Origin of the sequence: Bradyrhizobium sp. USDA 4541 (genome assembly GCF_024171085.1) — a bacterium.
Classification (GTDB): Bacteria; Pseudomonadota; Alphaproteobacteria; order Rhizobiales; family Xanthobacteraceae; genus Bradyrhizobium; species Bradyrhizobium australafricanum.
The window spans coordinates 7,337,832-7,449,890 of sequence record NZ_JALJZF010000001.1 but is presented as its reverse complement, the minus strand read 5'-3'; the positions used below and the strand labels follow the sequence as shown (position 1 = coordinate 7,449,890).

Below are 112,059 nucleotides of genomic sequence, written 5' to 3'. Positions count from 1 at the left end.
GCCGGTGTCGGTCGGCGCGGGCATGTTGATGCGCCGCGCGTTCGTCCTGATGCTGACGGCGGCGCTGACCGGTGCCGGCGCCTACGAGATGTACATGGTGGTCCAGGTCGGCGGCGTGACGATCATGGAAGGCATGGTGCTGGTGCTGTTCGTCGCGCTGCTCGCCTGGATCGCGTTTTCGTTCGCTTCGGCGCTCGCCGGCTTCTTCGCTCTGCTTCGCCGCAACGGCAACGCCTTGCCGATCCGCGACGACGGTCCCTTGCCGCAGCTCGCGAGCCGGACCGCGGTCCTGCTCCCGACCTACAACGAGAATCCGCATCAATTGATGGCGCGCCTGCGCGCCATCTACGAGTCCGTCGAGGCGACCGGGCAGGGCGACAGCTTCGACTGGTTCGTGCTCAGCGACACCCGCGATCCCGATATCTGGATCGCCGAGGAGAGGGCGTTTCTCGAATTGTGCGAGGCCTGCGGCGCGCAACGGCTGTTCTACCGGCATCGCGCCGACAATACGGCGCGGAAGTCCGGCAATGTCGGCGAGTGGATCACGCGGTTCGGCGGCGCCTATCGGTTCATGATCGTGCTCGACGCCGACAGCCTGATGTCGGGCGACACCATGGTGCGGATGGCGCACGCCATGGAGACCAATCCGCAGGCGGCGCTGCTGCAGACGCTGCCGGTCATCGTCAATGCGCGCAGCCTGTTCAGCCGCCTGCAGCAGTTTGCCGGCCGGCTCTACGGGCCGATGGTCGCGGCCGGTGTCGCGTGGTGGCACGGCTCCGAGGGCAATTACTGGGGGCACAATGCCATCATCAGGATCGAGGCATTTGCGGAGCAGGCGGGGCTGCCCGAGCTCTCCGGACGCAAGCCGTTCGGCGGACATATCCTGAGCCACGACTTCGTCGAGGCGGCGCTGATGCGGCGCGCCGGCTGGGGCATCTACATGGCCCCGATGCTCGGCGGCAGTTTTGAGGAGGTGCCGCCGTCGCTATTGGATTTTGCCGCGCGCGACCGCCGCTGGTGCCAGGGCAATCTGCAGCATCTCGCCGTGCTGAGGACGCGCCGGTTGCATTGGATCTCGCGGCTGCATTTCATGACCGGGATCGGCTCCTACATCACCGCGCCACTCTGGCTGTCGTTCTTGCTGCTCGGAATCCTGATCTCGTTGCAGGCGCGCTTCATTCGGCCCGAATATTTTCCGAAGGGTTTTTCGCTGTTCCCGAACTGGCCGGCGCAGGACCCGGTGCTCGCCGCCTGGGTATTTGGCCTCACCATGGCGCTGCTGATCGTGCCGAAGCTGCTCGGCTTCATCCTGTTGCTGACGCGCTCGGATACGCGCCGGCAATTCGGCGGCGGGTTCCGGGCGCTGACGGGCGTGCTCGCCGAGGTGCTGATCTCGGCGATGATCGCGCCGGTCATGATGGTGTTCCAGTCGATCGCCGTCGTCGAGATCCTGCTCGGCCGGGACGCCGGCTGGCAGACGCAGCGGCGCGACGACGGCGCGGTCGAGCGGCGGGAGTTGTATCGGAAGTATGGCGTTCCCACCGCCTGCGGTGTCGCGATGGCGATAAGCGCCTGGGCGGTGTCGCTGCCGCTGTTGCTGTGGATGTCGCCGGTGATCGTTGGCCTGCTGTTTGCGATTCCGATCGGCGCCTGGACCGCCCGGCCGGCGATGCACGCGCTGTTCGTGACGCCGGAGGAAGCTAAGCCGCCACGCGTGCTGGTCCGCGCCAATGAGCTGGCGGCGTCGCCGGCACACGCATCGGCCCCTGCGCTCGCGACGTTGCGGCAGGATTCCGGGCTGTTGCAGCGCCATCTCTCGTCGCTGCCGCCGGCGCGGCGCGGCGGTCCGGGCGAGATCGATCTTCATCTCGCGGTGGCGCGTGCGCGGATCGAGGCAAGCGACAGCTTCGACCAGGCGGTCCGCCATCTCACGCCTCGCGAGACGTTGGCCGTGCTCGGTGATTCCGCGCTGCTGGAAGGGGTGCTTGCGAAGTAGTGGGGGGCGTCAGGCCGCTTCCGGCAGCTTCGTCTGCAGGGACCGCGGATCGCGCGGCAGCGTGACGCGGACGACGGTGCCGACGCCGAGCTTGGAGCGCAGCCGCATCGAGCCGCCGTGCAAATTGGTGAGCGAGCGCGCGATCGCAAGTCCGAGACCGGAGCCCTGGTAGCTCTTGGTGAGCTGGCTCTCGACCTGCTCGAACGGCTTGCCGAGCCGGCGCAGCGATTCCGGCGCGATGCCGATGCCGCTGTCGGCGATCAGGAGCACGATCGAGTCATCCAGCATCTGGCCGCGCACCAGCACGCGGCCGTGGTCGGGCGTGAATTTCACTGCATTGGAGAGCAGGTTGACGATGATCTGCTTGACCGCGCGGCGGTCGGCGACGACCGAGATCGTGCTTTCGATATCCGACTCCAGCGACAGTCCCTTGTGCTCGGCCCGGCCGGAGACCACGCGCAGCGACTCCGCGAGGATGCCGGAGAGATCGAGCGGCTCCATGTCGAACTTCATGCGGCCGGCCTCGATCTTCGACATGTCGAGGATGTCGTTGATGACCTCGAGCAGGTATTTCCCCGACGTCAGGATGTCGTGGCAGTACTCCGCGTATTTGTCCGAGCCGAGCGTGCCGAACAGGCCGCTGCCCATGATCTCGGAGAAGCCGATGATGGCGTTGAGCGGGGTGCGCAGCTCATGGCTCATATTGGCGAGGAATTTCGACTTCGCGGCGTTGGCGTCCTCGGCGCGAGTCTTTTCCTGCGAATATTTTTCGGCGAGGTCGGCAAGCTCGACGGCCTGCCGCTCCAGCTCGGATTGCGAGCGCTGCAGGTCGATCACCGTGGCGCGCAGGCGCAGGTCGTTGTCGACCAGCTTCTGCTCGTGCGCCTTGATGCGGGTGATGTCGGTGCCGACCGAGACGTAGCCGCCGTCCTTGGTGCGGCGCTCGCTGATGTGCAGCCAGCTGCCGTCGTCGAGCTGGGCCTCGAAGGTGCGGGCGCCGGGCGCCGGCACGCCGCTCTCGTGCAGGCGGGTGCGCACTTCCGGCATGCTGCCGACCTCGATCACGGTCTCGTAGGAGGTGCCGGGGCTGACGGCGGAATCGGGTAGCTTGTGCAGCCGCTGGAAGTGCGAGTTGCAGAGCACGAGACGATCGTCGGCGTCCCATAGCACGAAGGCTTCCGGAATGGTCTCGATCGCGTCGCGCAGCCTGAGATCGGCTTCCACCGACTTCTCGGCGAGGCTCTTCTGCTCGGTGATGTCGACCGCGATGCCGATCAGGTGCAGGCCGCCGTCGGCGGCGGCGTGGCTGAGCTCGCAGCGCACGCGCAGCCAGATCCAGTGGCCGCCGACATGGCGCATGCGGAAGCTCTGGTCGATGTGATCGATCTTTCCCGAGATCAGCTGGTCGGCGATGTCGAACAGGTTGATATCGTCCGAATTCACCAGCGCGTTGACCTCGCCGAAGGTGAGGAGGTCGTTGCGGGTGTCGAGGCCGAGCAGCGTGAACATCGACTGCGACCAGAAGATCCTACCGCGCGACAGGTCCCAGTCCCACAATCCGCAGCGGCCGCGGTTGAGCGCGGTGTCGATGCGGCCGCGCACGGCGTCGTTGATCAGGTCGCCCTCGCGGGCGCGGGTCGATTGCCAGTGGAACGCGAAGCCGAGGATCAGCACCACGAAGCTCGTGGTCGCCGACAGCGTCACCGAGAGCGCCGCGTCCGATCCCCAGATTGGCTCGTTCATCTCCTGGATGACGACGACCTGGCCGGGCAGCGACTTGACGAGCTGCGAGATCGCCAGCGCGCCGGTGCCGCCGGGCAGTGTCATGTCGCTGACCGTGCCCTGCTGGCCGGGCGCGACGAGCAGCTGCGCGGTGGAGACGATGTCGAGGATGCGGTCGTTCTCGCCGGCGCCGTCGACCGGCACGCGCGCCAGCACGCGGTGATCGGCGCTGGTGATGATGACGTGGCGGCCATAGGCGATGCCCCAGGACGGGATCAGGTCCGGCAGCAGTTCCTGCATCCGCTCGATGCTGGCGAGCCGGTCGCGCCGCACCGAGGTCAGGCGATCGAGACGTTCGGCGAGGATGTCGGACAGTGCAGCAAGGTCGCGCTTCATCGCGCCGCGCTTCTGCCGGTTCTGGTCGATCACCTGGACGAAGGCGCCGAGGCAGATCGTGATGAGGAAGGCGATGATGAGCGTAGGGACAGCGCGGCGCAGTGCAGGCTCGGCCGTCAGGAGCCTGTGATAGGCCGGTTTCGCGATCGACTGCGCCAATCCCTTGATCGAATCGGATTGGACGCACGCGTTCGCTGCATGCGCGCGCGCCATGCCTGAGACCCCCGCTCTAAGCTGATTTTTTACCCGGTTCGGATGCTCCCCACGATGCATCCGAATCATGATCATTTGAATCCAGATTTCCGGGACTGTCGAGAGTCAACGATTCGTTAATGCGAAAAAATTCTTGTCCCGGGAAGAATCATGCGGCGCAAAGCGAGTCCGAAACGGGAACGGCTCCGTAGAATTACGCGCGCGTCGGCTCTGCGTGACTGATCACACGCTTCACGGTGGGGAACGCACGACGCAGTTTGCGTTCGATCTCGTCGACGCTTTCGTGCACCTTGATCACACTCATCGAAGGCTGCGCGCGGCAATGGAAGTTGACGACCTCGCCGGCGTCGGTGTTGCGGACCCGCACATTGTGGATGTCATGGATCGCGCCGCCATCGGCAAAGCCGGTCAGCGCCGCCTTGATGGCTTCGACGCGGTCCGGCGCGGCGTCGGTTCCCCACGGCAGTTCCGGCTCGAGCGGCTCGATATGGGTGTCGACCTCGACGTCCTCGCCGAAATCCTCGCGGATCGCGCGCTCGAGCCCGTGGGCGATGTCGTGCGCCGCGTCGAGCGCCATGTCGCTGTCGACCTCGAGGTCGATGCCGACGATCAGCTTGCCGCCGATGTCGTGCACCGTGACGTGGTGGATGGCGAGGCCGGAATTGCGCGCGATCACCATGATGCGCTCGCGCACGCTCTCATTGTCGCGCGCCACCGGCACCGCGGTGAAGGTGAGGTCGGCGTCGCCGAACGTCTTGGTCAGCGCCGCCTGCGCCCGGCGCTTGATGTCCTCGACGCGGTCGATCGGGTAGGTGCGCGGCACCTTGGCGATGGCATCGATGAAATGCGTCGCGCCGACCATGCGGACGCGCAACCGGTCGACATCGACCACCCCCGGCACGGCCTTGATGGCGGCGGTGGCCTTCTCCAGCGCGCCTTCGGGCGCGCGGTCGAGCAGGGTCTCGACCGTCTCCCGCGCCATGCGCAGGCCGAGCAGGGCGATCATCACCGCGACCGCGATCGCCGCTGCGGCATCGCCCCACCAGAAGCCGAAGCCGGCGAGCACCAGGCCGACGATGACGGCGGTCGAGCCCATCACGTCGGAGGCGAAATGCAGCGCATCGGCGGCCAGCGCCTGGCTCTTGGTGTCGCGCGCGGCGCGGTGCAGCGCGCGGGCCCGCCACAGATTGACGCCGATATCGATGACCAGAACGACAAAGGGAATGGCCGAGATCGACGGCGGCGGCGCGCCCTCGCGCAGATGGCTGTAGGCCTGGACCAGGATGCCGCCGGCCAGCACATAGAGCAGGGCGATGATGCCGAGCGCCGAGACGCTCTCGAACTTGCCGTGTCCGTAATGATGCTCGGCGTCGGCCGGCTGGTCCGACACCCGCACCACCGCCCAGGTGATGATGGTGGCGACCAGGTCGATCGACGAGTGCAGCGCCTCCGAGATCAGCGCCAGCGATCCGATCGCGATGCCGACCACGAACTTCGCCACCGCCATGCTGCCGCTGGCGAGGATCGAGATCGCGGCGACCGATGTCTTGGCGGAGGGTGCGCTGGTGCTGGAAGAGCTCATGGGCGGCGGTTTAGCAGGGAGTTGGTGAACATCAAGTGTCGTTGATGAAACGCAATCGCCACTCAGTTGCAATTGCAGGATTTTGCCAAAATCACGCGGTCGTCCCGGCGGAAGCCAGAATCCACAACCACAGGCTTGTGTGGTTGAAGTGAGCTGTGGCAACCGCATCGCGTCATGACTCGCATTCGGGGTAATGGGTCCTGGCTTTCCGCCAGGACGACGCTGGATGTGTTGCGCGACGTGTCAACCGAACATCTGCGTTCTCGCGGCGCGTTTCGCCCGAGCTTTGCAAAATCGTTTCGCCACGACACAAGAGGGCGCAGGGAATGCCGGGTGCGCGCTGCACCGCCCGTCGTGTCGAATGGGTAGCTCATGCCGCCATCTCGACGCGTAACGTAGGATGGGTAGAGCGCACGAAACCCATCATCTCGGCGTGCGGATGCAATCGATGGGTTTCGCTTCGCTCTACCCATCCTACGAGCTAATGATCCAAAGCGGCCCTTGCCATTTAAGGACCGATTGGTCTATATATCGGCAATGAGCCGCCAAACCACCATGCAGGCGCCCCGTGGCCGCCCGCGAAGTTTCGACGTGGACGCCGCCATCGAACGCGCGATGAATGTGTTCTGGTCGCGCGGCTATCACGCCACGGCACTCCCGGACCTGCTGCGTGCGACAAAACTCTCGCGCGGCAGCCTTTACGCTGCGTTCGGCGACAAGCACTCGCTGTTCCTGCGCGCACTCGATCGCTACATTGCCGATGCCCTGACCCGGATGGATGACGAACTCGATCCCCGCAGAGATCCGGTCGATGGCCTGCGGGCCTACCTTGCCGGTTACGTTGAGCGCACGTGCGGTGCCAATGGCCGGCGCGGCTGCCTGTTGGTGGCGACGGCGATGGAGCTGGCCGGCCAGGATGCCGAGGTTGGTCGTCGCTTCGCGAGCTTCTTCAAAACCATGGAGACCAGGGTGGCGGACGCATTTTCCCGTGCGGAGACCGCGGGCAGATTGGCCGATGGCGTCGAGCCTTCGAGTGCCGCCCGAATCCTGATCTGTTTCCTTTGGGGGCTGCGCGTGGTCGCAAAGACGGCTCCGGCACGTACCACGTCGCAGGCCACCGCTGACGCGCTGCTCGATCGCTTCATCAAATAAGCAACTGTTGGAATGACCCTTGATGTCCTCTGGACGTCTGCGCGATCGGTACGCCCATATATGGACCGATCGGTCTTGAAAGGAAGGATGCGATGTCTGCCATCCAGATCATTTGCGCGGTGGCCGTTCCCCTGCTCTGGGGTTATCAGTTCGTGGTCATCAAGGTTGGCGTCACCGAGTTTCCGCCGCTGTTCTTCCTCGGACTGCGTTTCCTGGCCATCGCGCTGCTGCTTGTTCCGTTCGTCAGAAGGCCGACACGCCAACAACTCGGCCCTGTCTCAGCTATTTCGGTTTTCCTCGGCGGACTGAACTTCGGGCTGTTCTATGTCGGCCTTGGGCTCGGCTCGGGGAGCATGTCGGCGGTCGCCTATCAACTCGCCCCGCCGTTCACCGTGCTGCTCGCCTGGCCGCTGCTCGCGGAGCGGCCGTCGCTCGTCACATCCGCCGGCGTGGTGCTGGCGTTCGTCGGCGTGGTGGTGCTGGCGGCGGGGCCGGGGCTGTCGGCAAACGTGCTGCCGCTGCTGCTCGTGGTTGCCGCGGCGTTCGCATTCGCGGTGTCCACCGTCCTGACGAAACGCTACGGCCCTTTCGATCCCCTGATGCTGATGGGGTGGTCGTCGCTGCTCACCGTGCCGCAGGTCATGTTGATGTCGTTGCTGCTGGAATATGGACAGCTGGCGAGTCTTGGCACGGCGGATCAACGTGGCTGGCTGGCGCTCGCCTACACCGTCTTCATCGGCGGCATTGTCGGGTTCGGCCTGTGGTTCTGGCTGATCGCCCGCTGCTCCATGGCCCGCGTCGCGCCGTTCGGACTGCTGCTTCCGGTGTTCGCGCTGATCTCGAGCGTGCTGTTCCTTGGCGACAGCGTGACGCCGAAGCTGATTGTCGGCGGACTGCTCGCGATCTCCGGAGTCGCCATCACACAAGTCAGACCGGGTGCGTAGGGCGGATCAACGCGGTAGCTGTAGGATGGGTAGAGCGCAGCGAAACCCATCACTCGCTGCCCGGATACATCGATGGGTTTCGCTTCGCTCTACCCATCCTACGCAGCAGTGCGTACCGACTACAGCGTCACCACGATCTTGCCGAGCTGATTGTTGGCTTCCGTGTGCTCGAACGCCTTGCCGATATCGGCGAATTTGTAGACCTGGTCGATCGGCCGCTGCGGCTTGCGCGCCCCCGATCGCGGGCGAGATGTCCTTGCGCACCTCGTCGAAGATCGCGCGGATTTCCGCGATCGATCGGGTGCGGAAGGTGACGATACACTCCTCACGCGCTGTCGAAGACAGCTCCATTCAGTCATTTTGCTGACGCAATCTCTGTTTTAGTCGAGCGAGAAACTGAAAACACGGTGTGAGGGCCGCCCAGGTTCTCACGATGGTTCCACCGCCGGAACTGGCACGAATCCGCAAGGAATTGGCACGCGTAAACGCCTCCGCGTTCGCTTGACCATGTTTTGCGGCATCGGGAACCGGACGATCGAAGAAAATCAATCAAGGAGTTATGATGCTGTTCGGCTCGAGCGCCGCAATTTGCGGCGCCCTGGTTGCGCTCGCCTTTTCTGGCACCGCTGCTCGAAGTGAAATCGCTGCGGTTCATTCAAGCGCCGTCGTCAATGCCGCGTGTGGGGATGCAATCGTTGGCGCGGCATCCATGTACAATCCATTCAAGCCCGGCAAGGAGGAGGGCGGTCCGAGCACAGCCTCCGGCGAGCGCTATGATCACTCGGTCTGGGCGGCTGCCATCAAGACGAGTCTGCGCCGGAAGTTTGGTGGGGTCCAATTTGGCGCGAGGCCGAAATATGCCCTCGTCGAGGCCGTCGGCAAGAAGGTCATCGTGAAGATAAATGACGTGGGGCCACTCAGGCCTGGCCGCATCATTGACCTCAATGAGCGGACGATGCGCTATTTCGATCCAAGCCTAGAGCTCGGAGTCATCAGTGGCGTCAAGGTCAGCCCGCTTGCGGGGGACTATTGGATTCCCGGGCCCGTTGGCTGATCCGCCCTTTGCTCGCAGTGACGATGACAATCGCCGGAGGCTGCTGCTACAGCGTCACCACGATCTTACCGAGGTGCTTGTTGGCTTCCATGTGCTCGAATGCCTTGCCGATGTCGGCGAATTTGTAGACCTGATCGATCGGCAGCTGCAGCTTGCGTGCTTCGACCGCGGGCCAGATGTCCTTGCGCACCTCGTCGAAGATCGCGCGGATCTCCTCGATCGAGCGGGTGCGGAACGTGACGCCGATATACTGGATGCGGCGCGCCGCGTGCAGGTCGAAGTTGAAATCGCCATGGGTGCCGCCGAGCCGGCCGACATTGACGATGCGGCCCTTGACCTTGGTCGCCTTGAGGTTCTGGTTCGCGACCGGTCCGGAGACCTGGTCGACGATCAGGTCGACGCCTTCGCCTGATGTCGCCTGCAGCACCTGATCGACCCAGCCGGGATCCTTCGAGTCCACCGCGAGATCGGCGCCGAACTCCTTCAGCCGGCCGCGGCGCATCGCGTCGGTCGATGAGCCCACCACGAGCTTGGCGCCCTTCAGCTTGGCGATCTGCATCGCCATCAGGCCGACGCCGGAGCTTGCGCCCTGGATCAGCACGCTCTGGCCCGGCAGCAGTGCGCCATTGGTGACGACGGCGTTGTGCATGGTGGCGAGCGCGACGGGCAGGGTTGCGGCCTCGTCGAAATTCATGTTCGAGGGCGCGCGGAACAGCCGGCCGTGATCGGCCAGCGTGTATTCGGCGAACGCCGCGCCGCCGGAGCCCATGATCTTGTCGCCGACCTTGACGCCCTTGGCATCGGGGCCGAGCTCGGCGACCTCGCCGGCCCATTCCATGCCGAGCACGGTGCCGACGCCGCCGGCCGCGCCGTGGACATGGCCCTTGGTCATGCCGAGATCGGCGCGGTTCAGCCCGCAGGCATGGACCTTGACCAGCACCTGGGTGCCCTTCGGCACGGGCTTCGCAACGTCGGTGATTTCAGGTCCGTTAGGGCCGTAGACATAGGCTTTCATGGGCTTCTTCTCGTTTGTGTCTAACGCGAGATGACTTGAATTCCGTCATCCTGAGGTGGCCGCTTTTTCGGCGGCCCTCGAAGGATGGGCGGCCCGGCTGATGGCCGTCGACCCTTCGAGACGCGCTTCGCGCTCCTCAGGGTGACGGATGACACTCGTGCTCCGCTCCGGCCTATTCCGCGGCCTGACGCTTGGCGCCGGACATCATCGCTTCCAGCCGCTCGCGAATGATCTCTTCCGCTTCGTGGACGATGCGCGACACCAGCTCGGCGCAGGACGGAATGTCGTGGATCAGGCCCTGCACCTGGCCGGCCGACCAGATGCCTTCGTCGGCATCGCCTGACGCGTAGACCATCTTGCCGCGCGCGCCGGCGACCAGCTCGCGCACATCCTCGAACTTGGCGCCTTCCTTCTCCATCTGCACGACCTTGGTCGAGATCGCGTTCTTGGCGACGCGCGAGGTGTTGCGCATGGTGCGGAAGATCAGCTCGGTCTCGCGCTCGTCATTGGCGACGATGCGTTCCTTTACCAGCTGATGGATCGGGCTCTCCCTGGTGCACATGAAGCGCGTGCCCATGTTGATGCCTTCGGCGCCGAGCGCGAGCGCTGCGACCAGGCCGCGGGCATCGCCGAAGCCGCCGGAGGCGATCATCGGGATCTTCACCTTGTCGGCGGCGGCGGGGATCAGGATCAGGCCGGGGGTGTCGTCCTCGCCGGGATGGCCGGCGCATTCAAAGCCGTCGATCGAGATCGCGTCGGCGCCCATCCGCTCGGCGGACAGCGCGTGGCGCACGCTGGTGCATTTGTGCAGCACCTTGATGCCGTGCTTCTTGAACTCGTCGACATGTTCCTGCGGCTTGTTGCCGGCGGTCTCGACGATCTTGATGCCGCTCTCGATGATGGCCTGGCGATACTCGGCGTAGGGCGGCGGCTTGATCGCGGGCAGGATGGTCAGGTTGACGCCGAACGGCTTGTCGGTCAGCTCGCGGCAGCGCGCGATTTCCTTGCGCAGATCGTCCGGCGTCGGCTGTGTCAGCGCGGTGATCATGCCGAGCGCGCCGGCATTGGCGACGGCGGCAACCAGCTCGGCGCGCCCGACCCATTGCATGCCGCCCTGCACGATCGGGTGGTCGACGCCGAACATTTCGGTGAAACGTGTCTTGATCATTCTGCCCTCGTTTCCATCAGGATTTTCCGTGTCGCGGACGGCGGCGCACGGTGTTGTTATGGATGTCGAGGGGAAGGATGCAGTCCTGTCCGGCAATTGTCTACCGGCGACCTGCGGCGCGCCCATGCGGAAATGACAGGCCGCGGCGGTCGGGCGAGGGCGGGACGGAAATCTTTCGTCATCTGTTCAGGCGCTGGTGATCGAACACGCAACGCCTGGCTGAGAGCAAGGCAAAGCAGGCGCTTGTTACGCCGGCACGGCGTCTTTCTTCGACGCGGCGGTCTCCTCGTCGAACGCGGCGGCGACGTCGCGCATGCTGACGACGCCGATCAGGCTGTAGTTGTCGATGACGGGCACGTGGCGAATGTGGTGCTTGGTCATGAGGTGACGGATGTGCTCGAGCGTGTCGGTCGATGTGCACGAGACCAGCTGCTGCACCGACACGAACTGCGACACCTTCATACTCGCACCGGCCGCGCCGTGCTCGGCGATCGCGCGCACCACGTCGCGCTCGGTGAACATGCCGACGGCGGTGTTACCCTCGGTGCGAACGACATCCTTGACCACGAGCGCGCTGATATTGCTGGCGCGCATCAGCTGCGCGGCGATCGCCACCGTCTCGTTCATGCGCACCGTGGCGACGCGGGGGGTTTTCTTGCGCAGGATATCTCCGACTTGCATGGCAACCTCCTTGGTTATCGTTGACTGGAGTCTGGTATACAAAATGCCAATTGTCAACGTGGCTGTCACAGAAATCTACCATCAGCAAAATGCTTAAATAGGCAGGTTTGCTGACGTTTCCGACGATTGTGAGCGGCCGTGAGCGGCGCGGACGATCTGCCGCACTAAGCGTGGTGGCATCTGGCATCCCTGAGCTGGCAAAAAGAAAAGAGGCGCACCGGATGCGCCTCTGTCCGTTCAGCAGGAAAATTGAGAGCTCAGGCCTTTCCTGATCAGGCCCTCTTGATTCAAGCCGTCTTGGCGCTCGTCGCGGTCTCTTCCGCGGCGGCAGCCTCGTTGCCGTTGATGAAGGCGCGGCGCATCGGCTTGATCACGAACAGCGCCATCAGCGCCGCGGTGGCGTTGAGGGCGACCGCGATCACGAACACCGCCTGCCAACCATAGCTGGCGGCAACGATGCTGGCGGCAGGCACCAAGAGCGCTGCGGTGCCCTTCGCGGTGTAGAGCATGCCGTTGTTGGTGGTCGCGAACTTCGAGCCGAAGGTGTCGCCGCAGGTCGCCGGGAACAGCGAGTAGATCTCCCCGAACACGCCGAAATAGACCGCGGTCGCCAGCACGAACACCACCGGGTTGTGACCCCAGGTGGATAGCGTGAGCAGCATCAGCGCGCCGGTGCCGAACGCAATGAACATGGTGTGCTCGCGGCCGATATTGTCGGACACCCAACCGAAGAACGGCCGTCCGAAACCGTCGAAGATGCGGTCGAGCGAGATCGCAAAGGTCAGCGCGGCCATCTGGAAGCCGGCGAGCGTGACCGGCGTGTTCGCGATCTTGTAGTCGTGCGCGATCGGCGCGATCTGCGCCGCCGCCATCAGGCCGCCGGCGGCGACCATCACGAACACCAGATACATCACCCAGAAGATCGGGCTGCGCAGCACCTGCGGCGGCGTGAAGTCGACCTTGGTCTGCGGCAGATTGAGCTGCTTCTTCTTCGGCGGGATCGAGACCGCGGGCGGCTGGATGAAGAAGGCGAGCAGGAAGACGATCAATCCCTGTCCGATGCCGAAATCGAAGAACGCAGTCTGATAGCCGCTCGCGGCGATCATCTTTGCAATCGGCACCACCGTGAGCGCGGCGCCGGCGCCGAAGCCGGCCGCGGTTGCGCCGGCGGCGAGGCCGCGGCGATCGGGAAACCACTTCAGCGCGTTGCCGACGCAGGTGCCGTACACCGCGCCGGCGCCGATGCCGCCGAACACGGCGGCGGTGTAGAGCAGGGCGAGCGAGTCGGCATAGGAGTTCAACACCCAGGCGAGCGCGATCATGATGCCGCCGAACATGATGACGAGCCGCGGGCCGTATTTGTCGACGAACCAGGCCTCGACCGGCACCAGCCAGGTCTCGGTCACCACGAAGATCGTGAAGGCGAACTGGATCGCCGCGCGGCCCCAGTGATGCGCGCCGTCGATCGGATCGACGAACAGCGTCCAGCCATATTGCAGGTTCGCGATCATCGCCATGCAGACGATGCCCATGACGAGCTGAAGCCAGCGGAAGCCGCTGGACGAAGGTTGAGCTTGTGTGACGGCAGTATTGCTGGAAACCATCAAGTCCTCCCGAGCGCGCTGGTCTTGTGACCGAGTGTCGCAATTATTGTGGCGTATCGTCGCAAGCGCCGGAAGTTGGTATACTATATTCCAGAAAGCAAGCCCTTCATTCCGCTGCAACGCAGCAAATCTGACATTCGACGCGCCGGTCCAGACGGCATCTCGTGGCCAGCCAAAATGAAAAGCGCCCGGCTTTTGGCCAGGCGCTTCGCAGGCTGTGGTGAGGCGGTTGCTCAAGCCGTAGCCGATTTCGCGACCACGATTTTTCGCCAGGGCTTGAGCAGCATGATCGCGAGCAGCGAGGCGAGGATGTTGGCGCCTGCCGCGATGATGAACACCTTGTCCCAGTTGCCCGACGATTGCTGCATGTAGTTGGCGATCGGCACCAAGAGCGCCGCGGTGCCCTTCGCGGTGTAGAGCAGGCCCGCATTCGTGGTGGCGAACTTGGCGCCGAACGTATCGGTGCAGGTCGAGGGGAACAGCGAGTAGATCTCGCCCCAGGCAAAGAACACGAAGCCCGAGAGCAGCACGAACCAAACCGGGTCGTGTCCCCAGAGGTAGAGCATCCAGATGCCGATGCCTTCCATGCCGAAGGCGATGAACATCGTGTTCTCGCGGCCGATCATGTCGGAGATCCAGCCGAAGAACGGACGCGTCAGGCCGTTGAGGACGCGGTCGATGGTTGCCGCGAAGGTGACGGCCGTCATCGTCACCGCCATCAGCGTGACCGGCACGCTGTCGACCTTCCAGTCGACCGCGATCGGCTTCAGGTTCGCCGTCACCATCAGGCCGCCGGCGCCGACGATCACGAACATGAAGTACATCAGCCAGAAGATCGGCTGCCGCAGCACTTCGGTCGGCTGATAGTTACGCCGGGTCTGGATGATGTTGGCGTTCGCCACGACGGCCGGCACCTGTCCGGCCTTCGGCGCCAGCAGGAAGAAGGAGAGCAGCACGATGATGATGCCCTGGCCGAGACCGAAATACAGGAAGGTGGTCTGGAAGCCGGAGTCCTTGATCATCGCCTGGATCGGCGCGACCGTGAGCGCCGAGCCTGCGCCGAAGCCGGCAGCGGTGATGCCCGCGGCAAGTCCGCGCTTATCCGGAAACCATTTCAGCGCGTTGCCGACGCAGGTGCCGTAGACGCCGCCGGCGCCGATGCCGGCGATGATCATGCCGAGATAGTAGCCGTTCAGCGACGTCGCCTGGGCGTTGATCGCCCAGCCGAGTGCGCAGAGGATGCCGCCGACCAGCACGACGATGCGCGGACCGTATTTGTCGACGAACCAGCCTTCGACCGGCACCAGCCAGGTCTCGAACAGCACGAACAGCGTGAAGGCCCATTGGATCGATGCGCGATCCCATCCGAATTTCTTCTGGATGTCGGGGACGAAGAATGTCCACCCGTATTGATAATTTGCGATCATCACCATCGCGGCGACGCCGATCGCGAGTTGCATCCAGCGATAGGTGTCGCTGACACGCGCGGCCGCGGGGGCCGCAGTTGCCTGAACCATGTCCGACATAGATCCTCCCAGTGCGCCCCTTGTCGTTGCTTATGAGCGCGCGATGGCCATCTTGGTATCCGATATGCCAAGGTTCAAGCTGTCGCAGGGGCAGCGCGCGCTTATGCCGCACAGGACTCAGCCGGGCACCCCGGGAGAGTAGTTCAGCGCGCAAGGAAATGGCCCCGAAAATCGGGGCCATTGGTCGAAGGTTCAATGTCAGGTCGCATCTTGCGACGAAAGCTGCATCCGGCGGAGAGCGCCGGAAATCCCTTGGCTTAGAGGCCGAAGCGCGGCAGGTCGCCGTTGCGATTCGAAATCTCCGCGCTCTTCATCAGCAGGCGGTCGATCGAGGCCAGCAGGCGGCCGAACAGGGTGGAGGAGGGCGCAAGCGTCAGTACAGTGGTCTTGGACATTGGTGTCCCCTTTCATTGGAGGCCAGCAATGGGCCGGCTCATCATCTGCAGCCAAATTATGTATACCAGATGCCAGATACAACGGACTTGTTTGCATAGCAGCATGCACGACTGTGCAATGCAGCAAAATCGGCGGATCGGATTCCGGATCGGCGTGGATGGGGCGGAGCCCGGCGGCGACGCCGGGTCAGAATTTCCAGCTAAAACTGGCCTTTACCGAGTGGTCCTGGACCCGGTCGGAAGCTGGCCGACATAGGCGATGCCGATGCTGGCCTGCGGTGCGACCCGCAGGTCGAGGCCGCCTTCGACCAGTGCCGCGTTCCGCGCCAGCGGCACGCCGGCCACGGTGAATCCGGTTCCCAGGCCCTGGAACGCGAGCGCCGATGTCGGGGTCACGTCGCCGAAGGCGTACTGCCACGCCACCGCCTGTTCGCCGGCGTCGGCCGCCTGGTCGATGCGGAGGTGGTGAGCTTCACCGAGTTCCATCGTCCGAGCTGGGATTTCCGGTCGTTGATTTCGGTCGGCGACGATCCGGAGGTTCGTGCCCGCGGCATGCAGGCGTTTGCGAAGCATATGCACTCGCATCCGTTCTGGCAGCACGATCCGGCGTTCGATGGCGAACGCGCGCTGCGCGAGTCGGATTTCTTCAGCGACGAGGAATTCGTCGAGCTGCCGATTGCCAAGGAGGTGTTCCTGCCGTCGGGGGCGCGGCGGATCATGGGGATCGCGTTCGAGCACGCCGGTTATGTGGTCACGGTTGTCGGGCATCGCGTGGTGGGACGGCCGGCGTTCAGCGACGAGGAGCGCGACCGGATGCAGGGTTTTCGTCCGCACATCCTACGCGGCTACCGCCAGGCGCACGAGCGAACGCTGGCGGCGCTGACACCGAGCGACCGCCTGCGTCTGGCATTTCCCGCGCTGACGCCGCGCCAGATCGAGGTGGCGTCGTGGATCGCGCAGGGCAAGTCGAACGAAGAGATCGCTGCTATCCTCGGCGTCGGGCTCGACGCCGTGAAGGCGCACGTCAAGGCGATCAACAGCAAGATCGATTCCGACAGCCGGCGCGCCGCGATCGTCATTGCCCACACCACGCCGCCCTTCGCCGATCTGCCGCCGCTGTGGAAGCTCGGCCTCGAAGGTTGAGGCGGGCGGCGCGTTCATAAAAGAAGGCCGCCCAAATGCGGCGGCCTCGAGTGAGCGGGTTTGCTTTTCTTCTTGGCCGATGAAGGGTCGGGGCCAAGTCCCTTCACCGCATTCCCTTCACCGCGTCCAGTCTTCGCCGGCGCACAGCGTTCCCATGCAGCCGCGAACGTTCAGCGTGCCCGGCGACACCAGCGTCACCGAGCTCTCATAGGTCGTGCCGTCGTCGGCGTTGTAAATCCGGCCGGCCCATTTGTTCGGGCCGGCGGGCTGCATGTTGATGAACAGCGACATGCCTATGACCGGTCGGGTGCGCTGCGCGCGATCGGCATTCTTGTCGTCGAGCTGCGGCTTGCCGGTGGCCTTGTCTGTCGGCTCCTTCAACCAGACGACGCGGCCGCACAGCGCGCTGCCGCAGCGGTGGACCTTGATCCTGGCGTCGCCGGATTGGGTCAGCCAGACGCCGGCCGGATCGTTGGCCTTGTCGCTCGCCTTGGCGGCATCGGCGGGGCTGCCGAGCAGCGGGATGTGGAACGCGGCCACGATCAGGCGGCGCGTGAGGTGAGCGTGGATCAATTGCTTCAGGGCCTTGCGCAGGCCGTTTTGGTCTGGGATTACCGTCATCATCCACCTTCTTCATGAAAAAATTCATGATAAACATGAAATAAATCACGTTTAAGGTTGAGTCAATGACATTGCCTAGGCATGATGCAATCCGGCCGTACCGGCTTTTTGGCAAAGAATTTTTCGGATGGGTGCGATGGGGAAATCGGTTCGTGAGCAGCGCCAGCTCTGGTTTCGCAGGCTCGATCGGGCGTTCTGGTTGATCTGGGCGGCGTTGCCGGTGGTGTTGTGGCTGGCCTATTACCGCACCACCACGGCGTCGGCGACGATCGCCGAGAGCCTGATCGGCGAGCAGGCGAAGTGCGCCAGCATCGTCGCCAACCCGCTCACCATGTCGGCCAAGGGCCAGGTGCTGTTCTGGTCGCTGTTCGCGCTTGGGGTATCGTTTTACGCCGTGCTGATCGGCATCCTACATCGCATGGTGAACCGATTCGCCAACGGACGGATCTTCGTGTCCGAAACGCTGCAGGGTGTCTGGTGGATGGGGATCTTCCTGGTGGTCTGGCCGTTTGTGGATACGATCACGACCATCGCGGTGACCTATGCGCTGTATCAGCTTGGCGACATCAAGTTCTTCCTGCCGAGCTACGGCGTCGACGTCGGCACGGTCGCAGGCGGCGTGTTCCTGATGGCGCTGAAATTCGTGATCGAGCAGGCCATCCTGTTGCAGTCCGAAAACGATCTGACGATCTGAGGGTGATGCTTGTGCCCATCGTGGTGAACCTCGATGTCATGCTCGCAAAGCGCAAGCGCCGCCTCGGAGACCTCGCGGACGCCATCGGCATTTCGATCCAGAACCTGTCGATCCTGAAGACCGGCAAGGCGAAGGCGATGCGCTTCTCGACGCTGTCGGCAATCTGCCGCGAGCTGGACTGCCGGCCGGGCGATATCCTGGAATATGTGCCGGGCGATGAGGGCGGCGAAGGCGAGAGCGGCGAGGGCGGTTGATCCGGCGTGCGGTCGACAGCGGCGCGGGACCGCAAGTTCCTCCCAAAACAAAATGGCCGCGGTTGCCCGCGGCCATTCGTGTTTCTGCTTGAGCGCTGCCTTTACTCGGCCGCCTGCTTGCGCGGCGGGTCGAGCGCGCCGGAGTCGTGGATCTCGGCGACCTGGTGATCGCTGAAGCCGAGCACCTCGCGCAGGATCTCGTCGGTGTGCTCGCCGAGCAGCGGCGAGCGCTGAACGTCGCTCGGCGAATCCGAGAGCTTGATCGGGTTGCCGACCGAGACGTACTTGCCGCGGGTCGGATGATCGACCTCGACCACGGTGCCGGTCGCGCGCAGCGACTGGTCTTCGGCGATCTCCTTCATCGACAGGATCGGACCGCAGGGGATGTCGTCCTTGTTGAGGATCTCCATCGCCTCGAACTTGGTCTTGGTCATCGTCCACTGCTCGATGCGGGCGAAGATCTCGTTGAGGCGCGGCAGGCGGGCCGGCGGCTTGGCGTAGTTCGGATCGGTCTTCCAGGTCGGCTCGCCGATCACGTCGCAGATCTTCTCCCAAACCGGGGCCTGGGTGATGAAGTAAATGTAGGCGTTCGGGTCGGTCTCCCAGCCCTTGCACTTCAAGATGCGGCCGGGCTGGCCGCCGCCGGAATCGTTGCCGGCGCGCGGCACGGCATCGCCGAACGGAATGCCTTCGCCGAACTGGCTGTATTCCTTCAGCGGACCGTGGGCGAGCCGCTGCTGGTCGCGCAGCTTGACGCGGGCGAGGTTGAGCACGCCGTCCTGCATCGCGGCGGTGACGCGCTGGCCCTTGCCGGAGTGGGTGCGATGGTACAGCGCAGTGACGATGCCGAGCGCGAGATGCAACCCGGTGCCGCTGTCGCCGATCTGCGCGCCGGTGACCAGCGGCAGGCCGTCGCGGAAGCCGGTGGTCGAGGCAGCGCCGCCGGTGCACTGCGCGACGTTCTCGTAGACCTTGCAGTCTTCATACGGGCCGGGGCCAAAACCCTTGATCGAGGCGACGATCATCTTCGGGTTGATGGCCTGGATCTTCTCCCAGGGGAAGCCCATGCGATCGAGCACGCCGGGGCCGAAGTTTTCGACCAGCACGTCGCACTGCTTGATCAGCGCGGTCAACACTTCCTTGCCCTTCGGGTTCTTGGTGTCGAGCGTGATCGAGCGCTTGTTGTGATTCAGCATGGTGAAATACAGGCTGTCCACGTTCGGGATGTCCTGCAGCTGGCCGCGCGTGATGTCGCCGACGCCGGGACGCTCGACCTTGATCACGTCGGCGCCGAACCAGGCCAGCAATTGCGTGCAGGTCGGACCCGACTGGACGTGGGTGAAATCGAGAATGCGAACGCCCTTCAGCGCCTTGGTCATAATGTTTGCTCCGTACTCTATATGCCCCTGCACCCGCAGGGAGTGATGGGGGTTAGGGGTTACTTCTTCTTCTGCAGAACGCTCTGCGGATTGAGGTTGCCGATGCGGCCGCTCTCCGAGCCCGCCGCCGGATCGATCACCGCGTTGATCAGCGTCGGCTTGCCGGAATCCAGCGCTGCATTGACCGCGCGCTTCAACTCGTCCGGCGAGGTGGCGTTGACGCCGACGCCGCCGAAGGCTTCCATCATCTTGTCGTAGCGCGAGCCCTTGACGAACACGGTGGTCGCCGGATCGTCGCCGGCGCTGTTGACGTCGGTGCCGCGATAGATGCCGTCATTGTTGAAGATCACGACGCAGATCGGCAGCCTGTAGCGGCAGATGGTCTCGATCTCCATGCCCGAGAACCCGAACGCGCTGTCGCCTTCGACCGCGAGCACGGGCAGGCCGGTCTCGACCGCAGCGGCGATCGAATAGCCCATGCCGATGCCCATCACGCCCCAGGTGCCGACGTCGAGCCGCTTGCGCGGCTTGTGCATGTCGACAACGCCGCGGGCGAGGTCGAGCGTGTTGGCGCCCTCGTTGACGAAGATGGTGTCCGGACGCTCCGCGATGATCGCGCGCAGCGCGCCGAGCGCGCCGTGGTAATCCATCGGCGAAGCGTTGCTCATCAGCTTCGGCGCCATCTTGGCGACGTTGTCGTCGCGCTTCTTGCTGACGGTCGAGAGCCAGTCGGACGGCGCCGCGGTCCAGTTCGCGCCCATGGCGTCGAGGAACGCCGACAAGCAGGAGCCGATATCGCCGACCACGGGGGCGACGATCTCGACGTTGGAATCCATTTCCTTCGGCTCGATGTCGACCTGGATGAACTTCTTCGGGGCTTCACCCCAGGTCTTGCCCTTGCCATGCGAGAGCAGCCAGTTGAGGCGGGCGCCGATCAGCATCACGACGTCAGCTTCCTTCAGCACCGTCGAGCGCGCCGCACCCGCGCATTGCGGATGCAGATCGGGCAGCAGGCCCTTGGCCATGCTCATCGGCAGGAACGGTACGCCGCTCTTCTCGACGAAATTCTTGATCGCCTCGTCGGCCTGCGCGTAGGCCGCGCCCTTGCCGAGGATGATGAGCGGACGCTTCGCGCTCTTCAGGACGTCCAGCGCGCGCTTGACCGAAGACGGGGAGGGGATTTGCTCGGGTGCGGCGTCGATCACCTTGACCAGCGACTTCTGGCCGGCGTCGGCGTTCATCACCTGCGAGAACAGCTTTGCGGGCAGGTCGAGATAGACGCCGCCCGGACGGCCCGACACCGCGGCGCGGATCGCGCGCGCGAGGCCGATGCCGATGTCCTGGGCGTGCAGCACGCGGAACGCGGCCTTGCACAGCGGCTTGGCGATCGCGAGCTGGTCCATCTCTTCATAGTCGCCCTGCTGCAAATCGACGATCTCGCGCTCGGACGAGCCCGAGACCAGGATCATCGGGAAGCAGTTGGTGGTGGCGTGGGCGAGCGCGGTGAGGCCGTTGAGGAAGCCGGGCGCGGACACCGTGAGGCAGACGCCGGGCCGCTTGGTCAGGAAGCCGGCGATCGAAGCCGCGTAGCCGGCATTCTGCTCGTGGCGGAACGACAGCACGCGAATGCCCGCCGCCTGGGCCATGCGGCCCAGGTCCGTGATCGGGATACCCGGCACACCATAGATGGTGTCGATGCCGTTGAGCTTGAGCGCATCGATGACGAGATGGAAGCCATCGGTCAGTTCTTGCTCGGTGCCCGGTGCCTCGGACTTCGTAGCGGTATTCAGCATCGGCATCGTCTCCCTGGTCGTTCTTTGTTCGGACGATCTGATTGTCGTCTGAAGCGGGTGTGGACTCTCAAATTTAAGTGAACGGTTCTCTACGTGAATAATTCTTGCCCGTGCGCCTCGACGTAGGCGGCAAGCCCAAGCGTGTGGTCGCGCGCGCGCTTCTCGGCAAGCTCGGTGTCGCGCGCTTCCAGCGCCTCGATGATCCCGAGATGCTCGGGCAGCGAGGTCGCGGTGCGGTCCTTGCGGCCGATCGTGAGCTGGCGATAGCCGCGCACATGCAGCAGCAGGTCATTGGTGAGGTCGACCAGAACAGGCGATTCCGACAGCGAGATCAGCGCCTGGTGGAAGGCGATGTTGGCCTTGGAATATTCCTCGACGTGATCCTGCGGCAGGCGATCGTCGCTGAAGTCCTTGAAGAAGTCGCGCAGCGCCGAGATGTCCTTCTTGCGCGCGGTGGTCGTGATCAGGCGCGCCGCCATGCTCTCCAGCGCCGCCCAGGCGCGGATCATGTCGACGATCTCCGCCTTGGTACGGCGGACCACGACGATGCCGCGGCGCGGCACGGTTTTCACGAATCCGTCCTGCTCGAGCATCGCGATCGCTTCGCGGATCGGCGTGCGGCTGACGCCGAGGCGCTCGGACAGTGCGCGCTCGTCGAGCATCACCGGCTCCGGCGTCGCGTAGATGTCCATCTTCAGGATCGCTTCCTTCAAGGCCTCATAGGCCTTGTTCTTGAAGCTCGTCTCCGGCGCGATCCGGACGATGGCGATATCTGTGTCAGCCATGGTGGGCGACGCCTTGGTCTGTTTCGGTTCTGGCACGACTCGTCTCCTCCTCTTGGAGACGTCTTCTTAGCAGAAGAAATTACCTTAGATTTTTGGCATGCCAAATACCAGAATGTCAAGCTGCCTATATTTTTCGATCTTTTTGGACCTCAACCGACCTTGACAATTGCGTTTTTGGCATACCAAATGCCACGAAATCTGTCCCAGGAGGAAGCCAATGTCAAATTCGAAGGATGCGGTCCGCAAAATTCTCGATGCGGTCAGGGCCGACAAGCGCACGAGCCTCACCGCGCCCGAAGGCAAGGTGGTTTGCGACGCCTACGGCATTCCGGTGCCGAAAGAGGGTGTCGCCAAGTCGGCGGCCGAGGCCGCCCGCATCGCCTCCGACATGGGCTTCCCGGTCGTGATGAAGATCGTCTCGCCCGACATCCTCCACAAGACCGAGGCCGGCGGCGTGATGGTCGGCGTCAAGAGCGCCGCCGAGGCCGAGAAGAGCTACGAGACGATTCTCGCCAACGCCAGGAAGTACATGGCCGACGCCAAGATCGAGGGCATCCAGGTCCAGCAGATGCTGGGCGGCGGCACCGAGGTGATCGTCGGCTCGATCACCGACGGCTCGTTCGGCAAGCTGGTTGCCTTCGGCCTCGGCGGTGTGCTGGTCGAAATCCTCAAGGACATCACCTTCCGCCTCGCGCCCGCGACCAAGGATGATGCGCTGTCGATGCTCGACGGCATCCAGGCGCATGAGATGCTGAAGGGCGTGCGCGGCGGCGAGGCGGTCAATCGCGAGGCGCTCGCCGACGTCATCGTCAAGGTGTCGCAGCTGGTCAGCGATTTCCCCGAGATCGTCGAGCTCGACCTCAACCCGGTGTTCGCCACCAGCAAGAACGCGATCGCGGCCGACGTCCGCATCGTCGTCGACTTCAACTACAAGCCGCGCCCGGCGCCGCGTCCGACCGAAGAGATCGTCGCCGCGATGAACCGAATCATGCAGCCGAAGGGCGTTGCTGTGATCGGCGCCTCCGCCGAGGACGGCAAGATCGGCAACTCCGTGATGAAGAACCTCATCAACGGCGGCTACAAGGGCGAGATCTATCCGATCCACCCCAAGGCCGACGAGATCCTCGGCTACAAGGCCTACAAGAGCGTCAAGGACGTGCCCGGCGTGATCGACACGGCGGTGTTCGCGATCCCGGCGAAATTCGTCGCCGGCGCGCTCGCCGAATGCGGCGAGAAGAAAATCCCCGGCGCGGTGCTGATTCCCTCGGGCTTTGCCGAGGCCGGCGCGCCGGAATTGCAGGCCGAGATCGTCGAGGTCGGCAAGAAGTACAATATCCGCCTGATGGGGCCGAACATCTACGGCTTCTATTATACCCCGGCCAATCTCTGCGCCACGTTCTGCACCGCCTATGACGTCAAGGGCCACGCCGCGCTGTCGTCGCAGTCGGGCGGCATCGGCATGGCGATCATCGGCTTCTCGCGCTCGGCCAAGATGGGCGTGTCGGCGATCGTCGGCCTCGGCAACAAGTCCGACATCGACGAGGACGATCTGCTCGCCTTCTTCGAGCAGGATCCCAACACCAACCTGATCGCGCAGCACTGCGAGGACCTGAAGGACGGCCGCGCATTTGCCGAAGCCGCCAAGCGCGTTTCCAAGAAGAAGCCGGTGGTCGTGCTCAAGGCCGGGCGCACGTCTGCGGGCGCGAAGGCGGCCTCGTCGCATACCGGCGCGCTCGCCGGCAACGACAAGATCTACGAGGACGTGTTCAAGCAGTCGGGCGTGATCCGCGCCCGCAGCCTGCGGCAGCTGCTCGAATTCGCCCGCGGCGTGCCGGTGCTGCCGACGCCGAAGGGCGAGAACGTGCTGATCATCACCGGCGCCGGCGGCTCCGGCGTGCTGCTCTCCGACTCCGTGGTCGACAATGGCCTGTCGCTGATGCAGATGCCGCCGGACCTCGATGCGGCGTTCCGCAAGTTCATCCCGCCGTTCGGCGCGGCCGGAAATCCTGTGGATATCACCGGCGGCGAGCCGCCGATCACCTACGTCAACACGGTCAAGCTCGGCCTGTCGGATGAGCGCATCCACGCGCTGATCCTCGGCTACTGGCACACCATCGTGACGCCGCCGATGGTGTTCGCGCGCAACATGGTCGAGGTGAAGAAGGAGATGGAGGCCAAGGGCTTCGTCAAGCCGATCGTCGCCTCGCTCGCCGGCGACGTCGAGGTCGAGGAAGCCGCCGAGTATCTCTACCAGAACGGCATCCCGGCCTACGCCTATTCGACCGAACTCCCGGTCGAGGTGCTCGGCGCCAAGTACAAGTGGGCGCGCGGCGCGGGCCTGCTCTGATCTTCTGAATCTGTCGAATACCACAGGCCGCCCCGGACACCGTCCGGGGCGGCCTTTTCATTGGGCTGCCCCCATCTGCAATGGGCCGCCGAGATGAACGGGAAGGGCGCGACCAGCCCGATCGCGCGAAACCAAGCCAGGCCTTCCTGATCTTCCAGCGCGGGTTCCGCACCATCTTCTTTTCCGGACCCGCGCGCGGCTGACGAAGCTTGCCTTCTGCATCTGATGTGCTACTGATATATCAGATCAATGACGGAGGGACCCGCGATGGAGTTGGCTGCAACAGGGATGACCGACCGCCAGCGCAAATATCGCGCGACCTACCGCGAGCGCGTGGTGGGCTGGTACAATGGCTGGCTGCATGTCGTGCTGATCTACACGATCGGCTTCACGTCGCTGTACGTCTATCTGGCCAATGTGCACGACGTGAAATGGTGGGAATACCTCACCATTCCCGTGGTCTTCCTGATCGCAAACTTCTTCGAATGGGCGGTGCACCGCTTCGTCATGCACCGGCCCTCGAATGTGCCCTTGCTGCGCGCGGTCTACAGCCGCCACACCCTGATGCACCATCAGTTCTTCACCGAGGAGGAGATGCGCTTCGCCGATCATCACGACTGGCGCGTCACCTTCTTCCCGCCCTATGCGCTCGTGGTGTTTACTCTGATGTCGATCCCGCCGGCGATCGTCGCGGGCCTTGTGATCTCGGCCAACACCGGCTGGCTGCTGATCACCACGACGACCTCGATGTACCTGATCTACGAGTTCATGCATTTCTGCTGCCACGTCGAGGAAAATGCCTTCGTGCGCAACATGCCGTTCGTCAACACCATCCGCCGGCATCATACCGCCCATCACAACCAGTCGATCATGATGGAGCGGAACATGAACCTGACCTTCCCGGTGATGGACTATGTGTTCGGCACCTCCGATCTCAATCGCGGCCTGCTTGGCCACATCTTCAACGGCTACAGCACGCGCCATGTGAAGACCGACATGCGCCGGACGGCGCGGACGCCGCGGGTCATGGCGAAGGAGCAATCGGTGCCGCATGCCGCAGCTTGAGCCCAATCTCGCCGGTCTCGCCTGGTTCGGCCTGCTGTGGAGCGTGTGCTGCATCGGCTTCCTGCAACTGGCCGGGATGTACCCGCTGCGCGGGCGCGCCGTCCTGCCGGTGACGATGACCACCGCGTTGTGGGTGATGCTGCTCGCCGGCACGCTGGCATTCGCGCTGGCCGAATTGCGCTGGACCACAATCGTTGTCGTCGGCGGCGTGCTGTTCTTGTTTCTACCCGGGCTGTTTCAGGCGCTGCCGGAATGGTGGCGCGACGGACGCGCGGGATTGCGGCTGTCCTGTTGCGCCATGATCGCCGCGCTCGCGCTGCTGGTCCGCGTCGCCGCGCCGTCCTTTTCCACGTGGATAACCTGAAGGGAGGTCTCGATGCCAAGCCACATCAAGCTCATGCTGTCGCTGGCCTGCCTCGCCACGGCGGCCTGCGGATATTTTTTCATGGTCTATCTGGGACAGCAGGGACCGAGCTATGCGGTCGCCTTCCTCGGCGTGTTCGCAACCGTCGCGATGTGGATCTTCCCCGAGGTCGTCAAGAAGGACCTCAAGATGCGTCCGCCGGGATCCTGACCGAGCTCTGATATGATGCTGCAGCACAGGGAGGATCCGATGGCGAGCTATACCGGGGACCGCACCATCGACGGCATTTCGGTGCTGGTCGACGGCAAGCCGCTGTCACCGCATTACGACCAGCTTCGTCTCACCGAGCACGGCTTTGAATGGAGCTACGAGGGGCCCGAGCCGGCACAACTGGCCTTCGCGCTGCTCTATGACCATCTGCACGATGCCGCTGCCGCGAAAGCGCTGCACGAGTGCTTCATGCGGCGCGTCGTCGCCAATTTCGACAATGAATGGGAGCTCTCCTCGGCCGATCTCGACGAGGCGGTTGCGGCGCTGCGCTCCGGACAGACGGCCTGAGCCCGTGCTGATGCCCCCGGCAGAGAATTCTTGAGATGACCCTGACCTGTCGCGCGGCGGTGCTGCATCAAAGCGGAACGCCGCTTTCCGTCGAGCGCGTATCGCTTGCGCCGCCCATGCCGACCGACGTCGTGGTGAAGGTGCGTGCCGCGGGGCTCTGCCACACCGATCTCGAAGTCATCGACGGATCGTTGCGCTATCCCTTGCCGATGATCCTCGGGCACGAGGCGGCAGGCATCGTCGAGGAAATCGGCAGCGCGGTGCGCGACATCAGCGTCGGCGATCACGTCATCCTGTCCTGGAATCCGCATTGCGGGCACTGCTTTCACTGCGACCGCGCGCAGCCGATCCTGTGCGAGACCTACCTCGCGCGGGGCGCGGAAGGCGTGCATTTCGACGGCGCATCGAAGGCGCAGCTCGCGGACGGACGCAAGCTGACGCACCTGATGTTCCTCGGCGCGTTCTCGGAATATGTCGTGCTGCCGGCCCAGCAGGCGATCGTCGTGCCGAACGACATCCCGTTCGACCGCGCGTGCCTGATCGGCTGCGGCGTCATGACCGGCGTCGGCGCCGCGCTGAACGTCGCCGCGATCGGCCACGGCGATACCGTGATGGTCACCGGCTGCGGCGCGGTCGGGCTGGCAGCGGTGCAGGGCGCCCGGCTTGCCGGCGCAGGTGCTGTCATCGCGGTCGACCTCGATGATGCAAAGCTGGCGCTGGCGCGGCAGCTCGGCGCCACGCACGTCGTCAACGCGGCCCGCGAGGACCCGGTCCAGTTCGCAAAGCAGGCGACGGGCGGCCGCGGCGCCGACGTCATCCTCGAGGCGGCGGGCCATCCCAACGCGTTTCGGCAGACCGCGGAGGCGGTACGGCCGGGCGGCGGGGTGATCTGGCTCGGCAAGATCGACGTCACGCGGGACGTGAGTTTTCGCTGGGGCGCGTTGATGGGCGAGAAGCGATTTCGCCGCTCGAGCTATGGCGGCGCGCGGCCACGGCGCGACTTTCCCTTTCTGGCGCAGGCCTATCTGGCTGGCCGGCTCAAGCTCGACGAACTGATCACAGGCCGCTGCAGCCTCGACAGCATCAATGACGGCTTCGAGGCGCTGCGGCGCGGACGTTCGATCCGCACGGTCGTCGAGCTCTGAGAGCCGTTACAGCGTCGAACGTGCAAAACTCTCGATGTAGTCGATCAGGCTGTCGGACGCCGCGCCCGCGGCGTCGACGCGGCGCTCGGCGATGGCTTCAGCGACGTCGGCATGCAGCCGCGCCGCGAGCGGCAAATCGGCCGCTTCCTTGTAATGCTGGTACCAGAACCGGCGCGACAGGCCATGCATCAGGCCCATGGCGCGGGAGGCGAACTCGTTGCGCGACGCCGCGGAGATCAGGGTGTTGAACTGGTGATCGAGCCGCATGAACAGCAGGTCGTCGGATTTCTCCGCCGCGCGCCGCATGCCGGCGGCGATCTCCGAGAACTGCGTGCGCTGCTCGCTGGTGGCGCGCTCGGCGGCGCCGCGCGCCATCAGCCGTTCCAGCTCGCGCCGGACTTCGAGCAGGCGCAGCTGGGCCCTGAGGTCGATCTCGGACACCAGCACGCCGCGGCGGGCCAGGATGTTGACGAGGCCGTCGCGCGACAGGCGCTGCAAGGCCTCGCGGATCGGGGTTCGGCCGATGTTGAGCCGTTTGGCGAGCACGAGCTCGGAGAGCGCGGTGCCCGGCGGCAGTTGCAGCGTCACGATCAGCTCTTCCAGCTCGGCATAGGCGCGATCGGTGAGCGTGACGTCGCTTTGCGGGAGCGGGGCCGGCGCGGAACCGCGCGGCTTGTCGCCGGCGGCGGACGATTGCCGTGCCGGCCGGCGGCTTCCTGCTGTGCGCACGCGCACCGTGCTGGATCGTTTGCTCGAATTTACCATCAGGATCGTGAGTGCTGCTGTACAGCAGATATCTCACACGCCCGATGGCAATGACAAGGCCGGTCGATCGGCGCCGCGCCGAACCGGACGGCGCGCCGCGCGCCCATCAGTGCGAAATGCTTTCCAGCGTCCGGCCGCGGGTTTCCTCGCCGAGCAACAGCACCGCAAGCGCCGCCACCACGAACGCGCCGGCGCCGAGCGCAAACACGCCGCCTTGTCCGGCCGCCGGCAGGATCACGCCGATCACATAGGGGCCGATCAGCGAACCGATTCGGCCGACCGCGGAGGCAAAGCCCGTTCCGGTGGCGCGGACATGGGTCGGGTACAGTTCGGGCGTATAGGCGTAGAGCGCCGACCACATGCCGAACAGGAAGAATTGCATGCAGAGGCCGGCAATGATGAGCTGGGTCTGGTCCGCCGCCGAGCCGTAGAAATGGCAGGCGATCGCGCCGCAGAGCAGGTTCATCACCAGCGTCGCCTTGCGGCCCCAGGATTCGACGAGCCACGCCGAGACCAGGAAGCCGGGGATCCCCGCGAGCGAGATCAGGATGGTGTAGAACACCGATTTGGTGATCGGGAAGCCCTTGGCCTGCAGCAGCGCGCCGAGCCACGTGGTCAGGCCGTAGAAGCCGAGCAGCGCGAAAAACCACAGGGTCCACAACATCGTGGTCCGCTTGGCATAGATGCCCGAAAACAGCGTTCTCAGGCCGGTCACTTCGGACGCGGGGGCGGCCACTTGGCGCACCACCGGCGGCAGCTCCTTGCCGCCGAGACGGTCGCGGACCCTGGATTCGATGTCGCGCACGGTCGCTTCGGCCCGCTCCGAATAACCGTGGGACGCAAGCCAGCGCGGCGATTCCGGAACGAAGCGGCGCACCACCAGCACGAACACGGCCGGGATTGCCTGCAGGATGAAGACCCAGCGCCAGTCGGCGACCTGCAGCACGAAGTAGGTCAACAAGCCCGACGCGATGAAGCCGAGCGGCCAGAATCCTTCGAGGAACGCGATGTAGCGGCCGCGGTTGCGCGCCGGCATGATCTCCGAGACCATCGACTGCGCGACCGGAAACTCCATGCCCATGCCGAAGCCGAGCAGCAGGCGGGACGCACCGAGCGCGGTCGCCGTGGTGGACAGACCGCAGCACAGGCTGCCCAGTCCCCAGAAGATCATGCTGACCTGGAAGACGCGGGCGCGGCCGAAACGGTCGGCGAGCAGGCCGGCGGACGCGGCGCCCGCGAACATGCCGAGGAAGCTCATGCTGGACAGCAGCCCGGTTTCCGCCGTCGACAGGCCGAAGGTCTGGCGGATCGAACCGAGCACGAAGGTGAGCGCGGCCAGATCCATGCTGTCGAAGAACCACGCGGTCGCGATGATTCCGAAGATCCAGCGCTGATAGGCGGTGAGCGGCAGGCGTTCGAGCCGCGCCGCGATATCGGCGACCTGCTGCGCCTGCGCGGTTCGCGCAACGGCGGCCGGAGCCCGGCTTCCCGCTGCCGCGGTGACGTCGGAAATGGTCATTGCTGCCTCCCCAAGTAGACATTGATGGGCTCTTGTCGGCCCTTTTAATAAAATGTCACACGGATAGCAGTGATATGTCAATTGCTGATCACGCGCGAATTGGCGGCACGGACCGGGCTGCGGCAGCGGGTGAGGCCGCGAACACATCGGCGCGTAGCGCGGTCCTCCCGTGATCCGGCCGACCATCCTTGTCGCGTCGAGCATCCTGTGAAGCGGCATCAAGAGCCGGTTAACGGCATCCGAGAAATCGGGGGCTAACGGATAATCCGGCTTTAATGGGGAGCCGACTAAACGTCACGTAGTTGCAAGGTGCCGGATGCCTGGAGGTATCCGATGTTGCGTCGGGCGGAGGCGTTTTCCCCATATGTCAGTTCAGGCCGATCTGGATTTTGCGAGCGACGATCGCGCGAGGGCGCAGATCGGCGCGGCGGTGAACTACCTGCTCAGGGACGCGACCGGCGTCGCGCGTGAGCATGCCGTCGAGACGATTGTCGAGATGGTGCGCGACATCGCAAGCCGGCCGCTCACTGTCGAAGCGGTATCGATTCAGCCGCTGATGAGCGGTGTCGCCTATCGGGATTTTGTCATCGATGCCTACCGGCGCGACATCGATCGCTGGCGCGCGACCATCCGCCGTTCGAACGGCAAGAAGATCCGGATCGCTTCGCCGCCGTCAGTGCGCGACGAGGCGACGACCACAGCGGACGCGATCACCGCCGAGAAGGCCATCGAGTTCGCCAGGCGGGCGATCGACTTGGGCGAGGTGATCTGACCTCGCCGCCTCAAGGCTGGCATCGCCGCGACGTCTTGGCGATGCCGCCTATGCTTGGGACGCGCGATGTGCTCCGATACGGCAGCTGCGCCGGTTCCGCAGCTGTCTGCGGAATTGTCCATTCATCCTGTCCCAGCCGAGAAATGCCATGCCTTCCGAACTCCGTTCGCCTCGTCTGGCCGTCCTGATCGACGCCGACAACGCATCTGCGAAGATCGCCGATGGGCTGTTCGAGGAGATCGCCAAGATCGGCGAGGCCAGCGTGCGCCGGATCTACGGCGACTTCTCCAATCCCAGGTCCAAGGGCTGGGCCGACATCCTGTCGAAGCACGCCATTATCCCGCAGCAGCAATTCGCCTATACGACCGGGAAGAATGCATCCGACATCACCTTGGTGATCGACGCCATGGACCTGCTGCACAGCGGCCGGTTCGATGGCTTCTGCCTGGTGTCGTCGGACAGCGATTTCACCCGGCTTGCCGCCCGCATCCGCGAGCACGGCATCGACGTGTTCGGGTTCGGCGAGCAGAAGACGCCGGAGAGTTTTCGGCAGGCCTGCCGCCGGTTCGTCTATACCGAGAATCTGCGCGGCGGCGCGCCGAGCAATCAGGATGCCGCCGTGCGGGCGCAGCCGTTGCAGCCGCCGGAGGCTGCCACGCCGATCATCAAGAAGGTCATCAGCCAGATGGCGAGCGAAGACGGCTGGGTCACGCTTGGCGAGGTCGGACGGCAGCTGGCTAATTTCGCGTCGGATTTCGATCAGAGGACCTACGGCTTCCGCACCCTCGGCGAACTGGTGCGCAGGACCAACGCTTTCGAGATCGAATCGAAAGGCGGGACGATGCGAATTCGCATCAAGCCAGCGGCTGCACCGCCGCCAAGACGGCGAGCTCCGAGACGGCGAGCCGATCAAAAATCGCCGGAATGAACGGCGCGCAGTGCGGTCTGTTCTGCACGATCTCTGAATCTGAACCCAGGATGAATGCTGCTTCGAAGGTTGTTCGGAGCAGCATTTTCGTTCGTGCCGGAATCAAGCGAATTGCGCGCGGAACTGGCGTTGCGCGGGTTGCAGCGTTGGAACTGGAACGTTCTCGTTGCTTGCGATGTTGAGGGGGCATCGATCAATTCGGAGGAGGAGAATCATGAACAAGCGTTTTGCTGTGTCCCTTGTCGCTGCTGCGTCGATGCTCGCGTCCGGCTCGGCCTTCGCGCAGTCCACGACTGCGGCGGGTGCCGCGAACGGCGCGCGGGCTGGCGGCGAAATCGCGGGGCCTGTCGGCGAGATCGTCGGCGGCACGGTGGGTGCCGCGGTCGGCGCCGGCCTCGAGATTCCGAATGCGGTGATCACGTCGATCCCGCGCAATGAGCCGTCGGTGGTGGTGCGTGAACGCGTCGTCGTCGGCGAGCCGCTGCCCGACACCGTCGTGCTGCGCCCGGTGCCGCGCTACACCGAGTATCGCTATGCGGTCGTCAATGATCGCCGCGTGATCGTGGAGCCGCGCACCCGCCGGATCGTCAAGATCATCGACTGATCGCGTCGAGACGTCTGACTACGAAGATCCTCGCGGGCCCATCGCCCGCGGGGATTTTCCTGAGTCCCATGAATACTGGTATGGCACAGGCCCGCTTTTTTCATGAAGCGACCGGTTGGCCTGACGCCGCGATCCCCTAGACTGATCCGCAACGGATGGACGCAGCCAGCGTTCGTCTCAATCAAGAACAGGGGATGGAAGCATGGCTCGGAAGATCGCGATCGTCGGCGCGGGCGCTGTCGGCGGCTACGCCGGTGCGCATATGGTGCAGGCGGGGGAGGACGTCACCTTCATCGATCCCTGGCCCGCGCATGTCGAGCACATGCGCAAGCACGGCCTGCGCGTCACGCACGCGATGGACGTCGCGGAATTCTCGGTGCCGGTGCGCGCGCTTGATGTCACCGACGCGCAGCAGCTGGCGAAAGAGAAACCGGTCGACATCGCCTTCGTCTGCATGAAGTCCTACGACACCGCCTGGGCCACCATGCTGATCCGGCAATATCTGGCGGCGGACGGTTACGTCGTCTCGCTGCAGAACTGTATGAACGAGGAGACCATCGCCGGCATCGTCGGCTGGGGCAAGACGCTCGGCTGCATCGCGAGCAGCATCACCGTCAATTTGCCGGAGCCGGGCCATATCCACCGCGGCGCCGGCAAGGGCGGGGCCGCCCACACCGTGTTTCGCGCCGGCGAGGTGCATGGCCGGATCACCGCGCGGGCGGAGGAAGTCTGCCGCCTGGTCGGTTATTCCGACAGCGCCAAGGTCACCTCCAATCTCTGGGGCGAGCGCTGGTCCAAGCTCGTCGCCAACGTGATGGGCAACGGGCTCTCGGCCTGCACGGGTCTGGCGGGCGGCGAGGTGCTGCAAAGCGAACCGCTGCGCCGCTTCTCGACCCGGCTCGGCAGCGAGGCGATCCGCGTCGGCCAGGCGCAGGGTTATCAGCTGGAGGAGATCCTGCATCTGCCGCCCGAGACCATCGCCCGCGCCGGCGAGGGCGACGAGGCCGCAACGCGCGCCTGCGACGAGCAGCGCTTCAAGGATGCCAAGCGCACCTCATCGGCGCAGCGTCCCTCGATGGGCCAGGACATGCAGAAGGGCCGCCGCACCGAGATCGAATTCCTCAACGGGCTCGTGGTCAGCGAAGGCGAGACGCTCGGCATCGCGTGCAACGCCAATGCCGCGCTGACCGACATCGTCAAGCGCGTCGAACGCGGCGAGCTCGCGCCGGATCCGCGGCACATCACGGAGCTGAGGTTGAATTGAGTGGCCACAGCCGTCATTGCGAGCGCAGCGAAGCAATCCATCCAGCCGCATGCGCGGATGCATGGATTGCTTCGTCGCTTCAGCGCAAGATTGCTCTGCAATTTTGTCGCGAGCTCCTCGCAATGACGGATGCGTCGGTCGCAGGCGCCTTCTTATCTAGAGCAGCTGCCTCACCCCCATCCCATGCATAAACCGCTCGCGGATCTGCACGGGGTCGCGGCGGGTGGTGCCGGTGCCGGGCTTGTCGTCGATGCGGACGCCGATCAAGGTTGGGCCGGAGGCCTGTTTCGACTGCTCGATCAGTCGCTCGAAATCGTCCTCGTCGGCGGCCCACGAGCTGCTCGCGATGCCGCTGGCGATTGCGACCTGAACGATATCGGTATGGCCGGCGGCCGGCGTCGGCTGCGCGCCCGTGATCTGGTACATACCGTTGTCCATCACCACCATGGTGAGATTCTTCGGCGCCAGTGTCGCGATGGTCGAGAGGCAGCCGAGCTGCATCAGCAGCGAGCCGTCGCCTTCGAGTGCGAATACGCGCCGCTTCGGCTGCGCCAGCGCGACGCCGAGCGCGATCGGGAAGGCGAGGCCCATGCTGCCCAGCATGTAGAAATTCTGCGGGCGGTGGCCGGCGGCCCAGAGGTCGAAATTGGTGTTGCCGATGCCGCCGATCACGGCCTCGTCCTTCAGCCCGGCGACGAGGCGCTGGGTGAGCTCGAAGCGGTTCATCACCTTGGTGTTGCGCGCGGGGGTGCTGGTCATGGCTGATCTCACTTGTCGAAGGTCTTGCCGCCGGTCAGCAACGGCGAGAGGATCAGTGCCACCGGCGCCTGGGTGGTGACGGCCTGCTTGATCGAGCGGTCGGCAATGAATTCGAGCTCGTCGAGCCGGGTGATGGTGTGATGCTCCATGGCGAGCGAATCCAGCACCGGGCGCATGGTGCGGCAGACCAGCGCCTGGCCGTAGTTGAACTCGCCGAGTGTGCCGCGCTCGGAGACGAACATGATCAACGGGATCTGGTAGGGCACCGCGAGCGAGGCCAGCACATTGGCCAGCGTGGCAAAGCCCGAGGTCTGCATCAGCACCGCGCCGCGCGTGCCCGCCATCCAGGCACCGGAAACGATGCCGACCGCTTCTTCCTCGCGCGCGGTCGGAAATGTCGTGAAGTAGGGATCGGCGTGCAGGTCCTTGATCAGCGTGGTCAGCACCCGGTCGGGCACGTAGGGCACGAGCTTGATCTCGTTCCGCTTCAGCGTCTGCAGCACGATGCCGTGCCAGGTGGTCGCCGTCTTCTGGGACGAGGCTTGTTCCGCGGCCGCCATCCTGTTCTCCCTGCTCGTGCGACGCTGGTGGCCGCTTGCCGCACGAAACTTGACGCGGTGCCTGCGATTGTCAACATGTCGCGGCCGCAACGCGATCTGCGGAATTCGGCCATCGCAGCGCCGGACCAACGTGCGATACAGGCGTAACGAAAAAGGGACGGGAGGCGTCGATGGCCGGATGGGTCTGGCGGACCGCCATTGCGGCAGCGGCCATTTTTGTGGCCGGGCTTGCGTCCGCGCAGCCGTTCCCGGCCAAGGCCGTTCATATTCTCGTTCCCTATCCGCCCGGCGGCGGCGTCGATGTGCTGACGCGGACGCTCGCCGAAGCGGTGTCGAAGAGCTGGACGCAGTCGATCGTGGTCGAGAACCGGCCCGGCGCCGGCGGGGTGATCGCCTCGCAGGCGATCGCGACCTCCGCGCCCGACGGTTACAATCTGATCATGGTGGCGAGCGGCCACGCCACCAATCCGTTCCTTTATCCAAAGCTGCCCTACGACACCTTCAAGGATTTCTCGCCGATCTCGCTCTTGGCGTCGTCGCCGAACGTGCTGCTGGTGCGCGCGGATTCGCCGTTCACGAGCGGCTCGGCAAGCTCGGTGCGATCCCGATCGGCTCCACGCCGGACAAGTTCGCCGCCAAGATCAAGGCCGACTACGACAAGTGGGGGCCGATCATCAAGGCCGCCGGCATGAAGGCGGAATAGAACATGGCTGCGTCGGAAATTCCCGCCTGCCTGCCGCCGCGTCCGGTGACGCCGCCAAGGGACAAGCTGCCGCCGAAGGCCTGCGATACGCATGCGCATGTGTTCGGCCCGGCTGACCGCTTCCCCTATGCCGGCGATCGCAGCTACACGCCGCCGGACGCGCCGCTCGCGACCTATCTCGGCATGCTCGATACACTCGGTTTCGCCCGCGGCGTGCTGGTGCAGGGCAGCGCGCACGGCCACGACAATTCGGCGATGCTGGATGCGTTGCAGCGTGAGCCCGCGCGGCTGCGCGGCGTCGCGGTGGCCGATGCCGATGTGGCGGCAGGCACGCTGCGGCAATGGCATGTGCTCGGCGTCCGCGGCCTGCGCTTCAACCATTTCTTCCGCGGCGGGCAGTTGCACTATCGCGGCGGCATTCCCTTGAACGTTGCCGAGACGCATGCGGGCGTGATGGCCGAACTCGGCTGGCATCTGCAGCTCTGGATCGACGTGAAGGATTTGCCTGACACGATCCCGACGCTGAAGACGCTCGGCTTGCCGGTCGTGGTCGATCACATGGGCCGCACCGATGCTGCCGCCGGCATCAACACCGCGGGCTTTCAGAGCCTGCTGCGTGCGGTGGACGAAGGCTGGTGCTGGGCCAAGCTCTCGGGCGCGCATCGCCTGAGCCGGCGGGCCCCTGATTATCCCGATGCGCGGCCGTTCCACGAGGCGCTGGTGTCGACCAATCCTGAAAGGCTGGTGTGGGGCGGCGACTGGCCGCATCCGCGGGTCGAAGGCGAAATGCCCGACGCTGGCCATCTGCTGACGCTGTTCCAGGACTGGACGCCGGACGCGGCGACCCGGCACCGTATCCTCGTCGACAATCCCGCACGACTCTATGGCTTCCCAAACTGAAAGCTGCTCGAAGACATGACCGTCAACAACAAGCGCGTGTTCTACGTCAAATACCTCGCCCACGAGATCTACGTCGATATCCTGAAGAAGCGGCCGGACGTCAGGCTTGATCGTCTCGAGAACGAGACGCCGGAGGCGACGTTCGCGCCTGTTCTCGCCGACGCGCACGCCTATCAGATCGGCGCGGCGCGCGATGAGCTGGCGCCGCATTTCCATGCCCATGCCGAGCTTTTGAAGCGTGCGCCGAATCTTCTGATCGTGTCGTCGAATGGTGCCGGCTTCGATCCCGTCGATGTCGATGCCTGCACCGCGGCGGGCGTGCTGGTCGTCAACCAGTCCGGCGGCAACGCCAATTCGGTCGCCGAACACGCGCTCGGCATGATGCTGACGCTGTCGAAGCGGATCATCCAGTCCGACCGCAGGCTGCGGCGCGAGGCCAATGTCAACCGCAACGACCTGATCGGCAACGAGCTGAAGGAGAAGACCGTCGGCATCGTCGGTCTCGGCAATGTCGGCCGCCGCATCGCCGAGCTGTGCAGGGGCCTCCTGCACATGAAGGTGATCGCCTACGATCCCTATCTCACGGCGGATGAGATGGCAAAGCGGGGCGGGGAGAAGGTCGAGCTCGACGATCTCCTGCGTCGCGCGGACTTTGTTTCGATCTCGTGTCCGCTGGACAAGAACAGCCGCGGCATGATCGGCGCGCGCCAGTTCGCGCTGATGCAGCCGCACGCCTATTTCGTCACCACCGCGCGCGGCTTCATCCACGACGAGAAGGCGCTGGAGGAAGCGCTGCGTGAAAAGCGAATCGCGGGTGCGGGCCTCGACGTCTGGGACAAGGAGCCGCCGCCGCCGGATCATCCGCTGCTGCAGTTCGACAATGTGCTGGCGAGCCCGCACACCGCCGGCGTCACCCGCGAGGCGCGCATCAACATGGGCCGGATCGCGGCCGAGCAGATCCTCGATGCCCTCGACGGCAAGCGCCCGCCGCGCATCATCAATCCCGAGGTGTGGTCGGTCTACGCAAGACGGTTCGAGAAGGCGTTCGGGTTCATGCCGGGATAGGGTCGGGCCTTCCCCAGCGGGGGCCGCGGCTGCGCGCGGCCAAAATATCGAAAACAACCCCATGCAAAGGAGCCGGCGGCTGCCGGCGTTCGAGCAGGCAGCTTGACGCGTCGGGCAACTCAGGGGTACATTTCCAATATTCAGAAATCGTGCAGCGCCAGGCCTTGCGGGGGAGATCTACCGCAAGGGCAGAGGGGAACGGTTCCGCCGGTGTGTCCCTCACGCAAAACGGCCAGCCGTGCGAGTGCTGTTGCGCGCGCCAAAACACCGGAGAAAATCTCCTTCGTCGTAGTCTCGATCGGGGCAATAAATCCACTGCCGGACGACCGCCTCGCAACGCGTCCGTTGTTATTTTCCCTGAGATATCGACGACTTAGCCTGAAATCGCCATTTTCCGTCGGTGCCCGTCCATTCCGGGCACGGAAGGAAGAGGTTCATGCGACAGGTCCAGTCATTGCTCCGCAACGCGCCCGCCAGGATCGGCCGCCGTCTTGCGCAGATCGTCGCGATCGCTGCCGCCAGCCTGCCGCAGGCCGGCGCGTAGCTTTCCCCGCTGCGAACAGTCGCACGCGTATCAGCCGAATTAACTCACTACCCTTTCGTGTTAGTGCTAGCGTGGTACCCCCGGGCTCTGCCGGTGCAGCAGGGAGGGTTCCATGTCACGCTTCGTCGTTCATTTCATGAAGGACGTGCTCGGCGGCAATGGCCGCGAGCGCGAGGTTTGCCAGGGCGCGCTTGAGATCGACGCCTCGAGCGAGGGCCAGGCCACCGAGATGGCCAAGGTCAAGTTTTGCCAGGAACAATCGCTGTGCGACTGGTCACTGCATGCCGACCGCATCCGGATCGAGGCGGCCGACTTGCACGCCTGAACCAGATGGACCGCGTGTGGCTGCATCCGACCTCTCCCTGTGGGAGTTTGGGGCGCGATCCAATGGTGTCGTCATTGCGAGGAGCTCGCGACAAAATTGCAGAGCAATTTTGCGCTGAAGCGTGGAAGCAATCCATGGTTCCGCATGTGCGGACAGATGGATTGCTTCGCTGCGCTCGCAATGACACAGAAGAAGCCAACTCGCTCTTGCGAAGTGAACGGCCGAGTTCAGCTCGCCCCGATCACTCCGGCAGGATGCGAACCGCGCCCTTGGCCGCGCTGCTGGCGAACGCCGCATAGGCCTTCAGCGCGGTTGAGACGGCGCGCTTGCGTGGCGCTGCCGGCTTCCAGGCCGCGTTGCCCCTGGCTTCCATCGCTGCGCGACGGCGCTTCAGCTCGGCATCGTCGACCTTGAGGTTGACCTTGCGGTTCGGGATGTCGAACTCGATGATATCGCCTTCCTCGACGAGGCCGATCAGGCCGCCTTCGGCGGCTTCCGGCGAGACGTGGCCGATCGACAGGCCCGACGATCCGCCCGAGAAGCGGCCGTCGGTGATCAGCGCACAGGCCTTTCCGAGGCCTTTCGACTTCAGATAGCTGGTCGGGTACAGCATCTCCTGCATGCCCGGGCCGCCGCGCGGTCCCTCATAGCGGATCAGCACGACGTCGCCGGCCTTCACCTTGTTGCCAAGGATGGCTTCGACCGATGCGTCCTGGCTCTCGAAGATGCGGGCGGGACCTGAGAACTTCAGAATGCTCTCGTCGACGCCGGCGGTCTTCACGATGCAGCCGTCTTCCGCAAGATTGCCGAACAGCACGGCGAGGCCGCCGTCCTTGGAATAGGCGTGCGCGGCGTCGCGGATGCAGCCCTTGGCGCGGTCGAGATCGACCTCGTCGAAGCGGCGGTCCTGGCTGAACGCCTCCTGGGTCGGCACGCCGCCCGGCGCGGCGCAATAGAAGTTGCGTACCTTGTCGCTTGTGGTCCGCACGACGTCCCAGCGGTTCAGCGCATCGTCCAGCGTTGCTGCATGCACGGTCGGCCCGTCGGTCGTGAGCAGCTTGGCGCGGTCGAGCTCGCCCAGGATCGCCATGATGCCGCCGGCGTGATGCACGTCCTCCATGTGGACGTCCTGCACCGAGGGCGCGACCTTGCAGAGCACCGGCACCTTGCGTGACAGGCGGTCGATATCGGTCATCGTGAACGGCACTTCGCCCTCGCGCGCGGCGGCGAGCAGATGCAGCACGGTGTTGGTCGAGCCGCCCATCGCGATATCGAGCGTCATCGCGTTCTCGAACGACTTGAAGTTCGCGATGTTGCGCGGCAGCACCCTGGCGTCGTCCTGCTCGTAGTAGCGGCGGGCGAGGTCGACGATCAGATGGCCGGCCTCGACGAACAGGCTCTTGCGGTCGGCGTGGGTCGCCAGCACCGAGCCGTTGCCGGGCAGCGCGAGGCCAAGCGCCTCGGTCAGGCAGTTCATCGAGTTCGCGGTGAACATGCCGGAGCAGGAGCCGCAGGTCGGGCAGGCCGAGCGCTCGATCACCGCGACGTCCTCGTCCGACACGTTGGAGTCGGCGGCCGCGACCATCGCGTCGATCAGATCGACCGCGCGCTTCTTGCCCTTGAGCACGATCTTGCCCGACTCCATCGGTCCGCCCGAGACGAACACGGTCGGGATGTTGAGCCGCAGCGTCGCCATCAGCATGCCGGGCGTGATCTTGTCGCAGTTGGAGATGCAGACCATCGCGTCGGCGCAATGCGCGTTGACCATGTATTCGACGCTGTCGGCGATCAATTCGCGCGAGGGCAGGCTGTACAGCATGCCGTCATGCCCCATCGCGATGCCGTCATCGACCGCAATGGTGTTGAACTCTTTTGCCACCCCGCCGGCCTTCTCGATCTCGCGCGCGACCAGTTGGCCGAGATTCTGCAAATGGACGTGGCCGGGCACGAACTGGGTGAAGGAATTGACCACCGCGATGATCGGCTTGCCGAAGTCCTCGTTCTTCATGCCGGTGGCGCGCCAGAGGCCGCGTGCACCCGCCATGTTGCGGCCGTGGGTGGTGGTGCGGGAGCGATAGGCGGGCATCGTAAATCCTTCTCAAATCCTTGGGCTAAGGCGATTTTTTAGGGGAGTTGGCGCTCCTTATGCCTGCCCGTGGATGCGGATTCAAGCGCGGAACCGCATGGCAGAACCCCGCAATTCGGTCAATGTCGCGCGGGCGGCTTGATCTCGGTCGGCCCGGCGCATTAGCTGGGAGTACCGACAGCAAGAACAACGAACAAGCAAAAAGGGAGAGACACGCGTGGCAAGGCTGCCCCTGATTGATCCGGAGACGACGAGCGGAGAGATCCGCGCCTCATTCGACCGCATGCCGGTCAAGCTCAACATCTTCCGCATGATGGCCCATGCCGAGGCCAATATGATCCCGGCGATGCGGCTCGCCAATTCGATCCTGCACAAGCAGAAGCTGTCGGCGGTCAACCGCGAGCTCTTGATCCTGCAGGCCGCGCAGCTCGAGGGCGGCGCCTATGAATGGCGGCAACATGTGCCGATCGCGCTCGGTGTCGGCGTCACCCAGGCGCAGATCGATGCCGTCGAGCGCGGCGAATACGACGATGCTGCACTCAACGCAGCCGAGCGTGCGCTGCTTCGCTTCGGCCGCGAGGTGGTCGAGAAGGTCCGCGTCGGCGATGCGGCCTTTGCCACGGTGCGCGAGCATTTCAGCGATCAGGAGATCGTCGAGACGATCGTCGCGCTCGGCTTCTACATGATGATGGCGCGGCTGACCGAGGCGACCGAGACCGATCTCGATCCGGCCGCCGGCATGGCCGTGTTCGAAGGCGGCAAGAAGCGGGATTGACGAGATGTCGGAGATTTCGCAAGAGGCCAATAAAGACACGAAGCCGGAGCGCTATGTCAGTCCGCTCAGCGCGGAATCGGCCGGCACCGCGCCGGGCAGGGGGCGGCTCAACGGCCGCCGCATCCTCGTGGTCGGCGGCGGCCAGCGGGTGTTCGATGCCGCCACCGATCCGATCGGCAACGGCCGCGCCATGAGCCTGCTGTTCGCACGCGAGGGCGCGCATGTCGCGGTCGCCGACCTCAACCGCGCCTCGGCCGAGGACACGGTTGCGCGCATCGCTGCTGACGGCGGCCGCGCTTTCGCGATCGCCGCCGATGTCACCAAGGAAGCCGACGTCATCAGGATGATCGACGAGGCGCATCGCACGATGGGCGGGCTCGACGGCATGGTGCTGAACATCGGTACCTTCGGCAAGACCGGGCTCGACAATGTCAGCGCGGAGGAATGGAACAGGATCTACGACGTCAATGTCCGCGGCCCGATGCTGTGCTGCCGCGCGGCCTTGCCGAAATTCGAAGACGGCGGCTCGATCGTGTTCATTTCCTCGATCGCGGCGCTGAAGGCGGGATCGCAGATGGCGGTCTATGATTCCTCCAAGGCCGCGCTCGGCGGCCTGATGCGCAACATCGCACACACGGGCGCGCGGCGCGGCATCCGCGCCAATCTGGTCTATCCCGGGCTGGTCGACACCCCGAACGGCCGCGAGGCCGGCGCGGGCCGGCCGTCGCGCGGCAAGGGGCATATCCCGTTCGGCCGTCAGGCGACGGCGTGGGAGATCGCCTATGCCGTGCTGTTCTTCATGTCGGATGAAAGCGTCTATGTCACCGCGCAGACGCTCGCGGTCGACAGCGGGCTCAGCGGTTTGTGAGCGGCGGGGAGGGCGCATGAGCGCATTGTTCGGCAAGGTCTGTCAGAACGGCTACGTCGTTCGCGACATCGATGCGGCGCTGAAGTTCTGGACCGAGACACTGCGGGTCGGGCCATTCTTCCTGATCCCCTCGGTCGAGGTCGATTGGTTCCGCTATCGCGGCGTGGACTCCGCGGTCGAGATGTCGATCGCGCTGGCCAATTCCGGCGATCTGCAGATCGAGCTGATCCAACAGCGCAACGACGCGCCGTCGATGTATCTGGATTTTCTGGCGCGCCACGGCGAGGGCCTGCAGCACATGTCGTACTGGAGCACGGACTACCAGTTGCTCTATGACCGCGCCGTCGCGGCAGGCTTCACGGTCGGTCATGAAGGCCAGATCGGCGGCCCCAGGGGACGCTTCGCCTATTTCGACACCGCCGGCCATGCCGGCACCGTGATCGAGATCTCAGACATCTCGGGATCGAAGGGGCGGTTCTTCGAGAAGATCAGGACCGTGGCCGCGACCTGGGACGGCTCGGACCCGATCCGCGTGGTGGGCCGACGCGGTATTATGGCGCAAACGCCACAAGGGTTATGAGGACGAGCACGGCAGTACTGAAAGCTGCAATGCCAAGGCAAATGCGTGCCGGGACAGAATGGGATTCGAAACGTGGCAGTTCAGGCATTGCGCGCTCCACTTGCTTTGCTTGGGGCGAGGCGGGAGCGCGGTGACTGACAGCGATCTCGTCACCGATAGATGCCGAAAGGCCGTGCGGTGATAGAGACAAAGCTGCGCTCTATTTCGTGCGAGCGCCAGCAATATGTTTCTCCCCGATCACGGAACGATCTGAAAACGCCTCAAGGCACTAAGTTGCCGGTTATTGCGGTCAAATCTCCTCCAGCACTACCTGCTCAAGCTCTAGTGCCGCGACGCATGCAAGGAAGAAGATCGCCGTAAACGATCCACGTTTCAGCTTCATGGTTCCACCCGGTATCTGAACAGCCTCGGCGGCCAAACGGAATGCAAGTTAACGAATTTGAATTCATCGCCAGCGGCGAGTTTTCGGACCCATTGCGCAAAGGCGGCAAAACCCTCTGGTTCTATTGCAATTTGGTCTATCTCGATTTCATACAGGTCTGCCGTGAAAGCGGCATTTGCTGGCGGAGGGGCGATAATCCCAATACGCACGGCTACTTTGTCGCCGACGCCGCTCCGGCATACAATCAAAAGACTTAAGAGCGTTGCGGCCGAAGCCGCGCGCCGCCACACGGCGCTTCTCCTAGCTCACGGTACCCTCCCGGAATCTAGGAACCGGAGTTTCGGTAGGCTTGTGGCGTTTGCGCCATAATACCGGGCGGACGCGGCTATTCGGCGGCGAGGCTGGCCGGAAGCAGAATGCCGACCTTGGGGCGCGCTTTCACTGCGCGGCGATTCTTCTTGCTGAAGCGGCTGCCGGCCAGCAGCGCCGCGGCGGCGCGCAACTGCTCGCGCAGCCATTGATTGGTGGTGTCGTCCTCGGCGGTGGCGTGCCAGTAGAGATAATTGACGTGCGGACTGATCGGAAACGGGCAGGGGAAGCACTGCAGCAGCCCGGGATCTTCCAGCACGGAGGCGGCGCTCTCCGAGGCGGTCAGCAGCATGTTGCTGCGGCTCACGACGTGGCAGGCGGTTGCGAAATTCTGACAGGTCAGGCGAACAGTGCGGGTCAGGCCGAGGCGCTGGAGCTGAAAATCCTCGAATGACAGGCCGCTGCGCCGCGACGTCACGCAGACATGCTCCATGCGCAAATAAGCCTTCTTGTCGAGCCGGGTGCCGAGCTCGGGATGGCCGCGCCGCGCGAACACCGCGATATGCTCCGTCAGGATCTGCTCGCGCCGCACCTCCGCCGACAGAGGCAACAGCGTATCGATCGCGACGTCGAGGGTGCCGGCGGCAAGCTCGCGCTCGAGATTGTTGCGCTCGCTGCGCACGGTGGCGATCTCGACCAGCGGCGCCACCGTGCTGATGCGGTTGATCAGCGCGCTCAGCATCGGTGCCTCGAGATTGTTGCGCAGCCCGATCACGAACCGCTTCGGCGTCTGCGCCGGATCGAACCGGTGGGTGTGGGTCAGCGTCGTCTCGAGGCCGTTGAGCGCCTGGCGCACCGTGGTGATGATCTGCCGGGCCAGCGGGGTCGGCGTCATCACGTGGTTGCGGCGCACGAACAGCGGATCGTTGAACATCGCGCGCAGCCGGCTCAGCGCATGGCTTACCGCGGGCTGCGTCAGGTTGAGGCGGAAGCAGGCGCGGCTGACGCCGCCCTCGGAATAGATCGCGTCGAACACGACGAACAGGTTCAGATCGACGTCGCGTACATGCATGGAAATGATCAATCCGTATCCGCCGAATGCATTTGACGAATACTAATCGGCACTCTTAAAGTCTCAAGCAAAATAATACCTGGAGGAAACGATGAGCGTGCAATCGCCATCGCGCGGCGTTGCTGTCCCTGCGGCATCATCTCGCCTGGGCGCAATGTTTGCGAAACCGAGCCAGGAGCAGATCGTGCTCCTGATCACCATCGCGCTCCTGATCGTGTTCGGCCTGACGCTGAACGGCTTCGCCACCGTCTCCAATCTCCTGAATTTGTTGCGGAGTATTTCCATCCTCGGCGTGCTCGGCCTCGGCATGGGTCTGATCGTGATCAGCCGCGGCATCGACCTCTCCGAGGTCGCGATCATGGCGGGTTCCTGGGCGATCGCGCTGATCTACATGCAGAACGGCATGCCTGTTTTCACGGCAGTGCTGCTAGCGCTGGCGGTCGCGGTGCTGATCGGCGTCGTCAACGGCGTGATGGTCGCCTTCGTCGAGGCGCCGGCGCTGTTCGTGACGCTGGCTGCCGGTTTCGTGATCTATGGCCTCGCCTTCTGGATCGCGCCGGCCTGGGTGGTCTATGCGCCGAAGGATGCGCCGGGCCTGATGTATCTCGGCGCCGGACGGCTGTTCGGCATCCCGGTTCCGATCCTGGTGTTCGCGGCCTGTGCAATCGCAATGCATTTGTTCCTGTCGCGCACCTCGATCGGCCGCTTCATCTATTCGCAGGGCGACAATCCGGAGGCCGCGCGGCTGACCGGCGTCGCGCTGCGGCCGCTGATCGTGCTCGAGCACGTGCTGGTTGCGCTGCTCGCCTGGATTGCGGGCCTGGTCTGGGTCGGCACCACGGGCAGCATGCAGATGGCGATCACCCAGGGCACCATGATCTTCGACGTCGTGCTCGTCGTCGTGATCGGCGGCATCAGCCTGATCGGCGGCCGCGGCAGCGTGTTCAGCGTCGTGGTCGGCTGCATCCTGATCGGCACGCTGCTCAACGCCTTCACCATCATGGACGTCAACAGCGAGGTGCAGAACATCATCAAGGGCGTGGTGCTGCTGGCCGCCATCGTGCTCGACAACTGGCTGCACCCCCGCGACGAGGAGACCGCGCGGCAAGGGGACTAGGACATGAAGACTGGGCGCGTCCCTCGCGCCAATCAAAGCGATTCCAAATCAATCAAAAGAATTTTGTGTGGAGGAGACGATGAAGACGACCAAGTTCTGGACGATCCTGCTCGCCGGGGTGGCGCTTGCCGCGATGCCGTTCGCGGCGTCGGCGCAGGATGAAGGTACCAAGGCCGGGCGCGAGCTGCGCGCAGCGTACGACAAGTCGCTGCAGGGCAAGACCGTCGCCTATCTGCCGATCGCACTCGGCGTGCCGCTGTCCGACGAATGGGGCCGCGTCGTGCAGGAAGAGGCGGAGTGGCGCGGCATGAAATACATCGTGCGCGACCCCAACAACAACCCGTCGGCCATGCAGCAGGCGCTGACCGCGCTGGTCGACCAGAAGCCCGACGTCCTGATCGTGCAGAATCCGAGCGTGACGCTGTTGATGAAGGACCTGAAGCGCGCCGAAAGCCAGGGTACGCATGTGATCCAGGTCAACATGGCCTCGAACTACAAGTCCGGCGCCTTTGTCGGCGTCGACTGGCGCGAGATCGGCAGGATGCTCGCCAACGAGGCGGTCAAGGCCTGCGGCACCGGTTCCGGCAAGTCGGGCAAGGTGCAGATCGTGCAGGGCGAACTGACCGCGGCGGCCAGCGTCGACCAGGTCGGCGCCATCATGGAGGTCCTGAACAAGGATCCCAACATCAAGGTGGTGTCGAACCAGGCCGCGAACTGGGACGCCAACACCGCGCTCAACATCACCGCCACCGTGATCCAGCAGCACCCCGATCTCTGCGCCTCGATCGGCTTCTGGGGCATCATGGAGTCGGGCGCCGCGCAGGCGATCCGCAATGCCGGCAAGATCGACGATGTAAAGGTGTTCGCCTCGGGCGAGGGCTCGCAGCTCGATTGCGACCAGGTCAACTCCGGGAATTTCAGCAAATTCCTGAGCTACAAGGCGACCGAGCAGGGTCACGATCTGATGTTCGCAGCCGAGACGCTGCTGATGTCCGGCGACAAGCCCGGCACCAAAAACCTGTCCTATTACACGCGGCCGATCTGGATCGATAAGACCAACGCCTCGCTCGGCGGCACCTGCTTCGCGCTACCCAAGAAAAACTAACAAGGCGCGAGACAGCCGGCGCGGGGGGCATTCCCGCGCCGGCTGTATCACGGGTCAGAATCCGGAAACGTTGAAACCGGATCAGGGAGTGCTTTGGCGATGTCGATGGCAGTTGATTCCTTTTCCGCATCGGTGCGGCGGTTCTCACCCCGGCTCCTGCTGTCGGAGCTGTTGCTGAAACAGTGGTTCGAGCCGGTCGTTCCGTTCACCGTGATGATCGGGCTGTGGGCCTATTTCGCGCTCACCATTCCCGACTACGCCTCGGTGCAGAACTCGGTGTCGCTGCTGCGGTTGTTTGCCGAATTCGGTTTCGTCGCGCTCGCGATGGGTTTCTGCCTCGTCACCGGCGGCATCGACCTGTCGGTCGGCGCGATCTTCGCGCTGTGCAATTTCGCGGCGCTGTATTTCCTGCTGGTGCGCGAATGGCCGGTCGGCCTCGCGGTGCCGGCGACGCTGCTGGTCGGTGCGCTGCTCGGCAGCATCAACGGCTTTCTGATCGGCTTCCTGAAGACGCGGCCGTTCCTGACCACGCTGGTGACGCTGATCATCCTGCGCGCTTCGGTCAATCTGCTTAACACCAGCTACGCCCAGGTGTTCGCGACCAATTCGGTCGAGAGCGATGCCTGGGATTTCATCGGCGGCGGCAGCGTGCTCGGCATTCCCGTCAATGCGGCGACGCTGTTCGTGGTGCTGCTGATCTGCCACATCTTCCTGTCGCGCTCGCGCTATGGCTGGCATCTCACCGCGATCGGCGCCAGCCGCAAGGCGGCGCGTCATGCCGGCATCCGCGTCCGCCTGATGCTGTTCATGACCTATGTGCTGTCGGGCACGCTGTGTGCGGCGAGCGGCATCTTCTACGCCGCGCGCCAGGCCTCGACGGATTCCACCACGGGCGTGGGATGGGAATTCCAGGCGCTCACCGCCGTGGTGCTCGGCGGCGTGTCGCTGGCCGGCGGCAAGGGCACGGTGTGGCGGGCGATGATCGGCGCGCTGATCATCTTTCTTTTGATCAACGGCCTCGTGCGAATGGGCATCCCGGGCTATGTCACTTCGGCGGTGACCGGCATGATCCTGCTCGCGGCCGTCGGCATCGACGTCAAATGGTCGAAGAACCGCGGCAAGGCGATCCAGAAGATCTATGTCAATCCGGCCTTCGTGCCGCTCGCCTCGGCGCCTGCGGTGCAGCCCGGCGCGGCCTCGCCCTACGCGCAGAACGACCGGCTGATCAACGCGCAGGCGATCGGCGTCGACCAGGTCGAGGGGCCCGAGGACGTCATCCTCGACCGCCAGGGCCGGCTCTACGGCTCGACCCGCGACGGCAATGTAATCCGTTTCTCCGGGCCGAATTTCGAGACCCGCGAGGTGTTCGCCCATATCGGCGGCCGGCCGCTCGGCATGCAGTTCGATCGCGATGAGAATTTGATCGTCGCCGTCGCCGGCATGGGCGTCTACGGCGTCGCCCCCGACGGCCGCATCTTCAAGGTCACCGACGAGACCAATCGCACCTGGTACAAGCTGAATGACGATTCCCGCCTGCGCATGGCCGACGACCTCGACATCGCGCCCGACGGCAAGATCTATTTCAGCGATTGCACCACGCGCTACGAGATGACCACCAACACCCTCGACATCCTCGAGGGCCGGCCGAACGGCCGCGTGGTCTGCTACGACCCGGCGACCAGGACCACGCGCACGGTGATCAACCACTTCTATTTCCCGAACGGGATCTGCGTCTCGCATGACGGCAAGTCGATCCTGATCGCGTCGACCTCGCTGTGCAAGGTGTTCCGGCACTGGATCGACGGGCCGAACAAGGGCAAGACCGAGGTGCTGATGGACGAGCTGCCGGGCAACCCGGACAACATCAACCGCGCTTCCGACGGCACCTACTGGCTGGCGCTGGTCGGCATCCGCACGCCGACATTCGACCTTGCGGCGCGAAAGCCCGGCTTCCGCCTGCGCATGGTTAAGCAGGTGCCAACCGACGAGTGGCTGGCGCCGGCGCTCAACCATGGCTGCGTGCTGAAATTCAACGAGCAGGGCGAGGCGCTGGAATCCTGGTGGGACCCGACCGGCATCTCGCATTCGACGTTGACGTCGATGCGCGAGCACCAGGGCTATCTCTATCTCGGCGGGCTCGAGAACAACCGGATTGGCCGCATCAAGCTCGAGGGCGTCGACGACAGCTGGACCGGCTACGATGCCTATTGGGGCGCGAAAAGCAGGGTGACGACGTAATGGGATTTTTCGATCATCTGCTGCGCGACATCCGCAGCGTCATCGACCGCGACGGCGGCCAGAACGCGATCCCGCCGCTCGACGGTGCGCTGAGCCCGAACGACCGGCTCGACAGCGCCACCCCGATCGGCGAGCCGTTGCCCGGCGTCGACGACGTGATCGCCGCCGGCGACGGCGCGGTCTATGTCTCGGCCGGACGCCGGGTGCTGAAGCTCGGCGGCAATGACTTGTCGACACGTACGGTCGTCGCCGAGTTCGAGGATGATGCCGGCGGGCTCGCGTTGCATCCGGACGGCCGCCTGCTGGTCTGCGTCGCGGGCAGGGGCCTTGCCGCGATCGATCCGGCAAAGCCCGATCCGCGCTGGCTGGAGGCTGCCGGCGGCAGCGCGCTCACAGGGCTGCTGTCGGTGACGGCGGCGCCCGATGGCCGCATCTATGCCGTCGAAGGCAGTAGCGGTCGCCGTCCAGGCGAATGGCGGCACGATTTGATGGAGAAGCGCGCCAATGGCCGGCTCGTCAGCTGCGGCGCCGGGCTCGACAATCCGCAGGTGCTGCTGCGCGATCTGCCCTATCCCTATGGCGTGAGTGTTTCGGCCGACGGCAGCAGCCTGTGGCTCACCGAAAGCTGGGCGCATCGCCTCAGCCGGTTCGCGCTCGGCGGCAACGGGCTTGGTCCGCGCGAGACCGTCGCCGGCAACATGCCGGGCTATCCGGCGCGGCTGCATCCGGACGGCCACGGCGGCATGCTGCTCGGCATCTTCGCCCGCCGCACCCATCTGATCGAGTTCGTGCTCAAGGAAGACGATTTCCGCGAGGAGATGATGGCGACGATGCCGCCGGATTACTGGGTCGCGCCGGCGCTCGCCGGCGGCAGCGATTGCCTCGAGCCGATGCAGATCGGCAGCGTCAAGGCGCTCGGCATCCAGAAGCCGTGGGCGCCGCCGCGCTCCTATGGTCTGCTGGTGCATCTCGATGCCGAGGGCGATGCGACCGACGGCCTGCACAGCCGCGCCGGCGGCCGCTTCCACGGCGTCACCGCCGCCTGCGCCACGCCATCGGGCGTCGTGATCGCGGCGCGCGGCGCCGGACGCCTGCTGCGCCATACGGGAGAGCTGCGATGAATGACGGTGTGATGCAGGCGACCCCCGGCGCCAAGACGGCAGAGACCTCCGCAGTCCGCGAGCCGGTGCTGCGGATCACCAACGGCTCGAAGATCTATGGCGGCGTCCACGCCATCGAGGGCGTCAATTTCGACCTCTATCCCGGTGAGGTGCATGCGCTGGTCGGCGAGAACGGCGCCGGCAAATCGACGCTGTGCAAGGCGATCGCGGGCGCGATCCAGCTCACCTCCGGCGACTATCTGCTCGACGGCAAGCCGACCGGTTTCGAGCAGCCGCGCGACGCGCTCAATGCCGGCATCTGCATGGTCTATCAGGAGACCAGCCTGGTGCCGACCATGACCGCCGCGCAGAACATCGAGCTCGGCAACGAAAAGCTGCTGACCCGGTTCCGCACCCTGAACATCCAGGCCCAGCAGCTGTTGCAGTCGCTCAACTTCCACGTCGATCCGGCGACGCCGGTGGCGCTGCTCGGCACCGCCAAGAAGCAGATGGTGGAGATCGCGCGCGCGATCTACAACAAGGCGCGCATCATCATCTTCGACGAACCGACCGCATCGCTGACGCCGGAGGAGATCGTCCACTTCTTCCATCTGGTGCGCGACCTGCGCGCCCGCGGCGTCTCGATCATCTACATCTCGCATGCGCTGGAGGAGTCGCTGCAGATCGCCGACCGCATCACCGTGCTGCGCGACGGCAAGCTGGTGATCACGGCGCCGGCCAGGCAGCTGACGCGCGATGCGCTGGTGCAGCACATGGTCGGCCGCGAGGTGGCGCAGGCGGTCTATGGCGGCAAGGCGAAAACCCATCAACGCCGCGAGAAGGTGCTGACGGTCGAGAACGTCACCATGGGCATGGCGGTCAAGAACATGTCGTTCTCGGTCTATGCCGGCGAGGTGGTCGGCATCGCCGGCCTGATCGGCTCCGGCCGCACCGAGATCGCCAAGATCATCTACGGCGCACTGAAGCGCAATCTGGTCAATGGCGGCACCATCCGGCTGCGCGGCAAGCCGATCCGCTACCGCGTGCCGCGGCAGGCGATCAATGACGGCATCGCCTACATCACCGAGGACCGCAAGGCCAACGGCTTCTTCGAGACCATGGTGGTCGACGACAACGTCTATATCGGCAGCCTCGCCACCGGAAAGGGCTGGAGCTTCCTGCTGTCGCGCGCCCGGCGCAGCAAGCTCGCCAGCTACTGGGTCGATCGGCTGAAGATCAGCGCATTGCAGCGCAAGGCCAGGATCATCGAGCTGTCCGGCGGCAACCAGCAGAAGGTGGTGCTGGCCAAGACGCTGGTGCAGGACCCCTCGATCATCATCTTCGACGAGCCGACGCGCGGCGTCGACGTCGGCACCATCCCGCACATCCACGGCGAAATCCGCCGCCTCGCCGACGAGGGCAAGGCGGTGGTGGTGATCTCGTCCTACCTGCCGGAGATCCTCGCGGTGTCCGACCGCATCCTGGTCGCGCGCACCGGCCGCATCGTCGCCGAGTTCGACGCGGCGGACGCGACGCAGGACAAGATCCTGTACGCCGCGGTGCATTGACGGCGCGCTGCGCGGCCTGGGATCGGCGTAGGGCGGATTAGCGCAGCGCAATCCGCCGTCTTGCCACGCCTTCGACGGGCAAATCAGCGGCAACAAGTTCAGTGTCGTCCCGGCGCAGGCCGGGACCCATAACTACAGATCGTCATTGTTGTACGTCGCTGGAACGACGAGTCCCGCCGACAATTTCTGCTGCAGCGTATGGGTCCCGGCCTGCGCCGGCACGACAGCGTTGGGTGGGGTGCCAACTCCCTTGACAATTATTTTAAGTATAAAATAATATCCCGTATCGGCTCCAGGGGAACGCGCCTCGTCCGTGCCCGCGCCGCCGAAGCCAACGGGAGAACGCCATGCGTATCGTTTGCATTGGAGGCGGGCCGGCCGGGCTTTATTTCGGCATCCTGATGAAGATGCTGGATCCCGCGCACGTCATTTCGGTGGTCGAGCGCAACCGGCCCTACGACACCTTCGGCTTCGGCGTGGTGTTCTCGGATGCGACCATGGACAACATGCGCAAATGGGATCCGGTCACCGCTGACACGATCGAGCAGGCCTTCAACCATTGGGACGACATCGAGGTCCTGATCAAGGGCCGGCGCATGCGCACCACCGGCCACGGCTTCGTCGGCATTGGCCGCAAGCGGCTGCTCAACATCCTGCAGGCGCGCGCCGAGGAACTCGGCGTCGAGCTGATCTTCGAGCGCGAGGTGAATTCCGATCTCGAATTCCCCGACGCCGATCTCGTCGTGGCATGCGACGGCGTCAATTCGAAGGTGCGCGTCAAATATGCCGAGACGTTCCAACCCGACATGCTGATGCGGCCGAACCGCTACATCTGGCTCGGCACCAACCGTCCGTTCGACGCCTTCACCTTCGACTTCCGCAAGACCGAGCATGGCTGGTTCCAGGCGCACATCTACAAGTTCGAGGAGGGCGCGGCGACCTTCATCGTCGAGACCACCGAGGAGGCCTATCTCGCCCACGGTCTCGACAAGATGGAGCAGGGCGACTCCATCGCGTTCTGCGAGAATGTGTTCGCGGAAATCCTCGAGGGGCATCATCTGGTCTCGAATGCGCGGCACCTGCGCGGCTCGGCCTGGCTGTCGTTTCCCAGGCTGATCTGCGGCAAATGGACCGCGTTCAACGGCAACAGCCATGTCGTGCTGATGGGCGATGCCGCCCACACCGCGCATTTCGCGATCGGTTCGGGAACCAAGCTCGCGCTGGAGGATGCGATCGAGCTGACCAACCAGTTCAAGATCCACGGCGCGACGCGCGACAGCATTCCCGCGGTGCTCAAGGCTTACGAGGAGCTGCGCCGGGTCGACGTGGCACGGATCCAGAACGCCGCGCGCAACGCGATGGAATGGTTCGAAGTGGTCGGCTCGCGCTATGCCGACACGCTGGAGCCGGAGCAGTTCATGTATTCGCTGCTGACCCGCTCGCAGCGCATCAGCCACGAGAACCTGCGGCTGCGCGACAAGACATGGCTCGAGGGCTATGAGCGCTGGTTCGCGGAGCGCAGCGGCGTGGCCGCGACCAACGACCGCGTCACGCCGCCGATGCTGACGCCATTCCAGATCCGCGGCCTGTCGCTTCATAACCGCATCATCGTCTCGCCGATGGCGATGTATTCGGCGGAGGAGGGCGTGCCGACCGACTTCCATCTGGTGCATTTCGGCTCCCGCGCGCTCGGCGGTGCCGGCCTTCTGTTTACGGAGATGACCTGCGTGTCGCCGGAAGCGCGGATCACGCCCGGCTGCTGCGGCCTCTGGAACGACGCGCAGGCGGCGGCCTACAAGCGCATCGTCGACTTCGTGCATCAGAATTCGCAAGCCAGGATCGGCATCCAGCTCGGCCATGCCGGCCGCAAGGGCTCAACGCGCGTCGCCTGGGAAGGCATGGACGAAGCGCTGCCGGACCACAACTGGCCGCTGGTGTCGGCTTCGTCAGTGCCTTATCTGCCCGACGGCCAGATTCCGGAGCCGATGAGCCGCGCCGAGATGGACGAGGTGCGCGAGCAGTTCGTCGCCGCAGCCAGGCGCGCTGCGGCCGCCGGCTTCGATATCCTGGAGCTGCACTGCGCGCACGGCTATCTGCTGTCGAGCTTCCTCTCTCCGCTGACTAACCGCCGCACCGACGACTACGGCGGATCGATCGAGAACCGCGCGCGTTATCCGCTGGAGGTGTTCCGCGCCGTCCGCGCGGTGTGGCCGGAGGACAAGCCGATGTCGGTCCGCCTGTCGTGTCACGACTGGGCCGAGGGCGGCAACACGCCCGAGGATGCGCTGGTCTTCGCAAAGCTGTTCAAGGAGGCGGGAGCCGACCTGATCGACTGCTCCTCGGGGCAGGTCTGGGCCGACGACCATCCGATCTATGGCCGGCTCTACCAGACGCCGTTCGCCGACAAGATCCGCAACGAGGTCGGCATCGCGACCATCGCGGTCGGCGCGATCTCGGAGGCGGATCACGCCAACTCGATCATCGCCGCCGGCCGCGCCGATCTCTGTGCCATCGCGCGGCCGCATCTCGCCGATCCGGCCTGGACGCTGCATGAGGCTGCGAAGATCGGCGTCAAGCAGGTCGCGTGGCCGAAGCAGTATCTGTCGGGCAAGTCGCAATACGAGGCCAATCTCGAACGCGCGGCTGCGGGAGCGAAGGCATGATGAGGTTCTGGCCCAACGCACATGCGCTGGTGACCGGTGCCGGTTCCGGCATCGGCGCCGCGACGGCGATCGCGCTGGCAAATGCCGGCGTGCGCGTCAGCATCGCCGGACGGCGGATCGACGCGCTGAAGGCGACGGCGGCATCGCTCGACAAGCAGGCCGGCGCCGTGGTTTCGATCGACGTGACGGATGAAGCTGCGGTGAGCAAGGGTGTCGCGCAGATCGAGGCTGAGGCAGGGCCGATCGATATTCTCGTCAACAATGCCGGCAAGGCCGCGAGCGCGCCGTTCGACAAGACCGGCGCGGCGCTGTGGGCCGACATGCTGGCGAGCAACCTCTCCAGCGTGTTCCTGGTGACGCATGCCGTGTTGCCCGGCATGGCGCAACGCGGCCGCGGGCGCGTGATCAACGTCGCCTCGACCGCGGGTCTCACCGGCTACGCCTACGTCTCCGCCTATGTCGCGGCCAAGCACGGCGTCATCGGCCTGACGCGCTCGCTGGCGCTGGAATATGCACGGCGCGGCGTCACCGTGAATGCGGTCTGTCCCGGCTACACCGATACACCGCTGGTGGCGGATGCCGCCGCGAACATCGTCGCCAAGACCGGCCGCAGCGAACAGGAAGCGCGCGCAGCGTTGGCAAAAGTCAATCCGATGCAGCGGCTGGTGACGCCGGAGGAGGTCGCCGACGCCATCCTCTGGCTTGCCTCCGAGACTGCATCGTCAATCAACGGACAAGCCGTCGCGGTCGCCGGCGGCGAAGTCTTTACCGGGTGAAGGAACACGTCATGTCCGAGATGAAAGCAAAGCTCCGGCCGTTCAAGGATTATCCCGCCAAGCACTTCCGCTGGCAGGTCGATGCGAGCGGCCGTGTCGCGACCATCACGCTGAACCGGCCGGACAAGAAGAACCCGCTGACTTTCGAGTCCTATGAGGAGCTGCGCGATCTCTTCACCAATCTCAAATACGCCGCCGATGTCCGCGCCATCGTGCTGACCGGCGCCGAGGGTAATTTCTGCTCCGGCGGCGATGTGTTCGAGATCATCGAGCCGTTGACGCGGATGGCGATGCCGGACCTGCTGGCCTTCACGCGGATGACCGGCGAGGTCGTGCGGGCGATGCGCAAATGCCCGCAGATCATCGTCGCAGCGATCGACGGCATTTGCGCCGGGGCCGGGGCGATGCTGGCGCTGGCGTCCGATTTGCGGCTGGCGACGCCGCAGGCCAAGACCGCGTTCCTGTTCACCCGCGTCGGCCTTGCCGGCGCCGATATGGGCGCATGCGGGTTGCTGCCCCGCGTGATCGGGCAGGGCCATGCGGCCGACCTGCTCTACACCGGGCGTGCGATGAGCGCCGAGGAAGGGTTTGCGTGGGGCTTCCACAACCGTCTGGTGCCGCCGGCGGAACTCGCCGGTGCTGCGCATGAATTGGCGCGCTCGCTCGCGGATGGGCCGTGGTTCGCGCATGGCGTGACGAAAACGATGTTCAACCAGGAATGGGCGATGGGCGTCGACGAGATGATCGAGTCGGAAGCGCAGGCGCAGGCGATCTGCATGGTCACCGGCGATTTCCGCCGCGCCTTCGAGGCGTTCGCCGCCAAGCAGAAACCGGCCTTCGAGGGCAATTGAGATGATCGAGATCCTGCAACCCCAAGGATGGGCCAAGCCGATCGGCTACGCCAACGGCATGGCCGCGCGCGGCAAACAGCTCTTCATCGCGGGCCAGATCGGCTGGAACGGACAATGCGTGTTCGAGACCGACGATCTCGTGGCGCAGATCGGCCAGACCTTGCGCAACATCGTCGCGGTCGCCGCCGCCGGCGGGGCCGGGCCCGAGCACATCGTGTCGATGACTTGGTACTTGCTCGACCGCAAGGAATATTCAGCGCGGCTGAAGGAGATCGGCACGGTCTATCGCGACATCATCGGCCGGCGCTTTCCGGCGATGACCGCGATCCAGGTTGCCGGCCTGATCGAGGACCGCGCCAAGGTGGAAATCCAGGCGATTGCGGTGGTGCCGGATTAACCGTGAGCCGTCATCCTGAGGAGCGCGCAGCGCGTCTCGAAGGATGCACGGCCCGGCTGGTGGCCGTCGACCCTTCGAGACGCGCGTTCCGCGCTCCTCAGGGTGACGGAGATGGAAGGGAATGCGCTGAAGCAATGTTAAGCCTAAGCCCAATCGGCACCGGCAGGCCCGCGACCAGGGCGACAAAGCCGCTTGCGGGCGGGCAACGGGCCATGCGACCTTAGCCCAAAGCGTAAAAGCGTCCTGTTGTGAGTGGAGGTGAGGACGATGAAGGCGATTATCGTCGGAGGCGGAATCGGAGGCCTCACCACTGCGCTGATGCTGCGCTCGCGCGGCATCGCTTGCGAGCTGTACGAGCAGTCCGAGACGATCCGCGAGCTCGGCGTCGGCATCAACACATTGCCCCATGCGATCCGCGAGCTGGCGGGGCTTGGTTTGCTCGACAAGCTCGACGAGGTGGCGATCCGCACCTATGAGCTGTTCTATCTGACGCGACATGGCCAGCAGGTCTGGCACGAGAAGCGCGGGCTCGATGCCGGCCACGACGTGCCGCAATTCTCGATCCATCGCGGCCGTCTGCAAAGCGTGATCCATCAGGCCGTGATCGATCGGCTCGGCGCGGATGCGATCCACACCGGCTGCCGGCTCGGCTCCTTCACCCAGGATGAGGGCGGCGTCTCGGCCTATTTCTTCGATCGCAGCGGCGCCCATGTGCATACCGCGCGCGGCGACATCCTGATTGGCGCCGACGGCATCCATTCGAAAGTGCGGCAGACGCTGTTTCCGGACGAGGGCGGGCCGTGCTGGAACGGCCTGATGCTGTGGCGCGGCGCGACCGACTGGCCGGCCTTCCTGACCGGGCGCTCGATGATCATCGCCGGCGGCCTGAACGCCAAGGCCGTGATCTATCCGATCGCGCCGGGCTCGAGCCCGGCAAGCCGCCTCACCAACTGGGCGGTGCTGGTGCGGATCGGCGACGGCACCTCGCCGCCGCCGCGCCGCGAGGGCTGGTCCAATCTCGGCCGGCGCGACGAGATGATGCCCTATGTCACTGGTTTCACGATCCCGCAGGTCGACTTCACCGGACTGATCAGCGCGACGCCGGAATTCTGGGAGTATCCGTGCTGCGACCGCGATCCCTTGCCGTATTGGTCGAGTGGCCGGGTCACGCTGCTCGGCGACGCCGCGCATCCGATGTACCCGGTCGGCTCGAACGGCGCCTCTCAAGCCATTCTCGATGCGCGCAGCCTAGCCGACATGCTGGCGCGATCGGAGCACCCGCGCCAGGCGCTGGCGGCCTATGAGCGGCAGCGGCTGCCGATGACCGCCGACATCGTCGCCTCCAACCGCCGCGGCGGGCCGGAGGGGGTGATCGACGCCGTCGAGCAGCTCGCGCCGCAGGGCTTTACCGACGTCGACACCATCCTCAATTACGAGGCGCGCGAGGCGATCGTGCGCGGCTATGCCGCCAAGGCCGGCTTTGCCGCGCGCGTGGTGGCGCGGCAGTAAGTCCTTTGCAGGAGGAGACGTCCGGCAGGCCATCTCCACACCGTCATTGCGAGGAGCAAAGCGACGAAGCAATCCATCGTTCCGCGATCGCGGAAATATGGATTGCTTCGCTTCGCTCGCAATGACGGAATAAGCTACGCCGGAGGCGGCGGCAGGAAGTGGATGTTGTGCTCGGCGGCGAGCCGCACCACGTCATCCGGGTTCTGCTCCTTCATGTTGTGGATCGCCCAGAACAGGTCGTAGAGCCTGCGCGTCGGCGACACCCAGAACAGCGTCTTGGCCGGCTGCTGCGACTTGTTGAAGATGCCGTGCGGCTTGCCCATCGGCAGGCGCACCAGATCGCCCGGAGTTGCGGATTCGTCGGCGCCGTCGAGCATGAAGTCGAGCTTGCCCTCGAGGATGTAGAGGTACTCGTCCTGGTCGGGGTGGATATGCGGAGGAACGAAGGTGCCCGGCGGGAAGGTGGCGTGCCAGGAGAATGAATGCTCGGTGCGGCTCTTCGGCACGTAGGTCTGGCCGAGGATGCTCCAGGAAATGCCCTGGATGCCCTCATTGGCGCGGGTGATGCCGGCGATCTCGTCTTTCATGCTCATGCTTCCTCCATGTTTCCGTTTGACGCGTTTTCTTCACGCGAACCGGTACCCACTTCGCTCGAAAACGCCTTGAGTGCCTTACTTTGCCGCGCAGTCCTTGGCGTAGCGGTCGCCATAATTCGAGAACACCTTCTCGACGATCTCGGTCTGGAATTTGCCGTCCGGACGCTTCGCGACCTTGGTGAGGTAGAAATCCTGGATCGGATAGCCGTTGTTGCTGAACTTGAAGTTACCGCGCAGCGAGGTGAAGTCGGCCTTCTTCAGCGCAGCCGCGACGGCGTCCTTGTTGGAGAGATCGCCCTTCACGGCTTTCACCGCGCTGTCGATCAACAACGCTGCGTCATAGGCCTGCATGGCATAGGTGCCGGGCACGCCGTTGTAGGCGGCTTCATAAGCCGCGACGAACTTCTTGCTTTGCGGATTGTCGAGGTTGGGCGCCCAATTCGCCCCGCCGAACATGCCGACCGCTGCGTCCTGCTGCGCGGGCAGGGTGGATTCGTCGACGGTGAAAGCGGAGAGCACCGGCACCGTGGCGCCGGCCTGCTTGTACTGCTTCACGAGATTGACGCCCATGCCGCCCGGCATGAAGGTGAACAGCGCGTCCGGCTTCAGCGCGGCGATCTTGGACAATTCGGGCTGGAAATCCAGCGTGTTCAGCGGCGTGTAGGATTCCTCGACGATTTCGCCCTTGTAGTCGAGCTTGAAGCCGGCGACGGAGTCGCGGCCGGCCTGATAGTTCGGCACCAGCAGATAGACGCGCTTGTAGCCGCGGTCCTGCGCCACCTTGCCGAGGATCTCGTGCACTTGGTCATTCTGGTACGACGTCACATAGAAGAACGGGTTGCACTCCTTGCCGGCATAGCTGGAGGGGCCTGCGTTCGGGCTGATCAGGAAGGTCTTGCTGTCGGTGACCGGGCGGTGGATCGCCTGCAGGATGTTGGAGAAGATCGGGCCGACCACGAAATCGACCTTGTCGCGCTCGAGCAGGCCGCGCACCTTGACCACCGCGCCGTCGGGCTTCAGTTCGTCGTCGGCGTTGACGATCTCGACATCGCGGCCGGCCATCTTGCCGCCGAGGTCCTTGATCGCGAGCGCAAAGCCGTCGCGGACCTGTTGGCCGAGCGCCGCGGCCGGGCCCGACGTTGTGACCAGCACGCCAATCTTGATCTTCTCCTGCGCGGCCGCCGGGGTGACGGCGACACCCAGCAGCGCCGCCAATCCCGCGAGCTTCGTCAATTGTTTCATGTCTCTCCCCCGACCACTGCCTTGATGTTTTCGGCTTCAGCCCAATTGGCCTCAGCTTAGTCTGACGCGCGCAACCGCTGCAAGCGATGTGGCATCGCGTCAGGGCGATCGTCGCGCATCATGCAGGCGCACCCCATGCAAGCGCCGCGCCAATTGCTTGAAGTTTAAAGAAATTGCAGGATTGCCCAGACGGATCAGGCACGATTCGCAATTGTCCTTGCGGGGCGCCGCGAATTGCTTGAAGCTCAAAGCAATTGGTCCGACCGGAACCCGCCGCGGAGGCACGATCGCCGCATGATCCTCGATTCCGAAACCAAAGCCGTCGAACTGCCCGACGATCACGGCACCGAGCTCAGGCTGTGGCTGCGCCTCCTGACCTGCACCACGCTGATCGAAGGCGAGGTGCGCAGCCGGCTGCGCGAGAAGTTCGACGTCACGCTGCCGCGCTTCGACCTGATGGCCCAGCTCGACAAGGTGTCCGACGGCATGACGCTGTCGGACCTGTCGAAGCGGATGATGGTATCCAACGGCAACGTCACCGGGCTGGTCGAGCGCCTGGTTGAATCGGGCCATCTCGACCGCCGCACCTCGGAGACGGACCGCCGCGTGCAGTTCATCCGGCTCACAAAACTCGGTCGCGCCGAATTCCGCAAGATGGCCGCCGAGCACGAGAAGTGGATCGCCGATATCTTCGGCGATCTCTCGCCGAAGGATATCCGCGAACTGATGCGGCTGCTCGCCAAGGCCAAGGGCTCGGCGCAGCGCTCCGCCAAGGCGAGGAGCGCTTAAGCCGTGAGCGAGGTCGATTACGAGGTCGAATACAACAACCGGGCGCGGGTGCCAGAAAATCCGGCGCTGATGGCCGGCTGGGCGAGGGACTCCGCGGCCTATCGCGAGCAGCATCCGCCGCGGCGGCTGACCTATGGTCCGGGCAGCCGCAACGTCATCGACCTGTTCGAGGGCGATCGTGGCGGGCCGCTCGTGGTCTTCATCCATGGCGGCTACTGGCAGGCGCTCGACGGCTCGTCATCGAGCCACTGCGCGCGAGGGCTCAACGGCCACGGCATCAGCGTCGCGGTGCCGAGCTACGATCTTTGCCCCAGTGTCACGGTCGGCGACATCATCGGCGAGATGCGTGCGGCGTGCCGCGAACTGGCCAAGCTCGGCCGGCCGCTGGTCGTGTCGGGACACTCCGCAGGCGGACATCTTGCCGCATGCATGCTCGCGACCGATTGGCCGGCCTGTGATGCGTCGCTGCCGAAGGACCTGGTCAGGGCTGCTTACGCGATCTCCGGCCTGTTCGAGCTTGAGCCATTGGTCGGCACCTCCATCAACAAGGCGCTTGGCCTCGACCGCGCCGCAGCACGGGCGGCGAGCCCACTGTCCTGGACGCCGCCTGCGGGCGCGACGCTCGATGCCGTCGTCGGCGGCGCCGAGAGCGCGGAATATCACCGGCAGAGCCGGACCATCGTCGATGTCTGGGGCAAAGCGGGCGTCGCAACGCGGTTCGGCGTTGTGCCGGACGCCAATCATTTCACCGCGATCGCGCCGCTCGCCGACCCGGGCTCGGCGATGGTCGCGCGGCTGAAGCAGCTTACGCAAATCTGAGCTTCTTGAAGGATCGGCCGGCGTTTGCCGCGCGATTTCCACCCTTGCGCCGAATTGTTTTAAGTATAAAATGATTGGCGATTGGAACGCTGCCGGGCGTCCTTGTTCTTCTCGACGTTGGTCTTGGCCTTTCTGGATGGAAAGCGAGGGGCAATCGAATGTCAGGTGAATTTCCCGGGCTCGGCCCATCCGGGCATGTCGACGATTTCGCGCGGCGCAACCTGCCGCCATCAGCGCAATGGCCGCAACTGCTGCTCGACCGGCCGGAGTTTCAATATCCCGATTATCTCAACGCCGCGGTCGAACTGACCGACCGCATCGTCGAGCAGGGGATGGGCGATCGCATCGCGTTGATCGGCAATGGCCGTCAGCGCACCTACAAGGAATTGACCGATTGGTCGAACCGCCTGGCGCACGCGCTGGTGGAGAATTACGGCGTCAAGCCCGGCAATCGCGTGCTGATCCGCTCGGGCAACAACCCGGCGCTGGTCGCGGCCTGGCTCGCGGCGACCAAGGCCGGTGCCGTCGTCGTCAACACCATGCCGATGCTGCGCGCCGGCGAACTGGCCAAGATCGTCGACAAGGCCGAGATCTCGCTGGCACTGACCGACAGCCGCATCGCGGATGAACTGGTGGCCTGCGCCAAGACCAGCAAATTCCTCAAGCAGGTCGTCAATTTCGACGGCACGCAGAACCACGACGCCGAGCTCGACCGGATCGCGCTGAACAAGCCGGTCAAGTTCGATGCGGTGAAGACCGGCCGCGACGACGTCGCGTTGCTGGGCTTCACGTCGGGCACGACGGGCGAGCCCAAGGCAACCATGCACTTCCACCGCGATCTCCTGATCGTTGCCGACGGTTATGCGAACGAGGTGCTCAAGGTGACGCCCGACGACGTGTTCGTCGGCTCGCCGCCGCTTGCGTTTACATTCGGCCTCGGCGGGCTCGCGATCTTCCCGCTGCGCTTCGGCGCCACCGCGACGCTGCTGGAGAATGCGGCGCCGAGCGAGATGATCCGGATCATCGAAACCTACAAGGCGACGATCTGCTTCACCGCGCCGACCGCCTATCGGGCGATGATGGCCGCGATGGACAAGGGCGCCGATCTGTCGTCGCTGCGGCTCGCCGTCTCGGCCGGCGAGACGCTGCCGGCGCCGGTGTTCGAGAGCTGGACCAGGAAGACCGGCAAGCCGATCCTCGACGGCATCGGCAGCACTGAACTGCTGCACATCTTCATCACCAACCGCACCGGCAGCGCCGTCGGCGGCACCACGGGCACGCCTGTCACCGGCTACGAGGCGAAGATCGTCGACGAAGACATGAACGAGCTGCCGGCGGGCCAGGTCGGCAAGCTGGCGGTTCGCGGTCCGACCGGCTGCCGCTATCTCGCCGACTCCCGGCAGACCAAATATGTCCGCGACGGCTGGAACATCACCGGCGATGCCTTCGTCAGGGACGAGAACGGCCGGCTGTCCTTCGTGGCACGGGCCGACGACATGATCATCTCGGCGGGCTACAACATCGCCGGTCCCGAGGTGGAGGCCGCGCTGCTCGGCCATCCCGATGTCGCGGAGTGCGCCGTGATCGGCGCACCTGACGAGGAGCGGGGGCAGATCGTCTCGGCGTTCATCGTGCTGAAGCAGGGCGCGCGCTGCGACGAGGTCGAGGTCAAGCTGCTACAGGATCACGTCAAGGCGACGATCGCGCCGTACAAATATCCCCGCGCGATCGCCTTCGTCGAGGCGCTGCCGAAGACCCAGACCGGGAAGATCCAGCGCTTCAAGCTGCGCGAGGCAAGCTGACAAGTAAAAGGGGAGGGCGACGGCCCGCGGCCGCCGCCCGACAGATCAATGCGCCGCGCCGCCGCCGGCGGCGTTCTTCGGCTTGCCGGTCAAGAGGATCGCAATCGCGGCGAACACCAGCACGATGCCGATCACGGCAAAGGTGTCGCTGAAACCAAGCACCAGGGCCTGGCGCTTCACGATATTGCCGAGCGCCACGATCGCCTGATGATGCGCGGTCGCCGGATCGGAGATGCCGTGGCTGAGGAAGTAATTGGTCACCTCGGCGATCCGGGTGCGCACTTCCTCGCGGCCGAGGTCGACCGACTGGCCGATGATGTTGGAGTGGAACTGCTCGCGCTTGGTGACGATGGTGGCGAGCAGCGCCGTGCCGATCGCGCCGCCGAGATTACGCATCATGTTGGAGATGCCGGAGGCCGCCGCGGCATCCTGCGGGGCGACGCTGCCGAGGCTGACCGCCGACAGCGGGGCCAGCATGATCGCCTGGCCGATTGCACGGACGATGTTCGGGACGAAGAACTGGTCACCGGAGTAATCGAGCGACATCGCGATGTTCATGAAGGAGGAGACCGCGAACAGGATCATGCCGGTGAAGGCGATGAAGCGCGGATCGAAACGTTGCATCAGCTTCGGCACCAGCGGGATCAGGATCAGCTGCGGCAGGCCGGTCCAGGCCAGCACCTGGCCGATCTGCTCGGCGTTGTAGCGCTGCACCTGGCCGAGATAGGCCGGCAGCAGGTACACCGAGCCGAACAACGCGAAGCCGACGAACACCGCCGAGATGGTGCCGAAGCCGAAGCTGCGCTGGGTCAGGAGGCGCAGCCGGATCAGCGGCTTTTCCACGACGAGCTCGATCCAGACGAACAGAGTGAGGCTGACGGCGGCGATCACCGCGAGCTTGACGATGAAGGGCGAGCCGAACCAGTCGTTCTTGTTGCCTTCCTCGAGCACGGCCTGCAGCGACGACAGGCCGATCGCCATCGTGGCGATGCCGAGCCAGTCGCCCTCGCGCAGCAGATGCAACTGCATCGGCTGGCGTTCCAGCGTGAAGCAGAGCGTGATGACCATCACCGCGGTCGGGATCACGTTGACGAAGAAGATGGTCTGCCAGCCGTAATTCTCGGTGAGGTAGCCGCCGATGGTCGGGCCGATCGCGGGGGCGAAGGTCACGGCGAGCGCGAACATGGCAAGGCCGACCGGCTGCTGGGCCTTCGGCAGCTTGGTGAAGACCAGCGTGAAGGCCATCGGGATCAGCACGCCGCCGAAGAAACCCTGCAAGCCGCGCATCGCGATCATCGAGGACAGGTCGTGGGTGAAGGCACAGGCGACCGAGAAGATCGCAAACAGGGTGGCGAAGCCGATGATGATCTTGCGGAAGGAAAACACCCGGCTGAGATAGTCGGTCAGCGGGATCACCACGATCTCGCCGATCAGATAGGAGGTCGAGATCCAGGAGCCGTTGTCGACGCCGGTTCCGATGCCGCCCTCAATGTTGAGCAGCGAGGCGTTGGTGATTTGGATGTTGAGGATCGCCATGAACGCGCCGATCATGGCAGCGACGATGGAGATCCAGACGGCCATGCTGGCGCGGTTGGGATTGACCACTGCGGGTGCCGCGCGGGGCGCAGCAGCCGGGGAGGAGAGCGCGAGATCGGACATGACATCACCTATTTGAAGGAGGCGACAGCGAGCTTGGGAGAGGCGCCGGAGCGCGGCGCCTCGCCAGGTTGCGACAAGGTTGCGATGGTCGGGATGACCGACATGCCGGGCCGCAATTCGACCGCCGTCGCGTCGAGCGCGATCTTCACCGGGATGCGCTGCACCACCTTGGTGAAGTTGCCGGTCGCATTGTCGGGCGGCAGCAGTGCGAATTCCTGGCCGCTGGCGGGCGCGAGACTGTCGACATGGCCGCGCACCACCTGTCCGGGGAACATGTCGACGGCGATCTCGACCGGCTGACCCTTGCGGACATTGGTGAGCTGCGTCTCCTTGTAGTTCGCGATCACATAGGCGCCGGTGGCGGGCACCAGCGACATCAGCTGCGTGCCGGCCTGGACGAACTGGCCGGTGCGCAGGGTGCGGTTGCCGACCACGCCGTCGATCGGGGCTGATATGGTGGTGTAGCCGAGGTTCAACTCGGCCTGATGCTGGAGCGCGGTTGCGCGCGCCTGCGACGCGACCGCCTGGGCAATGTCGGCCTTGAGCAGCTCCACTTGGCGGAGCGCGGAGGCGAGGTTCGCGGTATCGCGGGCGACGGCGGCCTGTGCGCTGGCGTAGCGCGACTGCGCCTGCTGCGCGTTCTGCACGCTGCCGAAGCCGGTGCCGGCGAGGTCGGTGTAGCGCTTGTTCTCCTGCTCGGCGAAGGTCTGCGTCGCGGTGTCGACGGCGAGGGTCGCACGTGCCGCTTCGATCACCGACTGCTGCACATCGAGCTGCGCATGCTTGCTGGCGATCGCGGCTTCGGCGGCCGCGACGTCAGCCTTGGCCTGATCCAGCGCGACCCTGAAATCGCGATCGTCGATCCGCGCCAGCATCTGGCCGGCGCGCACATGCTCATTGTCACCGACCAGCACCGCGCTGAGATAGCCGGAGACTTTTGGTGCGATCGTCGTGTTATCGGCCTTCACATAGGCGTCGTCGGTCGAGACCTGGAAGCGGCCGACCGTCCAGTAATCCCAGCCGTACCAGGCGCCGCCCGAAAGGACGGCGAGCGCCGCGCCGGCCAGCAGGAGGCGGCGAAGCCTGCCCTTGGCGGCGGGCGGCCTGGCGGCCTCCGGATGTGCGATCAATTGCCTGGCGGTCTCGGCCGGAACCTGGCTCTCGGCCTTGAATGATGTCTCATGCTGGCTCATGGCAGTGCTCCCTCATCCGTTCTATCCTGCTGGAAAATCTTGCTAATTTCGGCCGATGCCGGCAGGGTTAATTAGGAAACTTGATGTTTTCCAAAATAGAGCCCATATTGGGAGTGTCAATAGAATGACAGGCATCATTTAAAAGCATGGCTCGCGGATGAACCGGAATGCCAAGGATCAGACTGAGCAAGGCGCGCCGGCGCGGCGCGGCCGGGGGCGGCCGCAGCTGCGTTCCGACGACGAGACGCGCGCGCTGATCTATGACGCCGCGCGGCGCGAGTTCTCCGAGCGCGGCTTTGCTGCGGCCAACATCGCCGACGTGGCCTGCCGCGCCGGCGTCTCCACCAAGACCCTCTATCGGCTGATCCCGACCAAGCTGGCGCTGTTCGAGGGCACGGTGACGGACCGGATGGACCGATTCATATCGGCCGTAAATCTCGGCGCCTGCGACGGCCGCGATATCGCGGCGGCACTGGAGGCCGCACTCTCGACCTGTGGCGAGCTGATCCTCGATGCCGAGGTCATCGCGCTTCAGCGCATCATCCTGGCCGACAGCGACAAATTTCCCGACATCGCCGAGATGTTCTACGAGAAGGCGATGCAGCGGACGCTTGGCGCGCTCGCTGCGTGGCTCGGCGTACAGCAGCGGAGGGGAAGGATCGCGGTGGACGACGCGCAGGCTGCTGCGGGCATGCTGCTCGGCATGCTCGTGTTCCAGCCGCAACGCGACGTGATGTACGGCCACAGGCCGCCGCCGTCGCGGGCGCAGATCGAGGCCCGCGCCAAGGCCTGCGCGGCACTGTTCTTGTCCGGATGCGCGGTGCCGGACGACCAGATCAAGAAGCAGAACGGAGACGCGTGACGCCCCGCCTCACTTGCCCATTGCCGCCGCCGGCGGCTGGGCCAGCACCTGCCGGATCATCCGCGCGAGATCGGACTTGCGATAGGGCTTCGGCAGCAGCGTCACATCCGGGTCGAGACGGCCGTGGTGGATGATCGCGTCCTCGGTGTAGCCGGAGGTGAAGAGCACGCGCACCGAGGGCAGTTTGGCGATCACGGCGTCGGCGACCTGCCGGCCGTTCATGCCGCCGGACATGATGACGTCGGTGAACAGCACGTCGCAGACGAACCCGTTGTCGACCGCAGCCAGTGCTTCCGGGCCGTTGGCGGTGACCATGGTGTGATAGCCGAGCTGCTCGAGCTGGGCGCTGACGTAATTGCGCACCAGCGGATCGTCCTCGACGACCAGGATGGATTCATTGCCGCCGCGGGTGTCGACCGGAGGAGGCGGCTCGACGTCGATCATGTCGCCGCTGCTGCGCGGCAGATAGAGCTTGATCGAGGTGCCGTGGCCCTCTTCGGAATAGATCTTGAGGTGTCCGTTGGACTGCTTGATGAAGCCGTACACCATGCTGAGCCCGAGGCCGGTGCCCTTGCCGGTGTCCTTGGTGGTGAAGAACGGCTCGAACACCTTGTCGCGGATCCCCGCCGGGATGCCCCCGCCGGTGTCGCTGACCGCGACCATCACATATTCACCCGCCCGCACGTCGGGGTTGGCGACGGCATAAACCTCGTCGAGGATGACGTTGCTGGTCTCCAGCATCAGCTTGCCGCCATCGGGCATCGCATCGCGGGCATTGACCGCGAGATTGAGCAGCGCGGTCGCCATGTGGTTCGGATCGATGAAGGCCGACCAGGCATCGGGCTCGAGCGCGGTATCGATCTCGATCTGCTCGCCAAGCGAGGGGCGCAGCAGCCGCGCGGTGTCCTGCACCAGCGTGTTGAGATTCGCTTCACGCGGTTGCAGCGGCTGCAGCCGCGAGAAGGCCAGCAGGTGCTTGGTCACTTCTGCACCGCGAAACGCCGCATCGGTGATCATCTTGGCGACAGACGACAGCGCGGGATCATGTTCAACGGCTTCCGCGAGGATGTCGATCAGGCCCGTGATGACGGTCAGGATATTGTTGAAGTCGTGGGCGATGCCGCCGGAGAGGTGCCCGACGGCCTCCATTTTCTGCACCTGGCGGAGCTTTTGCTCGGCTTCGAGCTGTTCGCGGGCGGCCTCGACTTCGCGGGCGCGCATGAAGATTTCCGCTTCCATCTGCTCGGTGCGCTCGCGCAACCGGTCGGTCAGCTGGTCCTGCTCGGCACCGCGCTGCTTCAGCTGGATGAAGCTGGTGACGTCTTCGACCCGATGGATGATGTAGGTGAACTGCCCGTTCGGCCCCAGCACCGGCGTATTGCGCGGGCTCCAGTAGCGTTCCTCGAAGCCGCCGCCCTCCGACTCGGGCTTGCGGATATCGTATTTCTGCACCGTCATGGTGTCGGGGCGGCGGAACTGAACCACGCGCTCGAGCGAGGCGCGCAGGTTCCGCACGCCGTCGGCGGTCGGATCGTCCGGATTGTCGGGAAACACCTCAAACAGCCCGCGCCCGAGGATCGCGGCGCGCTCGGTCTTGGTGGCGCGCAGATAAGCGTCGCTCACTGCCACGATGCGGAAGTCGGGCTGCGTCAGCACCAGATAAAGGCCGGGCGCCGCCTCGAATAACGCCTTGAAGTCGGGCGTCGGCGGGGACTGGTTCTGCAGTTCAACCTCCCTCGCAGGGTGCGGTCCGCCGGGTGACCGCAGTCAAGATGTGACATGCGTTTCGCGGAACTTCAATGCCTAACATACGGCGCCACCTCGATTTTCTGGCTCGATCGGGCGTTGCGACGTCGCCCGGGCGCTAGTTTGAATTCGGCAGATAGCGCCAGCCCTCCTTGCCGAGGAAATCCAGCATGGCCTGCGCGGGCGGCAGCAGGATCTTGTCGGCGCGCCTGATCGCGTGCCACTGCCGGACGATCGGCAGGCCCTTCACCTTGAGCACCACCAGCCGGCCGTCCTCCAGCTCATGGAACACCGTGTGCTGGGAGATGAAGGCGATGCCGAGCCCGGCCATCACAGCCTGCTTGATGGTCTCGTTGCTGTCCATCGCCATGCCGAGTTTCGGCTCCAGCCCGACCCGCTCGAAATATTGCTGCATCAGCATCCGCGTCCCCGATCCTTGCTCGCGAGTGATGAAGGTTTCGTTGGCGAGCTCCGATGGGGCGACGTGCCGCCGCCGCGCCAGCCGATGATCGGGCGCGGCGACGATGAAGTGCGGATGCCGGCCGAGCGGCTTCATCTCGACCTCGACGTCGGCCGGCGGCCGGCCCATCACCGCGATGTCGAGATCATAGCCGCGCAGCGCGTCGCGAATCTCCTCGCGGTTGCCGATCCTGAGCGTGACCTCGATCTTGGGAAAGCGGCGCGAGAACGCCGCGATCGCGAACGGCACGAAGTATTTCGCGGTGGAGACCGCGCCCATCGCGACGCGGCCGCCGCTGCGGCCGGCGATCATGTCGAGCGACTGCTCGCAATCCTTCAGCGCCGCTTCGATCCGCTCGACCAGCGTCAGCACATGCGCGCCGGCATCCGTCAGCGCCATGCCGTCGCCGGTACGTTGGATCAGCGGCAACCCTGCGAGCGCTTGCAGGTTGCGGAGCTGCAACGTCACCGCGGGCTGCGTCAGGTTCAACCGGTTGGCGGCGGACGTGATCGAGCCTGCCTCGTGCAGGGTCGACAGTGCGCGCAGCTGGCGGATGGTGAGATCCCGCGAGAAGTTGCCGGCCATGACAAGCTCCATAAGAAATACTTTGCTCGGACCAAAGATAATAAAATTTCCCTAATTGGGCAATTGGCGCGTTGATAGGGCGAAGGCGACTCCCCTGAGGTCGCCTCTCGAAGCCTCGGGACAGAGGGCGCGATCATAGGGAGAGGCCGGTGGAGATTCGTCCAGCATTGCATGCCCATCTGGAGTGGCCCGCGCAGCACAACCCGTTGCGCGCCGCGACCGTTGTGGTGATCGAAGCCCTTGCGCGTGCGGCGATCGAGCTCTCGCGCATCATTGCCGCCGGGCCGCTCGCCGGAGTCGGCGGCGAGAGCGGCGGCGTCAATCCCGACGGCGACCGCCAGAAGACCATCGACATCGTCGCCGACGACCTGATGCGGAACACGCTGCGCACCGCGCCGGTCGCCGCAGTGCTGTCGGAGGAGGTCGAACTGCCCGAGACGCTCGATCCCGACGCGCCGCTCTGTGTCGCGATCGATCCGCTCGATGGATCCGCCAATCTCGAAAACAACATCTCGATCGGCACGATCTTCTCGATCCGGCCGAAAGGAAACGACGTCATCTCGACCTTCTTCGAGCCCGGCACGGCGCAATGTGCCGCCGGCTGCTTCATCTATGGTCCGCAGACCGTGCTGGTGCTGGCGCTCGACCAGTGCGTCGACTGCTTCACGCTGGACCCGCGAAGTGGCGAGTTCGTCCTGACCGCGCGCGACCTGCGCGTGCCGCAGGATGCGTCGGAATTCGCCATCAATGCCTCGAACCGGCGGCACTGGAGCGGCCCGGTGCGCAGCTACATCGACGATTGCCTCGCCGGAGTGAACGGCGAGCGCGGGCAGGACTTCAACATGCGCTGGATCGGCTCGCTGGTCGCTGAAGCCTACCGCATCCTGATGCGCGGCGGCGTGTTCCTGTATCCGGCGGATGCGCGCCAGGGCTACCGCGAAGGCCGGTTGCGTCTGCTGTACGAGGCGCATCCCATCGCACTGATCATGGAATGGGCGGGCGGTGCGGCGTCGAACGGCCGGTCGCGCATTCTCGAACTGTCGGCACGCACGCCGCATCAGCGTGTGCCCCTGATCATGGGATCGGCGAGCGCCGTGCGCGACGTCGATGCGATCCACCTGACCGTCGAGCCGTTGTTCGAAAGCAGCGATGCCCCGCTGTTCGCGCGGCGCGGCCTGTTCCGCTGAGGAGGACCGCATGTCACGTCGGCATCCCATCATCTCGATCACCGGCTCCTCCGGGGCCGGCACCACCTCGGTGAAGAAGACGTTCGAGAACATCTTCCGCCGCGAGAACGTGGTCGCCGCCTATATCGAGGGCGACGCCTTCCACCGCTACGACCGCGCCGAGATGCGCAGCCTGATGGCGGAGAGGGCCGAGCACGGCAACAAGCACTTCAGCCATTTCAGCCCCGAGACCAATTTGTTCGAGGAGCTGGAGAAGCTGTTCAGCGACTATGCCGAGACCGGCACCGGAACCACCCGGCACTATGTGCACGACGAGGATGAGGCGCGGCTCTACGGCGCCAAGCCCGGCACCTTCACCGCCTGGGAGGCGCTGCCGGAGAATTCCGACCTCCTGTTCTACGAGGGCCTGCACGGCGCCGTGGTCACCGACAAGGTGAATGTCGCGCAGCATGCCGACCTCAAGATCGGCGTCGTGCCGGTCATCAACCTCGAATGGATCCAGAAGCTGCATCGCGACCGCAGCCATCGCGGCTACTCCACCGAGGCGGTGACCGACACCATCCTGCGCCGCATGCCGGACTACGTGAACTACATCTGTCCGCAATTCACCGAGACCGACATCAACTTCCAGCGCGTGCCGACCGTCGATACGTCGAACCCTTTCATCGCGCGCTGGATCCCGACGCCGGATGAATCGATGGTCGTGATCCGCTTGAAGAACCCGCGCGGCATCGACTTCCCCTATCTGCTCTCGATGATCCCGAACAGCTTCATGTCGCGCGCCAATTCGATCGTGGTGCACGGCGCCAAGCTCGACCTCGCGATGCAGCTCATCCTGACCCCGCTGATCCTGCAACTGATCGAACGAAAGAGGCGAACGATATGACCGCACTTGCGTCCGTAGCCAGCCGCCCCGAAATCAGCCACGACGAGATGGCGAACGCCATCCGCTTCCTCGCCGTCGACGCGGTCGAGCAGGCGAAATCCGGCCACCCCGGCATGCCGATGGGCATGGCCGATGTCGCGACCGTGCTGTTCACGGACTTCCTGAAGTTCGACCCGGCCGATCCGGCGTGGCCCGACCGCGACCGCTTCGTGCTGTCGGCCGGTCACGGCTCGATGCTGCTCTACGCGCTGCTTTACCTCACAGGCTACGAGAGCATGACGCTCGACCAGCTCAAGGCGTTCCGGCAGTGGGGATCGAAGACCCCGGGCCATCCCGAGTACGGCCACACCCCGGGTGTCGAGACCACGACCGGGCCGCTCGGGCAGGGGGTTGCGACCGCGGTCGGCATGGCGCTTGCCGAGCGGCTGATGAACGCGCGCTTCGGCGACGACCTCGTCGACCACTACACCTATGTGATCGCCGGCGATGGCTGCCTGATGGAAGGCATCAGCCATGAGGCGATCTCGCTGGCCGGCCATTTGCGGCTGAACCGCTTGATCGTGCTGTTCGACGACAATCATATCTCGATCGACGGCGCCACCTCGCTGTCCTGCTCGGACGACCAGACGGCGCGGTTCAAAGCCAGCGGCTGGAACGTCAACCGCGTCGACGGCCACGATCCGCAGGCGATCACCGCGGCGATCAGGCAGGCGCGATCGAGCGATCGTCCGTCGTTGATCGCCTGCCGGACGGTGATCGGGTTCGGTGCGCCGAACCGGCAGGGCAGCGAAAAGGTGCATGGCGCGCCGCTCGGTGCCGATGAGGTGGCGAAGACCCGTGCCGCGCTGCGCTGGCCGTATCCGGCATTCGAAATCCCCGATGCGGTGCTGGCGGAGTGGCGCGAGCTCGGCGGCCGGGGCCGCGACGCGCGGCGGGCCTGGATCGAGCGTTCGCGCAACGCCTGCAAGGGCGACAGGGCCGAGCGGTCTCCGTTCCACGATGCGCTGAACCGGAAATTGCCCTGCGCCTATGCCGAGGCGATGACAAAGTTGGTGGAGCGGTTCGCGACCGAGCGGCCGAAGCTCGCCACGCGACAGGCTTCGCAGCAGGTCATCGACGTGATCGCGGAGGCGTTGCCCAATTTGCTGGGCGGCTCGGCCGACCTCACGCACTCCAATCTGACGCTGGCGAAGTCGCAGGTTTCGGTGCGGCCGGAAACGCTCGACGGCAGCTACATCCACTACGGCATTCGCGAACACGGCATGGCCGCGGCGATGAACGGCATCGCCCTGCACGGCGGGTTCATTCCCTATGGCGGCACCTTCCTCAGCTTTGCCGATTACAGCCGGCCGGCGATCCGCCTTGCTGCGCTGATGGGGATCCGCGTTATCCATGTGATGACCCATGACTCGATCGGGCTCGGCGAGGACGGGCCGACCCATCAGCCGGTCGAGCATCTGGCCGCGCTGCGCGCGATCCCGAACGTCCTGGTGTTCCGTCCGGCCGATGCGGTCGAGACCGCGGAAGCGTGGGACTGCGCGCTGAAGGCAGAGACCTCGCCGTCGATCCTCTGCCTGTCGCGGCAGGCGCTGCCGACGGTTCGCGACGGCAGCAAGGACAACCAGGTCGCGCTCGGCGCCTACGTTCTCGTCGAGCCGGCCTTCGCGCGTGACGTCACCCTGATTGCAACGGGTTCGGAGGTGGCGATCGCGCTCGAAGCCGCAAAGCTGCTGGCGGAAGACGGGGTACAGGCCGCGGTCGTCTCGGCCCCGTGCTTCGACCTGTTCCGCCAGCAGCCGAGCGACTATCGCGCCCAGGTGCTGGGCAGCGCCCCGCGCGTCGGCGTGGAGGCTGCGGTCGAGGGCGACTGGACGCGCTGGCTCGGAGACGACGGTGCATTCGTCGGCATGGCCGGCTTCGGCGCTTCCGCGCCGGCCGACGTGCTCTACCGCGAATTCGGCATCACGCCCGCGGCAATCGCTGCTGCAGCAAAACAGCTCATTCAACGAGCGAATTGAAAGGAGGACGCCACCATGGCGCGGATAACCCTGAGGCAGTTGCTGGACCACGCCGCCGAACGCGGCTACGGCGTTCCGGCCTTCAACATCAACAATATGGAGCAGGGCCTCGCCATCATGGAGGCGGCGGCTTCCTGCGATGCACCTGTCATCATCCAGGCCTCGCGCGGCGCGCGCTCCTATGCCAACGACATTATGCTGGCGAAGATGATCGACGCGCTCGAGGAGATGCATCCGCAGATTCCGCTCTGCCTGCATCTCGATCACGGCAATGAAGAGGCGACCTGCGCCACCGCGATCCGCTACGGCTTCACCTCCGTCATGATGGACGGCTCGCTCAAGGCCGACGCCAAGACCGCAGCCGACTACGACTACAATGTCGATATCACCCGCAGGGTCGCCGAGATGGCGCACTGGGTCGGCGCGTCGGTCGAAGGCGAGCTCGGCGTGCTCGGCTCGCTCGAGCATGGCGGCGGCGAGCAGGAGGACGGCCATGGCGTCGAGGGCAAGCTGAGTCATGATCAGCTGCTCACCGATCCGGACCAGGCGGTCGATTTCGTCCGCGCCACCAAGGTCGATGCGCTCGCGATCGCGATGGGCACCTCGCACGGCGCCTACAAGTTCACGCGGCGGCCCGACGGCGAGATCCTGGCGATGCGCGTGGTCGAGGAGATCCACAGCCGCCTGCCGAACACGCATCTGGTGATGCACGGCTCGTCCTCGGTGCCGCAGCCGCTGCAGGACATGTTCAACCAGTTCGGCGGCGAGATGCCGCAGACCTGGGGCGTCCCGGTCGAGGAGATCGTCCGCGGCATCAAGCACGGGGTACGCAAGGTCAATATCGACACCGATTGCCGCCTGGCGATGGCGGCGGCCTTCCGCAAGGTCGCCGTCCAATCGAAGAGCGAGTTCGATCCGCGCAAATTCCTGAAGCCCGCGATGGATTCGCTTCGTGAACTCTGCCGTGACCGCTTCGAGCAATTCGGCACGGCCGGCAATGCCGCCCGGATCAAGGTGGTTGCACTGCCGGAGATGGCCCGCCGCTATCGCGCCGGCGCGCTCGATCCGCAAATTGGAAAGATGACCCAGGCCGCCTGAGCAAATGGCGACGAACCACAGGAGATTTCGATGAATATACAGCAGTCGATCACGGTGCGCGGCAAGGATCGCTACAAGTCCGGCGTGATGGAATACAAGCGAATGGGCTATTGGGAGCCGAACTACGAGCCCAAGGACACCGACGTCATCGCCTTGTTCCGCGTCACGCCGCAGGATGGCGTCGATCCGACCGAAGCCTGCGCGGCGGTGGCGGGCGAATCCTCGACCGCGACCTGGACCGTGGTGTGGACCGACCGGCTGACGGCCGCGGAGAAATACCGGGCGAAGTGCTACCGCGTCGATCCGGTGCCGAATTCGCCGGGCAGCTACTTCGCCTATATCGCCTACGACCTCGACCTGTTCGAGCCGGGCTCGATCTCGAACCTGACCGCCTCGATCATCGGCAATGTGTTCGGCTTCAAGCCGCTGAAGGCGCTGCGGCTCGAGGACATGCGGCTGCCGACCGCCTATGTGAAGACATTCCAGGGCCCCGCGACCGGCATCGTGGTGGAGCGCGAGCGGCTCGACAAGTTCGGCCGTCCGTTGCTCGGCGCCACCGTGAAGCCGAAGCTCGGCCTGTCCGGCCGCAACTATGGCCGCGTTGTTTATGAAGCCTTGAAAGGCGGGCTCGATTTCACCAAGGACGACGAGAACATCAACTCGCAGCCCTTCATGCACTGGCGCGAGCGCTTCCTCTACTGCATGGAGGCGGTCAACCGCGCGCAGGCCGCGACCGGCGAGATCAAGGGGACCTATCTCAACGTCACCGCGGCGACCATGGAGGACATGTACGAGCGCGCCGAGTTCGCCCATGAGCTCGGCTCCAACATCGTCATGATCGACCTCGTGATCGGCTACACCGCGATCCAGTCGATGGCGAAGTGGGCGCGTCGGAACAACATGATCCTGCATCTGCATCGCGCCGGCCACTCGACCTACACGCGGCAGCGCAGCCACGGTGTCTCGTTCCGCGTGATCGCGAAATGGATGCGGCTCGCCGGCGTCGATCACATCCATGCCGGCACGGTGGTCGGCAAGCTCGAGGGCGATCCGAACACCACCCGCGGCTATTACAACATCTGCCGCGAGGACTTCAATCCGTTGCACCTGGAGCACGGCGTGTTCTTCGACCAGAACTGGGCGAGCCTCAACAAGCTGATGCCGGTGGCCTCTGGCGGCATTCATGCCGGCCAGATGCACCAGCTGCTCGATCTGCTCGGCGAGGACGTCGTGCTGCAGTTCGGCGGCGGCACCATCGGCCATCCCCGCGGCATCCAGGCCGGCGCCACCGCCAACCGCGTCGCGCTGGAGGCCATGATCCTCGCCCGCAACGAGGGGCGCGACTACGTCCATGAGGGGCCGGAGATCCTGGCCAAGGCGGCGCAGACCTGCACGCCGCTGCGGGAGGCGCTCGACGTCTGGAAGGACGTCACCTTCAACTACGAGTCGACCGACGCCCCCGATTTCGTTCCCACGCCGAGCATGGCGGTCTGAGAGGAGGTTCTCATGCGCGTTACCCAAGGCTGCTTTTCGTTCCTGCCCGATCTCACCGACGAGCAGATCGCCGCGCAGGTGCAATACTGCCTCGACAAGGGTTGGGCGGTGAACATCGAGTTCACCGACGATCCGCATCCCCGCAACACCTATTGGGACATGTGGGGCCTGCCGATGTTCGACCTGCGCGATGCGGCGGGCATCATGAAGGAGCTCGCCGACTGCCGGCGGGTCTATGACAACCGCTATATCCGGATCTCCGGCTTCGATTCCAGCCCGGGCTGGGAGTCGGTTCGCATCTCCTTCATCGTCAACCGGCCGCAGGAGGAGCCAGGCTTCCGGCTCGACCGCCAGGAGGCGGCCGGACGCAATCTGCGTTATGCGACCCATTCCTATGCAGCGGGCCGCCCCGAAGGCGAACGCTACACCGATCATTGACCGCGTCCGGCTTGCAAACCAGGCGGGTTGCTCCCTCGACCGTCCTGGTCCGGATGCACTTCTCCGTCGTCGCCGCCGCGGCGACGGAGCTTTTCCAGGCGAGAGGACAATGACGCAAGCGCAAGAACAGATCAGCGAACAAATCCGCGAGACCCCGCTCGAGACCATCGACCTTCGCCATGAATTCGCCGACCTCGGCATCGGCGACGTGCTCGACCAGCTCGATTCCGAATTGATCGGCCTGAAGCCGGTGAAGACCCGCATCCGCGAGATCGCCTCGCTGCTGCTGGTCGAACGCATCAGGCAGAAGATGGCGCTGGCGACGACGTTTCCGACCCTGCACATGTCGTTCACCGGCAACCCCGGCACCGGCAAGACCACGGTCGCGCTGCGGATGGCCGGCATCCTGCACAAGCTCGGCTTCGTGCGCCGCGGCCACGTCATCAGCGTCACGCGCGACGACCTCGTCGGCCAATATATCGGCCACACCGCGCCGAAGACGAAAGAGATATTGAAGAAGGCGATGGGCGGCGTGCTGTTCATCGACGAGGCCTATTACCTCTATCGCCCGGAAAATGAGCGCGACTACGGGCAGGAGGCGATCGAGATCCTGCTGCAGGTGATGGAGCAGCAGCGCGAGGATCTGGTGGTGATCCTGGCCGGCTATGGCGACCGCATGGAGAAATTCTTCCAGAGCAATCCAGGCTTCCGCTCCCGCATCGCGCATCATATCGATTTCCCGGACTATTCGGACGGCGAGTTGCTCTGGATCGCCGAGCTGATGTTGCAGCAGCAGAATTATCGGTTCTCTCCGGAAGCCCGCGAGGCCTTCATCCGTTACATCGCCGTGCGCAAAGAACAGCCGCTGTTCTCCAATGCACGCTCGATCCGCAATGCGCTCGATCGCATCCGGCTGCGCCAGGCCAACCGGATCGTGGCGAAGCTCGACCGCACGCTCACCGCCGACGACGTGATGTCGATCGAGGCCGGCGACGTGCTCGCCAGCCGGGTGTTCGTCAAAGGCGCCGGTGCGCCGGGCGAGGGACGATGAACGAGGCGCTCGCCGTGATCCGGTCCGCCGGGATGCGCGACATCATCGCGAGCGCCCGCGCCCTGATCTTCGATGTCGACGGCACGCTCGCCGAAACCGAGGAGGTGCACCGCCGCGCCTTCAATGAAGCCTTTGCCGAAGCCGGCCTCGATTGGTTCTGGGACCAGGTCACTTATGCGCGGCTGCTGCGGGTGGCCGGAGGCAAGGAGCGCATCCGCGCCTTCGACCAGCGCAACGCGGTCCCAATGCTGACATTCGCCGAGATCGCCGACCTGCACAGGATCAAGACCGCGCGCTACGCCGCGCTGATTGCCTCGGGCGGCTGCCCATTGCGGCCGGGTGTCAGGGCCTGGCTCGCCGGCGCGCGCAGCCGCGGCCAGCGCCTGGCGATCGCAACGACCACCTCGCACGGCAATATCGATGCGCTGCTTTCGGTTTCGCTCGGGCTGGACTGGGCCGATCAGTTCGAGGCGATCGTTGCCGGCGACGACGTGCCGCGCAAGAAGCCGGCGCCTGACGTCTACACCGAGGTCCTGACCCGGCTCGGGCTCGGGCCGGGAGATTGCGTCGCAATCGAGGATTCCGGCAACGGCCTCGCCGCCGCGGCGCGCGCCGGCATCCCCGTGGTCATCACCCGCAGCACCTATTTCAGCGACGACGATTTCGCCGAGGCATTGCTGGTTGTTGACGATCTCTCTGACATCGACGCCCGAAGATCGCTGCCGCCGGCCGGCAGCTCAGGCAATTTATTCAGATGATGAAATAAATGGCGCTTGCATCCATAGCAGGGTGAAGGCACAATCCGGCCAAAGGTTACTAGAAGCGGTGCTGCACCACCTGGGAGGCGATGGGACTTGCCAGCGATTCCGGACAGTACCCCCAGCGACCCTCCGCGTCTCCGATCAATTTCTTCGGATAATTAAATAAATGGCCAGTCGGCGCTTGCGTCCACATTGCAGCGGCAACATCAACCAAAGGGTGCAGAAAACGGCAGCGCACCGCCAGATGTCCTGTCGGACGCTGGCGCTCGCCAACGATTCCGGGAGACCGGCGCCTCATGATCCTCCACGTCATTCCTGCGCCTCGTTCGTCCAACGACATGGCTCGCGGCTGAACCCGGCATTGCGGGATCGACATGACCGACCATGCGTAGCGAGCATTGGCGCTGTTGACGGGTACGATCGACATTCCGCAATTTCGGTTCGTGACGGTCCCGGCGCCGATCCGACATCGCCGTAGAATCTGAGGCCGGCCCACGAGCGATCGCCGTCGATTGATGCTGTCCACGGCAACTGGAATCCCAACTCAAAAAAGCAAGGGAGTGAAGCATGTTCAAATTGAAGACCACCTTGTTCGCGCTTGCGCTGGCCGGCCTTGCCGCGACGGTGTCGGATCGCGACGCCATGGCCCAGAGCAAGCCGACCATCGGCATCGCGATGCCGACCAAGTCCTCGGCACGCTGGATCGACGACGGCAACAACATGGTCAAGGTGCTGAAGGAGCGCGGCTACGGCACCGATCTGCAATATGCCGAAGACGACATTCCGAACCAGCTCTCCCAGGTCGAGAACATGGTGACCAAGGGCGCCAAGGTGCTGGTCATCGCAGCCATCGACGGCACCACCTTGTCCGATGTCCTGAAGCAGGCCAAGGCCCAGGGCATCACGGTGATCGCCTATGACCGCCTGATCCGCGGCACCCCCAACGTCGACTATTATGCGACCTTCGACAATTTCCAGGTCGGTGTGCTGCAGGCCCAGTCGATCGAGAACGCGCTCGGGCTCAAGGAGGGCAAGGGGCCCTTCAACATCGAGCTGTTCGGCGGCTCGCCCGACGACAACAACGCGTACTTCTTCTACGACGGCGCGATGTCGGTGTTGAAGCCCTATATCGACAGCGGCAAGCTCGTGGTCGGCAGCGGCCAGACGGGCATGAACAAGGTTGCGACGCTGCGCTGGGACGGTGCGACCGCGCAGGCGCGGATGGACAACCTGCTCAGTGCGTTCTACGGCAAGAAGCGCGTCGACGCGGTGCTGTCGCCCTATGACGGCCTGTCGATCGGCATCATCTCCTCGCTGAAGAGCGTCGGCTACGGCAGCAAGGACCAGCCGATGCCGTACATCAGCGGGCAGGATGCCGAAGTCCCCTCGATCAAGGCGATGCTGCGCGGCGAGCAATATTCGACCATCTTCAAGGACACCCGCGACCTCGCCAAGGTCACCGCCGACATGGTCGACGCTGTGCTGAGCAAGAAGGAGGTCAGCGTCAACGACACCAAGACCTACAACAACGGGGTCAAGGTGGTTCCGTCCTATCTCCTCAAGCCGGTCGTGGTGGATAAGACCAATTGGGAGAAAGTCCTGATTGACAGCGGCTATTACAAGCGCTCGCAATTCGACTAGAGCGTTTTCGAGCGAAGCGGGTACCGGTTCGCGTGAGGAAAACGCGTCAAAACTAGAATCTGGAGCCCCGTTCCGATTTAATCGGAACGGAATAGGCTTCAGGGCGGATCGCCGGGCAAGCGGCGGCGAGCCGGGCCGGGGGCGATTGACGCTGCAGGACATGATCCGATGACGGCAATGCTTGAGATGCGCGGCGTCAGCAAGAGCTTTGCCGGCGTGCAGGCGTTGCGCGACGTCAGCTTCACCGTCGAGGCTGGGCAGATCCATGCGCTGGTCGGCGAAAACGGCGCCGGCAAGTCGACCCTGATGAAGGTGCTGAGCGGGGTCTATCCGGCCGGAAGCTACGACGGGTCGATCGTGTTCGACGGCGAGGAGCGGCGCTTCCGCGACATCAACGACAGCGAGGCGCTCGGGATCATCATCATCCATCAGGAGCTGGCGCTGATCCCGCTGATGTCGATTGCCGAGAACATCTTTCTGTCGCATCCGCCGTCGCGGTTCGGCGTCATCGACCGCAACGCGGTGCATCGGCGGACCGCCGAACTGTTGGCGCAGGTCGGCTTGCGGGAGCCGCCGGACACGCTGATCACCGACCTCGGCGTCGGCAAGCAGCAGCTCGTGGAGATCGCCAAGGCCCTGTCCAAGCGGGTGCGCCTCCTGATCCTCGACGAGCCGACCGCCAGTCTCAACGAGGCCGACAGCGCCGCCTTGCTCGAGCGTCTCCTGGCCTTCCGCGAGCAGGGCATCGCCTCGATCCTGATCTCGCACAAGCTGAACGAGGTTGCGCGGGTCGCCGACCGCATCACGGTGCTGCGCGACGGCCGCACCGTCGACAGCATCGACTGCCGCACCGAGCGCATCGAGGAGGACCGCATCATCCGCAGCATGGTCGACCGCGATCTGGCGCATCGTTTTCCCGAGCGGAAGGCGGAGATCGGCGAACCCGTGATGACGGTGGAGAACTGGTCGGTGTATCACCCGCTGCATACCGAGCGGCAGGTGATCAAGAACGTCGACTTCACGCTGCGGCGCGGCGAGGTGGTCGGCATCGCCGGCCTGATGGGCGCCGGCCGCACCGAGTTCGCCATGAGCCTGTTCGGCCGCGCCTGGGGCACCAACGTCTCCGGCAAGGTCCGCCTCGATGGACGCGAGGCCGATCTGTCCAGCGTGCCGGCCGCGATCGATGCCGGCATCGCCTATGTCACCGAAGACCGCAAGCAGCTCGGGCTGATCCTTGCCGCCGACGTCCGCAAGAACGTGACGGTGGCGAGCCTCCGCCACGTGTCGGATCGCGGCGTGATCGACGATGTCGCCGAGCTGAAGGCCGCGAGCGACTACCGCACCCGGATGCGGATCCGCTGCTCCGACGTCTACCAGGCGACCGGCGACCTCTCGGGCGGCAACCAGCAGAAGGTCGTGCTGTCGAAATGGCTGATGACCGATCCGAGGGTGCTGCTGCTGGACGAGCCGACGCGCGGGATCGACGTCGGCGCGAAATACGAGATCTACTCCATTATCAACGAGCTGGCGGAGGCCGGCAGGGGCGTCGTGGTGATCTCCTCGGAGATGCCCGAGCTGCTCGGCATCTGCGACCGGATCTGTGTGATGAATGACGGCGCCTTCGTCGGCGAATTCGCAGGCCACGATGCGACGCAGGAGAAGATCATGCGCGCCATCATGCGCAATGACAGAATGTCCGGACGCGGCGCCGACGAAAGGGCGGCACGCGCCGGAGGAGGGGCACCATGACCGACAAGACGGTATCACTTCCCGAGGCTCCCAGGCATTCCGGCTTCATCAAGAACAATCTGCGCAACTACGGCATGCTGCTGTCGCTGCTCGCGATCATGCTGTTCTTCGAGATCGTGACCGACGGCACGCTGTTGCAGCCGCTCAACCTCACCAATCTCGTGCTGCAGAACAGCTACATCGTCATCATGGCGCTCGGCATGCTGCTGGTGATCGTCACCGGGCATATCGATCTTTCGGTCGGCTCGGTCGCGGGCTTCGTCGGCGCCGTCGCGGCGGTGCTGATGGTGCGCTACCATGTCAGCTACCCGATCGCCTTCGTCGCCTGCCTCCTGGTCGGCGCCGCGATCGGCGCGGCCCAGGGCTACTGGGTGGCCTATTTCGGCATTCCGTCCTTTATCGTGACGCTGGCGGGCATGCTGGTGTTCAAGGGCCTCGCGCTTGCGGTCCTGCAGGGCCAGTCGGTCGGGCCGTTCCCGCCGACCTTCCAGAAGCTGTCGTCGGGCTTCATCCCCGAGCTGTTCCCGAGCGCCGGCACGCTCTATCCGACGTCGCTCGCGATCGGCATCGTCCTGGCGTTTGTGCTGGTGCTGGCGACCGCCAGGAGCCGGGCGCGCGAGCAGGCGCACGGCATCGCCGTCGAGCCCTATGCGTTCTTCGTCGTCAAGAGCATCGCGCTGGCGGGCGCGGTGCTCTACTTCACCTACCTGATCGCCTCGCATCGCGGCCTGCCCAACGTGCTCGTCATCATGACCGTCCTGATCGCGCTCTATGGCTTTGTCACGCGGCGGACGGTGATCGGGCGGCAGATCTACGCGGTGGGCGGCAACGCCAAGGCGGCGAAACTGTCGGGCGTCAAGACCGAACGGCTCACCTTCTTCACCTTCGTCAACATGGGCGTGCTGGCCGCGCTCGCCGGGCTGGTGTTCGCAGCCCGGCTCAACACCGCGACGCCGAAGGCCGGCCTCGGCTTCGAGCTCGATGTGATCGCCGCCTGCTTCATCGGCGGTGCGTCGGCCTATGGCGGCGTCGGCCGGGTCGGTGGCGCGGTGGTCGGTGCCATGATCATGGGCGTGATGAACAACGGCATGTCGATCCTCGGTATCGGCATCGATTATCAGCAAGTGATCAAGGGCCTCGTCCTGCTGGGCGCCGTCTGCATCGATGTCTACAACCAGCGCCGCTGACCGCCACGCAGTCGCAATTCCACGATAGGATGCCGGCGCAACGCAGGAGAATGCCGCGTGAAACTGTCCCATGCCGACGCGCTTGATATCGGAGCCATCCTTGCCGAAGTCGGCCGCAGCGAGATCATGCCGCGGTTCCGCCGCGTGCGGGAGATCGAGGTCCGCACCAAGACATCGGCATTCGACGTCGTCACCGAAGCCGATGAGGTTGCCGAGCAGGCGATATCGGCGGCGCTGCTGCGGGCGTTTCCGAATGCGGTTGTGATCGGCGAGGAGGGCACCGCGCGTGATCCGGCCGCGCTCGATCAGGTCGGAACCGCGGAGCTTGCCTTCATCATCGATCCGATCGACGGCACGCGGAACTTCACCTCGAGCCTGCCGCTGTTCGGCACCGTGGTGGCCGCCACCATGTGCGGCGAGATCATGTTCGGTGCGATCCATGATCCGGTCAGCAACGACACCGCATTCGCGCTGCGCGGCGAGGGCGCGTGGCTCGCGATGCCGGACGGCCGGCGGCATGACCTGAAAGTGGCTCCCGCCGTGCCGGTCAAGCAGATGGATGCGATCGTCGGCGTCAACTTCCTGCCCGAGCCGCTACGCACAATTGTCGCCGGCAATCTTTCCAAGCTCGGCGGCAGCGCCTGGCTCAGATGCGCCGCGCACGAGTATCGCATGGCGGCGTCCGGACATTGCCACCTGCTGTTCTACAACAAGCTGATGCCGTGGGATCATGCCGCGGGCTGGCTGTTGCATCGCGAGGCCGGCGGCTACAGCGCGCATTTCGACGGATCATCCTACCGGCCGGTCAATCTGACCGGCGGCTTGCTGTGCGCACCCGACGAGGCGAGCTGGCACGCGGCGCGAGAGGCGATCCTGATGCCGGCTGGATAGCAGCGGACGCCGGTTCGTCGCGTTGCGGCGGTTATGAGCCACATTGGTTTTCGGATTCAACTGTCAAACAGCTTGTTCGGTGTCGTCCGTGCGAAAGCAGGGACCCATACGCCGCGGCAGGTGTTGTGAGTGGTACTCGTTGTCCCAACATCGTTCAACAATCAGCATTTGTGGTTATGGGTCCCTGCTTTCGCAGGGACGACACCCAATATGGGTCGTCGTTTGTGGGTCATACCTTCGCTTAGGGCGTCAGGCCTGCACGATTTCGCCGTCCGCCTCGCGTCTTCGCAAAGGGACTTGCCACGTCGGGCAAATCAGTGATTGGCGATTTCGGCCGGAGCATCCGGGAGTGGCAGATGCCTGATGCGGCGCACGACAAGGACGGCAACTGCCGCAGCGGCGATCGGTGCCAGTTGCAGGCCGTTGGCGCCCGCAGGCACCATGGCGAATGGCGTCAAATAAAGCGCCGCGACGGCGATGCGTTCATAGGGCAGCCAACCCTGCGCAAGCGCCTGCGCGATCAGCCACGCGCCCGGGATCGCCAGGATCACGACCTCATAGTTGCCGAGCGATGGTACGCACAGGCCGGTCATCGCCACCATCAGCGCGATCTCGGCGGCGCCGCCGGGACGTTTTCGCAGCACCAGGATCAGGACGGCGATCGCGATTGCGGCCGCGGTCACCTGGACGAGCCAGGCCGTGCTGCTGGATCCGCCGGCCAGCCTGACCGCGGCATAGGGACTGGCGAACTTCTCGAAACCGGGTCCGCCGCCGAGGCTCCAGGCGCTTGCCTCCGGCAGAACGGCAACGAATTTGATCCACGGATCGATCCCGAAGAAGGCGGTGGCCGCCAGCACAAGCACGAGCGTCGTTGCGGCCGCTGCAGCCAGCGCGCGCCAGCGCCGCGTCAGGATCAGCAACAGCGGCGCAAGCAGCGCGATCTGCGGCTTGTAGCTGAAGCACCCGAGCAACGCGCCGGCGATCACCGGGTAGCGGTCCAGCGTGGCGGCCGATCCGCCGAGCAGAGCCGCCGAGAACAGCGAATTCTGTCCGAATAGCGCGCACATCCACACGGCGGGAAAGGCGAGCGCTGGAACGACGGAGCCGCGCTCGAGCATGGCTCTCACCGCGGCTGCATAGGCGGCGCCGGTCGCGAAGATCCAGACGACGGCCGCCGTTGCAAAGGGAACCAGTGCAAAGGGCAGCCAGAACAACAGCGACGTCGGCGGGTAGAAGAACGGTGCGTAGGTGTTCTGACCGAGCACCGCGGCTACAGCGGCGCGGCCCGCGTCGCCATAGGCGTCGCCGGCGCGGCCTTCGAGCGCGAGCTTCGCCGCGGTCCAGAACGCCGCGAAATCATGGCCGACATCCATCGTCGGCACAGCCCATGGGATGATCGCGATGCAGGCGATGAACAGGACGAGAAATACGCGGGTGAAGGCGGTGACACGGTCAGCCGTGAGCCAGTCGGCCTCACGCAGCGCGGAGACCAGCACGCCCGCGCCGGACTGCCGTGAATGCGCGATTGCCACCGGCGGCTGACCTGTGGACGTATTCGAGGTTGGGCTGATGGTCGCGCGCGGCATCGCGGCGCCACGACCTGCGTCATCCGCTGCGAGGTGACGCGCGGCGTCATCAGCGAAGGCCAGCCTGTGTCCCTCGAGGTCCGACTTTTGCGACATCGGCCGCTTCATCCCATTCGCGTCGTGCACGCGCAACATTTGGATCAAATCGTCTAAGGTTGCGTAAACCCGATCGTTGCAATTGGCCGCGGCGCAATCGGAACCGATGATCGACATTGCCCTTGTCCGCGGCCTGTCACGCCGGGCATGGTAAATGAACCCGCAACGCCGGCGGCAGCGTGCGGGGTTGGATGCGGAGCCCGACGGTCAAGGTTCATCGCGAATGGCGGTATTGCAGCAGTTCGGCCACGACATCTGGATTGCCGGGGGACCGAACCTTGCGGTCGCCGGGTTTCACTATCCGACCCGGATGGCCATCGTCAGGCTGGCGGACGGTGCCCTTTTCATCTGGTCGCCGTTCCGGTTGACCGAGCAAATGCAGGCCGGCGTCGACGCACTCGGCCAGGTCAGGCACATCGTGGCGCCCAACTCGCTGCATCATTTGTTCCTCGCCGAGTGGAAGCACATGGCACGCCAGTCGAAAAGGATGCGCCGGCATTCTTGCGCCGCGCCTTCGCGTGGCTCTCGGCGTGATGATTTCATCGCGGATGTGGCGTCGTTGCGGATCAACCGCCTGAACGGAAATGCCGCGGCGAATGCCGTGTTTCGCGCCGGATCAGCCGGCGGAGGGTCGAGGGCTCGGCATATCCAACCTTGCCCGCGATCTCTTCGACCGACAGGCGCGTGGTCTCGAGCAACGACCGAGCCGTCTCGATCCTGATGCGTTGCACGAATTGAATGGGCGACACGCCGCAGATCGCCTCGAGCCGTCTGGCAAATGTCCGCGGCGTCAGCGCGACGGCAGCGGCAACGTCCCCGATCGTGAAGTCGCGCGCGATGTTACTGCGCACCCATTTCTCGGCCCTGGCGACCTTGGGGTCCTGGCCGGCAAGATAATTGATCGCCATGAACGGCGCCTGCGAATGCCGCTCGCCAAGCAGCAGGTAATTGGCGCAGCCCTTGGCCAGCGCCGGGCTGCCGAGACGCGTGATCACCGCAAGCATCAGGTCCATTTGCGCCATCGCCGCGCCGGCGGTTGCGATCGGCCAGTCGGCGACCACCATCCGCTCCGTCATCAGCTCGACATTCGGATAGCGTTGCCGAAACAGCGGCGCGAACCACCATGTCGTGGTCGCTCGCTTGCCGTCCAGCAGGCCGGTCTCCGCGAGCAGGAAGCTGCTGGCGCAGGACGCGGCGAGCATCGCGCCGCTCGCGAACGCCGTGACCAGCATGTCACGGGCGTGCCGACATGCCGGTGTCGCCAGCTTCCGCTCCAGCTCACCGGCCGATGCCGAGCCGAGCCCGGGAACGATGACGAGGTCGGCGCCGCGCAATCGGGCGGCGCGCCGCCTCGGCCCATAACGCAGCGTCGTCACCTCGAAGCGTGTGCGCTTCGTCGTACTGATCCGGTTGGCGGTGGCCAGCACGTCGTGGGTGATGGCGGCCGCTGACGCGAGGCAGCCGTCGATCTCGACAACCGCAATCCTGGTCATGTCATAAAATCCGCGATCAATGTCATGTTTGACACTAGCTGCCGGGCCGGAAAATCGCAACTCTGACGCCGAGACGCTGCCGATCTCGATCAGGAGGATCGCCGATGCCGAACCGGCCGATGACCCAGGACGATCCGCTCGAGGATTTCGAGCGCCGCCAGATCACCCTCGATGGTGCCGGCAAGACCGTCCATGTTGGCGGCGGCGGTCCTGCGGTGATCGTGATGGCGGAGATGCCGGGTATCAGCCCGCATGTGGCGCGCTTCGCCCGCTGGGTTCGCGATGCCGGATTCACCGTCTATATGCCATCGCTGTTCGGCCGTGACGGCGCTATTGCGAGCGCAGAGGAGGGCGCCGCGGTGTTTCAGCGCGCCTGCGTCAGCGCCGAGTTTCGCGCGATGGCCGCAAACCAGTCCAGTCCCGTGACGCAATGGCTGCGCGCGCTGGCGCGATTTGCCCATGACGAATGCGGCGGTCCCGGTGTCGGGGCCATCGGGATGTGCTTTACCGGCAATTTCGCGCTCACCATGATGCTGGAGCCGTCGATGCTGGCGCCGGTGCTTTCGCAGCCGTCATTGCCATTGAACGATCCGGCGGGCATCGAGATCGCGCCGGAAGAGGTCAGGGCGGTGCGCGAGCGGTTGGAGCGCGAAGACCTGACCGTGCTGGCCTATCGCTTTGAGGGCGACAAGTTCTGCATGGCGCAGCGCTTTGCGGCCTATCGCGAGGCGCTCGGCGACCGCTTCATCGGGCGAGTGCTTCCCGACAGCGCGGCGAACCGCGATGTGCCGCCGTTCTTCCGGAATTTCGTCACGACACCGCACAGCGTCGTGACTGTGCATCTGATCGACGAGGCCGGCCAGCCGACCATCGTGGCCCGCGATGAGATCCTGGCGTTTTTCAGGCAGCGGCTGTCACCCGCGAGCGGATGAGTTCGGCTGGTCGAAATAGGCGAATGCGGCGCTCGTCAGGCTGCCCAGCAGGGACCAGAACACCAGACTGGTCAGCGTGACGGCGACCATGAACTGGTGCGACAGCGACGAAGGCACGTTGGTCTCGACGTGCTCCAGCTCGGGCGCGCCGATCAGATGCGGCAGCATGATCAGGACCACGCCGGCAATGGCGGCCGGCATCGAGCGCCGGAACACGATCAGCCCGAGGCCGGCTGCGGTCGCCAGCACCGCCGTCACCCACCAGATCTGGCGCGAGAGCAATGGAGCGGTGGGGACCCCCGGCAATTCAGGCGGCAGTCCGAGGCCCGGAGCGATGGTGAAGACGGCGAAACCGGCGAGGCCCCACAGCAGGCCTTCATGCCACGAGATCTGCTCGCCGGTCGCGCCGCTGCGAACCGCGAGGAAGCCGCAGAGCAGAAGCGCAAAACCGATCGCGGTCAGGATGTTTGCCCCCGCGGTATAGACGTTGCGTTCCAAACCGTCGCGCGGCTCCCAGGCCTCCGCGCCATGATCATGATCCGCATGATCATGCACGAGGATCGCCTGCGGTGGCGCGGCGGCGTCGTGCTTGTGCGTGGCCGCCTTCTCGTAGACCTCGGCCCTGAGGATCAGGGGAACGGTGCCGAACTGCTGGACCGCCGTGACGACCAGGCCGACGATGAACCCGGCAATGACCGACGAGAAGACGATCGAGCGAAACGTGCTCATGCCAAAAAGATCAGTGGCAGGGGAAGGCGTTGGAATGGCGCACGTCATGCGCGGCGTTGTGGATCACGTCGATGTGCGAGAAGCCGACCACGCCGACGATGAACAGGCCGAGCGTCATGGCTATCAACGACTGCGCAAGCCGTCCGACCTGTCGGGTAGCGATCGGAAGATGCGTGACCTGAGCTTGAGTAACCTGGGCTTGCGCGGTCTGGGACTGGCTCATGGTCGTTCTCCACATTCGATTTGATCGGCTTCTAGCAGCTTTCGGGTGATGTCGCGACTGGTAAGATGCAAATTTGTTCCAGGGGGAATGCGCTTGCGCTCGATCTTGGCGCGTGCGGCTGCCTTGAAGGCTGGTTCAAACCGCCTGAAATGGGCGAGGCATGCGTCCACCGTCGGATCGGTGCCAAGCAGCGTGCGAAAGGCGCCCCGATGCACCGCGCAGATAGCGCGGTGCTCCGGCACGGGAAAGACCAGCGAGGCGATGTCGGCGCGCCAGTGCGCGTCACAGCTCAAGGTGCCGTCGCCAGCAGGGGGGCGGTCAGCGTCGGATGGTGAATTCATCCGGACCTCGCCGCGATTCCCATTTGGCCTGTTCGAGCTCCGGGCGGTCGCACTCGGTCTGGGGGTAACCGATGCAGAGATAGCCGATAAATTTCCAGGAGTCCGGGATTTCCAGAACGCCATGAATGCGTTCTGGATTGAGGATCGATACCCAGCCGATGCCGATGCCTTCGGCGCGCGCGGCAAGCCACATCGAGCAGATCGCGGCCACCACGGAATATTCCGACGTCTCCGGCATCGTCGCGCGGCCGAGACCGGCGCCGATCCGGTCGGTCTTCTCGGCAAACACGGCGAGATGTCCCGGCGCCTCCTCGAGGCCCGATAATTTCAACGCGGCATATTTTGTGGCGCGCTCGCCCGAATAGGACCGCAGCGCATCGGCGTTGCAGGCCTTGAAGTCGTCGATGACAGCGCGGCGTCGTGTCTCGTCGTCGACAATGACGAACCGCCAGGGCTGGCTCAGGCCGACCGAAGGCGACAGGCAGGCGATCTCGATCAGCCGCTCGATCGTGCCATCCGGCAGCGGATCGGTTCGGAACCGCCGCACGTCGCGCCGCCACACGAACAGATCGTGCAGCTGCCGGCGAAACGTATCGTCGAATGAGACCATTGCGGGGCCTTTGGCAGGATCGATCTCGGATTTCATTTAAGCTTCATCGGCAGGCCCGCAACGACGAACTCGACCTCGTCTGCGATGCCGGCGATAGTCTGGTTCATGATTCCTGCGGCGTCGCGGAACGTCCGCGCCAATGCATTGTCTGGCACGATGCCGAGGCCGACCTCGTTGGTGACCAGCACGACCGGGCCGTGCTGGCGCGACAGCGCATCCGCCAGCCGCGTCACTTCCTGCGACCAGTCGCGCCCGGCATGCAGCAGATTGGATAGCCAGAGCGTCAGGCAATCGACCAGCCTTGCACCAGCGCCATCGGTCCCGGACAGCACTTCAACCAGATCGAGCGGCACCTCGCGCTCGATCCAGTCGCTGCCGCGCCGCGCGCGATGTTTGGCGATCCGCTCATCCATTTCCGCATCGAGCGCCTCGGCGGTCGCGATATAGACCGGCTGTCCCGGAAAGCTGCGCGCACGAAGTTCGGCGCGCCGGCTTTTGCCGGACCGCGCTCCCCCCGTGATCAGAATGACGGCCATATCATCTCCTGTGCGACCGGTACGCACGTCGTTCACAAACGCTCTAACCACCAATCGCGGAGAAAGACAAAGCCGAAATCCGTCACGGAGGGCTTGCGCTCGGCCGATGTCTTGCGCATCAGGGGGACCGCGGCGCGGAGAGGGTTATCGTGGGTTTTGCGGGAGCGATGGCGGTGGCGATGGCGGTGGATGCCCTGATCGGCTGGCCGGCGTGGCTGTTTGGCCGCATCGGCCATCCCGTGACCTGGCTCGGCCGGTTGATCCATCTTGTCGACAGCGCCTGGAACCGCGCCTCCGACCCGCCGGCGTTTCGTCGCGGCGCTGGTATTGCGGCTGCGATCCTCGTGATCGCGCTGGTAATTGCGCTAGGCTGGGCCATTCAGTCCGTGCTCGCATCCGGATGGGTGCGCGTTGTCCTTGTCGGTGTCCTGGCATGGCCGCTGGTTGCCGTGCGCTCGCTGCATGACCATGTCGCCGCGGTGGCAAGTCCCTTGGTATCCGGCGACATCGCGGCCGCACGTTGGGCGGTCGCGCAGATTGTCGGGCGAGATCCGGCAACGCTCGACGACGTCGGCATCGCGCGCGCCACCATCGAGAGCCTCGCCGAGAATGCATCCGACGGCATCGTGGCGCCGGTGTTCTGGGGCGCGCTGTTCGGCCTGCCGGGAATCCTTGGCTACAAGGCGATCAACACGCTGGACTCCATGATCGGTCATCGCACCGAGCGGCACGAAGCCTTTGGCTGGGCAGCCGCCCGGATCGACGATCTCGCCAATCTCATTCCGGCGCGGTTGACAGGTGTTCTGTTCGTGCTGCTCGCGCCGAACCGTTCGCAGGCGTGGTCATGCATGTTGCGCGATGCGCGCCGGCATCGCTCGCCGAATGCCGGCTGGCCGGAAGCTGCGATGGCCGGCGCGCTCGGCGTGCGGCTCAGCGGTCCTCGCATCTATCACGGGCACATCGCCGATGAGCCCTGGCTGAACGAGGGCGCGCGCGATCCGGCTGCCGCTGACGTCCTCACCGGGCTGAAACTCTATCGTTACGCCATGATTCTGTTGGCCGGGGCGCTGCTGGTCCTGGCGCTGGCGTGAAGGAGCGGCGCATGCGTGAGCACGGCGGGAACCTTGATGTCGCCCGGCAGCGCTTCGGCGGCGCCGCGGACGACTGGATCGACCTGTCGACCGGGATCAATCGGGTGCCGTATCCCTTGGTCGATGTCGAGCCGAGGCAATGGAGCGCGTTGCCGTCGCGATCCGATCTTGAATCGCTGCACGACGCTGCGCGGCAGGCCTATGTCACCAAGGCGCCGATCGTGGCGATGGGTGGTGCGCAGGCCGCGATTCAGTTGCTGCCGCATCTGGCGCTCAAGGGGCGGGCGCGGATTCTGGCGCCGACCTACAATGAATATGCCGCGGTGTTGTCGGCCGCCGGCTGGGACGTCGCCGAGGTGTCCGATCTCGCCGCGCTGGCGGGAGCGGACATCGCCGTCGTCGTCAATCCGAACAATCCTGATGGACGACGCCATGATCGGCGCGAGTTGCTGGCACTGCTGCCGCGCGTTGGCCGGCTCGTCATCGACGAGAGTTTTGCGGACGCCGTTCCTGACCTGTCCCTTGCACCGGAAGCAGGACGCGCGGGGCTCCTGATCCTGCGCTCCTTCGGAAAGTTTTACGGACTTGCCGGCTTGCGGCTCGGCTTCGCGATCGGCAGCGAGGCGGACATCGCCGCGCTTGCCGCGATGGCGGGCCCTTGGCCGGTTTCGGGAGCAGCAATCGCGATCGGGCGGCGCGCGTTGCTCGATCACGACTGGGCAACGGCGACGGCTGCGCGGCTCGCGGACGACTGCGTCAGGCTCGATGCAGTAGCGCGATCGCAGGGCTGGACGCTGGTCGGCGGCACGTTGCTGTTCCGGCTCTACGAGACCGGCGAAGCATTGGCTGCGCAGGAGAAACTTGCGCGTGCGCAGATCTGGCCGCGGGTCTTCCAGCAGAAACCGGGATGGCTGCGCCTCGGCTTGCCGGGCAGTGAGGCCGAGTGGTCGCGCCTTTCCGCCGTGTTGTCGCGCTGATTGCGACGGCGCTGCGCTCCCTCTCCCCGTTCTTACGGGGAGAGGGCTGGGGTGAGGGGCCGCATCCGCATATTCGGCGACAGCTGCGGTTGCGGAGACTCCCCCTCACCCGGAACGCATCTAGCGATGCGTTCCGACCTCTCCCCGCACGCGGGGCGAGGTGAGAAGGAATCATCTCGCTTTAACGCGCCAGCGCGAGCAGGCCTTCGACATCGAGATGGGTCTCGATGTGCCCGGCGAGCGCGTCGAGCGCGCTCTCGACCCTGGCGCCGTAAGTCTGATCCGCCGCGGGGATGTCGAGCTGTGCAAGGAACGCCTTGCGAAATTCGTCCGAGGCGAACAGGCCGTGCAGATAGCTGCCGTGAACGCGCCCGTCTGCGGAGACCGCGCCCTCAGCCGTACCGTCGAGTGATGCAAAGGGCCGCGCGCGATCCGGCCCGTCGGTGCGCCCGATATGGATTTCATAGGCGCTGATCGGTTGGCTGGTCGCGGCATGCACCGCGCTGGAGCGCGTCAGCGTCTTCTGTTCGGTCATGGTGGTCGCGACATCGAGCAGCCCGAGCCCGCGCGTTTCGCCGGCAGGACCTTCGATCCCATCGGGGTCGGCGACGCTGTGTCCAAGCATCTGGTATCCGCCGCACAGGCCGAGGACATGGCCGCCGCGGCGATGATGCGCGAGGAGGTCGATGTCCCAGCCTTGCGCGCGCAGGAAGGCGAGATCGCCGCGGGTCGATTTCGAGCCGGGCAGGATGACGAGCTTCGCATCACCCGGGATGGCTTCGCCCGGACGTACCATCACGAGATCGACGCCGGGCTCGAGCTTCAGCGGATCGAGGTCGTCGAAATTGGCAATCCGCGACAGCGCAAGGAACGCGATCTTGCACTGGCCGGGCTTGCGCGCCTCGCCGAGCCCGAGCGCATCTTCGGCCGGAAGCTCGCCGGCGCGGACGAACCAGGGCAGCACGCCAAATCCGCGCCAGGTGGTGCGCTCTTCGATCAAGCGATAGCCGTCATCGAACAGCGACGGATCGCCGCGGAATTTGTTGATGACGAAGCCCTGGATCATCGCCGCATCGTCAGGGTCGATCACCGTCTTGATGCCGACGAGCTGCGCGATCACGCCGCCGCGGTCGATGTCGCCGACCAGCACCACAGGCACGTCGGCTTTGCGCGCAAAACCCATATTGGCGATATCGGACTTGCGTAAGTTAACCTCGGCGGGACTGCCGGCGCCCTCGACCAGCACCAGATCGGCGCGCTGCTTCAGGCGCGCAAAACTCTCCAGCACCGCGCCCATCAGCGATGGTTTCATGCCGGCATATTCGCGCGCGCGTGCGGTGGCGATCCGTTTGCCGTGCACGATGACCTGGGCGCCGACATCGGTCTCGGGCTTCAGCAGCACCGGGTTCATGTCGGTGTGCGGCTCGACGCCGGCGGCGAGCGCCTGCAACGCCTGTGCGCGGCCGATCTCGCCGCCATCGACGGTCACGGCGGCGTTGTTCGACATGTTCTGCGGCTTGAACGGCAGCACGCGCAGGCCGCGCCGTCTCGCGGCGCGGGCGAGGCCGGCGACGATGAGCGATTTGCCCACGTCCGAGCCGGCTCCCTGGATCATCAATGCGCGCGCCATCGTGACGCCCGTCAGAACTCGACGCCCGGCTGGGCCTTGATGCCGGAGCGGAACGGATGCTTTACCAGCGTCATCTCGGTGACGAGATCGGCAATCTCGATTAGCTCCTCCTTGGCGTTGCGCCCGGTGAGCACGACATGGGTCATCGGCGGCTTCGACGTGGTCAGGAAGTCGACGACATCGGCGATCGCGAGGTAGTCGTAGCGTAGCGCGATGTTGATCTCGTCGAGCACGACCATGCGCAGGCTCGGGTCTGCGATCAGCTGCTTGGCCTTTTCCCAGCCGGCTTGCGCTGCCGCGATGTCGCGGGCGCGATCCTGCGTCTCCCAGGTAAAGCCTTCGCCCATGGCGTGAAATTGACAGAGATCGCCGAAATGCCCGGTGAGCAGGCGGCGCTCGCCGGTATCCCAGGCGCCCTTGATGAACTGCACCACGGCGCAGGGAAAGCCGTGCGCCACACAGCGCACGATCATGCCGAACGCGGAGGACGATTTTCCTTTGCCGGCGCCGGTATGAACGATGATCAGGCCCTTTTCACCGCTCTTGGTCGCCATGATGCGGTCGCGGGCGGCCTTCTTTTTCGCCATCTTGTCCGCGTGGCGCGCATCCGGCGAAAGATCGGTGCCGAGGGCGCCGTCTTCAGCGTCCTTTCCATCAGAAGTCATCACATTCCTTCGGCTTGACAAGTGCGAGGCTTGGACGAATGGTGGTCCTGCGTTGGTTCCTGTCCTACGACAGGCGAAGAGGGAATGCGATAGGGCTCCGCTAAATCGGGCCCGAAGCGCAGCCGCCCCCGCGACCGTGACCGGAGAGATGCCCAAGCCACTGATTCCATACGGAGTCGGGAAGGTGGGCATCGAAGGGTAAAACCTGCTCCGCAAGCCGGGAGACCTGCCAACGCAGCATGTTGTGAAACCGGCGGACGGGGTGTTCCGCGACGGGGAACGAACCTGTCCAAAATCGGTTCGTGTGCCTCATCGCTTCCCGCTGTCAATCCAGGAAGGGCGATGAGCGTTACACTTCATGTCTGCATCACCTGCCGCGCCGGCCAGACGCCGGCGGAAGGTGAGCTCGCGCCCGGTGCACGCCTGCATGCCGCGCTTGTCGAGGCCGGCGTGCCTGATGACGTCAATCTGGTTCCCGTCGCATGCCTGTCGGCCTGCAGCCAGGGTTGCTCGGTCGCGCTCAGCGCGCCGGGGCGCTGGTCCTATGTCTACGGCCGACTGTCCGCTGATAATGCCGCGGATGTGATCGCCGGTGCCTCCGCCTATGCGGCGGCGCCCGACGGCATCGTGCCGTGGCGCAGCCGTCCGGAAATCTTCCGCAAGCAATCGCTCGCCCGCATTCCACCTCTTCCCGTCGTGCCGGAGGCCGCAGAATGACCACACTCGCCAAAATTCCGGTCACCGTCGTGACCGGCTTTCTCGGCTCCGGCAAGACGACACTGATCCAGCATCTGATCCGCAATGCCAACGGCAAGAAGCTCGCGGTGCTGGTCAACGAATTCGGCAGCGAAGGCGTCGACGGCGACATCCTGAAGTCGTGCGCCGACGCCAATTGTCCGGCCGAGAACATCGTCGAACTCGCCAATGGCTGTATCTGCTGCACCGTCGCCGACGATTTCATCCCGGCGATGGAGCAGTTGCTGGCGCGGAACGTGAAGCCCGATCACATCGTGATCGAAACTTCCGGGCTCGCGCTGCCGAAGCCGCTGCTGAAAGCGTTCGACTGGCCGGAGATCCGTTCGCGGATCACGGTCGACGGCGTGATCGCGCTCGCCGACGCCGAGGCCGTCGCCGCCGGCCGTTTTGCGCCTGATCCGGCCGCGGTGGATGCGCAGCGTGCGGCGGACGACAATCTCGACCACGAGACGCCGCTGTCGGAAGTGTTCGAGGACCAGATCGCATGTGCCGATATCGTGCTGCTGACCAAGGCGGACCTCGCGGGGGCGGAGGGGATCAAGGCAGCGAAAGAGGTGATCGCGGCCGAGATGCCGCGCGAGGTGCCGATGTTGCCCGTCGTCGACGGCACGATCGACGCGCGCGTGATCCTCGGGCTCGGGGCGGCGGCGGAAAGCGATCTCGCGGCGCGGCCGTCGCATCACGATGGCGAGGAGGAACACGAGCACGACGATTTCAATTCCGTCGTGATCGATCTTCCGGAAGTTTCGGATGTCGACGCGCTGGTCGCCTCGATCAAGGGGCTGGCGCGCGAGCAGAACGTGCTGCGCGCCAAGGGCTACATCGCGGTCGAAGGCAAGCCGATGCGGCTGTTGGTGCAATCGGTCGGCGAGCGGGTGCGGCATCAGTTCGACATGCCCTGGGGCGCCCGGGCGCGGCAGTCGAAGCTCGTCGTGATCGGCGAACATGCCGACATCGATGAAGCCGCGATCAGGGCACGGCTTGGTGTCTGATGCACGTCGTCTTCCGCGAGAGCCGCGGCCTTGAGGAGACCGCGACGCCAAGGGACCTCGGCCAGGATCCGGCCGATCTCGTGGTGTTGTCGTTTTCCGACAGCGATCTTGCTGCCTTCGCGGCCGGCTGGCGGCGCGGCCGTGCTGCGCTGCCGTCGCTGCGGCTCGCCAATCTCGCGGAGCTGCGCCATCCGCTGTCGGTCGATACCTATATCGAGCGGACGCTCTCGCACGCCCGCGGCATTCTGGTGCGGCTGATCGGCGGCGAGCCCTATTGGTCATACGGGCTGGCCGCGGTGCATCGGCTGGCGAAGGAGCGCGGCATTGCCCTGGTGGTGCTGCCGGCGGATGGCCGCGACGATCTGCGGCTCGATGAATTCTCGACCTTGCCGGTCTCGACGCTGCGCCGTCTGAAGGTGCTGTGCGACAAGGGCGGCCCGGTTGCCGCGCAGGCCGTGATCGCGCAACTGGCGCTGGCGTCCGGACTCTATGCCGGGCCGGTGGTCGGCGAGATCGATCTTCCCGGGATCGGCGTCTACGATTCCCGGCGCGGTGCCATCACGGCGTTGCCGGCACCGGACGGCCGGCCGCGCGTGCTGGTGACGTTCTATCGTTCCTACCTCGCGGCAGGCGATACGGCGCCGGTCGATGCATTGATCGATGCATTGCGTGAGAGGGGCTTTGATGCCCACGGTGTGTTCGTCACCTCGCTGAAGGCGGCGGGCGTGGCCGATTGGCTGCGCGCTCAGTTTGCGCAATGCGCTCCAGCGGCGATCGTCAATGCGACCGCGTTTTCCGCGGCCGGTGACGACGGCACGACGCCGTTCGACGCTGCATCATGCCCGGTGTTCCAGGTCGCGCTGTCGACCGCGCGGCGCGAGGATTGGGCCTTGTCGCTCCGCGGGCTCTCGCCCGGCGATCTCGCGATGCATGTGGTGCTGCCGGAGGTCGACGGCCGCCTGTTCACAGGGGTCGTGAGCTTCAAATCGCCTGGTGAGCGCGATCTTGAGCTGCAATTCGCGCATCTTGCGCATCGACCGGATGCCGAGCGCGTCGCTGCAGTTGCCGCACGCGTGGCCGCCTGGCATCGGCTTGCCAGCAAGCCGGCACAGGAGAAGCGGCTCGCGCTGGTGCTCTCGAACTATCCCGGCCGCCCGCATCAGATCGCGCATGCCGTCGGCCTCGATGCGCTTGCCTCGGTCGGGGCGATGCTGGCTGATCTTGCGGGCGCGGGATTTGACCTTGAGCCGGTGGAGTCACTGGGCGACATTCTTTTGCGCAGGAATTTGACGTGGAACGTCGCCGACTATCGTGCGGCGCTTTCCGGCCTTCCCGAGCTGCTGCAGGGCGATCTCAGCCGCGCATGGGGCGCGCCGGAAGATGATCCCGATTGCCGTGACGGCGCATTTCATTTCGCGGCGATCTGCTGCGGCAAATCGGTCATCGCCGTTCAGCCGGAGCGCGGTGAGGTGGGACAGCGCGACGCCGACTATCACGATCTGGCGCGCACGCCGCGCCATGCCTATGTCGCGTTCTATCTGTGGCTCAGGCGGCAGGCCATCGATGCCGTCGTCCACATCGGCGCGCACGGAACGCTGGAATGGCTGCCCGGCAAGTCGGTTGCGCTGTCGCCCGCATGCTGGCCGGAGGCGCTGATCGGCGATCTGCCTGTTGTCTATCCCTTCATCGTCAACGATCCCGGCGAGGCGGCGCAGGCCAAGCGCCGGATCGGTGCCGTGACGATCGGTCATCTGCCGCCGCCACTGGCACAGGCCGCGGTCCCCAAAGGCTTGCGCAATCTTGAGCGCTTGCTCGATGAGTATTCGACCGCCGATGGTCTCGATCCGGCGCGCCGGCAGCGCCTGATCGCCGCGATCCGCGACGAAGCGCGCATCGCCGGGCTGGAGGACGATCTCGGTCTCGCCGCGTCGGTCTCCGCGGCCGAGGCCATTCCGCAGATCGATCGTTTCGTCTGCGACCTCAAGGAAAGCCAGTTCGGCGACGGCCTGCATGTGTTCGGGCAGGGAGCTTGCGGTGAGGCGGAGAAGGAGGCGTTGCTTGGTGCGCTCGCCGGCCGGCGTGTTGCGCCGGGGCCGTCGGGCTCGCCCTATCGCGGGCGCAGCGACGTGCTCCCGACCGGGCGCAATCTGTTTGCGGTCAATCCGCGCGCGGTGCCGACGCCGTCGGCGCATGCGCAAGGCGTGAAGCTTGCTGAAGAGCTGCTGCGCCGTCATTTGCAGGATCACGGCGACTGGCCGAAGGGACTCGTGGTCGACCTCTGGGGCTCCTCGACGATGCGCACCGCCGGCGAGGACTTTGCGATGGCCCTGCATCTCGCGGGCATCGCGCCGCGCTGGGATCACGGCTCGGGGCGGGTGTCGGGCTACGACATCATCGCGCCGGCAGAGCTCGGCCGGCCGCGCATCGACGTCACGCTGCGCGTGTCGGGGCTGTTCCGCGACGTCTTCTCAGGGCTGGCCCAGTTATTCGAAGCCGCGGCGGAGGCGTTGTCCGAACGCAGCGACGAGGCGGACGAGAATCCTTACCGGCAGCGCATCGCGCGCGTGTTCGGTCCTCGCCCCGGACATTATGGCGTTGGCATTTCGTCGGTCCCCGACGTCTTCACACCGGAGGCGCGCGAGGCGGCCGGCGAAGCCTGGTTGTCGGCATCGTCGTGGGCTCTCGCATCCGACGGCGAGATGCGGCCCGATCGCGCCGGCATCGAGGCGCGGCTCGCGGCTGCGGACAGTTTTGTTCACACCCAGGATCTGCCGGAGACCGATCTGCTGCTGGCGGCCGACTACGCCGCGCACGAGGCGGGCATCGCGGCGGCGGCGAGGCGCCTTGGCACGAAAGCCCCATCGCTCTATCACCTCGATGCGACGCGGCCGGATCAGCCGCATGCCCGGGCGTTGACCGAGGAAATCTCACGGGTGGTGCGAGTGCGCGCGGCCAACCCTGCCTGGATCGCGGGCATGATGCGCCATGGCTTCCGTGGTGCCGCCGAAATCACAGCGACGTTGGAGCACATGGCGGCGTTCGCCCATCTTGCCGGCGCGGTGCCGCCGCATCTGTTCGATCTCTACTACGATGCGACGCTCGGCAATGACGAGGTTCGCGGCTTCATGGCGCGCGAGAACCCGGCGGCGCTGGCTGCGATCGAAACCTGCTTCGCGAGATTGCATGAAGCCTCGCTCTGGCAGACGCGGCGCAATTCGATCGCGGCTGCGCTGCAGGAGGCCTCATGAGCGCGGTTGCGGTCAAGGGCTGGTGTCCAGGCGCGCTGCGGCCGATGCAGTCAGGCGATGGCCTCGTGGTGCGCATTCGCCCGCGCGGCGGACGGCTGGACGCGGCGCAGGCAGCGGGAATCGCCAGGCTGGCGGCGCGATACGGCAACGGCCTGATCGACCTGACCAGCCGCGCCAATCTCCAGATTCGCGGCGTCAGCGATGAAGCTTATCCGCCCCTGGTCGATGGGCTCGCTGAACTCGGGTTGCTGGACACGGACTCGAATACCGAGGCGCAGCGAAACATTCTGGTGACGCCGTTCTGGACTGTCGCCGACGAGACGCGCTCGCTTGCGACCGAGCTTGAGCAGGGGCTTGCCGGTGCCTCGTTTGATCTTCCAACCAAGTTCGGCTTCGCAATCGATGATGGCAATGCGCGGATGCTGGCGGATGCGTCCGCCGATATCAGGATCGAGCGCGATCGCGGCCGGGGACTGCTGGTGCGGGCCGATGGCGCGCAGCGCGGGCTTTCGGTCATGCGGAGCGAGGCCGTTCAGGTCGCGTTGGCGCTGGCCGAATGGTTTGTCACCTCCGGCGGAACCAGGGGTGAGCGGCGACGGATGGCGGCTCATCTCGCCGGCGGCGCGAGCCTGCCGCAGTCGCTTCGCGGTGATGCCGAACCAGTCGGCCAATCGTCGAGTCCCGTGCCGGGCATCTATCCAATGGGCGCGATGGTTGGCGTCGCCTTCGGGCAAATGCCGCACCAGACGCTCAACGATCTCGCCGGCTGCGCGCGGGCTCTCCGCATGACGCCGTGGCGGATGATGCTGGTGGAGGGGATGCGCGAGATGCCCGGTGGGGCGGACCTCGTGACTGATGCCGGCGATCCGAGGCTTCGTGTGGTCGCCTGCAGCGGCGCACCGCGCTGCGGCGATGCGCATGCGGATACGCGTATGCTGGCGTCGGCGCTCGCGCGGCATATCCCACCTGATGCGCGGCTTCACGTCTCCGGCTGCGCCAAGGGCTGTGCCCATTCCGGTGCTGCGGATGTTACCCTCGTTGCGACAGACAACGGCTTTGATCTGATCCGCCGCGGCACGACGCGGGATGCGCCGGTCATCCGAGGGTTGAGCAGTCCGTACCTCGTCGCAAATCCCTCCGTGCTGACGGGAGGCCGCTGATGCCGCACGTCTACGAGACCGACGGCGCAGCGATCTATCGCCAGTCCTTTGCCACCATCCGCTCCGAGGCCGATCTTGCCCGCTTCACGCCAGACGAAGAGCCGGTGGTCGTGCGCATGATCCATGCCGCCGGTATGGTAGGCTTGGAAGCGCATGTGCGCTTCACATCAGGCATGGCTGCGCGCGCGCGAGCCGCCTTGCAGGAGGGCGCGCCAATCCTCTGCGACGCGCGCATGGTGTCGGAGGGAATCACGCGCGCGCGGCTGCCGGCCGGCAATGCCGTGATCTGCACGCTCGGCGATGTCAAGGTACCTGCGCTTGCGCAATCGATACGCAACACGCGCTCCGCGGCAGCGCTCGAGCTGTGGCGGCCGCATCTGGCCGGTGCCATCGTCGCGATCGGCAATGCGCCGACGGCGCTGTTCCATCTGCTCAACATGCTGGAGGATCCGGATTGCCCACGGCCGGCGGCGATCATCGGCTGTCCGGTCGGCTTTGTCGGCGCGGCGGAATCCAAGGCGGCATTGATGGCTGAGCCCCCCGCGCCGGCGCTGACGGTGGAGGGACGGCTCGGTGGTTCGGCGATCACGGTTGCCGCCGTCAATGCGCTGGCGAGCCGGAGCGAATAGCGATGGGACGTATCATCTGCTGCGGCCTCGGCCCAGGCGATCCGGAGCTGATGAGTGTGCGCGCCGACCGCGTTGTGCGTGCCGCGAAGCACGTCGCCTATTTTCGCAAAAAGGGCCAGCCGGGGCAGGCTCGCCGCATTGTCGAAGGCTTGCTCGCCGCAGACGTCAGCGAATATCCGATGGAATATCCGGTCACCACGGAAATCGCGTTCGACAGTCCGGACTATGCGCGGCTGCTTGCCGACTTCTATGACGAATGGGCCGAGCGCCTGGCGCGATTTGCGCGCGCGGTCGACATCGTCGTGCTCTGCGAGGGCGATCCCTATTTCTATGGTTCATTTATGCATCTGCATGCACGGCTGCAGGGGCGTGTCGAGATCGAGGTGATCGCCGGCATTCCCGGCATGGTCGGCTGCTGGAATTCGGTGGGTCAGCCGATTGCGCTGGCCGACGATGTGACGACCGTTCTGATGGGGACGCTGCCGGAGGCGGAGCTCGCCGAGCGGATGCGCAGCTCCGACGCGCTGGTCGTCATGAAGACCGGTCGCAATCTTCCGAAGATTCGCCGCGCGCTGGCGTCCGCGGGGCGCCTCGATGATGCGTGGCTGGTCGAACGCGGCACCATGCCGGATCAGCGCGTCGCACGGCTTGCAGATGTCGGCGAGGCCGATTGTCCGTATTTTGCGATCGTGCTGGTGCACGGGCAGGGACGGCGAAGGGAGGCCGCGCAATGACCGGCACGCTGACCATCGCGGGGCTCGGACCGGGCGCCGAGGCGCTGATCACGCCGGAGGTCGCTGCTGCGCTCGCGGCCGCGACCGACATCGTCGGCTATGCGCCCTATGTGACGCGCGTGCCGCCGCGCGCCGGGCTCACGCTGCATCCCTCGGACAATCGCGTGGAGTCGCAGCGCGCCGCTGACGCGCTGCGGCTCGCGTCGGAAGGAGGCCACGTCGTCGTGGTTTCCTCGGGCGATCCCGGCGTGTTTGCGATGGCATCGGCCGTGTTCGAAGCGCTGGAGGACGCGCCGCAATGGCACGACCTGCCGATTCGCGTTCTGCCCGGCGTGACGGCGATGCTGGCGGCGGCGGCAAGCGCCGGCGCGCCGCTCGGTCATGATTTCTGCGCGATTAATCTCTCCGACAATCTCAAGCCCTGGCCGCTGATCGAGAAACGCCTGCGGCTTGCGGCCGAAGCGGATTTCGCGATCGCGATGTACAATCCGCGCTCGGCCAGCCGGCCGGAAGGTTTTGGGCGCGCGCTCGAGATCTTGCGCGAGGCCGGCTGTGACGAGCGGATCGTGGTGTTCGCGCGCTCCGTCAGCACGCCCGAGCAGCGGATCGAGACGGTCGAACTGCGCGACGCAAGGCCAGACATGGCCGACATGCGGACGCTCGTGATCGTCGGCAATTCGGCGACACGGCGGGTCGGCCGCTGGGTCTATGCGCCGAGGCAGGTCCGATGACCGAGCCATTGCATCGCCTCGCTCACGCTTTCCACCCGCGGCCTCTCGGGCAACAGTGGCCGCGTGATCATGATGACGGGAAGGCCGAGCACGCGGGCGGCGTCGATCTTGGCGCGCGCGCCGGTTCCGCCGGAGTTGCGGGCGACGATCCACTCGATGCGACGCGTGCGCATCATCGCGAGCTCACCCTCGAGCGTGAAGGGGCCGCGCGAGACGATCACGTCGGCATCGGGCAATGGAAGCGCTTGCTCGGGCGGGTCGACGAACCGCAACGTATAGGCATGCTGCGGCCGGGCGCCGAACGGCGCGACGTGCTGGCGGCCGATCGCGAGGAACACGCTGGCGCGGCTGTCCGGCAAGGCCGCGGCTGCGGATACGACGTCCGCGACCTCGATCCAGCGATCACCGGAGGTCTTGTCCCAGGGCGCGCGTTCGAGCGTGAGCAGCGGCGTTGCGGTCTGCGCGCACGCCGCGATGGCGTTGCGGCTCATCTCGGCCGCGAAGGGATGCGTCGCATCGACCACATGCGTGATGGCTTCGCGTTGCAGATAGTCGGCAAGACCGCTGACGCCGCCGAAACCACCGCTGCGGACTGGCAATGGCTGGTCAGCCGGCGCACGGGTGCGGCCGCCATAGGAATAGACCGCATCGATCCCCGCGCGTGCGATCGCAGCGGCGAGCAGATTGGCATCGGCCGTTCCGCCCAGGATCAGGGCGCGCATCATGGATAATCCCTGGTTGACCATCATCGGCATCGGCGAAGATGGCCTTGCCGGCCTCTCCGATGCAAGCCGAAAGGCGCTGTCCGAAGCCGACACAGTTTTCGGCGCCCAACGGCACCTCGCGCTCGTCGGCATCACCGACCGCGGCCGTGCCTGGCCGGTGCCGTTCGATGCGAACATCGTGCTGAGCTGTCGCGGCCGTCCGACGGCGGTGCTCGCGTCGGGCGATCCGTTCTGGCATGGCGTCGGCGGAAGCCTTGTCGAGAAGCTGCAGGCCGGTGAGTGGGTCGCGCACTCCGCGCCGTCGACGTTCTCACTGGCGGCGGCTCGTTTGGGCTGGCGTATCGAGAATGCTGTCTGTCTCGGTCTTCATGCCGCGCCGTTCGAGCGGCTGTTGCCGCATCTCGTGCGCGATGCGCGGATCATCTGCCTGCTGCGTGACGGCAAGGCAGCTTCCGACCTTGCGCGCTGGCTGACGGAGCGTGGTTGGGGGGCGTCGGCAATATGGACGCTTGCGGCGCTTGGCGGACCGCGTGAATGCATCACGCAGCATCGCGCCGACTCGTATGCGGGTGATTCAGGCGAGAGCCTGGTCGCGATCGCGCTGGAGGCTCGGGGAGCGCAGGGAATCGCACGCAGCTCAGGTCTTGCCGATGCGCTCTTTGTGCATGACGGGCAACTGACAAAGCGGCCGGTCCGCGCGCTTGCGCTGTCGGCGCTTGCGCCGCGGCCCGGTGAGCGGCTGTGGGATGTCGGCGCGGGCTCGGGCTCGATCTCGATCGAATGGGCGCTGTGTGGAGGGACGGCGATCGCCGTCGAAGCCCGCACCGAACGCGCCGCCAACATCCGCAGCAATGCGGCGAGCTTCGGCTTGACGCATCGGATCACCGTCATCGAGGGCGAGGCGCCCGGCGCTTTATCGGACCTCGCGGCGCCCGATGCGGTGTTCATCGGCGGCGGCCTCGACGCTGATATGTTCGATGCGATCTGGTCGCGGATCGCGCCGGGCACGCGGCTGGTCGCACATGCGGTGACCTTGGAGACAGAGGCGCTGCTCTGCGATCTGCACCAGCGTCATGGCGGCGAGTTGATGCGCCTCGAGATCGCGCAGGCCGAGCCATTGGGCCGCTATCGCGCCTGGAAGGCCGCGCGGCCGATCGTGCAATGGAGCGCGCTCCGATGAAGGTCGCTGGTCTCGGATTCAGGCGCAATGCCAGTGTCGCGTCCTTGCGCGACGCGCTCGACGCGACCGGCGGGCCCAAAGGCCTTGCGGCCATTGCGACGGTGAGTGACAAGGCCGACGCGGCGGCATTGAGAGACTTGGCGCGGGAATTGGGGCTGCCGGTCCGGAGCATTCCGGCCGGGATCCTGGCTGAGATAAGGACTGCAACGCAATCCGAGTTCATCAAGGCAAGATTCGGAACGGGCTCGGTCGCCGAGGCTGCGGCGATCGCTGCAGCAGGGCGCGGCGCGCGCCTGATCTCGGTCAGGGCCGCGTCACAGGATCGGATGGCCATCGCGGCGATCGCGGAAGGAGACGGCGAATGACGGTGCATTTCATCGGCGCAGGGCCTGGCGCTGCCGATTTGCTGACCCTGCGCGGGCGCGATCTCATCGCCTCGTGCCCGGTTTGTCTCTATGCCGGATCGCTGGTGCCACCGGGTGTTCTGGCGCATTGTCCGCCGGATGCGCGCATCGTCAACACCGCGTCGCTGTCGCTCGACCAAATCATTGCCGAGATCGCTGCCGCGGATGCGGAGGGCAAGGACGTTGCGCGGCTGCATTCGGGCGATCTCTCGGTCTGGTCGGCGATGGGCGAGCAGCTGCGCCGGCTGCGCGCGTTGCAGATTCCGTATTCGGTCACGCCCGGGGTGCCGGCCTTCTCGGCGGCTGCGGCGGCGCTGGAGGCCGAGCTGACGCTGCCGGGCCTTGCGCAATCGGTGGTGCTGACGCGCACGCCGGGCCGAGCGAGCGCGATGCCGGATGGCGAGACGCTCGCAGCCTTTGCCGCGACCGGCGCGGTGCTGGCGATCCATCTTTCGATCCATCTGCTCGACAAGGTCATGGCCGAGCTCACGCCGCACTACGGCGCGGATTGCCCGGTTGCGATCGTCTGGCGCGCGAGCTGGCCGGACCAGAGCATCGTGCGCGCCACGCTCGCGACGCTCGATACCGCAGTCGGCTCCGAGCTCGAACGCACTGCGCTCATTCTGGTCGGCAAGACGCTCGGCGCGGACGAATTCGCCGAGAGCCGTCTCTATGCAGCTGACTACGACCGCCGCTACCGTCCGGTCGGGGCGACGCCGCGTTTTCCGGAATCGTCGCCGGAATCATCGCAATGACCGCGGCGCTCGTCATCTCCGCGCCGGCATCCGGTGTCGGCAAGACGACGCTGACCCTGGCGTTGGCGCGCGCCTATCGCAATCGTGGTCTCAAGGTACAATGCCTCAAGAGCGGGCCTGACTACATCGATCCCGCCTTTCACGCGGTCGCCACCGGACGCGCGTCGGTCAACATCGATAGCTGGGCGATGGCGCGCGAAGCCATCGCGCATTTGGCAGGCCGCGGCGCGGATGCCGATCTCGTGCTGGCGGAAGGCTCGATGGGACTGTTCGACGGCGTCGCCGCGCGGGGCGTCTCGGGAACCGGCGCCACCGCCGACATCGCCGAGATGATGGGGTGGCCGGTGCTGCTGGTGATCGATCCCTCTGGTCAGGCGCAGACCGCGGCGGCGGTCGCGGCGGGATTGCGCGATTTTCGCGCCGGCGTTCGGCTTGCCGGCGTCGTCCTCAATCGCGTCGCGAGCGCGCGGCATGAAGCCCTGGTGCGCAATGCCATGGCAGGCGCAGGCATCCCGGTGTTGGGATCGCTGCCGCGCCACGCCGAGATCGCCTTGCCGAAGCGTCATCTCGGCCTGGTGCAGGCCGAAGAGCAAGCTCAAATCGACGGTCTGATTGACGAAGCCGCACGCTTCGTCGCCGAGCATGTCGATCTCGACGCCGTGCTGAAATCGGCCGAGGTCTGGTCGCCGCAATCCGCCGTGCCCAGCCCGGACATCACGCCGCCCGGCCAGCGCATTGCGCTGGCGCGCGATACCGCATTCTCGTTCGTCTATCCGCACATGCTGGAAGCCTGGCGAGCGGCCGGCGCTGAGATCGTGACGTTCTCGCCGCTTGCGGACGAAGGCCCCGACGCGGACGCCGATGTTTGCTGGCTGCCCGGCGGCTATCCCGAACTGCATGCCGGCCGACTTGCGACCAACAGGCGATTTTTCGGGCGGCTCCGCGCCTTCGCCGCGACGCGGCCGGTGCACGGCGAATGCGGCGGCTACATGGTGCTGGGCGCCGCGCTGACCGATGCCGACGGCGTGCGCCACGAGATGGCGGGCCTGCTCGGCCTTGAGACGAGCTATGCCAAGCGCCGCATGCATCTGGGCTACCGGCTCGCCGAGCTTGCCGCACCGATGCCCGGCCACGGCCCAGGCGCACGGCTGCGCGGCCACGAGTTTCACTATTCGACGATCATCGCGCAGCCCGACACGCCGCTCGCGGTGGTGCGTGATGCGACCGGTACGATCGTTGCGGAGACCGGATCGCGGCGCGGCTGTGCGACGGGTACATTCTTCCATCTGATTGCGGAGGACCGGTGAGCGGATTCGTTTCCTTCGTCTCGGCCGGTCCCGGCGATCCCGAACTCCTGACCATGAAGGGAGCGGCTCGGCTACGCGAGGCCGATGTGGTGCTCTATGACGATCTTGCCTCGGGCGCGATCCTCGATCTCGCGCGCTCCGGCGCCAATCTCGTCGCGGTCGGCAAGCGCGCCGGCCGCCTGTCGGCGAAGCAGCACCATGTCAGCCGGCTGCTGGTCGATTATGCCACCGCCGGCGTGCGGGTCGTGCGGCTGAAATCCGGCGACGCCGGTATTTTTGGACGGCTCGAGGAGGAGATCGAAGCGCTGCGCGCGGCCGGCATCGGCTACGAAATCATTCCCGGTGTGACCTCGGCCTCGGTTGCCGCCGCGCAGGCCGGCATTCCGCTGACGCGTCGGCTGACCTCGCGCCGGGTCCAGTTCGTCACGGGTGCCGACGTGACGGGCGAATTGCCCGCGGATCTGAACTGGGCGGCGCTGGCCGATCCGGAAGCGACCACCGTCGTCTATATGGGGCGGCGGACCTTCCCGGCATTGGCCGCAAGGCTGATCGCGCACGGCCTCGCGCCCGACACGCCCGCACTGCTGGCGGAATCGCTCGGGCACACCGACGAGCGGCTGCTTCGCACCACGATCGCAGCGCTGGCCGAACAGCTCACGCATGCCGGCGCGGCCACGGCGGCTGCCGTTATTCTGTTCGGTGCGCTGGCGCCGGAGCGAGGGTGATGCGGCCATGTTGACGCTGTCCCTGATCGGCATCGGTTGTGGTGATCCCCGGCAGCTCACTTTCGCCGCGACCGCCGCGATCAATGCCGCCGACCTGATCCTGATCCCGCGCAAGGGGACGGCGAAGTCGGATCTCGCCGAGTTGCGTCGCACCATCTGCGCAGAAGCGTTGAGCAATGACTGCACACGCATTGCCGAGTTCGACCTGCCGGTGCGTGACGCCGGTGAGGAGGACTATCGCAAGGGTGTGGACGATTGGCACGATGCGATCGCCGCGACGTGGTCGCAGGAAATCGCGCGCCATCTCGGCGGGGAGAGACGCGTCGCCCTGCTGATCTGGGGCGATCCCTCGCTTTACGATTCGAGCCTGCGGATTGCGAGACGGCTCGATCCGTTGCCATCGATCGAGGTGATCCCGGGCATCACGTCGATCCAGGCGCTGTGCGCGGCGCATGCGCTGCCGCTCAATGAGATCGGCGAGCCGTTTCTTGTGACGACCGGCCGGCGGCTGCGCGATGGCGGCTGGCCGCCCGGCGTCGACACCGTGGTCGTGATGCTCGACGGCGGCGCCGCCTTCCAGATGCTGGATCCTGCCGGGCTGCAAATCTGGTGGGGCGCCTATCTCGGCATGCCTGATCAGATCATCATGGCGGGGGAACTGGCAGAGGTGGGCCCTCGCATCGTCGCCGCGCGACGAGAGGCACGTGAGCGGCACGGCTGGATCATGGACAGCTATGTCCTGAAGCGGAGATCGTGATCCAGATTTTGCTCCGGCGGCATTCCATCCAGCGGGGCCGCTAGGTCTTCAACCCGCGAATCGAGGGCTGGATGGTCAGGCGGTAAGCGACAAGCTTGTCGCCATCGAACTGCTCGAGGGTCGTCTCGCAAACCGGGCAGCGATACTCGCCCTCGCTTCCTGACCCGGATGCCAGCTCAAGGCGTCGGAATCCAGCCCCGCAACGCGGGCATGTGACGTCGTCCTTCTTCATCAACTCACCCCAGAACAACACCGGCGCTCCTTTTAGCCCAGACCGCGCGGCGGAACTATGTTCATGGCCGGAGAGCTACCGGATCATTCGTGCATGGAAGCGGCGGTGCGTCGTCGAGCGGGCGACAGCGCAGCCGATCGCGCGGAGCCGATTTTCAACGCGTTATGCAAGTTCGGCAATGGGTTATGGCTCGGCTCTTAAGGAGCATGGGCCGGTGGACCGTGCAGCAATAGTGACTGCCATGTCGTTGTGTTCGAGAGAAATGCTGCGTCTGCTCAATACCACGCGCGATCGCCGGCACGCCCGAGGCCCACCGGCGATCAATCGCGATCAGCTATTGCCTGATCAGACGAACCACGTCCTGTCGCAGCAGGTAGAGCGAGACGGCGAGCAGGACGACGTCCTTCATCAGGAAGGGCACGTTACCGGTCATCGCGGGGAAGCCACCGGCGGCAACGTCCCAGCCATCGGGCATGAACGGAATGATGGTGACCGTCGCGATGAAGGTTCCGGTCGAGCCGAGGGCGCCGAGCACGCCTAGCCGCTTGTCCCAGAAGCCCGCGAGCAGCAGCGAACCGAACGTCCACTCAGAGGCGCCAAGGAAGTAGCTGGCGCCGGCGTGGCCGAACGCTGGGTACAGCCACCAGATCAGCGGCCCGTTGCTGATGAACGGGACCAGCCGTTCGAACTCGTACGGAAACCACTTCTGGTAACCGAAGAACAGGAACATGATCACCATCGCGGCCCGGACGACGTGATAGTCGAGATCTTCCGCGAGCAGGCCGGACCTATGAAGCGCGCGGACAAGCGGATTTTGTGTGGTGTTGGCAAGCGTGGTCATGGTCGTGATCCTTTTCGCGTGACATCGCCCGGTCGCTTCACGCGACTGCCGGGAAGTCGATGTCGGTGTCGTTGATGCGGTTGAAGACGTTGGTGAAGACCGTGGTCGCAAACGCCAGGCTGATCTCGACCAGTTGCGCGTCGCTGTAGCCGGCGGACTTGATCGCGGCGAAATCCTCGTCGCTCACGGTGCCGCTCGACTGCGCGAGCTTGCGCACGAAATGCACGAGCGCATCGCGCTTGGCGTCACCGGTCGGCGCGCCGTCGCGGATCTGCTTGAGCACATCGGCATTCACGCCGGCGAGCCTGGCGAGATGCGAGTGCGCGGCGACACAATAATCGCAGCCGCTGGCAGCGCTGATCACGAGCTTGACGATCTCCAGGTCGCGCCGGGGCAGGCTGCCGCCAGTCAGGACGGCATCGGCCGCGAGGATCGATTTGAGCGCGGCCGCACCGTGGGCGGCAATCGCCGCGTAGGTGTTCGGGACGGCGCCGATCGCCTTCTTGATCTGGGCGTAGATCTGGCCGGACGGGCCGGTATCGGTTTCGAGATTGGGGGTTGAGAGACGAGACATGGTGGCACTCCTTGTTTGGGGTGGTGAACGATTGCGGAGTGACAATAGGATCGAGATTTGAGACATTGAATGTTCATATTGCTCGTTTATATGCTCCATCGTCTCATGAACTGCTTCGGGGGGAATGGCTATGGATTGGCTGAGCCGGCTGTTCGAGATGATGCCGGTGCGCGGGCGGCTCGACCTGCGCTGCAGCTACAGCGTGCCCTGGCGTATCGAGCAGGGCCCGGGTGTAACCAGCGAGATCCCCTATCATGCGGTGCTTGCCGGCTCGGCGATCCTGGACGACGCCGCGGGCGGACGGCCGTTGCTGCTGAAGGCCGGCGACATCCTCCTGCTTCCCGGCAACCCGCGACACGTGATGCACGATGGCAGCGGGGCGACACCGCTGCCGGCGCGCAACCGGGCGGCGGAGAATTTCACGATCAGCGAAAACCTCGGATCGGACGAACGGCTTGACCTGTTGTGCGGGCACTTCGCGATTGCACCGCCACACGACCGTCTGTTGCGCGGTTATCTTCCGCCGCGCCTTGTCGTGCACGCCGGCACGCGTGCGGGAAAGGGAACGGCTGCGCAGCTCGCCGGGCTCGTGTCGCTGATGCGCAGCGAAACGGCCGACGATCATCTGGGCGGCCACGCCATGCTGAATGCGCTGTCCACGGCAATGTTCGCGCTTGTGCTGCGGCTTGCCAGCGAGACCGATGCAACGTCACGGGGACTTCTCGCCCTGGTCGGCGATCCCAGGCTCGCGCCGGCCGTGGCCGCCATGTTCAAGGAGCCCGCGCATGCGTGGTCGCTGCCGGAGCTCGCACGGCTTTGCAACATGTCGCGCGCGACGCTGGCGCGGCAGTTCCAGGACAAGCTCGGGCGATCGGCCAGCGATCTGCTCACCGATATCAGGATGACACTTGCGGCGAACGAGTTGAAGGGATCATCGCTTTCGACGGGCGCCGTGGCAGAGATGGTCGGGTATCAATCGGAGGCTGCCTTTCAGCGCGCCTTCAAGAGCCACATGGGCGTGACGCCGGCGCAGTGGCGAAAGACGCAGCCGCCGGAACACGACGTGTCGTTGGAATCTGCGGTGCCAGCTGATCGGAAAGGCAGTTCGCCGACTGTGGATGCTTAGCGTCCTCCGTGCCTCGCGTACGTTTCGGTGCGCGAGGCGCAGAGGGCGCTCGATCAAGACTTGCGATGCCTTGCGTTGACCGCGATCGCGGCGGCGGCGGTGCGGTTCTCGACCCCGAGCTTGGCGTAGATCTGCTCGAGGTGCTTGTCGACGGTGCGCGGGCTGAGGCCGAGGATCTGCGCGATGTCGCGGTTGGTCTTGCCCTTGGACAGCCAGGACAGCACCTCGCCCTCGCGGGTGGTCAGGCCGAGCTCGCTGGAGAACTCGGCCGGCATGTCGCCGCTGGTGTCCTTGGCGAGCCGCAGCAGGAATTCGTTGGGCCCGAGCTTGCCCATATATTGCAGCCGAAGCTGTTCGTTGCCGGGGAACGACGCCACGGTCGCTGTCTTCTTTCCCGTGCCGCCCTTCTGCGCCTGCTCG

Annotated in this window: 109 protein-coding genes and 1 riboswitch (2 of these 110 running past the window's edge); of the genes, 68 read left to right on the top strand and 41 right to left on the bottom strand. The window is 65.3% G+C overall.

Features of this window, described 5'->3' with window-relative positions; genetic code table 11:
- Nucleotides 1–1,996, top strand: the 3' portion of a protein-coding gene (mdoH, locus tag J2R80_RS35975) for a glucans biosynthesis glucosyltransferase MdoH (RefSeq protein WP_141340897.1). It extends 125 nt beyond the left edge of the window; only the last 1,996 of its 2,121 coding nucleotides appear in the window; its start codon lies off the left edge, out of view; its stop codon occupies nucleotides 1,994–1,996.
- A 9-nt stretch (nucleotides 1,997–2,005) separates the two neighbouring features.
- Here the strand turns inward: mdoH and J2R80_RS35970 are convergent, their stop codons facing one another.
- Complete coding sequence (locus J2R80_RS35970; RefSeq protein WP_141340896.1) at nucleotides 2,006–4,327, bottom strand: PAS domain-containing sensor histidine kinase; 2,322 nt, start codon at nucleotides 4,325–4,327, stop codon at nucleotides 2,006–2,008.
- A gap of 193 nt (nucleotides 4,328–4,520) precedes the next feature.
- Complete coding sequence (locus J2R80_RS35965) at nucleotides 4,521–5,909, bottom strand: cation-efflux pump (RefSeq protein ID WP_141340895.1); 1,389 nt, start codon at nucleotides 5,907–5,909, stop codon at nucleotides 4,521–4,523.
- Nucleotides 5,910–6,464: 555 nt separating this feature from the next.
- Between J2R80_RS35965 and J2R80_RS35960 the strand changes: the two genes are divergently transcribed.
- Nucleotides 6,465–7,061 carry a TetR/AcrR family transcriptional regulator gene (locus J2R80_RS35960; protein ID WP_076833590.1) on the top strand — a complete coding sequence of 199 codons (597 nt, stop codon included), beginning with the start codon at nucleotides 6,465–6,467 and terminating at the stop codon, nucleotides 7,059–7,061.
- Between the two features lie 92 nt (nucleotides 7,062–7,153).
- Nucleotides 7,154–8,005, top strand: a complete 852-nt coding sequence (locus tag J2R80_RS35955) for a DMT family transporter (RefSeq protein WP_141340894.1) — start codon at nucleotides 7,154–7,156, stop codon at nucleotides 8,003–8,005.
- Between the two features lie 119 nt (nucleotides 8,006–8,124).
- On the opposite strand, the gene J2R80_RS35950 is transcribed toward J2R80_RS35955, so the two are convergent.
- Entirely contained in the window at nucleotides 8,125–8,334 is a 210-nt protein-coding gene (locus J2R80_RS35950; protein ID WP_253640259.1) for a hypothetical protein, read from the bottom strand.
- Between the two features lie 230 nt (nucleotides 8,335–8,564).
- On the opposite strand from J2R80_RS35950, the gene J2R80_RS35945 reads away from it, so the two are divergent.
- A complete protein-coding gene (locus J2R80_RS35945) occupies nucleotides 8,565–9,059 on the top strand; it encodes a septal ring lytic transglycosylase RlpA family protein (protein WP_199805353.1) in 495 nt (164 codons plus the stop codon).
- A gap of 46 nt (nucleotides 9,060–9,105) precedes the next feature.
- Here J2R80_RS35945 and J2R80_RS35940 read toward each other — a convergent pair whose 3' ends face one another.
- From J2R80_RS35940 to J2R80_RS35910, 7 genes are all read right to left on the bottom strand, one after another.
- Nucleotides 9,106–10,074: a zinc-binding dehydrogenase gene (locus J2R80_RS35940; protein ID WP_141340892.1), complete on the bottom strand. Its 969-nt coding sequence runs from the start codon at nucleotides 10,072–10,074 to the stop codon at nucleotides 9,106–9,108.
- A 172-nt stretch (nucleotides 10,075–10,246) separates the two neighbouring features.
- A complete protein-coding gene (locus J2R80_RS35935; RefSeq protein ID WP_141340891.1) occupies nucleotides 10,247–11,242 on the bottom strand; it encodes a nitronate monooxygenase family protein in 996 nt (331 codons plus the stop codon).
- A gap of 246 nt (nucleotides 11,243–11,488) precedes the next feature.
- A complete protein-coding gene (locus tag J2R80_RS35930; RefSeq protein WP_141340890.1) occupies nucleotides 11,489–11,923 on the bottom strand; it encodes a CBS domain-containing protein in 435 nt (144 codons plus the stop codon).
- Nucleotides 11,924–12,210: 287 nt separating this feature from the next.
- Nucleotides 12,211–13,527: an oxalate/formate MFS antiporter gene (gene oxlT / locus J2R80_RS35925; protein WP_028331533.1), complete on the bottom strand. Its 1,317-nt coding sequence runs from the start codon at nucleotides 13,525–13,527 to the stop codon at nucleotides 12,211–12,213.
- A 233-nt stretch (nucleotides 13,528–13,760) separates the two neighbouring features.
- On the bottom strand, nucleotides 13,761–15,053 hold the full coding sequence (oxlT, locus tag J2R80_RS35920; protein ID WP_076833351.1) for an oxalate/formate MFS antiporter: 1,293 nt from the start codon (nucleotides 15,051–15,053) through the stop codon (nucleotides 13,761–13,763).
- A gap of 257 nt (nucleotides 15,054–15,310) precedes the next feature.
- The gene (locus J2R80_RS35915) at nucleotides 15,311–15,448 is read right to left on the bottom strand and encodes a hypothetical protein (protein WP_167350443.1); all 138 of its coding nucleotides are present in this window, start codon (nucleotides 15,446–15,448) and stop codon (nucleotides 15,311–15,313) included.
- Between the two features lie 213 nt (nucleotides 15,449–15,661).
- A complete protein-coding gene (locus J2R80_RS35910) occupies nucleotides 15,662–15,934 on the bottom strand; it encodes an autotransporter domain-containing protein (RefSeq protein WP_141340889.1) in 273 nt (90 codons plus the stop codon).
- Nucleotides 15,935–15,958: 24 nt separating this feature from the next.
- Between J2R80_RS35910 and J2R80_RS35905 the strand changes: the two genes are divergently transcribed.
- On the top strand, nucleotides 15,959–16,591 hold the full coding sequence (locus J2R80_RS35905) for a helix-turn-helix transcriptional regulator (protein WP_253640258.1): 633 nt from the start codon (nucleotides 15,959–15,961) through the stop codon (nucleotides 16,589–16,591).
- 117 nt (nucleotides 16,592–16,708) lie between these two features.
- Here the strand turns inward: J2R80_RS35905 and J2R80_RS35900 are convergent, their stop codons facing one another.
- A complete protein-coding gene (locus J2R80_RS35900) occupies nucleotides 16,709–17,215 on the bottom strand; it encodes a DUF2147 domain-containing protein (protein ID WP_141340888.1) in 507 nt (168 codons plus the stop codon).
- Between the two features lie 133 nt (nucleotides 17,216–17,348).
- On the opposite strand from J2R80_RS35900, the gene J2R80_RS35895 reads away from it, so the two are divergent.
- Both J2R80_RS35895 and J2R80_RS35890 read left to right on the top strand, forming a co-directional pair.
- The gene (locus J2R80_RS35895) at nucleotides 17,349–17,906 is read left to right on the top strand and encodes a DUF2975 domain-containing protein (RefSeq protein ID WP_159109482.1); all 558 of its coding nucleotides are present in this window, start codon (nucleotides 17,349–17,351) and stop codon (nucleotides 17,904–17,906) included.
- 5 nt (nucleotides 17,907–17,911) lie between these two features.
- Entirely contained in the window at nucleotides 17,912–18,160 is a 249-nt protein-coding gene (locus J2R80_RS35890) for a helix-turn-helix transcriptional regulator (RefSeq protein ID WP_082654019.1), read from the top strand.
- A gap of 101 nt (nucleotides 18,161–18,261) precedes the next feature.
- Here J2R80_RS35890 and frc read toward each other — a convergent pair whose 3' ends face one another.
- From frc to J2R80_RS35875, 3 genes are all read right to left on the bottom strand, one after another.
- Nucleotides 18,262–19,539 carry a formyl-CoA transferase gene (gene frc, locus J2R80_RS35885; protein ID WP_057020269.1) on the bottom strand — a complete coding sequence of 426 codons (1,278 nt, stop codon included), beginning with the start codon at nucleotides 19,537–19,539 and terminating at the stop codon, nucleotides 18,262–18,264.
- Between the two features lie 59 nt (nucleotides 19,540–19,598).
- Complete coding sequence (oxc, locus tag J2R80_RS35880; protein ID WP_141340886.1) at nucleotides 19,599–21,332, bottom strand: oxalyl-CoA decarboxylase; 1,734 nt, start codon at nucleotides 21,330–21,332, stop codon at nucleotides 19,599–19,601.
- 89 nt (nucleotides 21,333–21,421) lie between these two features.
- Nucleotides 21,422–22,117: a GntR family transcriptional regulator gene (locus tag J2R80_RS35875; protein WP_050387017.1), complete on the bottom strand. Its 696-nt coding sequence runs from the start codon at nucleotides 22,115–22,117 to the stop codon at nucleotides 21,422–21,424.
- Nucleotides 22,118–22,334: 217 nt separating this feature from the next.
- Between J2R80_RS35875 and J2R80_RS35870 the strand changes: the two genes are divergently transcribed.
- The 6 genes from J2R80_RS35870 to J2R80_RS35845 all read left to right on the top strand — a co-directional run bounded on the left by J2R80_RS35870 (nucleotide 22,335) and on the right by J2R80_RS35845 (nucleotide 27,596).
- Nucleotides 22,335–24,464, top strand: a complete 2,130-nt coding sequence (locus J2R80_RS35870; RefSeq protein WP_253640257.1) for an acetate--CoA ligase family protein — start codon at nucleotides 22,335–22,337, stop codon at nucleotides 24,462–24,464.
- Nucleotides 24,465–24,731: 267 nt separating this feature from the next.
- Entirely contained in the window at nucleotides 24,732–25,529 is a 798-nt protein-coding gene (locus tag J2R80_RS35865; RefSeq protein WP_253640256.1) for a sterol desaturase family protein, read from the top strand.
- Nucleotides 25,516–25,893, top strand: a complete 378-nt coding sequence (locus tag J2R80_RS35860; RefSeq protein ID WP_057020272.1) for a hypothetical protein — start codon at nucleotides 25,516–25,518, stop codon at nucleotides 25,891–25,893. The genes J2R80_RS35865 and J2R80_RS35860 overlap by 14 nt, the downstream gene beginning before the upstream one ends.
- Before the next feature lie 12 nt (nucleotides 25,894–25,905).
- On the top strand, nucleotides 25,906–26,103 hold the full coding sequence (locus J2R80_RS35855) for a hypothetical protein (protein ID WP_024579640.1): 198 nt from the start codon (nucleotides 25,906–25,908) through the stop codon (nucleotides 26,101–26,103).
- A gap of 39 nt (nucleotides 26,104–26,142) precedes the next feature.
- A complete protein-coding gene (locus J2R80_RS35850; RefSeq protein ID WP_229189927.1) occupies nucleotides 26,143–26,451 on the top strand; it encodes a DUF6166 domain-containing protein in 309 nt (102 codons plus the stop codon).
- Between the two features lie 35 nt (nucleotides 26,452–26,486).
- The gene (locus tag J2R80_RS35845; protein ID WP_253640255.1) at nucleotides 26,487–27,596 is read left to right on the top strand and encodes a Zn-dependent alcohol dehydrogenase; all 1,110 of its coding nucleotides are present in this window, start codon (nucleotides 26,487–26,489) and stop codon (nucleotides 27,594–27,596) included.
- 6 nt (nucleotides 27,597–27,602) lie between these two features.
- On the opposite strand, the gene J2R80_RS35840 is transcribed toward J2R80_RS35845, so the two are convergent.
- Together J2R80_RS35840 and J2R80_RS35835 are read right to left on the bottom strand one after the other, a co-directional pair.
- Entirely contained in the window at nucleotides 27,603–28,361 is a 759-nt protein-coding gene (locus J2R80_RS35840) for a GntR family transcriptional regulator (protein ID WP_057020274.1), read from the bottom strand.
- Between the two features lie 106 nt (nucleotides 28,362–28,467).
- Complete coding sequence (locus J2R80_RS35835) at nucleotides 28,468–29,880, bottom strand: MFS transporter (RefSeq protein WP_253640254.1); 1,413 nt, start codon at nucleotides 29,878–29,880, stop codon at nucleotides 28,468–28,470.
- A gap of 364 nt (nucleotides 29,881–30,244) precedes the next feature.
- Between J2R80_RS35835 and J2R80_RS35830 the strand changes: the two genes are divergently transcribed.
- From J2R80_RS35830 to J2R80_RS35815, 4 genes are all read left to right on the top strand, one after another.
- A complete protein-coding gene (locus J2R80_RS35830; RefSeq protein WP_057020276.1) occupies nucleotides 30,245–30,652 on the top strand; it encodes a hypothetical protein in 408 nt (135 codons plus the stop codon).
- Nucleotides 30,653–30,800: 148 nt separating this feature from the next.
- A complete protein-coding gene (locus J2R80_RS35825) occupies nucleotides 30,801–31,580 on the top strand; it encodes an NYN domain-containing protein (protein WP_057020277.1) in 780 nt (259 codons plus the stop codon).
- A 214-nt stretch (nucleotides 31,581–31,794) separates the two neighbouring features.
- Nucleotides 31,795–32,184 (top strand): DUF1236 domain-containing protein, encoded by a 390-nt coding sequence (locus J2R80_RS35820; RefSeq protein WP_253640253.1) that lies wholly within the window; start codon nucleotides 31,795–31,797, stop codon nucleotides 32,182–32,184.
- A gap of 202 nt (nucleotides 32,185–32,386) precedes the next feature.
- On the top strand, nucleotides 32,387–33,448 hold the full coding sequence (locus J2R80_RS35815) for a ketopantoate reductase family protein (RefSeq protein WP_057020278.1): 1,062 nt from the start codon (nucleotides 32,387–32,389) through the stop codon (nucleotides 33,446–33,448).
- Nucleotides 33,449–33,604: 156 nt separating this feature from the next.
- Here the strand turns inward: J2R80_RS35815 and J2R80_RS35810 are convergent, their stop codons facing one another.
- Together J2R80_RS35810 and J2R80_RS35805 are read right to left on the bottom strand one after the other, a co-directional pair.
- Complete coding sequence (locus J2R80_RS35810) at nucleotides 33,605–34,207, bottom strand: thiamine pyrophosphate-dependent enzyme (protein WP_253640252.1); 603 nt, start codon at nucleotides 34,205–34,207, stop codon at nucleotides 33,605–33,607.
- 8 nt (nucleotides 34,208–34,215) lie between these two features.
- The gene (locus tag J2R80_RS35805; protein WP_050405122.1) at nucleotides 34,216–34,767 is read right to left on the bottom strand and encodes a thiamine pyrophosphate-binding protein; all 552 of its coding nucleotides are present in this window, start codon (nucleotides 34,765–34,767) and stop codon (nucleotides 34,216–34,218) included.
- 170 nt (nucleotides 34,768–34,937) lie between these two features.
- Here J2R80_RS35805 and J2R80_RS35800 point away from each other — a divergent pair, with 170 nt between their 5' ends.
- From J2R80_RS35800 to J2R80_RS35785, 4 genes are all read left to right on the top strand, one after another.
- Nucleotides 34,938–35,459 carry a tripartite tricarboxylate transporter substrate binding protein gene (locus J2R80_RS35800; RefSeq protein ID WP_253640251.1) on the top strand — a complete coding sequence of 174 codons (522 nt, stop codon included), beginning with the start codon at nucleotides 34,938–34,940 and terminating at the stop codon, nucleotides 35,457–35,459.
- 14 nt (nucleotides 35,460–35,473) lie between these two features.
- Nucleotides 35,474–36,370 (top strand): amidohydrolase, encoded by an 897-nt coding sequence (locus J2R80_RS35795; RefSeq protein WP_253640250.1) that lies wholly within the window; start codon nucleotides 35,474–35,476, stop codon nucleotides 36,368–36,370.
- Nucleotides 36,371–36,385: 15 nt separating this feature from the next.
- A complete protein-coding gene (locus tag J2R80_RS35790) occupies nucleotides 36,386–37,435 on the top strand; it encodes a hydroxyacid dehydrogenase (RefSeq protein ID WP_253640249.1) in 1,050 nt (349 codons plus the stop codon).
- Nucleotides 37,436–38,091: 656 nt separating this feature from the next.
- A complete protein-coding gene (locus tag J2R80_RS35785; protein ID WP_028345217.1) occupies nucleotides 38,092–38,304 on the top strand; it encodes a hypothetical protein in 213 nt (70 codons plus the stop codon).
- 241 nt (nucleotides 38,305–38,545) lie between these two features.
- Here the strand turns inward: J2R80_RS35785 and ilvD are convergent, their stop codons facing one another.
- Nucleotides 38,546–40,390, bottom strand: coding sequence for a dihydroxy-acid dehydratase (gene ilvD / locus J2R80_RS35780; protein WP_076833416.1), 1,845 nt, complete (start codon nucleotides 40,388–40,390; stop codon nucleotides 38,546–38,548).
- Nucleotides 40,391–40,607: 217 nt separating this feature from the next.
- On the opposite strand from ilvD, the gene J2R80_RS35775 reads away from it, so the two are divergent.
- The 3 genes from J2R80_RS35775 to J2R80_RS35765 are packed head-to-tail and all read left to right on the top strand — an operon-like array spanning nucleotide 40,608 to nucleotide 42,613.
- Nucleotides 40,608–41,165: a carboxymuconolactone decarboxylase family protein gene (locus tag J2R80_RS35775; protein ID WP_057020285.1), complete on the top strand. Its 558-nt coding sequence runs from the start codon at nucleotides 40,608–40,610 to the stop codon at nucleotides 41,163–41,165.
- 4 nt (nucleotides 41,166–41,169) lie between these two features.
- A complete protein-coding gene (locus J2R80_RS35770; RefSeq protein ID WP_057020286.1) occupies nucleotides 41,170–42,033 on the top strand; it encodes an SDR family NAD(P)-dependent oxidoreductase in 864 nt (287 codons plus the stop codon).
- Between the two features lie 16 nt (nucleotides 42,034–42,049).
- Nucleotides 42,050–42,613, top strand: coding sequence for a VOC family protein (locus J2R80_RS35765; protein WP_253640248.1), 564 nt, complete (start codon nucleotides 42,050–42,052; stop codon nucleotides 42,611–42,613).
- A gap of 289 nt (nucleotides 42,614–42,902) precedes the next feature.
- Here the strand turns inward: J2R80_RS35765 and J2R80_RS35760 are convergent, their stop codons facing one another.
- On the bottom strand, nucleotides 42,903–42,995 hold the full coding sequence (locus J2R80_RS35760) for a DUF6471 domain-containing protein (RefSeq protein WP_229159983.1): 93 nt from the start codon (nucleotides 42,993–42,995) through the stop codon (nucleotides 42,903–42,905).
- 41 nt (nucleotides 42,996–43,036) lie between these two features.
- Here J2R80_RS35760 and J2R80_RS35755 point away from each other — a divergent pair, with 41 nt between their 5' ends.
- The gene (locus J2R80_RS35755) at nucleotides 43,037–43,252 is read left to right on the top strand and encodes a hypothetical protein (RefSeq protein ID WP_253640247.1); all 216 of its coding nucleotides are present in this window, start codon (nucleotides 43,037–43,039) and stop codon (nucleotides 43,250–43,252) included.
- A gap of 128 nt (nucleotides 43,253–43,380) precedes the next feature.
- Here the strand turns inward: J2R80_RS35755 and J2R80_RS35750 are convergent, their stop codons facing one another.
- Nucleotides 43,381–44,376, bottom strand: coding sequence for a LysR family transcriptional regulator (locus J2R80_RS35750; protein ID WP_253640246.1), 996 nt, complete (start codon nucleotides 44,374–44,376; stop codon nucleotides 43,381–43,383).
- Nucleotides 44,377–44,560: 184 nt separating this feature from the next.
- On the opposite strand from J2R80_RS35750, the gene J2R80_RS35745 reads away from it, so the two are divergent.
- The 10 genes from J2R80_RS35745 to J2R80_RS35700 all read left to right on the top strand — a co-directional run bounded on the left by J2R80_RS35745 (nucleotide 44,561) and on the right by J2R80_RS35700 (nucleotide 57,700).
- Nucleotides 44,561–45,493, top strand: coding sequence for an ABC transporter permease (locus J2R80_RS35745; protein WP_229191388.1), 933 nt, complete (start codon nucleotides 44,561–44,563; stop codon nucleotides 45,491–45,493).
- A gap of 79 nt (nucleotides 45,494–45,572) precedes the next feature.
- Entirely contained in the window at nucleotides 45,573–46,598 is a 1,026-nt protein-coding gene (locus tag J2R80_RS35740) for a sugar ABC transporter substrate-binding protein (RefSeq protein ID WP_076833596.1), read from the top strand.
- Between the two features lie 105 nt (nucleotides 46,599–46,703).
- The gene (locus tag J2R80_RS35735; protein WP_309143786.1) at nucleotides 46,704–48,836 is read left to right on the top strand and encodes an SMP-30/gluconolactonase/LRE family protein; all 2,133 of its coding nucleotides are present in this window, start codon (nucleotides 46,704–46,706) and stop codon (nucleotides 48,834–48,836) included.
- Nucleotides 48,836–49,957, top strand: coding sequence for an SMP-30/gluconolactonase/LRE family protein (locus J2R80_RS35730; RefSeq protein ID WP_141340875.1), 1,122 nt, complete (start codon nucleotides 48,836–48,838; stop codon nucleotides 49,955–49,957). Before J2R80_RS35735 ends, J2R80_RS35730 begins: the two co-directional genes overlap by 1 nt.
- Nucleotides 49,958–49,968: 11 nt before the next feature.
- Nucleotides 49,969–51,504 (top strand): sugar ABC transporter ATP-binding protein, encoded by a 1,536-nt coding sequence (locus J2R80_RS35725; RefSeq protein ID WP_076833429.1) that lies wholly within the window; start codon nucleotides 49,969–49,971, stop codon nucleotides 51,502–51,504.
- 347 nt (nucleotides 51,505–51,851) lie between these two features.
- Nucleotides 51,852–54,167: a bifunctional salicylyl-CoA 5-hydroxylase/oxidoreductase gene (locus tag J2R80_RS35720; RefSeq protein WP_253640245.1), complete on the top strand. Its 2,316-nt coding sequence runs from the start codon at nucleotides 51,852–51,854 to the stop codon at nucleotides 54,165–54,167.
- Nucleotides 54,164–54,943, top strand: a complete 780-nt coding sequence (locus J2R80_RS35715) for an SDR family NAD(P)-dependent oxidoreductase (protein ID WP_253640244.1) — start codon at nucleotides 54,164–54,166, stop codon at nucleotides 54,941–54,943. The genes J2R80_RS35720 and J2R80_RS35715 overlap by 4 nt, the downstream gene beginning before the upstream one ends.
- A gap of 11 nt (nucleotides 54,944–54,954) precedes the next feature.
- Nucleotides 54,955–55,794, top strand: coding sequence for an enoyl-CoA hydratase family protein (locus J2R80_RS35710; RefSeq protein WP_194295415.1), 840 nt, complete (start codon nucleotides 54,955–54,957; stop codon nucleotides 55,792–55,794).
- Nucleotide 55,795: 1 nt separating this feature from the next.
- The gene (locus J2R80_RS35705; RefSeq protein ID WP_038382134.1) at nucleotides 55,796–56,191 is read left to right on the top strand and encodes a RidA family protein; all 396 of its coding nucleotides are present in this window, start codon (nucleotides 55,796–55,798) and stop codon (nucleotides 56,189–56,191) included.
- 267 nt (nucleotides 56,192–56,458) lie between these two features.
- Complete coding sequence (locus J2R80_RS35700) at nucleotides 56,459–57,700, top strand: flavin-dependent oxidoreductase (RefSeq protein ID WP_253640243.1); 1,242 nt, start codon at nucleotides 56,459–56,461, stop codon at nucleotides 57,698–57,700.
- Nucleotides 57,701–57,834: 134 nt separating this feature from the next.
- On the opposite strand, the gene J2R80_RS35695 is transcribed toward J2R80_RS35700, so the two are convergent.
- Both J2R80_RS35695 and J2R80_RS35690 read right to left on the bottom strand, forming a co-directional pair.
- Nucleotides 57,835–58,287 (bottom strand): cupin domain-containing protein, encoded by a 453-nt coding sequence (locus tag J2R80_RS35695; RefSeq protein ID WP_026192554.1) that lies wholly within the window; start codon nucleotides 58,285–58,287, stop codon nucleotides 57,835–57,837.
- Between the two features lie 84 nt (nucleotides 58,288–58,371).
- Nucleotides 58,372–59,538 (bottom strand): ABC transporter substrate-binding protein, encoded by a 1,167-nt coding sequence (locus tag J2R80_RS35690; protein WP_057015863.1) that lies wholly within the window; start codon nucleotides 59,536–59,538, stop codon nucleotides 58,372–58,374.
- Between the two features lie 294 nt (nucleotides 59,539–59,832).
- On the opposite strand from J2R80_RS35690, the gene J2R80_RS35685 reads away from it, so the two are divergent.
- The 3 genes from J2R80_RS35685 to J2R80_RS35675 all read left to right on the top strand — a co-directional run bounded on the left by J2R80_RS35685 (nucleotide 59,833) and on the right by J2R80_RS35675 (nucleotide 62,948).
- Nucleotides 59,833–60,327: a MarR family winged helix-turn-helix transcriptional regulator gene (locus J2R80_RS35685; protein WP_016845834.1), complete on the top strand. Its 495-nt coding sequence runs from the start codon at nucleotides 59,833–59,835 to the stop codon at nucleotides 60,325–60,327.
- A 3-nt stretch (nucleotides 60,328–60,330) separates the two neighbouring features.
- Nucleotides 60,331–61,146, top strand: a complete 816-nt coding sequence (locus J2R80_RS35680) for an alpha/beta hydrolase (RefSeq protein ID WP_253640242.1) — start codon at nucleotides 60,331–60,333, stop codon at nucleotides 61,144–61,146.
- A 158-nt stretch (nucleotides 61,147–61,304) separates the two neighbouring features.
- The gene (locus J2R80_RS35675) at nucleotides 61,305–62,948 is read left to right on the top strand and encodes a benzoate-CoA ligase family protein (RefSeq protein WP_057015865.1); all 1,644 of its coding nucleotides are present in this window, start codon (nucleotides 61,305–61,307) and stop codon (nucleotides 62,946–62,948) included.
- A gap of 45 nt (nucleotides 62,949–62,993) precedes the next feature.
- Here J2R80_RS35675 and J2R80_RS35670 read toward each other — a convergent pair whose 3' ends face one another.
- Together J2R80_RS35670 and J2R80_RS35665 are read right to left on the bottom strand one after the other, a co-directional pair.
- Nucleotides 62,994–64,607 carry a DHA2 family efflux MFS transporter permease subunit gene (locus J2R80_RS35670; RefSeq protein WP_375162621.1) on the bottom strand — a complete coding sequence of 538 codons (1,614 nt, stop codon included), beginning with the start codon at nucleotides 64,605–64,607 and terminating at the stop codon, nucleotides 62,994–62,996.
- Between the two features lie 8 nt (nucleotides 64,608–64,615).
- Nucleotides 64,616–65,800, bottom strand: coding sequence for an HlyD family secretion protein (locus J2R80_RS35665; RefSeq protein ID WP_168857120.1), 1,185 nt, complete (start codon nucleotides 65,798–65,800; stop codon nucleotides 64,616–64,618).
- A gap of 157 nt (nucleotides 65,801–65,957) precedes the next feature.
- Between J2R80_RS35665 and J2R80_RS35660 the strand changes: the two genes are divergently transcribed.
- On the top strand, nucleotides 65,958–66,662 hold the full coding sequence (locus J2R80_RS35660; protein ID WP_253640241.1) for a TetR/AcrR family transcriptional regulator: 705 nt from the start codon (nucleotides 65,958–65,960) through the stop codon (nucleotides 66,660–66,662).
- A 9-nt stretch (nucleotides 66,663–66,671) separates the two neighbouring features.
- Here the strand turns inward: J2R80_RS35660 and J2R80_RS35655 are convergent, their stop codons facing one another.
- Both J2R80_RS35655 and J2R80_RS35650 read right to left on the bottom strand, forming a co-directional pair.
- Nucleotides 66,672–68,387: an ATP-binding protein gene (locus J2R80_RS35655; protein WP_256521540.1), complete on the bottom strand. Its 1,716-nt coding sequence runs from the start codon at nucleotides 68,385–68,387 to the stop codon at nucleotides 66,672–66,674.
- Nucleotides 68,388–68,526: 139 nt separating this feature from the next.
- Complete coding sequence (locus J2R80_RS35650; protein ID WP_028331483.1) at nucleotides 68,527–69,453, bottom strand: LysR family transcriptional regulator; 927 nt, start codon at nucleotides 69,451–69,453, stop codon at nucleotides 68,527–68,529.
- A 155-nt stretch (nucleotides 69,454–69,608) separates the two neighbouring features.
- Here J2R80_RS35650 and J2R80_RS35645 point away from each other — a divergent pair, with 155 nt between their 5' ends.
- From J2R80_RS35645 to J2R80_RS35590, 12 genes are all read left to right on the top strand, one after another.
- Entirely contained in the window at nucleotides 69,609–70,640 is a 1,032-nt protein-coding gene (locus tag J2R80_RS35645; protein ID WP_375162670.1) for a class 1 fructose-bisphosphatase, read from the top strand.
- A gap of 10 nt (nucleotides 70,641–70,650) precedes the next feature.
- Entirely contained in the window at nucleotides 70,651–71,526 is an 876-nt protein-coding gene (locus tag J2R80_RS35640; RefSeq protein ID WP_229192041.1) for a phosphoribulokinase, read from the top strand.
- Nucleotides 71,523–73,544, top strand: a complete 2,022-nt coding sequence (gene tkt / locus J2R80_RS35635; RefSeq protein ID WP_253640240.1) for a transketolase — start codon at nucleotides 71,523–71,525, stop codon at nucleotides 73,542–73,544. The genes J2R80_RS35640 and tkt overlap by 4 nt, the downstream gene beginning before the upstream one ends.
- Before the next feature lie 15 nt (nucleotides 73,545–73,559).
- Entirely contained in the window at nucleotides 73,560–74,642 is a 1,083-nt protein-coding gene (gene fba, locus J2R80_RS35630; RefSeq protein ID WP_253640239.1) for a class II fructose-bisphosphate aldolase, read from the top strand.
- Nucleotides 74,643–74,672: 30 nt separating this feature from the next.
- Entirely contained in the window at nucleotides 74,673–76,136 is a 1,464-nt protein-coding gene (locus J2R80_RS35625; RefSeq protein ID WP_253640238.1) for a form I ribulose bisphosphate carboxylase large subunit, read from the top strand.
- 12 nt (nucleotides 76,137–76,148) lie between these two features.
- A complete protein-coding gene (locus J2R80_RS35620) occupies nucleotides 76,149–76,574 on the top strand; it encodes a ribulose bisphosphate carboxylase small subunit (RefSeq protein WP_253640237.1) in 426 nt (141 codons plus the stop codon).
- A 109-nt stretch (nucleotides 76,575–76,683) separates the two neighbouring features.
- Complete coding sequence (gene cbbX / locus J2R80_RS35615) at nucleotides 76,684–77,625, top strand: CbbX protein (RefSeq protein WP_057015875.1); 942 nt, start codon at nucleotides 76,684–76,686, stop codon at nucleotides 77,623–77,625.
- Nucleotides 77,622–78,383 carry an HAD family hydrolase gene (locus tag J2R80_RS35610; RefSeq protein ID WP_253640236.1) on the top strand — a complete coding sequence of 254 codons (762 nt, stop codon included), beginning with the start codon at nucleotides 77,622–77,624 and terminating at the stop codon, nucleotides 78,381–78,383. The genes cbbX and J2R80_RS35610 overlap by 4 nt, the downstream gene beginning before the upstream one ends.
- Before the next feature lie 570 nt (nucleotides 78,384–78,953).
- Nucleotides 78,954–80,027, top strand: coding sequence for a multiple monosaccharide ABC transporter substrate-binding protein (gene chvE, locus J2R80_RS35605; protein WP_057015877.1), 1,074 nt, complete (start codon nucleotides 78,954–78,956; stop codon nucleotides 80,025–80,027).
- Between the two features lie 168 nt (nucleotides 80,028–80,195).
- Nucleotides 80,196–81,776 carry a multiple monosaccharide ABC transporter ATP-binding protein gene (gene mmsA / locus J2R80_RS35600; protein WP_141339878.1) on the top strand — a complete coding sequence of 527 codons (1,581 nt, stop codon included), beginning with the start codon at nucleotides 80,196–80,198 and terminating at the stop codon, nucleotides 81,774–81,776.
- Complete coding sequence (gene mmsB, locus J2R80_RS35595) at nucleotides 81,773–82,963, top strand: multiple monosaccharide ABC transporter permease (protein WP_141339879.1); 1,191 nt, start codon at nucleotides 81,773–81,775, stop codon at nucleotides 82,961–82,963. The genes mmsA and mmsB overlap by 4 nt, the downstream gene beginning before the upstream one ends.
- Nucleotides 82,964–83,020: 57 nt before the next feature.
- Nucleotides 83,021–83,854, top strand: a complete 834-nt coding sequence (locus J2R80_RS35590; RefSeq protein WP_246786617.1) for an inositol monophosphatase — start codon at nucleotides 83,021–83,023, stop codon at nucleotides 83,852–83,854.
- Nucleotides 83,855–84,168: 314 nt separating this feature from the next.
- On the opposite strand, the gene J2R80_RS35585 is transcribed toward J2R80_RS35590, so the two are convergent.
- The 3 genes from J2R80_RS35585 to J2R80_RS35575 all read right to left on the bottom strand — a co-directional run bounded on the left by J2R80_RS35585 (nucleotide 84,169) and on the right by J2R80_RS35575 (nucleotide 87,029).
- Nucleotides 84,169–85,536 carry a glycosyltransferase family 87 protein gene (locus J2R80_RS35585; protein WP_159109443.1) on the bottom strand — a complete coding sequence of 456 codons (1,368 nt, stop codon included), beginning with the start codon at nucleotides 85,534–85,536 and terminating at the stop codon, nucleotides 84,169–84,171.
- A 214-nt stretch (nucleotides 85,537–85,750) separates the two neighbouring features.
- Nucleotides 85,751–85,978, bottom strand: a complete 228-nt coding sequence (locus tag J2R80_RS43555) for a hypothetical protein (RefSeq protein WP_141339881.1) — start codon at nucleotides 85,976–85,978, stop codon at nucleotides 85,751–85,753.
- A gap of 124 nt (nucleotides 85,979–86,102) precedes the next feature.
- A complete protein-coding gene (locus tag J2R80_RS35575; RefSeq protein WP_141339882.1) occupies nucleotides 86,103–87,029 on the bottom strand; it encodes a GlxA family transcriptional regulator in 927 nt (308 codons plus the stop codon).
- 104 nt (nucleotides 87,030–87,133) lie between these two features.
- Between J2R80_RS35575 and J2R80_RS35570 the strand changes: the two genes are divergently transcribed.
- Nucleotides 87,134–87,961 carry a dienelactone hydrolase family protein gene (locus J2R80_RS35570; protein WP_057015883.1) on the top strand — a complete coding sequence of 276 codons (828 nt, stop codon included), beginning with the start codon at nucleotides 87,134–87,136 and terminating at the stop codon, nucleotides 87,959–87,961.
- Here the strand turns inward: J2R80_RS35570 and J2R80_RS35565 are convergent.
- The 5 genes from J2R80_RS35565 to cobU are packed head-to-tail and all read right to left on the bottom strand — an operon-like array spanning nucleotide 87,944 to nucleotide 90,400.
- Nucleotides 87,944–88,690: a CbtA family protein gene (locus tag J2R80_RS35565; protein ID WP_141339883.1), complete on the bottom strand. Its 747-nt coding sequence runs from the start codon at nucleotides 88,688–88,690 to the stop codon at nucleotides 87,944–87,946. The two genes, J2R80_RS35570 and J2R80_RS35565, sit on opposite strands and share 18 nt — an antisense overlap.
- 10 nt (nucleotides 88,691–88,700) lie before the next feature.
- Nucleotides 88,701–88,913, bottom strand: a complete 213-nt coding sequence (locus tag J2R80_RS35560; protein ID WP_141339884.1) for a CbtB domain-containing protein — start codon at nucleotides 88,911–88,913, stop codon at nucleotides 88,701–88,703.
- On the bottom strand, nucleotides 88,910–89,254 hold the full coding sequence (locus J2R80_RS35555) for a hypothetical protein (RefSeq protein WP_246786619.1): 345 nt from the start codon (nucleotides 89,252–89,254) through the stop codon (nucleotides 88,910–88,912). Before J2R80_RS35555 ends, J2R80_RS35560 begins: the two co-directional genes overlap by 4 nt.
- Nucleotides 89,232–89,864 (bottom strand): 5,6-dimethylbenzimidazole synthase, encoded by a 633-nt coding sequence (bluB, locus tag J2R80_RS35550; protein WP_141339936.1) that lies wholly within the window; start codon nucleotides 89,862–89,864, stop codon nucleotides 89,232–89,234. The genes J2R80_RS35555 and bluB overlap by 23 nt, the downstream gene beginning before the upstream one ends.
- A 32-nt stretch (nucleotides 89,865–89,896) precedes the next feature.
- On the bottom strand, nucleotides 89,897–90,400 hold the full coding sequence (cobU, locus tag J2R80_RS35545) for a bifunctional adenosylcobinamide kinase/adenosylcobinamide-phosphate guanylyltransferase (RefSeq protein WP_057015887.1): 504 nt from the start codon (nucleotides 90,398–90,400) through the stop codon (nucleotides 89,897–89,899).
- Between the two features lie 149 nt (nucleotides 90,401–90,549).
- On the opposite strand from cobU, the gene cbiB reads away from it, so the two are divergent.
- Nucleotides 90,550–91,491, top strand: a complete 942-nt coding sequence (cbiB, locus tag J2R80_RS35540; protein WP_246786621.1) for an adenosylcobinamide-phosphate synthase CbiB — start codon at nucleotides 90,550–90,552, stop codon at nucleotides 91,489–91,491.
- Nucleotides 91,492–91,502: 11 nt separating this feature from the next.
- The gene (gene cobD / locus J2R80_RS35535; RefSeq protein ID WP_253640235.1) at nucleotides 91,503–92,468 is read left to right on the top strand and encodes a threonine-phosphate decarboxylase CobD; all 966 of its coding nucleotides are present in this window, start codon (nucleotides 91,503–91,505) and stop codon (nucleotides 92,466–92,468) included.
- Nucleotides 92,469–92,649: 181 nt separating this feature from the next.
- Here cobD and J2R80_RS35530 read toward each other — a convergent pair whose 3' ends face one another.
- Together J2R80_RS35530 and cobO are read right to left on the bottom strand one after the other, a co-directional pair.
- Complete coding sequence (locus tag J2R80_RS35530; RefSeq protein WP_141339886.1) at nucleotides 92,650–94,098, bottom strand: cobyric acid synthase; 1,449 nt, start codon at nucleotides 94,096–94,098, stop codon at nucleotides 92,650–92,652.
- 11 nt (nucleotides 94,099–94,109) lie between these two features.
- Nucleotides 94,110–94,763, bottom strand: coding sequence for a cob(I)yrinic acid a,c-diamide adenosyltransferase (gene cobO / locus J2R80_RS35525; protein ID WP_141339887.1), 654 nt, complete (start codon nucleotides 94,761–94,763; stop codon nucleotides 94,110–94,112).
- A gap of 36 nt (nucleotides 94,764–94,799) precedes the next feature.
- A riboswitch (cobalamin riboswitch) is annotated at nucleotides 94,800–95,012 on the top strand.
- A 93-nt stretch (nucleotides 95,013–95,105) separates the two neighbouring features.
- On the opposite strand from cobO, the gene J2R80_RS35520 reads away from it, so the two are divergent.
- From J2R80_RS35520 to cobJ, 7 genes are read left to right on the top strand one after another with little or no spacing between them, the layout of a single operon-like run.
- Nucleotides 95,106–95,480: a DUF1636 domain-containing protein gene (locus tag J2R80_RS35520; RefSeq protein WP_028331460.1), complete on the top strand. Its 375-nt coding sequence runs from the start codon at nucleotides 95,106–95,108 to the stop codon at nucleotides 95,478–95,480.
- On the top strand, nucleotides 95,477–96,511 hold the full coding sequence (cobW, locus tag J2R80_RS35515; protein ID WP_057015891.1) for a cobalamin biosynthesis protein CobW: 1,035 nt from the start codon (nucleotides 95,477–95,479) through the stop codon (nucleotides 96,509–96,511). Before J2R80_RS35520 ends, cobW begins: the two co-directional genes overlap by 4 nt.
- On the top strand, nucleotides 96,511–99,759 hold the full coding sequence (gene cobN, locus J2R80_RS35510; RefSeq protein ID WP_253640234.1) for a cobaltochelatase subunit CobN: 3,249 nt from the start codon (nucleotides 96,511–96,513) through the stop codon (nucleotides 99,757–99,759). The genes cobW and cobN overlap by 1 nt, the downstream gene beginning before the upstream one ends.
- Nucleotides 99,756–100,919 (top strand): precorrin-3B synthase, encoded by a 1,164-nt coding sequence (gene cobG, locus J2R80_RS35505; RefSeq protein WP_141339889.1) that lies wholly within the window; start codon nucleotides 99,756–99,758, stop codon nucleotides 100,917–100,919. The genes cobN and cobG overlap by 4 nt, the downstream gene beginning before the upstream one ends.
- Nucleotides 100,919–101,548, top strand: a complete 630-nt coding sequence (locus J2R80_RS35500; RefSeq protein WP_141339890.1) for a precorrin-8X methylmutase — start codon at nucleotides 100,919–100,921, stop codon at nucleotides 101,546–101,548. Before cobG ends, J2R80_RS35500 begins: the two co-directional genes overlap by 1 nt.
- A gap of 2 nt (nucleotides 101,549–101,550) precedes the next feature.
- A complete protein-coding gene (locus J2R80_RS35495) occupies nucleotides 101,551–102,282 on the top strand; it encodes a precorrin-2 C(20)-methyltransferase (RefSeq protein WP_141339891.1) in 732 nt (243 codons plus the stop codon).
- Nucleotides 102,279–103,013, top strand: a complete 735-nt coding sequence (cobJ, locus tag J2R80_RS35490; RefSeq protein WP_076833496.1) for a precorrin-3B C(17)-methyltransferase — start codon at nucleotides 102,279–102,281, stop codon at nucleotides 103,011–103,013. The genes J2R80_RS35495 and cobJ overlap by 4 nt, the downstream gene beginning before the upstream one ends.
- Here cobJ and J2R80_RS35485 read toward each other — a convergent pair.
- Nucleotides 102,989–103,738, bottom strand: a complete 750-nt coding sequence (locus J2R80_RS35485; RefSeq protein WP_141339892.1) for a cobalt-precorrin-6A reductase — start codon at nucleotides 103,736–103,738, stop codon at nucleotides 102,989–102,991. The two genes, cobJ and J2R80_RS35485, sit on opposite strands and share 25 nt — an antisense overlap.
- Between J2R80_RS35485 and cbiE the strand changes: the two genes are divergently transcribed.
- From cbiE to cobF, 6 genes are read left to right on the top strand one after another with little or no spacing between them, the layout of a single operon-like run.
- On the top strand, nucleotides 103,737–104,918 hold the full coding sequence (gene cbiE, locus J2R80_RS35480) for a precorrin-6y C5,15-methyltransferase (decarboxylating) subunit CbiE (protein ID WP_253640233.1): 1,182 nt from the start codon (nucleotides 103,737–103,739) through the stop codon (nucleotides 104,916–104,918). The two genes, J2R80_RS35485 and cbiE, sit on opposite strands and share 2 nt — an antisense overlap.
- Nucleotides 104,915–105,283 (top strand): cobalamin biosynthesis protein, encoded by a 369-nt coding sequence (locus J2R80_RS35475; protein ID WP_309143785.1) that lies wholly within the window; start codon nucleotides 104,915–104,917, stop codon nucleotides 105,281–105,283. The genes cbiE and J2R80_RS35475 overlap by 4 nt, the downstream gene beginning before the upstream one ends.
- The gene (gene cobM, locus J2R80_RS35470; RefSeq protein ID WP_253640231.1) at nucleotides 105,280–106,077 is read left to right on the top strand and encodes a precorrin-4 C(11)-methyltransferase; all 798 of its coding nucleotides are present in this window, start codon (nucleotides 105,280–105,282) and stop codon (nucleotides 106,075–106,077) included. Before J2R80_RS35475 ends, cobM begins: the two co-directional genes overlap by 4 nt.
- Nucleotides 106,074–107,384, top strand: coding sequence for a cobyrinate a,c-diamide synthase (locus J2R80_RS35465; RefSeq protein WP_253640230.1), 1,311 nt, complete (start codon nucleotides 106,074–106,076; stop codon nucleotides 107,382–107,384). The genes cobM and J2R80_RS35465 overlap by 4 nt, the downstream gene beginning before the upstream one ends.
- Nucleotides 107,381–108,109, top strand: a complete 729-nt coding sequence (gene cobA, locus J2R80_RS35460) for a uroporphyrinogen-III C-methyltransferase (protein WP_253640229.1) — start codon at nucleotides 107,381–107,383, stop codon at nucleotides 108,107–108,109. The genes J2R80_RS35465 and cobA overlap by 4 nt, the downstream gene beginning before the upstream one ends.
- Nucleotides 108,110–108,116: 7 nt before the next feature.
- The gene (cobF, locus tag J2R80_RS35455; protein WP_253640228.1) at nucleotides 108,117–108,866 is read left to right on the top strand and encodes a precorrin-6A synthase (deacetylating); all 750 of its coding nucleotides are present in this window, start codon (nucleotides 108,117–108,119) and stop codon (nucleotides 108,864–108,866) included.
- A gap of 566 nt (nucleotides 108,867–109,432) precedes the next feature.
- On the opposite strand, the gene J2R80_RS35450 is transcribed toward cobF, so the two are convergent.
- Nucleotides 109,433–109,939: a YkgB family protein gene (locus J2R80_RS35450; protein WP_057015903.1), complete on the bottom strand. Its 507-nt coding sequence runs from the start codon at nucleotides 109,937–109,939 to the stop codon at nucleotides 109,433–109,435.
- A gap of 37 nt (nucleotides 109,940–109,976) precedes the next feature.
- Nucleotides 109,977–110,513 carry a carboxymuconolactone decarboxylase family protein gene (locus J2R80_RS35445; RefSeq protein ID WP_253640227.1) on the bottom strand — a complete coding sequence of 179 codons (537 nt, stop codon included), beginning with the start codon at nucleotides 110,511–110,513 and terminating at the stop codon, nucleotides 109,977–109,979.
- 130 nt (nucleotides 110,514–110,643) lie between these two features.
- On the opposite strand from J2R80_RS35445, the gene J2R80_RS35440 reads away from it, so the two are divergent.
- A complete protein-coding gene (locus J2R80_RS35440; RefSeq protein WP_076833512.1) occupies nucleotides 110,644–111,639 on the top strand; it encodes an AraC family transcriptional regulator in 996 nt (331 codons plus the stop codon).
- Nucleotides 111,640–111,692: 53 nt separating this feature from the next.
- On the opposite strand, the gene J2R80_RS35435 is transcribed toward J2R80_RS35440, so the two are convergent.
- Nucleotides 111,693–112,059 carry the 3' end of a response regulator transcription factor gene (locus J2R80_RS35435; RefSeq protein ID WP_076833513.1) on the bottom strand. The gene runs 560 nt beyond the window's last position, so the window shows 367 of its 927 coding nt (coding positions 561–927); its start codon lies beyond the right edge, outside the window — the gene reads right to left on this strand; its stop codon occupies nucleotides 111,693–111,695.

Coding starts and splice junctions, on each gene's coding strand:
- J2R80_RS35970 (WP_141340896.1), bottom strand. CDS start 4,327: ATGGCGCGCGCGCATGCAGCGAACGCGTGCGTCCAATCCGATTCGATC.
- J2R80_RS35965 (WP_141340895.1), bottom strand. CDS start 5,909: ATGAGCTCTTCCAGCACCAGCGCACCCTCCGCCAAGACATCGGTCGCC.
- J2R80_RS35960 (WP_076833590.1), top strand. CDS start 6,465: ATGCAGGCGCCCCGTGGCCGCCCGCGAAGTTTCGACGTGGACGCCGCC.
- J2R80_RS35955 (WP_141340894.1), top strand. CDS start 7,154: ATGTCTGCCATCCAGATCATTTGCGCGGTGGCCGTTCCCCTGCTCTGG.
- J2R80_RS35945 (WP_199805353.1), top strand. CDS start 8,565: ATGATGCTGTTCGGCTCGAGCGCCGCAATTTGCGGCGCCCTGGTTGCG.
- J2R80_RS35940 (WP_141340892.1), bottom strand. CDS start 10,074: ATGAAAGCCTATGTCTACGGCCCTAACGGACCTGAAATCACCGACGTT.
- J2R80_RS35935 (WP_141340891.1), bottom strand. CDS start 11,242: ATGATCAAGACACGTTTCACCGAAATGTTCGGCGTCGACCACCCGATC.
- J2R80_RS35930 (WP_141340890.1), bottom strand. CDS start 11,923: ATGCAAGTCGGAGATATCCTGCGCAAGAAAACCCCCCGCGTCGCCACG.
- oxlT (WP_028331533.1), bottom strand. CDS start 13,527: ATGGTTTCCAGCAATACTGCCGTCACACAAGCTCAACCTTCGTCCAGC.
- oxlT (WP_076833351.1), bottom strand. CDS start 15,053: ATGTCGGACATGGTTCAGGCAACTGCGGCCCCCGCGGCCGCGCGTGTC.
- J2R80_RS35915 (WP_167350443.1), bottom strand. CDS start 15,448: ATGTCCAAGACCACTGTACTGACGCTTGCGCCCTCCTCCACCCTGTTC.
- J2R80_RS35910 (WP_141340889.1), bottom strand. CDS start 15,934: ATGGAACTCGGTGAAGCTCACCACCTCCGCATCGACCAGGCGGCCGAC.
- J2R80_RS35900 (WP_141340888.1), bottom strand. CDS start 17,215: ATGATGACGGTAATCCCAGACCAAAACGGCCTGCGCAAGGCCCTGAAG.
- J2R80_RS35895 (WP_159109482.1), top strand. CDS start 17,349: ATGGGGAAATCGGTTCGTGAGCAGCGCCAGCTCTGGTTTCGCAGGCTC.
- J2R80_RS35890 (WP_082654019.1), top strand. CDS start 17,912: ATGCTTGTGCCCATCGTGGTGAACCTCGATGTCATGCTCGCAAAGCGC.
- frc (WP_057020269.1), bottom strand. CDS start 19,539: ATGACCAAGGCGCTGAAGGGCGTTCGCATTCTCGATTTCACCCACGTC.
- oxc (WP_141340886.1), bottom strand. CDS start 21,332: ATGCTGAATACCGCTACGAAGTCCGAGGCACCGGGCACCGAGCAAGAA.
- J2R80_RS35875 (WP_050387017.1), bottom strand. CDS start 22,117: ATGGCTGACACAGATATCGCCATCGTCCGGATCGCGCCGGAGACGAGC.
- J2R80_RS35870 (WP_253640257.1), top strand. CDS start 22,335: ATGTCAAATTCGAAGGATGCGGTCCGCAAAATTCTCGATGCGGTCAGG.
- J2R80_RS35865 (WP_253640256.1), top strand. CDS start 24,732: ATGGAGTTGGCTGCAACAGGGATGACCGACCGCCAGCGCAAATATCGC.
- J2R80_RS35860 (WP_057020272.1), top strand. CDS start 25,516: ATGCCGCAGCTTGAGCCCAATCTCGCCGGTCTCGCCTGGTTCGGCCTG.
- J2R80_RS35855 (WP_024579640.1), top strand. CDS start 25,906: ATGCCAAGCCACATCAAGCTCATGCTGTCGCTGGCCTGCCTCGCCACG.
- J2R80_RS35850 (WP_229189927.1), top strand. CDS start 26,143: ATGGCGAGCTATACCGGGGACCGCACCATCGACGGCATTTCGGTGCTG.
- J2R80_RS35845 (WP_253640255.1), top strand. CDS start 26,487: ATGACCCTGACCTGTCGCGCGGCGGTGCTGCATCAAAGCGGAACGCCG.
- J2R80_RS35840 (WP_057020274.1), bottom strand. CDS start 28,361: ATGGTAAATTCGAGCAAACGATCCAGCACGGTGCGCGTGCGCACAGCA.
- J2R80_RS35835 (WP_253640254.1), bottom strand. CDS start 29,880: ATGACCATTTCCGACGTCACCGCGGCAGCGGGAAGCCGGGCTCCGGCC.
- J2R80_RS35830 (WP_057020276.1), top strand. CDS start 30,245: ATGTCAGTTCAGGCCGATCTGGATTTTGCGAGCGACGATCGCGCGAGG.
- J2R80_RS35825 (WP_057020277.1), top strand. CDS start 30,801: ATGCCTTCCGAACTCCGTTCGCCTCGTCTGGCCGTCCTGATCGACGCC.
- J2R80_RS35820 (WP_253640253.1), top strand. CDS start 31,795: ATGAACAAGCGTTTTGCTGTGTCCCTTGTCGCTGCTGCGTCGATGCTC.
- J2R80_RS35815 (WP_057020278.1), top strand. CDS start 32,387: ATGGCTCGGAAGATCGCGATCGTCGGCGCGGGCGCTGTCGGCGGCTAC.
- J2R80_RS35810 (WP_253640252.1), bottom strand. CDS start 34,207: ATGACCAGCACCCCCGCGCGCAACACCAAGGTGATGAACCGCTTCGAG.
- J2R80_RS35805 (WP_050405122.1), bottom strand. CDS start 34,767: ATGGCGGCCGCGGAACAAGCCTCGTCCCAGAAGACGGCGACCACCTGG.
- J2R80_RS35800 (WP_253640251.1), top strand. CDS start 34,938: ATGGCCGGATGGGTCTGGCGGACCGCCATTGCGGCAGCGGCCATTTTT.
- J2R80_RS35795 (WP_253640250.1), top strand. CDS start 35,474: ATGGCTGCGTCGGAAATTCCCGCCTGCCTGCCGCCGCGTCCGGTGACG.
- J2R80_RS35790 (WP_253640249.1), top strand. CDS start 36,386: ATGACCGTCAACAACAAGCGCGTGTTCTACGTCAAATACCTCGCCCAC.
- J2R80_RS35785 (WP_028345217.1), top strand. CDS start 38,092: ATGTCACGCTTCGTCGTTCATTTCATGAAGGACGTGCTCGGCGGCAAT.
- ilvD (WP_076833416.1), bottom strand. CDS start 40,390: ATGCCCGCCTATCGCTCCCGCACCACCACCCACGGCCGCAACATGGCG.
- J2R80_RS35770 (WP_057020286.1), top strand. CDS start 41,170: ATGTCGGAGATTTCGCAAGAGGCCAATAAAGACACGAAGCCGGAGCGC.
- J2R80_RS35765 (WP_253640248.1), top strand. CDS start 42,050: ATGAGCGCATTGTTCGGCAAGGTCTGTCAGAACGGCTACGTCGTTCGC.
- J2R80_RS35760 (WP_229159983.1), bottom strand. CDS start 42,995: ATGAAGCTGAAACGTGGATCGTTTACGGCGATCTTCTTCCTTGCATGC.
- J2R80_RS35755 (WP_253640247.1), top strand. CDS start 43,037: ATGCAAGTTAACGAATTTGAATTCATCGCCAGCGGCGAGTTTTCGGAC.
- J2R80_RS35750 (WP_253640246.1), bottom strand. CDS start 44,376: ATGCATGTACGCGACGTCGATCTGAACCTGTTCGTCGTGTTCGACGCG.
- J2R80_RS35740 (WP_076833596.1), top strand. CDS start 45,573: ATGAAGACGACCAAGTTCTGGACGATCCTGCTCGCCGGGGTGGCGCTT.
- J2R80_RS35735 (WP_309143786.1), top strand. CDS start 46,704: ATGGCAGTTGATTCCTTTTCCGCATCGGTGCGGCGGTTCTCACCCCGG.
- J2R80_RS35730 (WP_141340875.1), top strand. CDS start 48,836: ATGGGATTTTTCGATCATCTGCTGCGCGACATCCGCAGCGTCATCGAC.
- J2R80_RS35725 (WP_076833429.1), top strand. CDS start 49,969: ATGCAGGCGACCCCCGGCGCCAAGACGGCAGAGACCTCCGCAGTCCGC.
- J2R80_RS35720 (WP_253640245.1), top strand. CDS start 51,852: ATGCGTATCGTTTGCATTGGAGGCGGGCCGGCCGGGCTTTATTTCGGC.
- J2R80_RS35715 (WP_253640244.1), top strand. CDS start 54,164: ATGATGAGGTTCTGGCCCAACGCACATGCGCTGGTGACCGGTGCCGGT.
- J2R80_RS35710 (WP_194295415.1), top strand. CDS start 54,955: ATGTCCGAGATGAAAGCAAAGCTCCGGCCGTTCAAGGATTATCCCGCC.
- J2R80_RS35705 (WP_038382134.1), top strand. CDS start 55,796: ATGATCGAGATCCTGCAACCCCAAGGATGGGCCAAGCCGATCGGCTAC.
- J2R80_RS35700 (WP_253640243.1), top strand. CDS start 56,459: ATGAAGGCGATTATCGTCGGAGGCGGAATCGGAGGCCTCACCACTGCG.
- J2R80_RS35695 (WP_026192554.1), bottom strand. CDS start 58,287: ATGAAAGACGAGATCGCCGGCATCACCCGCGCCAATGAGGGCATCCAG.
- J2R80_RS35690 (WP_057015863.1), bottom strand. CDS start 59,538: ATGAAACAATTGACGAAGCTCGCGGGATTGGCGGCGCTGCTGGGTGTC.
- J2R80_RS35685 (WP_016845834.1), top strand. CDS start 59,833: ATGATCCTCGATTCCGAAACCAAAGCCGTCGAACTGCCCGACGATCAC.
- J2R80_RS35675 (WP_057015865.1), top strand. CDS start 61,305: ATGTCAGGTGAATTTCCCGGGCTCGGCCCATCCGGGCATGTCGACGAT.
- J2R80_RS35670 (WP_375162621.1), bottom strand. CDS start 64,607: ATGTCCGATCTCGCGCTCTCCTCCCCGGCTGCTGCGCCCCGCGCGGCA.
- J2R80_RS35665 (WP_168857120.1), bottom strand. CDS start 65,800: ATGAGCCAGCATGAGACATCATTCAAGGCCGAGAGCCAGGTTCCGGCC.
- J2R80_RS35660 (WP_253640241.1), top strand. CDS start 65,958: ATGAACCGGAATGCCAAGGATCAGACTGAGCAAGGCGCGCCGGCGCGG.
- J2R80_RS35650 (WP_028331483.1), bottom strand. CDS start 69,453: ATGGCCGGCAACTTCTCGCGGGATCTCACCATCCGCCAGCTGCGCGCA.
- J2R80_RS35640 (WP_229192041.1), top strand. CDS start 70,651: ATGTCACGTCGGCATCCCATCATCTCGATCACCGGCTCCTCCGGGGCC.
- tkt (WP_253640240.1), top strand. CDS start 71,523: ATGACCGCACTTGCGTCCGTAGCCAGCCGCCCCGAAATCAGCCACGAC.
- fba (WP_253640239.1), top strand. CDS start 73,560: ATGGCGCGGATAACCCTGAGGCAGTTGCTGGACCACGCCGCCGAACGC.
- J2R80_RS35625 (WP_253640238.1), top strand. CDS start 74,673: ATGAATATACAGCAGTCGATCACGGTGCGCGGCAAGGATCGCTACAAG.
- J2R80_RS35620 (WP_253640237.1), top strand. CDS start 76,149: ATGCGCGTTACCCAAGGCTGCTTTTCGTTCCTGCCCGATCTCACCGAC.
- cbbX (WP_057015875.1), top strand. CDS start 76,684: ATGACGCAAGCGCAAGAACAGATCAGCGAACAAATCCGCGAGACCCCG.
- J2R80_RS35610 (WP_253640236.1), top strand. CDS start 77,622: ATGAACGAGGCGCTCGCCGTGATCCGGTCCGCCGGGATGCGCGACATC.
- chvE (WP_057015877.1), top strand. CDS start 78,954: ATGTTCAAATTGAAGACCACCTTGTTCGCGCTTGCGCTGGCCGGCCTT.
- mmsA (WP_141339878.1), top strand. CDS start 80,196: ATGACGGCAATGCTTGAGATGCGCGGCGTCAGCAAGAGCTTTGCCGGC.
- mmsB (WP_141339879.1), top strand. CDS start 81,773: ATGACCGACAAGACGGTATCACTTCCCGAGGCTCCCAGGCATTCCGGC.
- J2R80_RS35585 (WP_159109443.1), bottom strand. CDS start 85,536: ATGTCGCAAAAGTCGGACCTCGAGGGACACAGGCTGGCCTTCGCTGAT.
- J2R80_RS43555 (WP_141339881.1), bottom strand. CDS start 85,978: ATGATGCAGCGAGTTGGGCGCCACGATGTGCCTGACCTGGCCGAGTGC.
- J2R80_RS35575 (WP_141339882.1), bottom strand. CDS start 87,029: ATGACCAGGATTGCGGTTGTCGAGATCGACGGCTGCCTCGCGTCAGCG.
- J2R80_RS35570 (WP_057015883.1), top strand. CDS start 87,134: ATGCCGAACCGGCCGATGACCCAGGACGATCCGCTCGAGGATTTCGAG.
- J2R80_RS35565 (WP_141339883.1), bottom strand. CDS start 88,690: ATGAGCACGTTTCGCTCGATCGTCTTCTCGTCGGTCATTGCCGGGTTC.
- J2R80_RS35560 (WP_141339884.1), bottom strand. CDS start 88,913: ATGAGCCAGTCCCAGACCGCGCAAGCCCAGGTTACTCAAGCTCAGGTC.
- J2R80_RS35555 (WP_246786619.1), bottom strand. CDS start 89,254: ATGAATTCACCATCCGACGCTGACCGCCCCCCTGCTGGCGACGGCACC.
- bluB (WP_141339936.1), bottom strand. CDS start 89,864: ATGGTCTCATTCGACGATACGTTTCGCCGGCAGCTGCACGATCTGTTC.
- cobU (WP_057015887.1), bottom strand. CDS start 90,400: ATGGCCGTCATTCTGATCACGGGGGGAGCGCGGTCCGGCAAAAGCCGG.
- cobD (WP_253640235.1), top strand. CDS start 91,503: ATGCGTGAGCACGGCGGGAACCTTGATGTCGCCCGGCAGCGCTTCGGC.
- J2R80_RS35530 (WP_141339886.1), bottom strand. CDS start 94,098: ATGGCGCGCGCATTGATGATCCAGGGAGCCGGCTCGGACGTGGGCAAA.
- cobO (WP_141339887.1), bottom strand. CDS start 94,763: ATGACTTCTGATGGAAAGGACGCTGAAGACGGCGCCCTCGGCACCGAT.
- J2R80_RS35520 (WP_028331460.1), top strand. CDS start 95,106: ATGAGCGTTACACTTCATGTCTGCATCACCTGCCGCGCCGGCCAGACG.
- cobW (WP_057015891.1), top strand. CDS start 95,477: ATGACCACACTCGCCAAAATTCCGGTCACCGTCGTGACCGGCTTTCTC.
- cobN (WP_253640234.1), top strand. CDS start 96,511: ATGCACGTCGTCTTCCGCGAGAGCCGCGGCCTTGAGGAGACCGCGACG.
- cobG (WP_141339889.1), top strand. CDS start 99,756: ATGAGCGCGGTTGCGGTCAAGGGCTGGTGTCCAGGCGCGCTGCGGCCG.
- J2R80_RS35500 (WP_141339890.1), top strand. CDS start 100,919: ATGCCGCACGTCTACGAGACCGACGGCGCAGCGATCTATCGCCAGTCC.
- J2R80_RS35495 (WP_141339891.1), top strand. CDS start 101,551: ATGGGACGTATCATCTGCTGCGGCCTCGGCCCAGGCGATCCGGAGCTG.
- cobJ (WP_076833496.1), top strand. CDS start 102,279: ATGACCGGCACGCTGACCATCGCGGGGCTCGGACCGGGCGCCGAGGCG.
- cbiE (WP_253640233.1), top strand. CDS start 103,737: ATGGATAATCCCTGGTTGACCATCATCGGCATCGGCGAAGATGGCCTT.
- J2R80_RS35485 (WP_141339892.1), bottom strand. CDS start 103,738: ATGATGCGCGCCCTGATCCTGGGCGGAACGGCCGATGCCAATCTGCTC.
- J2R80_RS35475 (WP_309143785.1), top strand. CDS start 104,915: ATGAAGGTCGCTGGTCTCGGATTCAGGCGCAATGCCAGTGTCGCGTCC.
- cobM (WP_253640231.1), top strand. CDS start 105,280: ATGACGGTGCATTTCATCGGCGCAGGGCCTGGCGCTGCCGATTTGCTG.
- J2R80_RS35465 (WP_253640230.1), top strand. CDS start 106,074: ATGACCGCGGCGCTCGTCATCTCCGCGCCGGCATCCGGTGTCGGCAAG.
- cobF (WP_253640228.1), top strand. CDS start 108,117: ATGTTGACGCTGTCCCTGATCGGCATCGGTTGTGGTGATCCCCGGCAG.
- J2R80_RS35450 (WP_057015903.1), bottom strand. CDS start 109,939: ATGACCACGCTTGCCAACACCACACAAAATCCGCTTGTCCGCGCGCTT.
- J2R80_RS35445 (WP_253640227.1), bottom strand. CDS start 110,513: ATGTCTCGTCTCTCAACCCCCAATCTCGAAACCGATACCGGCCCGTCC.
- J2R80_RS35440 (WP_076833512.1), top strand. CDS start 110,644: ATGGATTGGCTGAGCCGGCTGTTCGAGATGATGCCGGTGCGCGGGCGG.